At 58.7% G+C, this 115343-nt stretch carries 98 protein-coding genes (1 of these 98 running past the window's edge); 47 read left to right on the top strand and 51 right to left on the bottom strand.

Translation table 11 applies throughout. The features are described 5' to 3' along the window. The 4 genes from V6936_RS14460 to V6936_RS14475 form a co-directional block, all read left to right on the top strand. Positions 1 to 2580, top strand: partial view of a phospholipase effector Tle1 domain-containing protein gene (locus V6936_RS14460; RefSeq protein WP_336580028.1) — the 3' portion only. 1008 nt of this gene lie to the left of the window's left edge; the window shows 2580 of its 3588 coding nt (coding positions 1009-3588); the start codon falls outside the window, past its left edge; its stop codon occupies positions 2578 to 2580. A 130-nt stretch (positions 2581 to 2710) separates the two neighbouring features. After that, positions 2711 to 4396 (top strand): arginine--tRNA ligase, encoded by a 1686-nt coding sequence (gene argS, locus V6936_RS14465; RefSeq protein WP_219235424.1) that lies wholly within the window; start codon positions 2711 to 2713, stop codon positions 4394 to 4396. A gap of 14 nt (positions 4397 to 4410) precedes the next feature. Continuing rightward, positions 4411 to 5154 (top strand): SPOR domain-containing protein, encoded by a 744-nt coding sequence (locus tag V6936_RS14470; protein WP_003800538.1) that lies wholly within the window; start codon positions 4411 to 4413, stop codon positions 5152 to 5154. Positions 5155 to 5243: 89 nt separating this feature from the next. Then, complete coding sequence (locus tag V6936_RS14475; protein WP_003800541.1) at positions 5244 to 5885, top strand: thiol:disulfide interchange protein DsbA/DsbL; 642 nt, start codon at positions 5244 to 5246, stop codon at positions 5883 to 5885. Positions 5886 to 6109: 224 nt separating this feature from the next. On the opposite strand, the gene metC is transcribed toward V6936_RS14475, so the two are convergent. Then, positions 6110 to 7306 carry a cystathionine beta-lyase gene (gene metC, locus V6936_RS14480; RefSeq protein ID WP_003800543.1) on the bottom strand — a complete coding sequence of 399 codons (1197 nt, stop codon included), beginning with the start codon at positions 7304 to 7306 and terminating at the stop codon, positions 6110 to 6112. A 114-nt stretch (positions 7307 to 7420) separates the two neighbouring features. Further along, on the bottom strand, positions 7421 to 8497 hold the full coding sequence (locus tag V6936_RS14485; RefSeq protein WP_059318446.1) for an MBL fold metallo-hydrolase: 1077 nt from the start codon (positions 8495 to 8497) through the stop codon (positions 7421 to 7423). 150 nt (positions 8498 to 8647) lie between these two features. Here V6936_RS14485 and V6936_RS14490 point away from each other — a divergent pair, with 150 nt between their 5' ends. From V6936_RS14490 to V6936_RS14525, 8 genes are all read left to right on the top strand, one after another. Then, on the top strand, positions 8648 to 9040 hold the full coding sequence (locus V6936_RS14490) for a MerR family transcriptional regulator (RefSeq protein WP_003800546.1): 393 nt from the start codon (positions 8648 to 8650) through the stop codon (positions 9038 to 9040). An 81-nt stretch (positions 9041 to 9121) separates the two neighbouring features. Beyond that, on the top strand, positions 9122 to 10300 hold the full coding sequence (locus V6936_RS14495; RefSeq protein ID WP_003800548.1) for an isovaleryl-CoA dehydrogenase: 1179 nt from the start codon (positions 9122 to 9124) through the stop codon (positions 10298 to 10300). A 69-nt stretch (positions 10301 to 10369) separates the two neighbouring features. Then, complete coding sequence (aceK, locus tag V6936_RS14500; protein WP_230406346.1) at positions 10370 to 12181, top strand: bifunctional isocitrate dehydrogenase kinase/phosphatase; 1812 nt, start codon at positions 10370 to 10372, stop codon at positions 12179 to 12181. After that, positions 12174 to 13355, top strand: coding sequence for an acetyl-CoA C-acyltransferase (locus tag V6936_RS14505; RefSeq protein WP_003800551.1), 1182 nt, complete (start codon positions 12174 to 12176; stop codon positions 13353 to 13355). The genes aceK and V6936_RS14505 overlap by 8 nt, the downstream gene beginning before the upstream one ends. A 72-nt stretch (positions 13356 to 13427) precedes the next feature. Continuing rightward, the gene (locus tag V6936_RS14510; RefSeq protein WP_003800553.1) at positions 13428 to 15035 is read left to right on the top strand and encodes a carboxyl transferase domain-containing protein; all 1608 of its coding nucleotides are present in this window, start codon (positions 13428 to 13430) and stop codon (positions 15033 to 15035) included. Positions 15036 to 15049: 14 nt separating this feature from the next. Next, the gene (locus tag V6936_RS14515; protein WP_336580029.1) at positions 15050 to 17062 is read left to right on the top strand and encodes an acetyl/propionyl/methylcrotonyl-CoA carboxylase subunit alpha; all 2013 of its coding nucleotides are present in this window, start codon (positions 15050 to 15052) and stop codon (positions 17060 to 17062) included. A gap of 111 nt (positions 17063 to 17173) precedes the next feature. Further along, positions 17174 to 18082 carry a tRNA glutamyl-Q(34) synthetase GluQRS gene (gene gluQRS, locus V6936_RS14520; protein ID WP_003800558.1) on the top strand — a complete coding sequence of 303 codons (909 nt, stop codon included), beginning with the start codon at positions 17174 to 17176 and terminating at the stop codon, positions 18080 to 18082. A gap of 233 nt (positions 18083 to 18315) precedes the next feature. Continuing rightward, positions 18316 to 18774, top strand: a complete 459-nt coding sequence (locus V6936_RS14525; RefSeq protein WP_003800559.1) for a DUF494 family protein — start codon at positions 18316 to 18318, stop codon at positions 18772 to 18774. A gap of 254 nt (positions 18775 to 19028) precedes the next feature. Here the strand turns inward: V6936_RS14525 and V6936_RS14530 are convergent, their stop codons facing one another. Next, positions 19029 to 21566 carry a GDYXXLXY domain-containing protein gene (locus V6936_RS14530; protein ID WP_059318386.1) on the bottom strand — a complete coding sequence of 846 codons (2538 nt, stop codon included), beginning with the start codon at positions 21564 to 21566 and terminating at the stop codon, positions 19029 to 19031. 113 nt (positions 21567 to 21679) lie between these two features. Between V6936_RS14530 and V6936_RS14535 the strand changes: the two genes are divergently transcribed. From V6936_RS14535 to V6936_RS14555, 5 genes are all read left to right on the top strand, one after another. Next, a complete protein-coding gene (locus V6936_RS14535; protein WP_003800563.1) occupies positions 21680 to 24274 on the top strand; it encodes a DNA topoisomerase III in 2595 nt (864 codons plus the stop codon). 192 nt (positions 24275 to 24466) lie between these two features. Next, entirely contained in the window at positions 24467 to 24997 is a 531-nt protein-coding gene (locus V6936_RS14540; RefSeq protein ID WP_131071143.1) for an RNA polymerase sigma factor, read from the top strand. After that, the gene (locus V6936_RS14545; protein ID WP_059318388.1) at positions 24998 to 25885 is read left to right on the top strand and encodes a FecR family protein; all 888 of its coding nucleotides are present in this window, start codon (positions 24998 to 25000) and stop codon (positions 25883 to 25885) included. A gap of 80 nt (positions 25886 to 25965) precedes the next feature. Continuing rightward, complete coding sequence (locus V6936_RS14550) at positions 25966 to 28482, top strand: TonB-dependent siderophore receptor (RefSeq protein ID WP_301606339.1); 2517 nt, start codon at positions 25966 to 25968, stop codon at positions 28480 to 28482. 11 nt (positions 28483 to 28493) lie between these two features. Further along, positions 28494 to 29621, top strand: a complete 1128-nt coding sequence (locus V6936_RS14555; RefSeq protein ID WP_301606337.1) for a YncE family protein — start codon at positions 28494 to 28496, stop codon at positions 29619 to 29621. Here the strand turns inward: V6936_RS14555 and V6936_RS14560 are convergent. From V6936_RS14560 to ilvB, 5 genes are all read right to left on the bottom strand, one after another. Continuing rightward, positions 29606 to 30040, bottom strand: coding sequence for a CopD family copper resistance protein (locus V6936_RS14560; protein WP_003800572.1), 435 nt, complete (start codon positions 30038 to 30040; stop codon positions 29606 to 29608). The genes V6936_RS14555 and V6936_RS14560 overlap by 16 nt on opposite strands. 29 nt (positions 30041 to 30069) lie before the next feature. Beyond that, positions 30070 to 31347 carry a TRAP transporter large permease gene (locus V6936_RS14565; RefSeq protein WP_003800573.1) on the bottom strand — a complete coding sequence of 426 codons (1278 nt, stop codon included), beginning with the start codon at positions 31345 to 31347 and terminating at the stop codon, positions 30070 to 30072. A gap of 82 nt (positions 31348 to 31429) precedes the next feature. After that, a complete protein-coding gene (locus tag V6936_RS14570; protein WP_003800574.1) occupies positions 31430 to 31927 on the bottom strand; it encodes a TRAP transporter small permease in 498 nt (165 codons plus the stop codon). A 12-nt stretch (positions 31928 to 31939) separates the two neighbouring features. Next, a complete protein-coding gene (locus tag V6936_RS14575; RefSeq protein WP_039943153.1) occupies positions 31940 to 32905 on the bottom strand; it encodes a TRAP transporter substrate-binding protein in 966 nt (321 codons plus the stop codon). Positions 32906 to 33015: 110 nt separating this feature from the next. Then, the gene (gene ilvB, locus V6936_RS14580) at positions 33016 to 34785 is read right to left on the bottom strand and encodes a biosynthetic-type acetolactate synthase large subunit (RefSeq protein WP_003800576.1); all 1770 of its coding nucleotides are present in this window, start codon (positions 34783 to 34785) and stop codon (positions 33016 to 33018) included. A 56-nt stretch (positions 34786 to 34841) separates the two neighbouring features. Between ilvB and V6936_RS14585 the strand changes: the two genes are divergently transcribed. The 4 genes from V6936_RS14585 to V6936_RS14600 all read left to right on the top strand — a co-directional run bounded on the left by V6936_RS14585 (position 34842) and on the right by V6936_RS14600 (position 38860). After that, positions 34842 to 35642, top strand: a complete 801-nt coding sequence (locus V6936_RS14585; RefSeq protein ID WP_003800577.1) for an SET domain-containing protein — start codon at positions 34842 to 34844, stop codon at positions 35640 to 35642. Positions 35643 to 35969: 327 nt separating this feature from the next. Next, entirely contained in the window at positions 35970 to 36491 is a 522-nt protein-coding gene (locus V6936_RS14590) for a TRAP transporter small permease (protein WP_131071141.1), read from the top strand. Next, entirely contained in the window at positions 36488 to 37789 is a 1302-nt protein-coding gene (locus tag V6936_RS14595; protein WP_336580030.1) for a TRAP transporter large permease, read from the top strand. Before V6936_RS14590 ends, V6936_RS14595 begins: the two co-directional genes overlap by 4 nt. 45 nt (positions 37790 to 37834) lie before the next feature. Next, on the top strand, positions 37835 to 38860 hold the full coding sequence (locus tag V6936_RS14600; RefSeq protein WP_003800580.1) for a DctP family TRAP transporter solute-binding subunit: 1026 nt from the start codon (positions 37835 to 37837) through the stop codon (positions 38858 to 38860). 222 nt (positions 38861 to 39082) lie between these two features. Here V6936_RS14600 and V6936_RS14605 read toward each other — a convergent pair whose 3' ends face one another. After that, positions 39083 to 40585 (bottom strand): AMP nucleosidase, encoded by a 1503-nt coding sequence (locus V6936_RS14605; protein WP_336580031.1) that lies wholly within the window; start codon positions 40583 to 40585, stop codon positions 39083 to 39085. 1014 nt (positions 40586 to 41599) lie between these two features. Between V6936_RS14605 and V6936_RS14610 the strand changes: the two genes are divergently transcribed. From V6936_RS14610 to V6936_RS14630, 5 genes are all read left to right on the top strand, one after another. Beyond that, positions 41600 to 43765 carry a malate synthase G gene (locus V6936_RS14610; RefSeq protein ID WP_336580032.1) on the top strand — a complete coding sequence of 722 codons (2166 nt, stop codon included), beginning with the start codon at positions 41600 to 41602 and terminating at the stop codon, positions 43763 to 43765. A 271-nt stretch (positions 43766 to 44036) separates the two neighbouring features. Then, positions 44037 to 44747 (top strand): molybdate ABC transporter substrate-binding protein, encoded by a 711-nt coding sequence (gene modA, locus V6936_RS14615; RefSeq protein ID WP_219235420.1) that lies wholly within the window; start codon positions 44037 to 44039, stop codon positions 44745 to 44747. Further along, a complete protein-coding gene (gene modB / locus V6936_RS14620) occupies positions 44747 to 45412 on the top strand; it encodes a molybdate ABC transporter permease subunit (RefSeq protein ID WP_003800586.1) in 666 nt (221 codons plus the stop codon). Before modA ends, modB begins: the two co-directional genes overlap by 1 nt. Continuing rightward, positions 45409 to 46311, top strand: a complete 903-nt coding sequence (gene modD / locus V6936_RS14625) for a ModD protein (protein ID WP_219235418.1) — start codon at positions 45409 to 45411, stop codon at positions 46309 to 46311. The genes modB and modD overlap by 4 nt, the downstream gene beginning before the upstream one ends. A 344-nt stretch (positions 46312 to 46655) precedes the next feature. Then, a complete protein-coding gene (locus V6936_RS14630) occupies positions 46656 to 47663 on the top strand; it encodes an AraC family transcriptional regulator (RefSeq protein WP_301606322.1) in 1008 nt (335 codons plus the stop codon). Here the strand turns inward: V6936_RS14630 and V6936_RS14635 are convergent. Then, positions 47660 to 48172: a 2,4'-dihydroxyacetophenone dioxygenase family protein gene (locus tag V6936_RS14635; RefSeq protein ID WP_003800590.1), complete on the bottom strand. Its 513-nt coding sequence runs from the start codon at positions 48170 to 48172 to the stop codon at positions 47660 to 47662. The two genes, V6936_RS14630 and V6936_RS14635, sit on opposite strands and share 4 nt — an antisense overlap. 469 nt (positions 48173 to 48641) lie before the next feature. Between V6936_RS14635 and msuE the strand changes: the two genes are divergently transcribed. The 6 genes from msuE to V6936_RS14665 all read left to right on the top strand — a co-directional run bounded on the left by msuE (position 48642) and on the right by V6936_RS14665 (position 52546). After that, complete coding sequence (gene msuE, locus V6936_RS14640) at positions 48642 to 49229, top strand: FMN reductase (RefSeq protein WP_003800591.1); 588 nt, start codon at positions 48642 to 48644, stop codon at positions 49227 to 49229. Next, on the top strand, positions 49226 to 50386 hold the full coding sequence (gene ssuD / locus V6936_RS14645) for an FMNH2-dependent alkanesulfonate monooxygenase (RefSeq protein WP_301606320.1): 1161 nt from the start codon (positions 49226 to 49228) through the stop codon (positions 50384 to 50386). The genes msuE and ssuD overlap by 4 nt, the downstream gene beginning before the upstream one ends. Further along, on the top strand, positions 50383 to 51237 hold the full coding sequence (locus V6936_RS14650; protein WP_336580033.1) for an amidohydrolase family protein: 855 nt from the start codon (positions 50383 to 50385) through the stop codon (positions 51235 to 51237). Before ssuD ends, V6936_RS14650 begins: the two co-directional genes overlap by 4 nt. An 84-nt stretch (positions 51238 to 51321) precedes the next feature. Further along, positions 51322 to 51612: a nucleotidyltransferase family protein gene (locus tag V6936_RS14655; RefSeq protein ID WP_336580034.1), complete on the top strand. Its 291-nt coding sequence runs from the start codon at positions 51322 to 51324 to the stop codon at positions 51610 to 51612. Beyond that, positions 51609 to 51995, top strand: coding sequence for a HepT-like ribonuclease domain-containing protein (locus V6936_RS14660; protein WP_336580035.1), 387 nt, complete (start codon positions 51609 to 51611; stop codon positions 51993 to 51995). The genes V6936_RS14655 and V6936_RS14660 overlap by 4 nt, the downstream gene beginning before the upstream one ends. Next, complete coding sequence (locus tag V6936_RS14665; RefSeq protein WP_336580036.1) at positions 51989 to 52546, top strand: recombinase family protein; 558 nt, start codon at positions 51989 to 51991, stop codon at positions 52544 to 52546. The genes V6936_RS14660 and V6936_RS14665 overlap by 7 nt, the downstream gene beginning before the upstream one ends. 123 nt (positions 52547 to 52669) lie before the next feature. On the opposite strand, the gene V6936_RS14670 is transcribed toward V6936_RS14665, so the two are convergent. The 10 genes from V6936_RS14670 to V6936_RS14715 all read right to left on the bottom strand — a co-directional run bounded on the left by V6936_RS14670 (position 52670) and on the right by V6936_RS14715 (position 63373). Then, the gene (locus tag V6936_RS14670; RefSeq protein WP_336580037.1) at positions 52670 to 53968 is read right to left on the bottom strand and encodes an acyl-CoA dehydrogenase family protein; all 1299 of its coding nucleotides are present in this window, start codon (positions 53966 to 53968) and stop codon (positions 52670 to 52672) included. A gap of 12 nt (positions 53969 to 53980) precedes the next feature. Continuing rightward, positions 53981 to 54826: a MetQ/NlpA family ABC transporter substrate-binding protein gene (locus V6936_RS14675; protein WP_336580038.1), complete on the bottom strand. Its 846-nt coding sequence runs from the start codon at positions 54824 to 54826 to the stop codon at positions 53981 to 53983. Between the two features lie 71 nt (positions 54827 to 54897). Next, positions 54898 to 56325, bottom strand: a complete 1428-nt coding sequence (locus V6936_RS14680) for an LLM class flavin-dependent oxidoreductase (protein ID WP_219235410.1) — start codon at positions 56323 to 56325, stop codon at positions 54898 to 54900. Between the two features lie 16 nt (positions 56326 to 56341). Further along, positions 56342 to 57166 carry a MetQ/NlpA family ABC transporter substrate-binding protein gene (locus V6936_RS14685; RefSeq protein WP_131071131.1) on the bottom strand — a complete coding sequence of 275 codons (825 nt, stop codon included), beginning with the start codon at positions 57164 to 57166 and terminating at the stop codon, positions 56342 to 56344. 71 nt (positions 57167 to 57237) lie between these two features. Continuing rightward, positions 57238 to 58437 (bottom strand): SfnB family sulfur acquisition oxidoreductase, encoded by a 1200-nt coding sequence (locus tag V6936_RS14690; RefSeq protein WP_336580039.1) that lies wholly within the window; start codon positions 58435 to 58437, stop codon positions 57238 to 57240. Between the two features lie 4 nt (positions 58438 to 58441). Next, a complete protein-coding gene (locus tag V6936_RS14695) occupies positions 58442 to 59707 on the bottom strand; it encodes an SfnB family sulfur acquisition oxidoreductase (protein WP_336580040.1) in 1266 nt (421 codons plus the stop codon). Between the two features lie 155 nt (positions 59708 to 59862). Further along, positions 59863 to 60525: a methionine ABC transporter permease gene (locus tag V6936_RS14700; protein WP_026483900.1), complete on the bottom strand. Its 663-nt coding sequence runs from the start codon at positions 60523 to 60525 to the stop codon at positions 59863 to 59865. Continuing rightward, complete coding sequence (locus tag V6936_RS14705; protein ID WP_336580041.1) at positions 60497 to 61702, bottom strand: methionine ABC transporter ATP-binding protein; 1206 nt, start codon at positions 61700 to 61702, stop codon at positions 60497 to 60499. Before V6936_RS14705 ends, V6936_RS14700 begins: the two co-directional genes overlap by 29 nt. 1 nt (position 61703) lies before the next feature. Further along, the gene (locus V6936_RS14710; RefSeq protein ID WP_301606304.1) at positions 61704 to 62546 is read right to left on the bottom strand and encodes a MetQ/NlpA family ABC transporter substrate-binding protein; all 843 of its coding nucleotides are present in this window, start codon (positions 62544 to 62546) and stop codon (positions 61704 to 61706) included. Continuing rightward, positions 62546 to 63373: a MetQ/NlpA family ABC transporter substrate-binding protein gene (locus V6936_RS14715; RefSeq protein ID WP_301606302.1), complete on the bottom strand. Its 828-nt coding sequence runs from the start codon at positions 63371 to 63373 to the stop codon at positions 62546 to 62548. The genes V6936_RS14710 and V6936_RS14715 overlap by 1 nt, the downstream gene beginning before the upstream one ends. 335 nt (positions 63374 to 63708) lie before the next feature. Between V6936_RS14715 and V6936_RS14720 the strand changes: the two genes are divergently transcribed. Both V6936_RS14720 and V6936_RS14725 read left to right on the top strand, forming a co-directional pair. Continuing rightward, a complete protein-coding gene (locus V6936_RS14720; RefSeq protein ID WP_003800623.1) occupies positions 63709 to 63972 on the top strand; it encodes a type II toxin-antitoxin system RelE family toxin in 264 nt (87 codons plus the stop codon). After that, positions 63956 to 64282 (top strand): helix-turn-helix domain-containing protein, encoded by a 327-nt coding sequence (locus tag V6936_RS14725; RefSeq protein ID WP_131071127.1) that lies wholly within the window; start codon positions 63956 to 63958, stop codon positions 64280 to 64282. The genes V6936_RS14720 and V6936_RS14725 overlap by 17 nt, the downstream gene beginning before the upstream one ends. 106 nt (positions 64283 to 64388) lie before the next feature. On the opposite strand, the gene V6936_RS14730 is transcribed toward V6936_RS14725, so the two are convergent. Together V6936_RS14730 and dinB are read right to left on the bottom strand one after the other, a co-directional pair. Then, a complete protein-coding gene (locus V6936_RS14730) occupies positions 64389 to 65579 on the bottom strand; it encodes an acetylornithine transaminase (protein WP_240209160.1) in 1191 nt (396 codons plus the stop codon). Between the two features lie 272 nt (positions 65580 to 65851). Next, positions 65852 to 67021 carry a DNA polymerase IV gene (gene dinB, locus V6936_RS14735; protein ID WP_268885614.1) on the bottom strand — a complete coding sequence of 390 codons (1170 nt, stop codon included), beginning with the start codon at positions 67019 to 67021 and terminating at the stop codon, positions 65852 to 65854. Between the two features lie 213 nt (positions 67022 to 67234). On the opposite strand from dinB, the gene V6936_RS14740 reads away from it, so the two are divergent. From V6936_RS14740 to V6936_RS14760, 5 genes are all read left to right on the top strand, one after another. Further along, complete coding sequence (locus V6936_RS14740; protein WP_003800630.1) at positions 67235 to 68806, top strand: ABC transporter substrate-binding protein; 1572 nt, start codon at positions 67235 to 67237, stop codon at positions 68804 to 68806. A 154-nt stretch (positions 68807 to 68960) separates the two neighbouring features. Next, positions 68961 to 69947: an ABC transporter permease gene (locus V6936_RS14745; RefSeq protein ID WP_131071126.1), complete on the top strand. Its 987-nt coding sequence runs from the start codon at positions 68961 to 68963 to the stop codon at positions 69945 to 69947. 1 nt (position 69948) lies between these two features. Further along, positions 69949 to 70863 carry an ABC transporter permease gene (locus V6936_RS14750; RefSeq protein ID WP_003800632.1) on the top strand — a complete coding sequence of 305 codons (915 nt, stop codon included), beginning with the start codon at positions 69949 to 69951 and terminating at the stop codon, positions 70861 to 70863. Positions 70864 to 70866: 3 nt separating this feature from the next. Then, entirely contained in the window at positions 70867 to 71841 is a 975-nt protein-coding gene (locus V6936_RS14755; protein WP_003800633.1) for an ABC transporter ATP-binding protein, read from the top strand. After that, positions 71838 to 72842, top strand: a complete 1005-nt coding sequence (locus V6936_RS14760; RefSeq protein ID WP_059318404.1) for an ABC transporter ATP-binding protein — start codon at positions 71838 to 71840, stop codon at positions 72840 to 72842. The genes V6936_RS14755 and V6936_RS14760 overlap by 4 nt, the downstream gene beginning before the upstream one ends. A gap of 135 nt (positions 72843 to 72977) precedes the next feature. Here the strand turns inward: V6936_RS14760 and panD are convergent, their stop codons facing one another. Beyond that, complete coding sequence (gene panD / locus V6936_RS14765; RefSeq protein ID WP_003800635.1) at positions 72978 to 73541, bottom strand: aspartate 1-decarboxylase; 564 nt, start codon at positions 73539 to 73541, stop codon at positions 72978 to 72980. A gap of 261 nt (positions 73542 to 73802) precedes the next feature. On the opposite strand from panD, the gene V6936_RS14770 reads away from it, so the two are divergent. Continuing rightward, complete coding sequence (locus V6936_RS14770; protein WP_003800636.1) at positions 73803 to 74582, top strand: ABC transporter ATP-binding protein; 780 nt, start codon at positions 73803 to 73805, stop codon at positions 74580 to 74582. A 332-nt stretch (positions 74583 to 74914) separates the two neighbouring features. On the opposite strand, the gene V6936_RS14775 is transcribed toward V6936_RS14770, so the two are convergent. Then, positions 74915 to 75532, bottom strand: a complete 618-nt coding sequence (locus V6936_RS14775; RefSeq protein WP_003800637.1) for a flavin reductase family protein — start codon at positions 75530 to 75532, stop codon at positions 74915 to 74917. A 161-nt stretch (positions 75533 to 75693) separates the two neighbouring features. On the opposite strand from V6936_RS14775, the gene V6936_RS14780 reads away from it, so the two are divergent. Further along, the gene (locus V6936_RS14780; protein WP_336580043.1) at positions 75694 to 76671 is read left to right on the top strand and encodes an AraC family transcriptional regulator; all 978 of its coding nucleotides are present in this window, start codon (positions 75694 to 75696) and stop codon (positions 76669 to 76671) included. A 9-nt stretch (positions 76672 to 76680) separates the two neighbouring features. On the opposite strand, the gene V6936_RS14785 is transcribed toward V6936_RS14780, so the two are convergent. From V6936_RS14785 to V6936_RS14805, 5 genes are read right to left on the bottom strand one after another with little or no spacing between them, the layout of a single operon-like run. Beyond that, on the bottom strand, positions 76681 to 78273 hold the full coding sequence (locus V6936_RS14785; RefSeq protein ID WP_336580044.1) for a phytoene desaturase family protein: 1593 nt from the start codon (positions 78271 to 78273) through the stop codon (positions 76681 to 76683). 1 nt (position 78274) lies between these two features. Further along, positions 78275 to 78886 (bottom strand): flavin reductase family protein, encoded by a 612-nt coding sequence (locus tag V6936_RS14790; protein ID WP_003800641.1) that lies wholly within the window; start codon positions 78884 to 78886, stop codon positions 78275 to 78277. A 25-nt stretch (positions 78887 to 78911) separates the two neighbouring features. After that, positions 78912 to 80156, bottom strand: a complete 1245-nt coding sequence (locus V6936_RS14795) for a styrene monooxygenase/indole monooxygenase family protein (protein WP_003800644.1) — start codon at positions 80154 to 80156, stop codon at positions 78912 to 78914. 56 nt (positions 80157 to 80212) lie between these two features. Then, positions 80213 to 80995 carry an SDR family oxidoreductase gene (locus V6936_RS14800; RefSeq protein ID WP_003800645.1) on the bottom strand — a complete coding sequence of 261 codons (783 nt, stop codon included), beginning with the start codon at positions 80993 to 80995 and terminating at the stop codon, positions 80213 to 80215. A 22-nt stretch (positions 80996 to 81017) separates the two neighbouring features. Further along, the gene (locus V6936_RS14805) at positions 81018 to 81905 is read right to left on the bottom strand and encodes a SphA family protein (RefSeq protein WP_003800647.1); all 888 of its coding nucleotides are present in this window, start codon (positions 81903 to 81905) and stop codon (positions 81018 to 81020) included. A gap of 329 nt (positions 81906 to 82234) precedes the next feature. On the opposite strand from V6936_RS14805, the gene V6936_RS14810 reads away from it, so the two are divergent. Beyond that, on the top strand, positions 82235 to 83620 hold the full coding sequence (locus V6936_RS14810) for a DUF6056 family protein (RefSeq protein ID WP_003800650.1): 1386 nt from the start codon (positions 82235 to 82237) through the stop codon (positions 83618 to 83620). 137 nt (positions 83621 to 83757) lie between these two features. Here the strand turns inward: V6936_RS14810 and V6936_RS14815 are convergent, their stop codons facing one another. The 19 genes from V6936_RS14815 to V6936_RS14905 all read right to left on the bottom strand — a co-directional run bounded on the left by V6936_RS14815 (position 83758) and on the right by V6936_RS14905 (position 106097). Then, positions 83758 to 84795, bottom strand: coding sequence for a TRAP transporter substrate-binding protein (locus V6936_RS14815; protein ID WP_003800651.1), 1038 nt, complete (start codon positions 84793 to 84795; stop codon positions 83758 to 83760). Positions 84796 to 84884: 89 nt separating this feature from the next. Further along, on the bottom strand, positions 84885 to 86174 hold the full coding sequence (locus tag V6936_RS14820; protein ID WP_336580045.1) for a TRAP transporter large permease: 1290 nt from the start codon (positions 86172 to 86174) through the stop codon (positions 84885 to 84887). A 15-nt stretch (positions 86175 to 86189) separates the two neighbouring features. Next, positions 86190 to 86693: a TRAP transporter small permease gene (locus V6936_RS14825; protein ID WP_003800657.1), complete on the bottom strand. Its 504-nt coding sequence runs from the start codon at positions 86691 to 86693 to the stop codon at positions 86190 to 86192. A gap of 536 nt (positions 86694 to 87229) precedes the next feature. Next, the gene (locus tag V6936_RS14830; protein ID WP_003800659.1) at positions 87230 to 87961 is read right to left on the bottom strand and encodes an SDR family NAD(P)-dependent oxidoreductase; all 732 of its coding nucleotides are present in this window, start codon (positions 87959 to 87961) and stop codon (positions 87230 to 87232) included. A 20-nt stretch (positions 87962 to 87981) separates the two neighbouring features. Beyond that, entirely contained in the window at positions 87982 to 88383 is a 402-nt protein-coding gene (locus tag V6936_RS14835; RefSeq protein ID WP_003800661.1) for a Zn-ribbon domain-containing OB-fold protein, read from the bottom strand. Continuing rightward, complete coding sequence (locus V6936_RS14840; RefSeq protein WP_240209157.1) at positions 88383 to 89564, bottom strand: thiolase family protein; 1182 nt, start codon at positions 89562 to 89564, stop codon at positions 88383 to 88385. Before V6936_RS14840 ends, V6936_RS14835 begins: the two co-directional genes overlap by 1 nt. Before the next feature lie 4 nt (positions 89565 to 89568). Next, a complete protein-coding gene (locus V6936_RS14845; protein ID WP_059318409.1) occupies positions 89569 to 91200 on the bottom strand; it encodes an AMP-binding protein in 1632 nt (543 codons plus the stop codon). 19 nt (positions 91201 to 91219) lie between these two features. Further along, positions 91220 to 91702 carry an aromatic-ring-hydroxylating dioxygenase subunit beta gene (locus V6936_RS14850; protein WP_003800667.1) on the bottom strand — a complete coding sequence of 161 codons (483 nt, stop codon included), beginning with the start codon at positions 91700 to 91702 and terminating at the stop codon, positions 91220 to 91222. A gap of 2 nt (positions 91703 to 91704) precedes the next feature. Then, the gene (locus V6936_RS14855; RefSeq protein WP_240209156.1) at positions 91705 to 93039 is read right to left on the bottom strand and encodes an aromatic ring-hydroxylating dioxygenase subunit alpha; all 1335 of its coding nucleotides are present in this window, start codon (positions 93037 to 93039) and stop codon (positions 91705 to 91707) included. Positions 93040 to 93063: 24 nt separating this feature from the next. Then, positions 93064 to 94032, bottom strand: a complete 969-nt coding sequence (locus tag V6936_RS14860) for a PDR/VanB family oxidoreductase (RefSeq protein WP_059318411.1) — start codon at positions 94030 to 94032, stop codon at positions 93064 to 93066. 319 nt (positions 94033 to 94351) lie between these two features. After that, a complete protein-coding gene (locus V6936_RS14865; protein WP_003800674.1) occupies positions 94352 to 95140 on the bottom strand; it encodes a cyclase family protein in 789 nt (262 codons plus the stop codon). Between the two features lie 243 nt (positions 95141 to 95383). Then, the gene (locus V6936_RS14870; protein WP_003800676.1) at positions 95384 to 96412 is read right to left on the bottom strand and encodes a carbon-nitrogen hydrolase family protein; all 1029 of its coding nucleotides are present in this window, start codon (positions 96410 to 96412) and stop codon (positions 95384 to 95386) included. Positions 96413 to 96427: 15 nt separating this feature from the next. Next, positions 96428 to 97351 (bottom strand): fumarylacetoacetate hydrolase family protein, encoded by a 924-nt coding sequence (locus V6936_RS14875; RefSeq protein ID WP_003800679.1) that lies wholly within the window; start codon positions 97349 to 97351, stop codon positions 96428 to 96430. A gap of 95 nt (positions 97352 to 97446) precedes the next feature. Then, on the bottom strand, positions 97447 to 98571 hold the full coding sequence (locus tag V6936_RS14880) for a cupin domain-containing protein (RefSeq protein WP_003800681.1): 1125 nt from the start codon (positions 98569 to 98571) through the stop codon (positions 97447 to 97449). Between the two features lie 21 nt (positions 98572 to 98592). After that, complete coding sequence (locus tag V6936_RS14885) at positions 98593 to 100929, bottom strand: bifunctional salicylyl-CoA 5-hydroxylase/oxidoreductase (RefSeq protein ID WP_003800683.1); 2337 nt, start codon at positions 100927 to 100929, stop codon at positions 98593 to 98595. Between the two features lie 130 nt (positions 100930 to 101059). Continuing rightward, positions 101060 to 101503 (bottom strand): acyl-CoA thioesterase, encoded by a 444-nt coding sequence (locus V6936_RS14890; protein WP_003800684.1) that lies wholly within the window; start codon positions 101501 to 101503, stop codon positions 101060 to 101062. Between the two features lie 96 nt (positions 101504 to 101599). After that, positions 101600 to 102115 carry a MarR family winged helix-turn-helix transcriptional regulator gene (locus tag V6936_RS14895; RefSeq protein ID WP_003800688.1) on the bottom strand — a complete coding sequence of 172 codons (516 nt, stop codon included), beginning with the start codon at positions 102113 to 102115 and terminating at the stop codon, positions 101600 to 101602. 242 nt (positions 102116 to 102357) lie between these two features. Next, the gene (locus V6936_RS14900; RefSeq protein ID WP_003800690.1) at positions 102358 to 103863 is read right to left on the bottom strand and encodes an indolepyruvate oxidoreductase subunit beta family protein; all 1506 of its coding nucleotides are present in this window, start codon (positions 103861 to 103863) and stop codon (positions 102358 to 102360) included. Between the two features lie 23 nt (positions 103864 to 103886). Continuing rightward, positions 103887 to 106097 (bottom strand): thiamine pyrophosphate-dependent enzyme, encoded by a 2211-nt coding sequence (locus V6936_RS14905; RefSeq protein ID WP_003800693.1) that lies wholly within the window; start codon positions 106095 to 106097, stop codon positions 103887 to 103889. A gap of 250 nt (positions 106098 to 106347) precedes the next feature. On the opposite strand from V6936_RS14905, the gene V6936_RS14910 reads away from it, so the two are divergent. Then, positions 106348 to 106806, top strand: coding sequence for a MarR family winged helix-turn-helix transcriptional regulator (locus V6936_RS14910; RefSeq protein ID WP_003800695.1), 459 nt, complete (start codon positions 106348 to 106350; stop codon positions 106804 to 106806). A gap of 220 nt (positions 106807 to 107026) precedes the next feature. Here the strand turns inward: V6936_RS14910 and V6936_RS14915 are convergent, their stop codons facing one another. Together V6936_RS14915 and V6936_RS14920 are read right to left on the bottom strand one after the other, a co-directional pair. Then, entirely contained in the window at positions 107027 to 108010 is a 984-nt protein-coding gene (locus V6936_RS14915; RefSeq protein WP_003800697.1) for a Bug family tripartite tricarboxylate transporter substrate binding protein, read from the bottom strand. Positions 108011 to 108074: 64 nt separating this feature from the next. After that, positions 108075 to 109670: a sulfatase-like hydrolase/transferase gene (locus V6936_RS14920; RefSeq protein WP_003800699.1), complete on the bottom strand. Its 1596-nt coding sequence runs from the start codon at positions 109668 to 109670 to the stop codon at positions 108075 to 108077. 252 nt (positions 109671 to 109922) lie between these two features. Here V6936_RS14920 and V6936_RS14925 point away from each other — a divergent pair, with 252 nt between their 5' ends. After that, positions 109923 to 110663, top strand: a complete 741-nt coding sequence (locus V6936_RS14925) for an IclR family transcriptional regulator (RefSeq protein WP_336580046.1) — start codon at positions 109923 to 109925, stop codon at positions 110661 to 110663. A gap of 32 nt (positions 110664 to 110695) precedes the next feature. Here the strand turns inward: V6936_RS14925 and V6936_RS14930 are convergent, their stop codons facing one another. Further along, positions 110696 to 111655 (bottom strand): 5'-nucleotidase, encoded by a 960-nt coding sequence (locus V6936_RS14930; protein ID WP_003800704.1) that lies wholly within the window; start codon positions 111653 to 111655, stop codon positions 110696 to 110698. Positions 111656 to 111779: 124 nt separating this feature from the next. On the opposite strand from V6936_RS14930, the gene V6936_RS14935 reads away from it, so the two are divergent. From V6936_RS14935 to V6936_RS14950, 3 genes are all read left to right on the top strand, one after another. Further along, positions 111780 to 112481 carry a glutathione S-transferase gene (locus V6936_RS14935; RefSeq protein WP_059318414.1) on the top strand — a complete coding sequence of 234 codons (702 nt, stop codon included), beginning with the start codon at positions 111780 to 111782 and terminating at the stop codon, positions 112479 to 112481. 84 nt (positions 112482 to 112565) lie between these two features. Then, on the top strand, positions 112566 to 114080 hold the full coding sequence (locus V6936_RS14945; protein WP_003800708.1) for an MFS transporter: 1515 nt from the start codon (positions 112566 to 112568) through the stop codon (positions 114078 to 114080). A gap of 220 nt (positions 114081 to 114300) precedes the next feature. Further along, on the top strand, positions 114301 to 115278 hold the full coding sequence (locus tag V6936_RS14950; protein ID WP_003800710.1) for a tripartite tricarboxylate transporter substrate binding protein BugD: 978 nt from the start codon (positions 114301 to 114303) through the stop codon (positions 115276 to 115278). Positions 115279 to 115343 lie beyond the last annotated feature (65 nt).

The following is a 115343-nucleotide window of genomic DNA, read 5'->3' on the forward strand; positions in this document are numbered from 1 at the left end:
TATCAAGGCCAACGGCGACTGCAAACCCTGGAAAGCCGCTTGTGCGAATCCTGCCCGACCCATCGCACGCACTGGCAGTACGACCCGCAGGGGCGCTGGCTGCAGGCCGGCCCGTGGTCGGCACGGCGTCGTGCAAATGGAACGCTGTCACAGTTAGAGCAGGATCAGGGCGGATGGGGGATGCTGCGCCTGGGGCTGGATGAGAAAGGACGTTTAACACAGTGGGCGAGCAGCCTGCACGGCAGTCAAATGCGCTACTGGAACGCGAGTGGCAAGCTCACGCGTATTGACTACGCCCAAGAGGGTTCGCTGGATATTCAATACGATCAACAGGGGCGATTAAGCCGTCTTGAGCACCGGCAAGGCCAGGACACGGAGCGCAGCGAACTGGACTGGCTGGGCCCGGGGGCGCTGCGCATTCGTCACCCCACTGAAACGCAATGGCTCACTTTGCGCGCCGGTCTGCTGAGGGAGCGTCGTCTGGAACGGGCACATAGCCCCGGCCAGATCTGGATCGAACGCTTTGAGTACGACAAGCAAGGCCGGCTCACACACCACACCTTGCCCGAAGGAGGGCAACTTCGCTACCGCTGGGATGCGCAGGGACGTTTGCAATCGCTGCAATGGATCGGGCAATCCGGGCAGGCACAAACTGTGATTCGCACCCAGGAGACCGGCTACGCCTGGGGCAACGGCCTGCACTTGATCAGCCATGCGAACAGCACCGGGCAGACGGTGGATGCCATGCTTTTGCAGGCCGATGGCCAAGCGGTCTGGACCCAGGCCCGCCGTCTGGATGAGCAAGGCAATGTGCTGGAAGAGCGTCATGAGTACCCGCTGCTGCAACACACGCGTCACTGGAATCTGCACTATGACGCTCAACGCCGTTTGATCGCGTTGCGGCAGGGCACGACAGAACCGGCGCAATGGCTGGCCTGGAACCCGGACGGCTCACTTGCGGCGCGCACACCGCAAGCCGTTACGCCGATTGGACGCATGCCCAGCGGAACCCCAACCACAGTCGGCACCATGCGCCTGGACTACGGCCCCAACCGCCGCTTGCGGCGTGTACATACCGCCGAGGCCACGCTGGTTCAGTACCGGCATGACGCCTTTGGTCAACGTATCTGGCGCAAACAAGGTCATCAGGAACGCGCCTTTTTCTTTCATGGCCAGCAGTTGATGGCCGAGCTGGATTTGCCCGCCGCGCCTGGCCTGCGCCTATCCCGACGCTACCTGTACGCGGGCCTCACACCGGTAGGCATGATTGTTTACCAGCCCGACGGGCAAGGGCGCTTGTACTACCTGCATGGCGATCTGATGGGAGCGGTGCGGCTGATTAGCGATCAGCATGCCAAACTGGTCTGGGGCGCAGACCTGAACCCCTTGGGGCAAGCCGAGATTTTGCGGGAGGACCTGGAATTCAATCTGCGCCTGCCAGGGCACTATGCCGAGTCCGCAACAGGCTGGCATGACAACCTGTTGCGGACCTATTTGCCCGATCATGGCCACTATCTGGAAGCGGACCCGCTGGGGCCTTGGCCCCAGAGCCAGGCCGTGGGCTACGCCCACCAGCAGCCCTTGCGTCATATCGATCCCACCGGCCTGCTGCTGTTCGCGTTTGATGGCACCAGGCAGGCGCCCATCACCACTAGCAATGTGTGGAAACTGTCGCAGTTGTATCAGGATGGAGCCGTGCACTACAGCGACGGCCCCGGCAATCCTTTGACTGTCGATCTGGATGCGCTGACTGCCTGGCGGGCGGGTCGCATTCTGGAATCACAATGGAAGCACTTTCTGAACCGCATGCAGGAGCGGGGGCCTGCGGCTGTTGCTGAGCCGGTAGACCTGCTGGGTTTTTCACGCGGGGCTGCACTGGCACGCGACTTTTCCAATCGCATTATGGATCACCTCCATCAAGGCTGGTTTGTCTTGAATGACCCGCAGCGCGGTGCCATCCGGGCCTGTATCACCCCCCGATTTTTGGGCCTTTTTGATACCGTGGCGCAGTTTGGGCTGGGGGGCTGGAGCAACACACACTATCGACTGGGTGTGTCGGACGCCTGGAACTGGGTCGCCCATGCCGTGGCCATGCACGAGCACCGACTGCTCTTTCCCTTAAGCGGCCTGGCCCAGGCCATGAACACCGTGGAGATGCCCTTTATCGGTGCTCATAGCCAAATTGGCGGCGGTGTGCTGCCCGATGACAGGACCGCCGTCAGCGACCTGGACAAAGTGGCTCTGGCCTGGATGCATTGGCAAGCCACGGCAGCCGGTTTGACGCTGGCCGAATTGCCTCAAACGGATCTACAGGTCAGGCACCCTATCGTGCAAGACATGCGGCCACCCGGCCTGCGCCTGACCACGCATGGTGTCCGGCGCATTGACTACCATGGCCATGGTCAGGACCTGCTGTATCAGGACTCCCATCCTGCCCTGGGCCGGGACGTGCGCAAAAGCATGGAGCGTCTGCTCACGCGCTTTGATGACTGGCGCGTGCGCGGCGGCAATCAGGTGGCCTGGGTAGACATGGACGCTTACGATACGTGGTTACAGAACCACCTGGGATGGGAGCGCTAGGCTTCTTGAAAAGAATTTGGTGTCAAATCACGCTATCATGTGGGGCTATCCGGCGGGCCGATGCCGCGCCTTCCATCCGGGGCCTGACCAACTCGTCCCGGTTGTCTTTCTACCAATCCAGACCTTTCCTATGCTTGCTGAGCAACAATCTCAATTAATCGCCTGCCTTCAGGCTGCCGTCCGTGCCATCTTGCCCCAGGCTGAGCCGACCATTACGCTAGAGCGCCCCAAAGTGGCCGCGCACGGTGATGCCGCCTGCAATATTGCCATGCAACTGGCCAAACCGGCCGGGCGCAACCCGCGCGAGCTGGCTCAGCAAATCGTCGATACCCTGATGGCCGATCCGAACGCCGCCGCCTTGCTGGCTGGCGCGGAAATTGCTGGCCCAGGCTTTATCAACTTCCGTCTGTCCACCGCCACCCATCAGGCCGTCCTGCACGCCATCGCCGAGCAGGGTGAGCATTTCGGTCACGCCGCGCCCACCCATGAAAAACTGATGGTGGAGTTCGTGTCGGCCAATCCTACCGGCCCCTTGCACGTCGGTCATGCCCGTCAAGCCGCCCTGGGCGACTCACTGTGTCGCGTGTTCAGCTCGCAAGGCTATGACGTGACACGGGAGTTCTACTACAACGACGCTGGTAACCAGATCGACAATCTGACCACCAGCGTACAGGCCCGTGCGCGGGGCATTGAACCCGACAGCGAGCAGTTTCCCGCTGATGGCTACAAGGGTGACTACATTCTGGATATCGCCCGCGATTACCAGGCTGGTGCAACGGTTCAGGCCGCTGATGGCGAGTCTGTCACGGCCAGCGGTGATTTGGACAATCTGGAAGACATCCGTCGCTTTGCTGTGGCCTATTTGCGCCGTGAGCAAGACTTGGACCTGCAAGCCTTTGGTCTGAAGTTTGACAATTTCTACCTGGAAAGCTCGCTGTACACCTCCGGCAAGGTTGAAAAAACCGTGCAGGCCCTGATCGACGCCGGTCACACCTACGAGCTGGACGGCGCGCTATGGCTGCGCACCACCGAACTGGGGACAGGGGACGATAAAGACCGCGTAATGCGCAAGTCCGAAGGCGGCTATACCTACTTCGTCCCCGATGTGGCCTACCACGTGACCAAATGGGAGCGCGGCTTTCACCACGTAATCAATATCCAGGGCACCGACCATCATGGCACCATCGCCCGGGTGCGCGCCGGCCTGCAAGGGCTGGGACTGGGTATCCCCAAGGAATTTCCAGCCTATATTCTGCACAAGATGGTGAAAGTCGTGCGCAATGGCCAGGAAGTGAAAATCTCCAAACGTGCCGGCAGTTACGTCACCTTGCGTGATCTGATCGAATGGGTGGGCCAGGATGCCGTGCGTTTCTTCCTGATCCAGCGTCGTGCCGACTCCGAATTCGTATTCGATATCGATCTGGCCTTGTCCAAGAGCGAAGAAAACCCGGTCTATTACATCCAGTACGCTCATGCCCGCATCAACTCCGTGTTGAACCAGTCGGCAGAGCTGCTCGATCAGGTACCGGGGGCCGACATCACGCCCCTGACCGCCCCCACCGAGATTGCCTTGCTGCAACGCCTGTCCGAATACCCCGCCGTGCTGGCCCAGTCCGCCCGCGAACTGGCACCTCATCACATTGCGTTCTGGCTGCGCGACTGCGCCGCGGACTTCCACTCCTGGTACAACGCCGAGCGCGTGTCGGTAGACGACACTGCCTTGCGTCTGGCTCGCCTTCGTCTGGCCCAGGCCTGCGCCCAAGTCATCCGCAATGGTCTGAACCTGCTGGGTGTATCGGCACCTGAACGTATGTAAACCCATAGGCAGATATGGCAAGAGCACGAAAAAAATCCGGCAGTTCCGGCGGTACGTATACCGGCATTCTGATTGGCCTGATTCTGGGCCTGGGCGCCGCAGTGGCGGTGGCCCTGTTTGTCACCAAAGTGCCCATGCCCTTTGTCGACAAGGCCAGTCGGGACAAACCTACCGTTGCCTTGCCTGAAGGGCGGGATTTACTGGACCCGAACCGGGATCTGTATGGCAGCTCCAGCGGGCAGACGCCGCCACCGGGCGGCACGATTCCCGGCTTGACCCTGCCTCCCGTCAATTTGCCCAATGTGCCCAAACCCGCTGCGCCCGATGCCTTGGGCGACCTGATTGCGACCTTGCCTTCCATAGGGTCCGAGTCTGCCGGCCAGCCTGAGGCACGCCGGACACCGGCGCCAACGGTGGCCGCTCCGGCAGTCACACCGTCCGCGCCAAGCGCCCCGGCACCGGCTGCCAGCAAACCGGCCGCACCAGCACCGGCCGCCCCCCCTGCGGCCGCCAAGCCCGCCACGACCTCGACCCCTTATTACCTGCAGGCGGGCGCATTTCGCAACACAGCCGATGCAGAAGCCATGAAGGCCCGCCTGCTGATGCTGGGCTTTAATGCGTCCGTGCAAAGTGCTCAGGTCAATGGCGGGACGGTAAACCGGGTACGCCTGGGGCCCTTCAAGGGCATAGACGAAATGAACCGGGCACGCAGCCGGCTGGCCGAGGAAAAAATTGACACCTCCGTCGTACGGCCCTGAGCCCTTAACGATGAAAACGGGCCCGAGGTGAACTTTTCCTCCCTTGCACAGGTCATAGACCTCATCTTCCCCCTTAAGGAAATTGATTCATGAAGCTGAACGCATTGTTTGTACGATCCCTGGTCGGTGCCAGTCTGTTGGCCGGGGCAAGCTTGCTGCCCACCACCAGCGCGCTGGCTCAACAAGCCAACCAAGGCTACGTTACCCTGCCTGCGGCTCAGCCCTCGGACAGCGTCGGCAAAACCGAAGTGCTGGAGTTTTTCTCCTACAGCTGCCCACATTGCGCCATCCTCGAACCCAAGGTTGAAGCCTGGGCCAAGACCCTGCCTGACAATGTCGTGCTGCGCCGTGTGCCGGTTGCCTTCAATGCCGGCATGACCGACCTGCAAAAGCTCTACTACACCCTGGAGGCCATGGACCGCCTGGACCTGCACCCCAAGGTGTTTGATGCGATTCACCAAAAACGTGAACGCATCTTCGATGCCAAAACCATCTCGGCCTGGGTGGCCAAGCAAGGTGTGGACAAGGATCGCTTCGAGCAGACCTTCAACTCCTTTGGCGTCCAGACCAAGGCCAACAAAGCCAATGAACTGTCCAATACCTACCAGATTCAGGGCACACCTAGCCTGGCTGTGGGGGGCAAATTCGTGACGTCGCCTTCCTTGGCCAATGGCTACGACGAAAGCATCACCAAGGCCCAGGAGCTGGTGAAAATGGTCACCAGCCGCTAATCAGCACGCTGGGCACGCCATAGCAGCAACGGCCCTCAAGACGGAATACATTCCGATCTTGAGGGCCGTTGCCGTTTTTATCGCTGTGACCGCGGGTCTGGCCATACCGCGTCCATAAGCCGCCACGGCGCTGACCGCCATTTGTCCGACAAGTCGGCCGCCCCATGCACGCAACGTCCCACCCAGCGGGCGCGCCTGTCTGCTTTATCCCGTGTCAGCTAGCCTCAACCCTGCGCGGCCTGCTCAAAAGCCTGCGTCAGATCCGCGCACAAATCCTTGGGCGACTCCAGCCCAATATGCAAACGCACCAAACTGTCCTGACTGTGTTCCCAATACGTGTGGCCGCTCAGGAATGCCGTATCCACCAGTTGCACCAGACTTTCAAAGCCGCCCCAGGAAAAGCCGATACCGAACAATGTCAGGGCATCCACAAACACACGCGCCTGCACAGGGTTCAGTGCCAGTTGGACCGACAACATCCCGTTGGAGCCCGTACAGTCTCGCTGCCACAAAGCATGGCCGGGGTCGTGAGGCCAGGCAGGGTGATAGATCCGAGTGACTTCAGGACGACTGTCAAGAAACTGGCACACGGCCAGCGCATTGGCAGCACTTTCACGCATGCGGATGGGCAGGGTGCGCGCGCCCCGCAAGGCCAGCCAGGCATCGTCCGCACTGATGGAAAACCCCAGAGCATAATGGTTGTCGTGCAAGCGCTTGTTCAGTTGCGGATCGGCCGACATGACCGCGCCCAGCATCAGGTCGGAGTGACCTGCCACATACTTGGTTCCCGCCACGATGGAGACATCAAAGCCCAACGCCAGCGGACGGTAGATATAACCCGAGCCCCACGTATTGTCCGTGACCAGCAACAAATTGTGCTGGCGTCCAAACGCGGCCAAGGCGGGCATATCCAGCATCTGCATGAGCAGGGAACCAGGCGATTCCACGTACACCATGCGGGTGTTGGCTTGCAGATGGCGTTCCATTTCCTCAGGGGTCGGCGCGCAGAACGTGGCCTGTATGCCCATGCGACGCAGCACCGTCTTTTCCAGATAGCGGACCGGACCATAGGCGCTGTCCGCAATCAGCACATGATCGCCCGAATCCAGCAAGGCCAGCAAAGCCAGGGTAATGGCCGCCATGCCCGAGGGCGCCAGCAAGGCCTGGGTGGCAGACTCAAGCTGACAGAACACCTGCTCCAGGGCGGCGTGGGTATCCATGCCCGAGCGCCCATAGGTGACCGAGCGTTTTTCTGGATCTGCCTTGTCAGCCTGAGCGCGGTCCAAAGCATCCAGATTGCGAAAGCGCACCGTACTGGTGCGCATGATCGGTACGGCTACCGGCGCCGCATCCGTGTGCGGATCGAACGGTGCCAGACCAGTATGTTGCAGGGCGGTGTCCAGGGCGAGATCAGAACTCATAGTGTCGGCAAGCGGTAGCAAGAAAAACTCTACGCTACCACAGGCCGACAGAGCGGGTCGCCCCTGCTTTCAATCACTATATTGCCGGTCCTTATTAAGGAGCGGACTCGTTCTTCATGTGCGCTGGAAGCGGTACACCCCGTCCTCGCCCATCTGGCGACACAAACGGCCGTCAAAGTACAAGGCGTGCAAGTGAGCAATGGCCTCGCCCATGGCAAAAGTCATCTGATGCGAATCGAGCTTGCGATGAAACAGCACCGGCAAGATGTCGGCTGCCGTACAGGGCTGGTCACACGCTTGCAGGACCTCTTCCAGTCGCTCGGCATGATGTTCCTGCTGCTGACGAATGCGCTCATGCATGCCACGGAAAGGTTTGCCATGTGAGGGCAGCACCAGGGTATCCGCGGCCAGATCCTGATAAGACAGCAAGGAATTCAGGTACAAGGGCAAAGGATTGGCAAATGGCTCGGTATCGAACACGCTGATATTGGTGGAGATACGCGGCAAGAGCATGTCACCGGAGATCAGCACCTTCAGCGCTTCGCAGTACAAGGACATATGCTCGGGCGCATGGCCGTAACCCACGATCAAACGCCAGGGGCGACCGGCGATCACCACACGCTGACCATCCATCAAGCGCACAAAACGCTCGGGCACTGAAGGCACCATCGAAGGGTAGTAATCGCCCCGGCTGCGAATCTGCTCACGGGCTTTCTCATCTTGCAGACCGTGACGGACAAAATGCGCCTCTGCCGCCACACCATTCGGGCCGCCCGCTTCCGCACCCGTCTGTCGTCCACCCGCACCCGACCACAAGCGAGCCGTGGCGTAATCGGTCATGCTGATCCACAAAGGAGCATTCCAACGCTGGCATAACCAGTCGGCCAAGCCAATGTGGTCAGGGTGCATATGAGTCACGATCACGCGCAGGACAGGCAAACCGTCCAGTTCATGCTGAAAAACCTGTTCCCACAGCGCGCGCACTTCAGGGCGGGCGACACCACAGTCCACAATAGTCCAACCGTCGCGACCCTCGATCTGGTCGCGCAACAGCCACAGATTGATGTGATCCAGCGCAAAGGGCAAAGGCATGCGCAACCAGCGCACCCCCGGTGCGACCTCCAGGCTGCCACCCGGTGGGGGCAGGGTATCTGCCCAGGGATAATTCAATTTTTGTTCGTTAGGATTCATGCTCACTCCAATGAATAGCTCTTGCAAGACGTAAGGGCTGTCCATACTAAAAGGCTAGGGCCTGTTAAGCGTAAAAGAAGCCTCACAGACCCTGGTTCGCACCCTGGCTCTATGGCATGATAGTTTACGTTTACGTAAATCACACTAAAAATGACAACGACAACCTGGACAATATCGGATCTGGCGCATGAGTTCGGCATTACGCCCCGAACCCTGCGTTTCTATGAAGACCAAGGAATCTTGAGCCCGCTGCGCCAAGGTACCCAGCGCATTTATCAGCCCCGCGATCGTGCCCGCCTGAAGCTGGCCCTGCGCGGCAAACGGCTGGGACTGCAGTTATCGGAGATCCTGCGGCTGATCAATATGTATGAATCCCCGATGGACACCGCTTCGCAGCTTAAGCATTATCAGGAAGTGCTAAACGAGCATCGCCTGCGCCTGGAGCGGCAGCGGCAGGACCTGGATCAGACCTTGCAGGAAATTCAGGATCAGCTCGACATCTGTCACACCATGAGTGAACAGTTAAAGCAGGAATCCCGATAAGGGAAAACCCATATATATGACGTTTACGTAAACGTAATATAAATAGGATTCTACAACCCATTTATTTCCACGGAGTGTCTCATGAGCCTGCCCGGCCTGAATTTCGATCTTGGCTCCGACCTGGACATGCTGCGCGACGCTGTCGCCGACTTCTCCCAGGCCGAAATTGCCCCCTTAGCGGCTCAACTGGATCACGATGACCAGTTCCCCATGCACTTGTGGAAGAAGTTCGGTGAGATGGGTTTGCTGGGCATGACCGTCAGCGAAGAATACGGTGGTGCGAACCTGGGTTATCTGGCCCACATGATCGCGATGGAGGAAATCTCCCGTGCCAGCGCCTCGGTAGCCCTGTCCTACGGCGCGCACTCCAACCTCTGTGTGAACCAGATCAACCGCAACGGGACAGAAGCCCAGAAGCAGAAATACCTGCCCAAACTGATCAGCGGCGAGCATATCGGTGCCCTGGCCATGAGTGAGCCCGGTGCTGGTTCGGACGTGGTCAGCATGAAGCTGCGCGCCGAAAAGAAAGGCGATCGCTACGTGCTCAATGGCTCCAAAATGTGGATTACCAACGGTCCGGACGCTGACACCCTGGTGGTGTACGCCAAAACGGACCCGCAAGCCGGCGCACGCGGCATTACCGCCTTTCTGATCGAAAAGGATTTTGCCGGTTTTTCCGTCGCCCAGAAGCTGGACAAACTAGGCATGCGCGGCAGCCACACGGGCGAACTGGTGTTCCAGGACTGTGAAGTGCCTGAAGAAAACGTGTTGGGCCAGCTCAATGGCGGCGTCAAAGTGCTGATGTCCGGCCTGGACTACGAACGCGCCGTACTGGCCGGTGGCCCGCTGGGCATCATGCAAGCCGTCATGGACGTCGTCATTCCCTACATCCACGACCGCAAGCAATTCGGCCAGGCCATTGGCGAATTTCAACTGATTCAAGGCAAGGTGGCCGATATGTACACCACCCTTCAAGCCAGCCGCGCCCTGTGCTATGCCGTGGGCAAGAACCTGGATCGTCTGGGCGCCGCTCACGTGCGCTCCGTGCGTAAAGACTGCGCGGCCGCCATCCTGTACAGCGCTGAAAAAGCCACCTGGATGGCCGGCGAAGGCATCCAGATTCTGGGCGGCAACGGCTACATCAACGAATTCCCCACAGGCCGCCTGTGGCGCGATGCCAAGCTGTACGAGATCGGCGCGGGCACCAGTGAAATCCGCCGCATGCTGATCGGCCGCGAACTGTTCGCTGAAACCGCCTAAAAAGGCAGAGGCATGTCCAACCCTGATTTTGGCGAAACCACGGTCATCACTCCGGTTCAAAAACCGGCGATGACCGCGACCCAGGTCGCTCAGGCCATGCTGGATGGTTTCAATCGCCACTATGCGCTGTTTCGCTATAGCGCCCAGCGCGCCAAGTCCTTGTACGAATCGGGGGACTGGCATGGCATCCAGCAACTGTCCCGTGAGCGTATCGAGTATTACGCCACGCGAGTGCGCGAGTGCGCGGCCATGCTCAGCCAGAATCTGCGTCTGCATCAACCGACACCGTCGGCACCGGCCCACCTGGACGAGGCCCAGCAGCAATTGTGGCTACAGGCCAAGGCAGAGTTTGTACGCCTGCTCTCGGGTCACCGACAGCCGGAATGCGCCGAGACGTTCTTTAACTCCGTCTCCTGCCGCGTCTTGCATCGGCACTACTTTCGCAACGAATTCATTTTCGTGCGCCCAGCCGTTGCCACGGATTATCTGGACGGCGCGCTGCCTTCGTATCGGGTCTATTACCCCACCGAAGAAGGTCTGGAAGCCAGTCTAACCAGTATGCTGGCCGACTTCGGTCTGGCCGCCCCCTTTGCCGACCTGCCACGCGATGTGCGCACGCTGGCTCGCATGGCGGTGCGTCAGCTGTGTCGCCGTCTGCCACGGGGCTATGGTTCGCGCATTGGCTCAGACTGCCAGATTCAGGTGCTGAACTCCCTGTTCTTTCGCAACAAGGGGGCCTATGTGGTGGGCCGCCTGATCAATCAAGGCGAAGTGCTGCCTTTTTCGCTGGCCATTTTGCATCGCCCCTCCGGACATTTGTACATCGACGCCTTGCTGCACACCACTGACGACCTGTCCACGCTGTTCAGCTTTACGCGCGCCTACTTCCTGGTCGATATGGAAGCCCCGTCGGCCTATGTGGACTTCCTGTCCAGCCTGCTGCCACGCAAGCCCAAGGCCGAGCTTTATACCGCCATCGGTCTGCAAAAGCAGGGCAAGACGCTGTTCTACCGCGACTTTCTGCACCACCTGTCGCACTCGCACGATCACTTTGATCTGGCTCCCGGTATTGCCGGTATGGTGATGACCGTCTTTACGCTGCCGTCTTACCCTTATGTCTTCAAGCTGATTCGCGACCGCATTCAAAAGCAGGGCATGGATCATGCCACGGTGCGCAGCAAATACCAGCTGGTCAAAAAGCATGATCGTGTCGGGCGCATGGCTGACACCTGGGATTACGCGCAGGTTGCCTTGCCCAAGGCCCGCTTTTCACAAGCCTTGCTGGAAGAGTTGCGGCGCGAAGTGCCCAGCCTGCTGGAAGAGTCCGAAGACACCATCTTGCTGCGCCACGTCTATATCGAACGGCGCATGACTCCCCTGAACCTGTACCTGAACAAGGCCAGCGATCCTGCCCTGAACGCCGCTGTCGACCAGTACGGCAAGGCAATCCGCGAGCTGGCGGCCGCCGACATTTTCCCCGGCGACATGTTGTTCAAGAACTTTGGGGTGACCCGTCTGGGCCGCGTCGTCTTTTATGACTACGACGAAATCCAGCATATGCGCGAGATGAATTTCCGCGCCATTCCGCCCGCACCGAACGAAGAAGCCGAAATGGCGAGCGAACCTTGGTATCCGATTGGCCCAAACGATGTATTTCCCGAAGAATTCGGCTACTTTCTATTGACCGACCCACGCATTCGCAAAGCCTTCATGGCCCACCATGCAGAATTGCTGGAGCCTGAATGGTGGTCTCAATGTCGCTTGCGGGTAACGCAAGGTCGGATCGAAAATATTTTTCCGTATAACAAAGATCGGCAGCTGCACGAGTTTGCCAAGCGCGCACCGGTCTCCTCTTTGCAACCAGGAGTCTTTCATGACTAATTCCGTTGTCATCGTCTCGATCGCCCGCACCCCGATGGGCGGCATGATGGGTAGTCTGTCCGATCTGGCCGCTCACGAACTGGGCGCGGTCGCCATCAAGGCGGCCGTGGAGCGCTCGGGCATCCAGGCCGACCAGATCGACGAAGTGATCATGGGTAACGTGCTGCAAGCTGGTCAGGGCCAGGCCCCTGCGCGCCAGGCGGCCCTGGGGGCCGGTCTGCCCCAGGGCGTGGCTTGCACCACCATCCACAAGGTTTGCGGTTCCGGCCTGAAAGCGGCCATGTTTGCCCACGACCTGCTCAAGGCTGGCAGCGTGGACGTCGTCGTGGCTGGGGGCCAGGAAAGCATGAGCAATGCCCCTTATCTGCTGCTCAAGGGCCGCCAGGGCTACCGCTACGGCCATTCCACCGTGTATGACCATATGGCCATGGATGGACTGGAAGACGCGTACAGCCGTGGTACCGCCATGGGTGTGTTTGCGGAAGACTGCGCCAGCAAGTACGAGTTCAGCCGCGAAGAGCAGGATGCCTATGCACTGGAATCGCTGCGCCGCGCTCGTCAGGCCAGCGAAGACGGCAGTTTTGACTGGGAAATCGCTCCGGTAACGATTGCGGGCCGCAAAGGCGATGTAGTCATTGCCAAGGACGAGGCCCCCACCAAAGCCATGCCCGAAAAGATCCCCACGCTGCGTCCCGCCTTCAAAAAAGATGGCACGATTACCGCGGCCAACGCCTCGTCCATTTCGGACGGTGCCGCCGCCATGGTGATCACCACCGAAGAGAAAGCCAAGGAACTGGGCGCCACGCCACTGGCGCGTATTGTGGCTCACACCCAGCACGCTCAGGAGCCCGCCTGGTTCACGACTGCACCCGTAGCCGCCATCCAGAAGCTGCTGGATAAAACCGGCTGGAGCGTGGCTGATGTAGATCTGTTCGAGATCAACGAAGCCTTTGCCGTGGTCACCATGGCCGCCATGAAAGAGCTGAACATCCCGCACGACAAGGTCAATATCCACGGTGGCGCCACGGCCCTGGGTCACCCCATCGGGGCATCGGGTGCGCGCCTGCTGGCCACCCTGATTGGCGCCCTGCGTAAAACAGGCGGCAAGCGCGGCATTGCCTCGCTGTGCATTGGCGGCGGCGAAGCCGTCGCGCTGGCCGTCGAGCTGGTCTAAAGCAAGCTCATCAGCCGGGCTGCGGCCCGGCTGATTTTATGGGCTTTTCTCTGTTCTCTTTCCAGGCACGCCATGTCAGTTATTGAATCCCGCATCAATCCGCGTTCCCAAGACTTTCAGGACAACGCCTCGATCATGCAGGCCCTGATCCTTGATCTGCGCCAAAAGCTACAGAAAACCGCCTTGGGTGGGTCCGAATCCGCCCGGCAACGCCATGTGGGACGCGGCAAGCTGCTGCCGCGCGAACGCGTCGAACGTCTGCTTGATCCCGGTACGCCTTTTCTGGAGCTCTCGCCTCTGGCTGCCCAGGATGTCTATAACAACGAGTCTCCTGGCGCGGGCATCATCACGGGCATTGGCCGCATTGCCGGCATTGAATGCGTGGTGGTCTGCAACGACGCTACGGTCAAGGGCGGGACCTACTATCCGCTGACTGTGAAGAAGCATTTGCGTGCCCAGGAAATTGCCCAACAGAACAATCTGCCTTGCGTATATCTGGTGGACTCGGGCGGGGCCAACCTGCCCAATCAGGAAGACGTATTCCCGGATCGGGACCACTTTGGCCGCATCTTCTACAACCAGGCCAATATGTCGGCCCAGGGCATTGCGCAGATTGCTGTCGTGATGGGTTCATGTACCGCTGGCGGTGCCTACGTGCCGGCCATGAGCGATGAGTCCATCATCGTGCGCGACCAGGGCACCATCTTCCTGGGTGGGCCGCCACTGGTCAAAGCCGCAACCGGTGAAGAAGTCAGCGCCGAAGACCTGGGTGGTGGCGATGTGCACACCCGTCTGTCCGGCGTGGCCGACCATCTGGCCGAGAACGATCTGCATGCGCTGGAACTGGCACGCCGCTGTGTCGGCCGCCTGAACCGCGAGAAAAAACTACCCTGGCCGCTGAAAGAAGTGCGCGAACCGCGCTACGACCCGCAAGAGCTGAACGGCATCATCCCCGCCGATACCCGCAAGCCCTACGATGTGCGCGAAGTGATCGCCCGCATCGTGGATGACTCGGACTTTGATGAATTCAAAGCCCGCTTTGGCACCACGCTGGTGACCGGCTTTGCCCATATCCACGGCATGCCCGTGGGCATCATCGCCAACAACGGCATTCTGTTCTCGGAAGCGGCCCAGAAAGGCGCCCACTTCATTGAACTGTGCTGCCAGCGCAAGACACCTTTGGTGTTCCTGCAGAACATTACCGGCTTCATGGTGGGCCGCAAGTACGAAAACGAAGGGATTGCCCGCCACGGCGCCAAACTGGTCACCGCCGTATCCACGGCTGCCGTACCCAAGTTCACCGTGATTCTGGGCGGCTCTTTCGGTGCCGGTAACTACGGCATGTGTGGCCGTGCCTTCAGCCCGCGCCTGCTGTTTCTCTGGCCCAATGCCCGTATCTCTGTCATGGGTGGTGAGCAGGCTGCCAGCGTACTGGCTACCGTGCGCCGTGATGGACTGGAAGCTCGTGGCCAGACCTGGAGCGCCGAGGAAGAAGAGGCGTTCAAGGCCCCGATCCGCGCCCAGTACGAACATGAAGGCCATCCCTACTACGCCACGGCGCGTCTATGGGATGACGGCATCATCCAACCCTCGGATACCCGGCGCGTTCTGGCCCTGGGCCTGTCCGCCGCCTTGAACGCCCCTATTGAAGACACCCGCTTTGGCGTGTTCCGCATGTAAGACAAGGAGACACTGTGTTTCAGACCCTGCTGATAGCCAATCGCGGTGAAATTGCCTGCCGGGTGGCCGCCACTGCCCGCCGCCTGGGGATGCGTACCGTTGCGGTTTACTCCGACGCGGACGCCGACGCCCAGCACGTCCGTGCTTGTGATCAAGCTGTGCGCATCGGTGGCCCCGAGCCACGCGACAGTTATTTGAAGATCGACGCCATTCTGGAAGCCGCCCGCGCCACTGGCGCGAATGCCATCCACCCTGGCTATGGTTTTCTGTCCGAGAACGAGCATTTTGCTCGCGCTTGTGAACAAGCCGGCATTATTTTTGTAGGGCCGCCCGCCCAGGCGATTTCCGCCATGGGCAGCAAATCCGCCGCCAAATCCTTGATGGAAAAAGCCGGTGTGCCTTTGGTGCCCGGTTACCACGGCGACAACCAGGACCCCGACTTCCTGCACCAGCAAGCCGACAATATCGGCTACCCCGTGCTGATCAAGGCCAGTGCCGGTGGTGGCGGCAAAGGCATGCGTATTGTGGAAGAATCCGGCGCATTCCTGGAGGCCTTGCGCTCTTGCCAGCGCGAAGCCGCCAGCAGCTTTAGCGATGACCGCGTGCTGATTGAACGCTACATCACCAAGCCACGCCACATCGAAATCCAGGTCTTTGGTGACCAGCACGGCGAGTACGTGTATCTATTCGAGCGCGATTGCTCGGTGCAGCGCCGTCACCAGAAAGTGATTGAAGAAGCCCCCGCTCCCGGCATGACGCCCGAACGTCGTCAGGCCATGGGGGAGGCCGCCATTGCGGCAGCCCGCGCCGTGAACTACGTCGGTGCTGGCACCGTGGAGTTCATTGCCGAGCAGGACGGACGTTTTTACTTCATGGAAATGAACACCCGCCTGCAGGTGGAACACCCCGTCACCGAACTGATTACGGGCCACGATCTGGTGGAATGGCAATTGCGCGTGGCCGATGGCCAGCCTTTGCCGGCCAAACAAGACGCGCTGAGCATCCATGGACATGCCATCGAAGTGCGGATTTACGCCGAAAACCCCGATAAGGATTTCCTGCCTTCCATCGGTACGCTGCGCAGCCTGCGATACCCTGCCCATGCCTCCTTCACCTGCGGTGAGGTCCGTATCGACAGTGGCGTGCGTGAGGGTAGCGTCATCAGCCCGTTCTACGACCCCATGATTGCCAAGGTCATCACCCATGGTGCGGACCGCGAGCAAGCACGTCGTCGCCTGATTCGCACGCTGGCTGACACTCAGGTGGCGGGTGTACACACCAACAAGACCTTCCTGCAACGTCTGCTGGGCGATGAAGCCTTTGCCCAGGCCGATCTGGACACCGGCCTGATTCCACGCCGTCACGATGCGCTGTTCCCCCGCGATCAGGATGTGCCGGCTTCGGTGCTGGCTTTCGCCGCCTGCGCGGTGCTGACGCACCAGGGCATGGGCGCACCGTCCACCAACCCGGACCCCTGGGGCGTCCATGACGGCTGGCGCCTGAGCGGCGATTACGACCAGAAGGTCCATGTGCAACGGGGCGAGCAAGCGCATGAAATCCTGCTGCAGCGTCGTGAAAGCCAGTGGCAGATCACGCTGGGCCACGAACAGCATGCCTTGCGCTGGCAGGCTGCCCAAGCCGCCGATCTGGCTGATACCCTGACGCTGCGCTTGTGGCTGGGTCAGACCGAATATCGCGCCCAGGTGCTGCGCGATGGCGAGCATCTGCAAGTGGCCCAGGGGGGTTCGGACTGGACCTTGAGCGTGGTCGATACCCTGGCCAACGCCGGCACCAGCAGCCAGGAAGCGCACGGCGGACGCCTGACTGCCCCCATGCCGGGCAAAATCATTGCCCTGAATGTGGGCGCTGGCGACAGCGTCAAGCAAGGCGATGTGCTGCTGGTCATGGAAGCCATGAAAATGGAGCACTCCATTCAGGCACCCGCTGATGGCATCGTGGCCGAACTGTTCTTTGCCGTGGGCGATCAGGTCGCCGAAGGGGCGGAGCTGGTCACGATGGAGAACTGAAAACCATCCCCGTTAGGCCCGAGCAAGACGGATTGCCGGGCCGGAAAAATAGGCGTAAAGTCGCACTAACAAGAGCCCCCGTCCAGGGGCTCTTGCCGTTAAGAACGACTCATGACCGCCCAGCCCCTTACCCCTTACTGTGGTCGCTTTGCGCCTAGTCCCAGTGGTCCCTTGCACGAGGGTTCGCTGGTTGCCGCCATGGCCAGCTACCTGGATGCACGCGCCCAGAACGGGCGCTGGTTATTGCGCATTGAAGATATAGACACGCCACGCGTTGTGAAAGGGGCAGACCAGCTCATCATGCAGCAATTGCAAGGCCTGGGCATGCACTGGGACGGCGAGGTGGTTTGGCAAAGTCAGCGTCTGGCCCGTTATCAGGAGGTGTTCGACAGCCTGCGCGAGCAGAATCTGGTTTACGGCTGTGCCTGCACACGCCAGGAAATTCTGGCCGCTTCCCTCCCTGTCAGCCCGGAAGCCACGGACCATCCCTATGCAGGCACCTGCCGACATGGCATTGCCGCAGGCCGCAGCATCCGCGCCTGGCGGCTGCGCGTCCCCAAAGGGGTGGAGAGCTTCACCGATCGCTGGGCCGGGCCGCAGCAGCAAGATGTCGCCCAAGAAGTCGGGGACTACATTATTAAACGCGCCGACAAGCTCTGGGCCTATCAGTTTGTAGTGGTCATTGATGATGCAGACAGCCAGATCACCGATGTGGTACGAGGTGCAGATCTGTTAAGTTCCACGGCACGCCAGCGCGTTCTGCAAGGCATGCTGGGACTGCCTGTCCCGCGCACCTTGCATGTGCCGCTGGCCTGCGACAGCCAAGGCCGCAAGCTCTCCAAACAGAACCATGCCCCGGCCTTCGATCTGGAGCACCCCTTGGAGACACTGCAACGGGTTTGGGCCTTTCTGGGCTTTGCACCTGTTGCGGCTAGCACGCTGGACGCATTCTGGAGCCAGGCTACCCGTGCCTGGGCACAGCGTTTCCCGCTGCCGGACAAGCGTCAAGGTTTCAAATAAACGACAGTTTCTACCCTAACAATCGATTTATGTTTCAATCATGAAGACGCCCTGTCGCACAGGGCGTCTGCCAGAGCAAAACCCGGTAAAAAACGGCCTTGCTGCTCACGGCAGAACCCACCCAAGCCCTGAACACCCCATTTGCCCCCTACCGCAAATCAGCGTAAAGTTTGGTCACTGGTTACCGAAATCACGCAGTTTTTTTAATCACTTAGGACGGCAACCTTATATCCATGTTTGATATCCTGGTTTATCTATTCGAGACGTATTACAACCCCCAGTCCTGTCCCAAGGCGGAGGTTCTGGCCCACAAGCTGGCGGCTATTGGCTTTGAAGACGAGGACATCAACGACGCACTGGGCTGGCTACATGCACTGGGCGAGACCTCGCAACAGTGTCAGCCTACCGCTCAACTCAGCCCCAACAGTCAGCGTATTTTTTCCGAGCACGAACAACATGTGCTGGGCGCTGACGCCATGGGTTTCATCACCTTTTTGCAAAATTCCGGCGCCTTGACCGCCCACCTGCGCGAAATTCTGATTGAAAGCGCTATGGCGGTGGATGAAAGCCCGGTCTCTTTGGACAAAATAAAAATTGTCGCCCTGATGGTTTTGTGGAGCCACGAAGCCGAAATCGATCATCTGATCTTTGAAGAGCTGCTCAGCGACGACTCCACCCGTCAGTCCCATTAAGCGAATACACAGGAACTCGTTTTTATTTGTCGCAATGGCCGCTATCAAAAGAGGCCTTTCCTTCATCTCAAGAACGCAGGCCCGAATTCGATCCCAGATCGGATTCGGGCCTTTTTGATGGTTCTTGCTGTCTTCGAGGGCATCGGCTTGAGCGTCGCTATAAAAGCCCGATGCAAGGACTGATGGCACGTCGGATTGTCTTGATGAAAGGCAATCCGACTACCGCTTCATGCGTGCGACCGATAAGCCCAGACTTATTGAATAGCCTGCCTGTCCTTGTCCAGCATTGCACGCAACAGGCTCTGGCCATCTTCGACCACCGCAAATTCGCCATAGCGGGCTGCGTCAAAGCGATCTGCCGAACCTTCTGCAAAGAACCAGGCATCGGTACCCGGCGTCCAGTTATTGCGGTGACGCCGCATGCGCAAGCGCATCACCTCATCTGGCTCAGCCACCGGCCCAGCGTCATTCCACAGACGTTCCTGACCATCCAGATCCAGATACACGCCTTTGAGTTGAGCCACCTTGTGCTCATCGAGCTGTACCCCCACCAGAACCCACTGCTGGGCATCCATTTTGGCCTGTGCCGCTTTGGGCAAACTCCAGGAAAGGGCTGACAGGCTTTGTGACAGGGCGAAGTTCAGGGACATGTAATCACCCTGCATCAAGGAGCGCGGGTCCACGGGAGCCAGCTCCAGCAATACCGTCTGACCATCGCGCAAAATCCGTTCCTTTTGCACAATCGCCACGTTTGCCACGCCCAGCACCAGCACCGTCCCCAACAGCACGCTGGCCACCACGCCTTTGGGAGGAGCCTGAAGCACGGTACCCGCTCCGGCCGGCTTGCGACTTAACTGCCCCAGATAGGCAAACACCACGCAGCCCAAGCCCGTGGCCAGCAATAGCTCGGCCTTATCCAACAAGCTGATGTTCAGGATGTAATACAGGCGCCACAGACAAAACAGGCCCATCACAACGGCCACGGCCAGCAGACTCAGGTAGCGCCAGGCATACGCCACCAGAATCCAGCTCAGGGCCAGGGCAAGCGGCGGGTAGGGTGTCCAGACCGCACACAAAGCCGCCACGCCCAGCAAAGCGATGCCAAAGACCCGCGTTTGCTCACGCCAGGCGCGCCAATAGAATGCCAGGATGGCAACGGGCGCCATCGCCAGCAGGAAACCGGTCGCGGTCAGATAAGGCCGTGACTCGCCCCAAAAGGGCATGGAATAAAACAGTGCGCCGGCCGAGGCCAGATGAAGCTGGGACACCAGCAGCAAGGACCAGAACAGGGGCAGCCAGAAGTGGGGCTTGCGTTCACCACGCAACTGGAAGTGACCAAGCAACAGTGCGCCAAAGAACATCAAGGCAGCAGGCAGCTCCAATACCCAATAAGGCAGCGTCGTCCAGCGCTCAAACAGGCGCTCAACCACCAGGAACTCGATGGCCGCCAAGGCCCAGAGCACCAGCAGCATGCGCAATACAAACTGGCCCTTGGCCAACCTGTACAACACCGTGCTGATCACAAGCGCCAACAAGGCACTGATCTCGGGCGGCCAGGGATAGCGCGCCTCGACAATGGGTACGCTGAGCAAAAGCAGCGCACACGCCACCCAGCCGCCCACCAGATCCCGACTCTGTACCGTATGAGCCTTGGCAAAAAGCGCGGGCGAAGCCAGGGCCATGATGCCACCCAGAACACCCAGAGCCTCCAGACTCAGATCCAGAGAAATCGCCAGGTACAGCAGGACAAGCAGCGGCAAGAGCAAATAAAGAAACAGCTTGATCAGGCGCAGATACCAAGGGTGGTGCTCGTCCGTATCCTGAAGCGCGATGGAGTCAGCCTGAGCCGTGTCGTGAGCCGGCAAACCAGCATCTGCTTGAACGCCCAACGCTGCCTTAACCCGCGTCTCCGTCGTTCCCGCGACCGTGCTTGCAGCATGCGCAGCGTCCGCTGCCCAAACCGATCCTTGCGTGCGCCGCCAATGGATGACCTGTTGCTGCAAGAAACGCAGCAAGCCCAGACCCAGGCCCACAATCACCACCACGATCAACAAAAAGGCGTTCCCGGCATATTCGATAATCAACATGCTCAACGCACCATACGCGCCGAACGATGCCAGTGACATGATCAACAAGTCCGGGCGCCGGTAATGGTAAATAGCGTAGAGCGCCAGAAACAGGATCAGTCCCAGCAGGAAATCGCCCTCCAGAACCTGCATGCCCATGAAAAAACCCACGGCAATGCCAGCGACTCGCGGCAAGATACGCCACGGATCACGTCGGGCACGCCAGATCGTCTCGGCTGCCAGCAATAAAAGCGCGTTAACTGCCAGCGCCAGCAAGGTCTGTGTCGTGCTCCCCCGACCGAACCAGTCCAGGCGGGCGACATCAATCCATAAGTACAGGGCGGTATTGAGAAGCACCACGAACAGCACTGACAGAAAGACACTGCGCACGGCCAATACCCAAGGTATGATCAGCACAGTCCACAATGCGAAAAGCTGCCAGGGGTCTGCGCCAGTCTGATAAGTCTGGCCGATCAGCGCCAGCAAGCCGCCCGTAGCTACGGCGGCCAAGCCCGTCAGGGCAGCGGGCACGCCCAGATCATGACCCCAGCCACCGGCGCGTCGGCGAAACAGCCAGGCCAGCCCGGCAGAAACCAGCACCGCGCCTTGGGCCAAGGCAAATTTGGCACCATTTCCCCAGTCGTCCCAATGGGCCGCCACCCAGGTCACCAGTCCGCTGGCGAGCAGCAAAACAGCCAGGCCCCAGGCGAGTTTTGTGAGAAACACTCGCCAGTCCGTTGGCCATACGTTAGTCTTGTCAGGTCTCATAACTTGCATAGAGGGATAAGCACCTCGTATCATTTCGCGCATTGCAGCGCAGTTGCTGTCACTGGAATCATATGGATAAAACACTAATCATTGCCGAGAAACCTTCAGTCGCCGTAGATATCTCGCGGGCATTGGGCGGTTTCACTCGAGAAGGTGATTATTTTGAAAGCGATCGCTACGTGCTGGCCTCCAGCATTGGCCATCTGCTGAGCCTGGTGGCCCCTAATGATCCGGTCCGCGGCAAGTGGAGCTTCACGCATTTACCCGTCATCCCCCCTCAATTTGAGCTCAACCCTACCGACAAAAAATCGACTGAACGCCTGAAACTGCTGGTCAAGCTGATCAAGCGGAAAGATGTCACCGCGGTAATTAATGCCTGTGACGCGGGACGCGAGGGTGAGCTGATTTTTCGCTACATTATGCAGTACGCCGGAACGAAAAAACCGGTGCAACGGCTTTGGTTACGTTCGATGACTCAATCGGCGATCCGCGAGGCCTTTGAAAACCTGCGTGACGACGAGGACATGAAACCGCTGGAGGCGGCAGCCCGTTCGCGTGCCGAGGCCGACTGGCTGGTGGGCATCAATGGCACTCGTGCCATGACGGCCTTCAACAGCAAGGACGGCGGTTTCTTCAAAACCCCTGTGGGCCGTGTGCAAACTCCCACGCTGGCTATCGTCAACGAACGCGAGAACCGGATTCGTCAGTTCGTGTCACGCGATTACTGGGAAGTACACGCAGACTTTATCGCTGCTGCCGGTCTGTACACGGGCCGCTGGTTTGACCCCAAATTCGTCAAGGACGAGCACGACCCCGAGAAAAAAGACTCGCGTCTGTGGTCCCTGACCGCGGCTCAAACGATTGTGGCTGCCTGCCGCGAACAGCCTGGTGTGGTCACCGAGGAATCCAAGCCCAGCACGCAGATGTCGCCCGCGCTGTTTGATTTGACCTCGCTGCAACGGGAAGCCAACTCGCGCTTCGGTTTTTCTGCCAAGACCACCTTGTCCCTGGCACAGACCTTGTACGAACGCCACAAGGCACTGACGTACCCCCGTACCGATTCGCGCTATCTGCCCGAAGACTATATCAGTACGGTGCAAGAGACCATGCGTGCGCTGGCAGACAGCGGCACGCCTGCCAGCGCCTCAGTACAGCCCTTCGCCCAGGAAGTGGTCGAGCAAAAATGGGTGAAACCCAACCGTCGGATCTTTGACAACAAGAAGGTCTCGGATCACTTTGCCATCATCCCCACCTTGCAGGTGCCTCGGGAGCTGAGTGATGCCGAGCACAAGATTTATGAGCTGATCAGCCGTCGCTTCCTGGCCGTGTTCTTCCCGGCCGCGGAGTTCCGCGTCACCACGCGTATCACGCAGGTGTCCGGCCACCACTTCAAGACCGAAGGCAAAGTACTGGTCAAACCGGGCTGGCTGGCTATTTATGGTCGCGATGCCCAGGGTGAAGATGCGTCCCTGGTGCCCGTTGCCGATGGCGAGAAGGTGCGCACCGAAGACGTGAACACCAAGGCCCTGGCCACCAAGCCGCCCGCACGCTTTACGGAAGCGACCTTGTTGTCGGCCATGGAAAGCGCCGGCAAGCTGGTGGACGATGAAGCCCTGCGCGAAGCCATGTCCGAACGCGGACTGGGCACGCCTGCCACGCGTGCAGCCATTATCGAAGGTCTGCTGAACGAAGCCTATCTGCGTCGGGAAGGCCGCGAACTGGTGCCTAGCGCCAAGGCGCGCCAATTGATGACTTTGTTGTCCGGTCTGGGCGTTAGCGAACTGACTTCGCCTGAGCTGACCGGCGAGTGGGAGCACCAGCTCAAGCAGATCGAGCAGCGTCAGTTGGACCGCGATGTGTTCATGCGTGAAATCGCGCAAATGACGCAAGTGATTGTCAAACGCGCGAAAGAGTACGAACGCGACACGGTTCCTGGTGATTACGCAACCTTGCAAACGCCATGTCCGAAATGTGGCGGCGTGGTCAAAGAAAATTACCGTCGTTACGCCTGCACGGCTTGCGATTTTTCGATTGGCAAGCACCCCGGAGGCCGCACCTTTGAGCTGCCCGAAGTGGAAGAACTGCTGGCCAAGAAAGAGCTAGGGCCATTGCCCGGCTTCATCAGCAAGATGGGACGTCCCTTTGCGGCACTCTTGCGCATTACCGACGAGTACAAGCTGGAGTTCGACTTTGGCCAGAACGACGACGAAGACGACGAAACGCTGGATTTCAGCGGCCAGACCCCGGTCGGCCCTTGCCCCAAGTGCCAGTCCTCCGTCTTTGAACACGGTTTGCGCTACTTGTGCGAGAAGTCCGTTGGCCCATCCAAAAGCTGTGATTTCCGTAGTGGCAAGGTGATCTTGCAACAGGAGATCACCCGCGAACAGATGGCCAAATTGCTGGGCGAGGGTAAGACAGACCTGCTCGATGGTTTTGTGTCCTCGCGCACCAATCGCAAGTTCAAGGCCTTCCTGGTTCGTCAGGCCGACGGCAAGATCGGCTTTGAGTTCGAGCCGCGGCCCGAGAAACCGGCCCGCAAAACGGCGGCCAAGAAAACGGCGACCAAAGCAGCCGCGAAAAAGACCGCCGTCAAGAAAACAGCGGCCAAAAAGACCGCCGCTAAAAAGACAGCTGCAAAAAAGACAGCGGCCAACACGGCAGACTGATTGTTCAGCCCGCTTTATCCGCAGCAACCAGGCCTCCCACTCGGGAGGCCTTTTTCATGTCCCGTCTCATGATGCCTACCCACCGGATACACCCGTGTTTTGACGGTCAGCCGACTTATATTAAAATAAGAATCGTTTTTATTTGCTTTACTAATTCCAACTCTACTTTTGCCCCGCAGGCATCTTCCGCCCATGCCGACAAAACCCCGTGCTTCTTCCCACCATCGGCGCAATGCGTTGGTCGATGCCTTATGTGAACACTACGAGGATCTGCTGGGTCAATTACGCCGACGTTTTGGTGCTCAGCATTTTGCGCAAGATGTTCTGCACGACGCCTGCCTGCGTTTGCTAGAGCGCCCTTCGCGCCCCGAACCCCGTTCCCCTCTGGCCTTGTTGCGCCGCATCCTGCACCATCTGGCGATCGACCGCTACCGCAGCGACCAGCGTCGCTGCAGCCATCACGAGGTTCACCTGCGTCCCGAAGACCACCCATGCCCGGCAGCGACACCCGAACAGCAGGTGAGCGCCCGTCAGGCATTAAATCACCTGATGCAAGCGATTCACAGTTTGCCGCCTCGCTGCAAAGAAGTGTTCATCTTGCACAAAATTCACCATATCAGCCAAACAGAAGTCGCTCGTCTGCAGGCCATCTCAGTCAAAACCGTTGAAAAACATATACGGTTGGGCATGGAACACTGCCGTCGCCACATGGAGCGCTGCTAAATGAATTCCACCGCTGATCCGGTTCCGCCCACTCACGATCACGCCGCTGATTCCCCCTTGGACGAGCTGCTCAGCCAGCATCAGACAACGCTGCGGGAGCAGTTTCCGTTGCCCGATCTGGAGCAACTGGCCCGGCAGGCCAGCGAGCGTAAACGACAACGAGAGAAACGTCGGGCCGGCTCGGCCCTGCTGGTTCTGGCAATGATGGCAACCGGCCTATGGTACTGGAACCCGGCCTGGCGGCACGAAACGATCAGCACTACGGCCCATACTCAGCAACGCCTTACCCTGTTCGATGGTTCCGTCGCCACCCTGGACCGCAACACCCGCCTGTCTGCCACCTGGCGACTACGCAGCCGGGACATCCAGCTGGAGCAGGGGCGGGCGTATTTCGATGTCAGCCACTCAGCCTGGCGTCCTTTCCAGGTGCAGGCGGGCACCGTGCAAGTGCGCGTGCTGGGCACGCGCTTTGCAGTTGAACACGAGCCCGACGCTCTTGTCGTGACCGTAGAGCAGGGGCGGGTACAGGTGCGCGACCAGGCCCATCAGCCGACCGTCAACCATATCTTGCAGGCGGATGAACGGCTACAAGTCGATGCTGCCGGAGTAGGGCCGATTGAAACGGTGCAGGCCGACACGCTGCTGGCCTGGCAACGCGGTCAACTGCTGATCAACGATTTGCCTCTGGAACAAGCCGTCCATCAACTGCAAGCCTATCTGCCTCAAACCCTGCGGGTATCTGACCCGGCCTTGGCCCAACGCCGAGTCAGCGCCGTTTTCCAGCTTGCGGCTCTGGACCAACTGCCCACCCTGCTGCCCAAGGTCTGGTCGGTCGAGCTTCAACAACAGGCTGATGGCAGCCTGTTGCTGCTGCCCGCCAAAAAGTAATTATTTGTAAAGGAGGTAGGGGTACGGCTGTTTTAAAACGGCTTCGCTCTATCAGTCCTCCTTTTCAAGGTACTTTGTTCATGCGCCTGACGCTCTCTACCCCCTTGGCTGCCCTGACCGTGGTCAGCATCAGCACGGCTGCTCATGCCCAGACTCTGAACTTCAATCTGCCCGCCCAGCCCTTAGGCACCGCGCTAACCCAGATTGCCAGTCAGGCCGGCATACAAGTTTTTTTCACTCAAGATCTGGTCGAGCACCGCCTGGCACCTCCTTTACACGGCAGCTACACCGCTACCCAGGCTTTGCAAAGCGTCCTGAATGGCTCGGGGCTGGCACCCCGTCAAGTCGGCGCTGGCTCCTACACTTTGCAGACTGCCCCGTCACAGCCCAAGACCCAGGACGCTCCCATCCGGCAAGGGGAAACACTGGCCGCAGTGACCGTTGTCGCCTCGCGCACCCCAAAATCCATTGATGAGACAGCCAACACCGTCTGGGTCATTGACTCAGAGCAGATTGCGGAACAGACCCGAGGCGGCGTGTCCCTGAAGCAAATGCTCGGGCAACTGATCCCCGGCCTGGACCTGGGGGGACAATCCCGCACCAATGCGGGTCAGTACCTGCGGGGCCGACCCACGCAGGTCATGATCGACGGCATTTCCCTGAACGGCTCGCGTCAACTGAGCCGGCAGTTTGATTCGATTGACCCCTTCAATATCGAACGCATCGAGGTCTTGTCGGGAGCCACAGCCATTCACGGCGGCAATGCCACAGGCGGGATCATCAATATCATTACCAAACGCGCCGAACCCGGTCCGGCACGATTTGTCTCCGAGCTGGGAGTACGAAGCGGTCTGCAAGCAGGCGATGACCTGAACACCACCTTGTCGCAGTCCGTCGAAGGCGGCAACGAGACCGTTCAAGGGCGTTTGGCCTTGTCTCTGACCCGCAATGGCGGCGCCTATGACAGCCAGGGCGATCGTGTCCTGCCCGACATTACCCAGACAGACCTGCAGTGGAACCGGTCTCTGGACCTGATGGGCACCTTGAATGTGGATCTGCAAGAGGCGGGCGAACTGCGCCTGCTGGCCCAGTATTACGACTCCGGCTTCAAACCGGGCAAAGCGCTATGGCTGCGCCCGGGTCCCAACGACAATATCCTCAACCCCTCTGAACTGGATATACGCAGCGGGTTTGACTCGAACTACAAACCCCGCACCGAACGCCAGATTCTGGCGGCCGACTATTACAAAGGTGATGTGCTGGGCGGCCAGGATCTGTATCTGAAGGCCTACTATCGCAATGAGTCCATGCGTTTTTATCCCTACCCGGATTCAGACGCCAACCCGCTCGTCCCCGGCAAACGCATCTACAACTGGAGTGTGTCCACACAGGAAACCGAGACATTCGGCCTGAAAGCCATGCTCAACAAGGACTGGGATCGCTTCAGCCTGAATTATGGCGTGGATTACGATCACGAAACCTTCAAGGCCACCCAGACCATGTTCGACATCAACAAGGCGATGGATAGTGGGGGGCTGGAGTTTGACAAGGTGGCCAGCCTGCCGCGCTACCCCGGCTTTCGCAATCACATACTGGGAGCCTTTGCACAGGCTGACCTGCATCTGACTGACAAGCTGAGTCTGAGCGCCGGGCTGCGCAAGCAACACGTCCGTGTGCAGGTGGACGACTTTGTTCAGGGCATACAACAACGTCTGGTTCTGTCCGGCTACGGACAGTCGGCCGATGCCATTCCAGGCGGGCGCAACAGCTACGGCACGACCTTGTTCAATGCCGGTCTGATCTACAAGCTCAGCCCGGCCCAGCAGGTGTGGGCCAATTATTCCGAAGGGTTCGAGCTGGCAGACCCCGCCAAGTACTACGGAACGGGCGCCAGCTATTCACTGATCGACAATCACTGGGCGCTGGGTCGCCACATCAACGTGGCGGACTCCAGCATGGCGGCCATCAAAACCCGCTCCACCGAAGTGGGCTGGCGATACAACGATGGCCCGCTCTCTACCCAGGTCGCTCTGTTTCATTCGCAATCTGACAAGTCGATCGCCCTGGACCGCAACACGCTGAATATCTCGCTGGTGGACTCCAAAGTGCGTAACTACGGTCTGGAAGGGCAACTGGATCTGCGCCTGAACCACGGCTGGAGCACCGGGGCCAGCCTGCTGCTGATTCGCAATGAAGAGCTGAAAGACGGCCGCTGGCAGCGGCGCGGCATTTACTACTCCAGCCCCTCCAAGGCTACCGCCTATATCGGCAAGCAGGGCAGTAACTGGGCAGTCCGCGCGCAGGTAGCCCACTCGATGAAACTGCGCAGCGACATCCCCAGTGTCGGGGGCGGCCAGCAACAAGAATCCCTGCCCAGTCTGACCCTGGTGGACCTGCTGGGACGCTACCAGTTCGATCACAGCGCACAGGTCAAGGGCACGCTGTCGCTGGGGATTCAAAACCTGTTCAACAAATCCTATGAAACACGGTGGGGCCAGCAGGCCAAGCTGATCTACAGCGGCATCATTGCCCCCAGCGTGCTGGATTTCCGCGGCCAAGGGCGTACTTACGCGCTGACCTACACGCTGCAATACTAAGGATTGTTTCTATGAAAACCCATTGGATCTTCGCGCTGCTGGCCACCAGCAGCGCCCTGGCCTTGCCAGTACAGGCCCAGCGCCTGTGCAGCCCCACCACGAGCCACGTACAAACAGTCGTTGGGCCGGGCGTTTACGAGCTGGCCTACAGCCCCCGCCAAGACGCCGTCTATGCGGCCGTGGCCGGTGGTTTCAACGACGACGCGCCACCGAGCAGCCTGGTACAGCTGGACGCCGCCACCTTGCAGGAACAAAGCCGCCTGCTCTTGCCTTATCGCGCCTTCGGACTGGCTCTGGACGATCAGGCTAATCGTCTGTACGTGGGGCACTCCCTGCAAGGACGCATCAGCGTAATCGATACACAGCGCAATCGCAGGCTGCACACAGTACAGCTAAGCCAGCTCCGACCGGATGGCAAGCGCTATGAACATGACCTGCGCGGCCTTATTCTGGACAAGTCCCAGGGCCTGCTGTTTGTCCCCGGCCTGTCTGCCGGCCAGAGCGTGCTTTTCGTGCTGGATAGTCGGAACCTCGCGCTAAAGACCCGTATTCCCGACCTGGGCTTTTATCCCACCGGGCTGGCGCTGGATGAGCAAGGCGGGCGACTCTATGTGTCCACCATGGCAGGGGAAATCGTGGTGATCGACACCCGGGCCCTGCGTATCCAAGAACGCTGGACCCTGTCCGGCGTGCATCAACCCATCAATCTGGCCTACTATCAGGGCCGCCTGTACGTAACTGACCAAGGGCTGGATTCCATTACCCCCTGGCAACAACGGCTTTTACCCAAGCGCGACTGGAGCGGCTCACGCCAGCAAGTGTTGATGCTCGATGCCACGGACGGGCAGATTCTCGCGGCTCAGCCCGTTCAGGGCAATCCGCTGGCAATCCGTCTTGATACGGCGGCGGGCCTGGCCTACGTGTCCGAGCGCAGCGAGCGACGGGTGGCCGTCTACTCCTTGGATACCTTGCGCCCGGTGGCCGCTGCCACCACCGACAAACTCACCAACAGTCTGGCGCTGGATACACGCACTGGACGCGTCTACGTGTCCTTGAAGAACCCTGCTAAAGGACAAGAGCTGCAGGAAGAATCCGTGGGGCTGCTGTGTTTTGACCCCACGCCTCAAAGCGGCCAGTAAAACAGCGCCTTGGCCAACACCACGATCAATAAAACGTGGACAAAAACACTCAGGTGAATAATGCGGGACCGGCGCGCCGTCATGGTTTTGCGCCGGCTCATCACCATGACCGTCAGAAAGTGCCCAAATACGCTGAGCGCCAGGGTGATTTTCAAGCCCAGAATCCAGGCACGGGCGCCACCCACCTCAAACAGGGCCCGATGCTGCCAGGCCAGACTCAAACCTGCTCCATAAAGCAGTAACAGAACCCAGGGCATGATGCGGCGGGCCCGCCGCCCCAAGGCATACTCAAATTCCCGCATGGCCGGGCGGGACACCTGACGCGCCAGGGGAGTCAGCATCAGCACCTCGAAAAAGACCGTGCCAATAAAAAAAATCGCAGCCAGAAGGTGCACCAGCAAGAGGGCAAAATACGTCATGGACAATGCTCAACAAGGCAGACAATTTATCAACGGTACACCAGGTCCCGAGCCCACAAACTGACTTCTGGCACATAGCTGATCAGCATCAAGCACGCCACCACCACCAGCACAAACGGGATCAGGGGCCGCACCAGCTTTTCCAGGGAAATACCCGCCACCGAGCAGGCCGCAAACAGATTCACGCCAAAGGGCGGGGTCACCATACCCAACGCCAGGTTGACCACCATGAGCACGCCAAAGTGCGCAGGATCAATACCAAACTGTATGGCCACCGGCAGCAGCAACGGGGCCAGCACCACGATGGAGGCTGAGGTTTCAATAAACATGCCCACGACAAACAAAGCGGCATTGACCCCCAGCAGAAACAGGACGGGGCTGCTGAATACGTCCCCCAGCCACGCCCCGAAAGCGGCCGGGATGCCGGTGCGGTTCAGCAAAAAGCCAAACACACCCGCATTGGCGATGATAAACATGATGACTGCTGTCGATACCACCGAACGGTGCAGCACCTTGGACAGGTCCCGCCAGCTCACGCTGCGGTAGACAAACAGCCCCACGACCAGGGCATAGACGACCGCGACCGCCGAGGCCTCGGTGGGCGTGAAGACACCGCCGTAAATGCCGCCAAGAATGATGACCGGCATCAACAAGGCCAGCCAGGACTGGCGAAATGCGGTCCAGACTCCCAGCCGGCCGTGCCCATCCTGCAAACCCAGGCCGTGGCGGCGGGCATACAACCAGACATAGAGCATCAGGGCGCAACCAATCAGCAAGCCGGGACCAAGGCCGGCCACAAACAGCTCGCCTACCGAGGTATCGGTGGACACCGCAAACAAAATCATGGGGATGGAGGGCGGCACGATCACCCCCAGCTCCGCCGCCGAGGCCTGCAAAGATGCTGCAAACGGTGCCGGGTAACCATGACGCACCATCGCCGGAATCAAAATCGCCCCCACCGCAAATGTGGTCGCCACACTGGAACCGGCCACGGCTGCAAAGATCATGCAGGTCAGCACACAGCTGCACGCCAAACCGCCTTGCACGCCGCCCACCAGACTTTTGGCGAACTCCACCATGCGGTTGGACATGCCACCGGCCTCCATCAGGTTGCCCGCCAAAATGAAGAAGGGCACCGCTACCAGAGGGTATTTATCCAAGGCCGCATACAACTGCTGGGCGATAACCAGAAAAGTCATACGCCCGTCCCACGCCACCCCCACCATATTGGCCAGCCCCACAGCAATGGCCACGGGCACCGTCAATACAAAAAACAGCAGCATCGATACCAGCATGATCTGGGACACGATAGGGTCTCCGGTCTAAGCAGCGTCCCGTCTGGCTTGCCCCGTTCGGGGATGCCTTACAAGCCTGCCATCAAGTCTTGAATCAGAGTTGCGTGGCGTCCACCACGGCCGCCGGCGGCTTTTCCATCCATCGGGCCAGCAGCCCCAGCATGGCCAGTACCGCCCCGATCGGAATGGCAATATATACCCAGGAAATGGACCACTCCAGACTGGGCATGGTTTGAAAGCGAACCCGCCATGCCATCTGTCCCCCCAACCAGGCCAGCAGGCCAAAAAAGCCCAGGCAAGACAGCAGCACGGCCACATCCAGCCAATGCTGCGTTCGCGTGCCCACCCATAATCGCACCACATCGACACTGAGCATGGCCCCCTGGCGCAAGGCCAGACACAATCCCAGCATGACGGTCCAGATCAGGGCGGCGCGCGACCAGGCTTCGCTCCAGTCGGCAGGCGACTGGAGAACAAAGCGGGCCACGACCTGATAAAACGCTGCCGCCACCGCCGAGAGCAGCAATAACTGCGTCACCCAGGACACCAGCCGGAACACGCCCTTATCCAGCATGAACAGCAGTGCTTTCATGATGCGGATCGCTTAGGGAGTCTGACGAATGGCCTCGACCAGTTCCTGGCCGAACTGTTTGTAATACTGGGGGTAAACCGGCTCCACCGCTTTGGCAAACGCCGCGTGATCGACCGTATTGACCTGCATGCCCTCGGCCTTGACCGCATCCACGCCGGTTTTTTCAATATCGTCCACATAATCGCGCATGGCCTGGGCCGCGGAAATGCCGGCATCGCGCATCAACTGCTTGTCCTGATCGGACAGGCCGTCATACACCGCGGGCGACATCAGCACCAGGGCAGGGCCATACACATGCGCCGTCAGCGACAGGTACTTCTGCAATTGCGGCAGCTTGGCCGACACAATGACTGACAAGGGATTTTCCTGCCCATCAATCGTGCCTTGTTGCAAGGCGGTTGCCACTTCGGGCCAGGCCATCGGGGTCGCCAAAATACCGATTTCCCGGAAAGCTGCGATATGAATGGGGTTTTCTGTGGTGCGGATCTTCAAACCCTTGGCATCGGCCGGGGTAGTGACAGGACGCACATTATTGGTCAGGTGACGGAAGCCTTGCTCTCCCCAGGCCAGTGCCACAATTCCGCGCTTGGGAAACTCCGCCAGCATGTCCTGTCCAATCTTGCCATCGAGCACATGACGGGCATGCTGGAGATCGCGAAACAGAAAAGGAATATCGAACACGCCGGTCTTGGGCACAAAGTTCAGGGTTGCGCCGGTAGAGACAATGGCCAGATCAATCGTGCCCAGCTGCAAGCCTTCAATAACTTCGCGCTCGCCGCCCAAGGCACTGTTCGGAAAGGCCTCGATGGTGTAATTGCCATCCTTTTCCAGTGCGCTGGCAAAGGCCTTGGCACCGGCCCCATAGTGGGAGCTGGTGGACAAGGCGTAAGCCAGTTTCAGTGGGGTCTGGGCCGACGCCACCCCCATCGCCAGGCCCAAGCCCAGCATCAATCCCGCGGCCAAAAGACGGTTCTTCATGTGACGGTACATCATGCATGCCCCTCCTGTCTGAATGGATCAGTGTATTTAATGCGCAGTACCCGGGCGGGGACATAGGGGTTTTTACGCCCGTGTCCCCACCAGGCACTTTATTCTTCTACATACCAGTTATCTTCGGACAACATCACCTGTTGATGCCCATAGCCGGCAGGCATCATGGGGAAGCAGTTCTCCAGCGCCAGCACCTCCACGTTCAGAAAGAACGGGCCGTCGTGGGCCAGGCAACGCTCCAGCGCCGCATCCAGCTGATCGGGATGCTCCACGCGCTCGGCTTCCCAACCAAAGGCGCGCGACAAGGCCACAAAATCCGGCATGGCTTCGTTATAGCTATGGCTATAACGACCATCATGAATCAGCTCTTGCCACTGACGCACCATACCCATGTGGCGGTTATTGCACAGAATCACCTTGATCGGCGTGCGATGCTGCACCGCACTGGCCAGTTCCTGAATATTCATCAGTACCGACGCGTCCCCACTGACACACACCACCAGCTTGTCCGGATGTGCAATCTGCGCCCCAAAAGCAGCGGGTATGCCATAACCCATGGTGCCCGCCCCCCCTGAGGTCAACCAACGGCGGGGACGATCAAACTTGATGTACTGCGCTGCCCACATCTGGTGCTGACCGACGTCCGTGGACACGATGGCGTCGCGACCTTCCAGGTGCGCATCCAGGCGCTGCAGCAAATCTTGCGGCAAAATGGCATCGCTGCGCGGGGTAACTTTCAGGCATTCCTGCGCACGCCACACGCCGATGCGTTGCCACCAGTCATTCAGACGGCCTTCGGGCAAGTCGTGGTGGGACAGTTCCTTGCGCAAGGCGCGCAACAAGGGGTAGCAATCACCCACCAAAGCCACATCAGCACGCACCACCTTGTCGATGGAACCGGGGTCGATATCAATATGAATCTTGCTGGCGTGCGGGCAGAAATCGGACAGGCGGCCGGTAATGCGGTCGTCGAAACGCGCGCCCACGCAGATAATCAAATCGGCATGGTGCATGGCCAGATTGGCCTCCAGCGTCCCGTGCATGCCCAGCATGCCCACGAACTGCTCATCACGCGCAGGATAAGCACCCAGGCCCATCAAGGTCAGCGTGCAGGGGGCGCCGGTTTCCTGCACCAGGCTGGTGAAGGCATGGCTGGCATCCGCACCGGAATTGATCAGCCCGCCACCACCATAAAACACGGGGCGTCGCGCATGCGCAATCATGGCAGCGGCACGTTTGATGGCCGCTTCCTGAGCAGGCGCCGGCGCTGCCGGGGCCAGCAGACTGTCGGCCTCGTCCTGGGCAGGTGCCTCGCTGCTGGCAGCAGGCAAGGTAGCAATCTGAATGTCTTTAGGAAAATCCAGCAGTACCGGGCCAGGACGACCCTGGGTACACAGGCGCAAGGCCTTGGCGGTCAGCGAAGCCACATCCTCAATGCGCCGTACCTGCGCATTCCACTTGGTCACAGGACGTGAAATGCCGATGGCATCACACTCCTGAAACGCGGCGGTACCAATTGCCGTCGTCGCCACTTGTCCACTAATGCACAGGACAGGAATAGAATCACACAAGGCATCGAGCAAACCGGAGGTGGTATTGGCCATACCCGGGCCCGATGTCACCAGCACCACGCCAGGCTTACCGGTACTGCGGGCATACCCTTCCGCTGCATGCACCGCAGCTTGCTCGTGACGGACCAGAATATGACGAATTCGCGGTTGGGCATGCAGAGCATCATAGAGCGGTAACACCGCTCCGCCAGGATAACCAAAAATGGTATCTACACCCTGAGCGATCAAGGTTTCGAGCAAGATTTGCGCGCCGTTGTGGGCGGTCGTTTCAAGTGACATGGTTGCGTAGCCCTGCATGTTTTGTAAGATAGAGATCGCCGTCCAGTTTATCCCCTTTTACAGGCTGATTCCCCATGGTCACTCAACGCCAACCCTGGCACGTCGTCAAACCATCCAAACTGCATGGCAATGGCGTGTTTGCGCTACGCGATATCCCTGCCGGGACACGCATCCTGCAATACGCCGGCAAGCGACTGACGCCCGAACAGGCCGATGCCTTGTTTCCAGTCAATCCCGACGAGCCTTTTCACACCTTTTTCTTTGCCCTGAGCAACGGCAAGATCGTGGACGGTGGCCAGGGGGGCAACGATTCACGCTGGATCAATCACTCCTGCGCCCCCAACTGTGAAGGGCACGAGAATGCTGACGGCTCGCGTGTCTTCATTGTGGCCATGCGCGATATCCCGGCCGGGGAAGAGCTTTTGTACGACTACTCGCTGGTCATCGACGATGACATTACCGAGGAGCTCAAGCAGAACTATCGCTGTCTGTGTGGTGCCCCCCAATGTCGGGGCACCATGATCGCGCTGCCCGAGGACCGTGCCCAAGCAGTTGCAGAAGAGCTGCGCGAGGTCGCCGCCGAGCTGGATGCGGAAATGGAGCAGGCACGCAGGGCACCGGTCTCGTCCAGGCAACGCGCAGCGGACCCGCAGACTGATGAGCACCCGGCGCTGCAAGAAGACACAAGGGATCAAGAGGCACCTGACGCTGCGCTGCAGGACACGTCAAACTCAAGCGACAAGGACAAAAAGAGCAAAAAAGACAAAAAGAAGAAGAAAGAAAAGGCCAAAAATAAGGATAAAAACAAGGACAAAAAGTCCTCCAAAAAGGACAAAGAAGGCAAAAAAGGGAAAAAAGATCGCAAAAAAGAGTAAGCTGTCCCCCAGCTTGCATTAGCCCAGGCAGCCTTACCGGCCGCCTGCACCCTTGCTGAACACCCGCACAGCAGGCCCGGCAACACCCCTGCCGGGCTCTTCCAGAGCGCCACACACAGGCCTATCTGTCGTGCCGGGCCAGGTTTTACACCTCATCAGCCAGGCGACACACCACCCCCTATCGCGTGTGTATTCGCCCCTATCCCTATCGTTTCGTCCCCGGCCAATCCTGGCCCGCGGCTGCGTTTGCACCGGGGGAAATTACTCACTGCCAGCCCCGTCCCTGACCGCTAGCATGTAGCTTTATTGCCCGATCTGACAGACCTCATGGATTCAAGTTCTACAGATATATCTACCCATCCCGCCAGCGCGCCGACCGAACCAGGTCCACGCGTTCCCTTGCAACTGGAAGACTGGGCTTCGGTCCTGATCATGGCGACCTTGGCGCTGATTACCTTTGCCAACGTGTTTGTGCGCTATCTGACCGATAGCTCTTTTGCCTGGACCGAGGAAATCTCCATCTTCTTGCTGGTGGTCCTGACCATGAATGCCGGGGCCAGCGCCTGTGTACGACACCTCCATATCCGTATCGAAGTCTTTGCTGATGCGGGGACTCAGCGCCGTCAACGCCGGCTGGCCTTGTTCGGCATTGGCATGAGCCTGCTGTTCTTCATTGGCCTGGCCGTGCTGTCCGGGCGTATGGCACTGGATGAATTCGAATGGGGCGATACCTCTCCTTCGATTGGCGTGCCGACCTGGTGGTACAGCATGTGGCTGCCCATTTTGTCCACCACCCTGAGCCTGCGCTTGCTGGGCATGTGGATGCGTCGCTGGCGGGCCAAGTCATGATTGCTACCTTGCTGTTTGTCATCTTCATCGGCCTGATGCTGGCAGGCGTGCCCGTGGGCGTGTCCCTGGGCATAGGCGGGGCTTTTGCCATCCTGATGTCCAATCTGGATACGCACTGGTTTGGCCTGATGGCCGTACCACAAAGCTTTTATGCCGGCCTGGCCAAGTACCCCCTGCTGGCCATCCCCATGTTCGTTCTGGTGGGCTCTATTTTTGACCGCTCCGGGGTGGCCAGTCGCCTGGTGAACTTTGCGGTTGCCCTGGTCGGCCGTGGCCCAGGCATGTTACCCGTCGTGGCCATTGGAGTGGCCATGTTCCTGGGGGGGATTTCCGGCTCCGGGCCGGCCTGTGCCGCCGCGGTGGGTGCGGTCATGATCGGCGCCATGAAGCGCGCCGGCTACCCTGGCCCCTTTGCCGCCAGTATTGTGGGCGCCGGTGCCGCCACCGACATCCTGATCCCGCCTTCCATCGCTTTTATCATTTACTCGGTGCTGGTGCCTGAAGCCTCGGTTCCCGCCCTGTTTGCCGCAGGCATGTTCCCGGGCATTCTGGCCGGTATCGGCCTGATCATCCCGGCGATCTGGCTCTCGCGCCGCCACAAACTGGGCCTGGCCGAGGCCGAACTGCCCCGGCCGCCCTTCTGGCGCAGCTTGCGCGAAGCCGCCTGGGGACTGATCGCACCGGTCATCATTCTGGGTGGTATGCGCCTGGGTCTGTTCACCCCCACCGAAGCCGCTGTGGTGGCCGTGTTCTACGGCCTGTTCGTAGGCATGGTTATCCATCGCACCATCCAATTTCGCGACCTGTTCTTGATCTTGCGCGAAGCGGCCGAATTATCGGCTGTCATCATGATGGTGGTCGCACTGGCCGGCATCTTTGCCTGGGCGCTGTCCACCCTGAGCATTATTGACCCGGTCACAGATGCAATCATCCACTCCGGTCTGGGTGAGTACGGCATTCTGGCCCTGATGATCGTCATGCTGATTGTGCTGGGCATGTTCCTGGACGGCATTTCAATCTTCCTGATTTTTGTTCCGCTGTTCATGCCGATCGCCTACAACTTTGGCTGGCACCCCGTCTGGTTTGGCGTGCTGCTGACCCTGAACGTAGCCCTGGGCCAGTTCACGCCACCGGTCGTCGTGAACCTGATGGTGGCCTGCCGGATTGCCGGTGTACCAATGGAAAGCACCTTGCGCTGGGTCGGCTGGCTGCTGCTGGGTATGGGTACCACCATGCTGCTAGTCATCATCGAGCCCGACATCGCCTTGTGGCTACCCCGCTACCTAGGCTTTAACTAAAACCGCATTACTGCACATCCACTCATCGAAAGGGAGACCTGATCCATGAAAATACGTCATATTCTGGCTGCTCTGGCCTGTACGGCTGCCACTGTGGCCGTGGTTCCAGCGGCCCAGGCCGCTTACAAATCCGAGTACAAACTATCCATTGTGGTGGGCACTTCCTTCCCGTGGGGCCAGGGGGCGGTGATCTGGTCCGACCTGGTGCGCGAGCGCACCGACGGGCGCATCAACATCAAGATCTACCCCGGCACCTCGCTGGTACAAGGCGACCAGACGCGCGAGTTCACTGCCATTCGGCAGGGCATGATTGATATGGCGGTGGGCTCCACGATCAACTGGTCCCCCCAGATCAAGCAACTGAACCTGTTTTCCTTGCCCTTCCTGCAGCCCGATTCCAAGGCCACCGACGCCTTGATCCACGGCGAAGTGGGCAAGGACCTGTTCGGCTACATTGAGAAAGCGGGCGTCGTGCCGCTGGCCTGGGGGGAAAACGGCTTTCGCCAGCTCAGCAACTCCAAGCACGAAGTCAGCAAACCCGAAGACATGAAGGGCCTGAAACTGCGTGTGGTGGGCTCGCCCCTGTACATGGACACGTTCAGCGCACTGGGTGCCAATCCCACGCAAATGAGCTGGGCCGATGCGCAGCCCGCCCTGGCCAATAAGGCCGTGGACGGCCAGGAAAACCCCTTGTCCATTTACGCCGGCGCCAAACTGTACGACGTGCAGCAGCAATACCTGACCTTGTGGAACTACGTGTCTGACCCACTGGTGTTTGTGGTCAACCGCGAGGTGTGGAAATCCTGGAGCGAAGAAGACCAGAAGATCGTACGCGAAGCCGCGATCGAGGCTGGCAAGCGCGAAATCGAAATCGCCCGTAAAGGCATCACGCCCCAGGACCCTTCCTTGCTCAAAGAAATCGAGAGCCACGGCGTGAAGATCACCACCCTGACGCCAGATCAACACGCAGCCTTTGCCAAAGCCACAGAAGGCGTCGTTGAGAAATGGACCAAGACCATTGGTGAGGATCTGGTGCAGAAGGCACGCGACGCGATTGCCGCCAGCCGCTAAGCAGCTGGTCTGGGCCGATTGAAAAAGGGGCAGCGACAGGTCAGAAGGGATGCGATCCTGACCGACCTCCTGCCCGTCGCTGCCGGATGCCTTGAGCAGAGCCGAAAAGACCTGATCCTTGGGGACAGTACGGCCTGATACCGGGCCGCCAAACTGGGCATGACGACAAAACCGGGGTTCTACCCGCTCTGACTGGCCGCCAGAGGCGGCCCCGGCAAACTATTATTGAAATGCCGTTTCCAGAAAGCTGCGCAGCTTGCGCGAATGCAGTCTTTCTTTAGGCATGTCACGCAGCAGCTCCAGTGCCCGGATACCGATATGCAAATGTTGGCCAACCTGGCGCGCGTAAAACTCGCTGGCCATGCCCGGCAGTTTCAACTCGCCATGCAAAGGCTTGTCCGACACACACAGCAAGGTGCCATACGGCACACGGAAGCGGAAACCGTTGGCGGCAATCGTGGCCGACTCCATATCCAGCGCAATCGCCCGCGACTGCGACAGGCGTCGTACCGGCTCGTGGTGATCCCGCAGCTCCCAGTTGCGGTTATCAATGGACGCCACCGTTCCCGTGCGCATGATGCGTTTGAGCTCCCAGCCTGACAAGCCGGCGACCTCAGCCACTGCCTGCTCCAGCGCGACCTGGATTTCGGCCAGGGGAGGAATGGGTACCCAGGTGGGCAAATCCTCGTCCAGCACGTGATCCTGACGTACATAGCCATGGGCCAGCACGTAATCGCCCAAACGCTGGGTGGTGCGCAAACCGGCGCAGTGGCCCAGCATCAGCCAGGCAGCAGGTCGCAAGACGGCCACGTGATCGGTAATGGTCTTGGCATTGGATGGTCCCACACCGATATTGATCAGCGTGATGCCAGAATGATCGGCACGGCGCAAATGGTAAGAGGGCATCTGCGGCGCCCGAGCCAGGGGCGAGCCTGTTGTTGAAGCATTCGCACCTGCGGGGGTGATGATATTGCCCGGCTCCACCAGATCGATATAGCCTTGCCCATCAGCCTGCAGCACTTCACGCGCCCACTGGCAAAATTCGTCCACATAGAACTGGTAATTGGTGAACAAGACAAAGTTCTGGAAATACTCGGGCCGGGTGGCACTGTAATGCTGCAGACGGTGCAAAGAGTAGTCAATGCGTGGCGCGGTAAAGGGAGCCAGCGGCAAGGGCTCGTTGTGGACACGCTCCCAGGTGCCGTTAACAATGGCATCGTCCATATAGGCCAGATCGGGCACATCGAAGTGATCGCGCAAGGTATCCCCTGGCGATTCGGGCACACTCGTCACGGTAGACTGCACGCCATTGTTCAGCGCGAAATGCAGCGGGATGGGCACGGAGGACTCGCCCACTTCCACCTGCACGCCGTGATTGCGTAGCAGCAGCTCCAGCTGCTCCAGCAAGTAATCGTGATACAGGCCGGGAGCGGTAATGGTGGTCATGTACACACCAGGCTCGACCACATGCCCATACGACAGACGGCTGTCCACTTCCTGATAGGTCTCGACTCGCAAACGTACAGCAGGGTAGCAGGCCCTAAAACGCTGCCCGCGTGGAAAACCGGTCTCCAGGCACTGGGCAAAAGAATCACGCAAGAAAGCGGTGTTGCGATCGTAAATATGACGCAACTGTTCCAAAGCCTGGCCGGCGTCCAGATAACCCGTGAATGGAATCAGTTCAGGCGTGGACGTAATACGGGAAAAACCGCTGGGATCAGACATAACAAGTATTCCAAGGGAAAACACAGACAAGCAGATCTGCAAGCATCATAAGCTGTTTATCGTGTCGCCTCCTACACGGCTCCATGACAAATTCAGCCATCTCCGGCCGGCCTTCTTCTTGCTTGCCCGATCGCCTCTCTCCCTTCGGGGGCGCCGTGCTGTCGCGCTTATTCAACCCGATTCCCGCCCGCCACCGTCTGAGCCTGACCGTGGGGCTGCTGATAAGCCGAAGTCACCGCTCCTGCCATAGCGACAGTCCAGGACTGGTTTCAGACCAGAGCACAAGGGATGGAGCAAGGAAGAGGGGCCTGGCGGCTACCCCAAATGTACTGACTGGTTTTTGCCTGAACCACAAGCCCCACTGTCCGCCTGATGGACACAGCTATTTGTGATTTTGACGCGAAATTGACTCATCAATCTGCTTGAAATCTGGCCCTTTATCCCGCTTTCGGGCGGATTTCAGGTTTTACCCAAGGCAGTGACAAATCCCACCAAGATCGCTGCCCCTCACGCCCGCATTGGGTGCGAATGGCGCTAAATCAGCGGCTTGGCGAACTGAGCGTGGCTTACATGCCTTGTCGGATATGGCCGCTAATCACCCGGTGCAAGGGCAGGCACTGTCTTCTACCTCATATATAAGACTTGCCCAAAACCAGTAAATACATTAAGTATGTAGTCTTAATACTTTGAGTATTAAATCCAGCTTGCATCAGTCCTTCATAATTTACGTTATTCAACCTGGCAGTGTGTTTGGCATGCGTGTGAGACATAGTTCGACATCGCGCAAATTGGCTTGCATTTAGGCTGATTTACTATGGGTTAGCGTTTTTTAGTGGTTTTTGCCTTGTGCAATGTGCTCGCCCTCTGATGTCCTTTGTCTCCCGGTGCTGCGCGGGTCAATCTACCCGCGATGTCAGCCTGTTCTGAAGCGCGCTTGACCAGGTAATCGCAGCGAACGAGCCCTTGTGGCCTGCCGCTGTACCGAATCACTTTTAACTATCAGCAAGGGTACACATGACCACTCGAATCTCCTGCCAGCGATTGCAAGTCGCCGAGGTGCTTCATCAGTTCATCGAACAAGAAGCCCTGCCCGGCACAGGTATCTCCTCCGAAGCCTTCTGGGCTGGTTTCGACAAGCTGGTCCATGATCTGGCACCTAAAAACCGCGCCTTGCTGGCCGAACGCGACCGCTTGCAAGTCGAACTGGACAAGTGGCACACGGCCAACCCGGGCCCCATCACCGACATGCCGGCCTACAAGCGCTTTCTGAGCTCCATCGGCTATCTGAAAGACGCGCCTGCCAACGTCAAGGTCAACACCGCCAACGTCGACACCGAAATCACCGAGCAGGGCGGCCCCCAGCTGGTCGTACCTATCATGAACGCCCGTTACGCGCTGAACGCTGTGAACGCACGTTGGGGCAGCCTGTACGACGCGCTGTATGGCACCAACGCCATTCCCGACACCGACGGTGCCCAGCGCGGCGGTGGCTACAATGCGGTGCGTGGCGCCAAGGTCATCGCCTTTGGCCGCCAGTTCCTGAACGACACCATTCCTCTGGCCCAGGGCAGCCATGACCAGGCGACCTCCTACACCATCGCTGATGGCGCCCTGCGCGTCACCCTGGAAAATGGCGGCACCACCGGCCTGAAAGACACCTCGACCCTGCTGGGTTACCGTGGTCAGCCTGATGCGCCTGAAGCCATCGTATTCCTGCACAACGGCCTGCACTTTGAATTGCAGATCGACCCCAACAGCCCGATTGGCAAGACCGATCCGGCTGGTGTGAAAGACATTGTTCTGGAAGCCGCGCTGACCACCATCATGGACTGCGAAGATTCCGTGGCTGCCGTGGACGCTGACGACAAGGTCCTGGCCTACCGCAACTGGCTGGGTCTGGTTACCGGTTCGCTGACTGAAGAAATCAAGAAAGACGGCAAGGTCTTTACCCGTCGTCTGGCCGACGATCGCCAGTACACCGATCTGACGGGCACCACCCAAACGCTGGCTGGCCGCTCGCTGATGTTCGTGCGTAACGTCGGTCACCTGATGAGCAACCCTGCCATTCTGGATGGCGAAGGCCGTGAAATCCCAGAAGGCATTCTGGATGCCGTGGTCACCACCCTGATCGGCATGCGTGATCTGCAGCTGAAGAAGAACTCGCGCAGCGGCTCGCTGTACATCGTCAAGCCCAAAATGCACGGTCCTGACGAAGTGGCGTTTGCCAGCGAAATTTTTGATCGTGTGGAAAGCCTGCTGAGCCTGGCTCCCAACACCGTCAAGCTGGGCATCATGGACGAAGAGCGCCGCACCAGCGTGAACTTGAAGGCAGCGATTGCTCAGGCCACCGAACGTGTTGTGTTCATCAACACCGGCTTCCTGGACCGCACCGGCGATGAAATCCACACCTGCATGCGAGCGGGTGCCGTCGTGCGCAAGGCCGACATGAAACAGGCCGAGTGGCAGCCTGCCTACGAGCGCAATAACGTTCAGATCGGTCTGCAATGCGGTCTGCGTGGCCGTGCCCAGATCGGTAAAGGCATGTGGGCCATGCCCGACCTGATGGCTGAAATGCTGGAGCAAAAGATTGGTCACGTGAAGGCCGGTGGCAACACCGCCTGGGTGCCATCGCCTACCGCCGCCACGCTGCACGCCTTGCACTACCACCAAGTCAACGTGGTCGACGTCCAGAAGGGTCTGGAAGGCGACACCAACGACTACCTGGACAGCATCCTGACCATTCCCGTGGCGACGGACACCAACTGGTCCGCCAAGGAAATCCAGGAAGAGCTGGACAACAACGCCCAGGGCATCCTGGGTTACGTGGTGCGCTGGATTGACCAGGGCGTGGGCTGCTCCAAAGTACCGGACATCCACGACGTCGGTCTGATGGAAGACCGCGCGACCCTGCGTATCTCCAGCCAGCACATTGCCAACTGGCTGCTGCACGGCATCGTTACCCACGAACAAGTGGTTGAAACCCTGCAGCGCATGGCCGCAGTGGTGGACCAGCAAAACGCGGGCGACCCTGCCTACCAGAAGATGGCCGGCAACTTTGAAGGCTCCTTTGCCTTCCGCGCCGCTCAGGATCTGGTTCTGAAAGGTCTGGAACAGCCTAACGGCTACACCGAGCCTTTGCTGCACCAATGGCGTCTGGCATTCAAGGCCGCTCAAGCCTAACGCACACCATGTCACCCGGAGTGTCACTCCGGGTGGGGGTGCCCCCCAAAATCCCCATCTTACTGGTTCAGGATGGGGATTTTTTTCGCCTTCTGTTTCCAGCTTTGCGGCAACGAGAAACGTGCATCGTCGCTGGGCACAAGCCGCTTTTCCCAGTTTTCAAGCAGGTTTGAGTCTGGTGGCTCCGGCCCCGGCGCGTGGCGAACATCCCTGTCAGCCCTCTCTCGTTATAAACTAAAGCTCATAACGAAATTTAGCGACAGGATATTCGATGAAATCTTTGCTGTTTTCCGCCGCTTGTCTGCTGGCGATCACCACCACGGCCCACGCTTCCGACCTGCTGATTGCCACCGGCGCAGGCTATCGCAAACCCGTCACCGAACTGATTCAAGCCTTCCATAAAGAAACCGGCCTGACGGTAGAGAGCAGCTTTGGCAATATGCAACAGGTTCGCGCCCAGAGCGAGCAAAATCCAGACATTGCCGCCATCATTGGCGACCGCTTTTTTCTGGAACCCATGGGCATTGCCCAGCAGTTCGTGAACATCAGCCAGGGCGCCCTGATGCTGGCCGTGCCCAAGGGCAAGACCATTGATTCCATCCAGGATTTACAGCAGCCCAGCTACGCACGCATCGCGATTGGCGATGCCAAGAAAACGGTTTATGGCCGCGCCGCCACCACCTGCATGGAACGTGAAAAAGTCCACGCCGATGGACGCACCCTTGAAGTCGCCATGCTGCCGCAAGTGTCGGCTTATTTGCTGAACGGCGAAGTGGATGCCGGTTTCATCAACCGCAGCGAGGCGCTGGCCCACAAGGACAAGCTGGGCACCATCCTGCCCCTGCCAGCCTCCTGCCACGACCCGATCGATCTGAGCCTGGCCATACTCAAGAACCGTCCTGCAAACCCCGCGCTGCAATCCTGGACCCAGTTCCTGGGCTCGGGCACGGCCAAATCCATTCTTGAGCGTCACGGTCTGTAATGTCTGCCTGGATGAGCTGCTCCAGCAGCTCACTGGGCCTGAGTGTGTCTGTGCTGGCCGCCACCCTGGCGGCACAGCTGGTGCTAGGGCTGGCACTGGCCTGGGTTCTGGCCAGAAAACGCTTCCCGGGCCACGGATTACTGGATTCGCTGGTGAGTCTGCCGCTGGTTTTTCCGCCGATTGTCATCGGCTATTTGCTGCTGCTTGCCTTGGGCAGGCAAGGCTGGCTGGCCAGTGCCACCGGCTGGTCGCCCAATATTGTTTTTCAGCCGGCGGCCTTGTTGATTGCCGCATTTATCGCCGGGCTGCCTTTAATGGTCAAACCTGTGCAAAACAGCATGAACAGCCTGTCGCCACGGCTACGCGAAGCCGCGGCCACACTGGGCCACGGCACTTGGTCCTACTTCTTCCGGGTGGAGCTGCCCTTGCTGCGACCCGCCCTGGCCACGGGCCTGATCCTGTCCGGTGGCAGGGCGCTAGGCGAAGTCGGGATATCGCTGATGGTGGGGGGCAATATCGCAGGCCGGACCGAAACCCTGACTTTATCCATTTATAACGCCGTCCTGGATGGCAACACAGATTGTGCCAATGCGCTGTCCTGCTTACTGGGTCTGACGGCATTGGCCTGCTTTTGGGCGCTGCGGCGCTACGGGAATCAACAATGACGGTTTTTTTTGAACAAAGCCAAATCGACCAATGGATTGGCGAGGATGCGTCCTACCTGGATCTGACCAGCCATATGCTGGGCCTGCACAAGCAGAACACCACACTGCGTTACGTGGTCCGTGAGCACATTCGCGTGGCGGGCACAGAGGAGGTAGCCGAGATTGTGCGCTCTTGCGGCGGGCAGACCCAGCACTACACCCCCAGCGGCGTGGCAGCCTTGCCCGGTCAGACGGTCCTGCTGGCCCAAGGCTCGGCTCAGTCCCTGCTGCGTGCCTGGAAAGTCGGCCAGAACCTGCTGGAGTTTGCCTGTGGCATCGCTACCCTGACCCAGCAAGTCGTGCAGGCCGTGCAAACAGTCAATGCCTCGGTAGCCGTGCTGACCACCCGCAAACATGCCCCCGGCGTACGCAAGCTGGCCTTGAAAGCCACCCTGTCGGGCGGGGCCATGCCGCATCGTCTGGGCCTGGGGGAAACTATTTTGATCTTCCCGCAGCATCGAGCACTGATGGGCGGCTGGGAAGAAGTCGGCCGTGCGATTGCCCACCACAAATATGCCTTGTGCGAGAAGAAAATCGTGATCGAAGCGGCGGATCTGCGCGAAGCCTATAGCGCCGCCCAGGCGGGCGCGGACGTGGTGCAGTTCGACAAGATACCGCCCGAAACCCTGATGCAAATCGTACCTGCATTGCGCAAGGCCCATCCTACGCTCACCATTCTGGCTGCGGGCGGGATTCATGCCGGTAATGCCGCCGCCTATGCCGCAACGGGCGTGAACGCTCTGGTAACCAGCAGTCTGCACTACGCCAAACCAGCAGACATTGGTGTGCAAGTCAGCCTGACAGAGCCAGCACAATCGCAAGAGCCGCTTGTCATGAGCAAAATGGAAGGGATGGCATGAAACAACACCCCAGATCACGCTGTGTCAGCCAGGGTCGCAAAAAAAGGCCGGCACGAGAATGCCCACACCATGACAATGCTAAAAGCACCTTCATGAGCCAGAAAGAGCAGTGGTCAAAGCGCAGCCTCCTCTGACTCCTACAAGCCTGGATAACTTCATGGAGAAACCAGTAGTTTTATTTAAACTTAAACCAAATAACCACAAAGGTTAGTCTTTTGTAAATAAAGGATATTTCCAAACCCATCTGCCCTGATAAGGGATAGCCCCCATGCCCGCCAAATCGGGCAACTTCTACACTAGGCACTGTTCACGCGCCTTCTTACGTTCTGGAACAGGGGTTCCCCATGCCGGCAGAAAATGGCCTGGATCTGTCGGTGTTGTACCGTCATCCAGTCTTTCATTCACACAGCGCCGAGCTGTCCCATCAACCGTTGAGTCGAGCCATTTCCAGGCATGCCCTGAACTGGGGCCGAGGGCGCATCAACACCCGTCTGTATCGGCGTGATATTGATCAGATCAGCGTAATGAAACTGGGCTATGGCGCCGAAGTGGAAATCCAGGCCGACGCCTTTGGAGATTTCTGCCTGGTGCAGATGGCATTGCAGGGCACGGCCGAATTTATCAGCGACGGGCATCACAAGCTGACTGCCTATCCGGGTGATATTGCGGTGGTTTCCCCCCGCCATCATGTGCGCACCTTGTGGCAAGCCGGTTGCGAACAGTTGATCGTGAAAATCCCCTACAGCCTGTTTGATGGTGTGGGGCATCAGACTCTGGCACAAGAGGGCATGACCCGAGGCTGTGTCTACAAGCTGGACCCCTGTAGGGGCCCGCAATGGGCCAACCTCATCCAGCACCTGCTTCTGCTCCCGGCGCAGAACGGCGACCGCTCAGCCAGCTGGACGCAGCATATTGAAAGCAGCCTGGCCTTATTCCTGCTGTGTCATCCCGCCGATGAACAGGCTGCCCAGGCTCTGGTGGATGAGTCCATGGGAGCCGCAGCCCGGGCAGGGAAAATGCGTCTACTCCAGGCCAGGAACTATGTGCTGGCGCATTTGCACAGCAACATCTCGCTGGATGATCTGGCTCAGGCAGCAGGTGTGAGTCCCCGCTTCCTGCATCTGCTGTGCCGTCGCCACTATCAGCTATCTCCCATGAACTGGGTGCGTAATGTGCGACTGGATGCCGCTCATCAGGTTCTGAAAACCCGTCCCCGCCCCAACGTCACCGATGTCGCACTGGCGCATGGTTTTGGGCATCTGGGCCGCTTTTCTGCCTACTATCAACAGCGCTTCAAGGAACTGCCCCATCAAACGGGGCAGACCCGGCACACAAGCCTCAAACCGTCTTAGATAAACATGGACTGGTTGATGGGCAGATTGTGCTTCTTACAGTAGCTGGTGTAGTGGTCGATCATCCAGAACACGTCAATAATTTCCAGAATGTTGTCGTTCTCGTCCAGGAACTCAATGGGCGTGCCCAGGTGAAATAGGGTTTCCATGCCTTCGTCCGACACCAGGGTGTGAGTGCGACCGGGGCTTTCGTGGATGTAATGACCGGCACGGGCCACCCAATCGTATTCCTCGTAACGCAGGCTGCCGGACAGGATGTAGCCGGTCACCACGGCGCGGTGACGGTGACGACCCAGGGAGCCACCCTTGTCGGCACGCATAATGTGCACCGAGGTGTTGTTGCGAATATCAAAGCTCAGATGACGCAACCAGATATTGGGGCCGAAAGGAATCCAGGGGGAGGTTTCTTCAGACGTATCGAAGTGGCCTTCAACCAGAGCGTATTCGTCGCGTACCTTGTCGATACGCTTTTCGATTTCGATATAGGGCGGGGGGCTGTGTTGAGTCATGGTTTGTCTCTCTCTTGGAAATAAAAACCGCTGTGTTTGCCACACAGTCGGGGGCCAATCCCTCCTGATTGGCCTGTTTTTATTCTAAAAATTCATTTGCCGCCAAACTATCCAACTCTGGCACAAGCAGATGGCCCACTATCCAATTCTGGCACTCCTGCATCAGACCTGTCTGTCCGCACCCCCAAACGCACCGCTCAAAATCTGTGCTCCCGTCTTTTGCCTGATACCTCATAAGGTTTGCATCGCGGTTCAAGGGTATGCCACTTGGCAGCACATTTTTTCACATTCAAGCCTACTGATTTTCATAAGCAAATCAAAAGACTAAGGGCGCAGGTCAGCCATAAACACATGAGCGAATTGTCTTTCGTGGCAGCAACGATCAGGCATGTAATACCAGACATTGACTCGCACAGGTGCCCCCGCTTTCTGGCGGCACCTTGTCCTGATTTCACTGCAAGGAATTGCCATGAGCCGCCCTCTGAAAACCGTTATTGTGAATGGAAGCCTGCATCGTCCCTCCCGCACCCAAGTGCTGCTGGATGCGCTGCGTGACACACTGAACGATCAACTGGCACTGGACGTGCAACACATCGAGCTGCTCAGTCTGCTGCCCGAACTGGGCGCAGCCCTGTCCACCGACGCCTTGCCCACCCATGCGCATCAGGCCATCCAGGCCATTGAACAGGCCGACTTTCTGATCGTGGGTTCGCCCATCTTTCGCGCAGGCATTCCGGGCCTGCTCAAGCACCTGTTCGATCTGGTCGACATGAATGCCCTGAACGGCACCCCCGTGCTGCTGGCCGCCACGGGGGGCAGCCAACGCCATGCCCTGGTCATCGAACATCAGCTACGGCCCCTGTTCAGCTTCTTCCAGTCCCTGACCTTACCCATCGGGGTCTATGCCACGCCCGAGGAGATTCAGGATGGCGAAGTCAGCAGCACCACCCTGCAACAGCACATTCAACGCACTGTTGATCTGGCCGTGCCGGTACTGCGCAGCATTCAGGCGCGTTTGCCGCTGAAAAATATCGTTCTGGAGGCTCAGGCAGCATGAGCCAAATTACCTCCACCACGCCCGATATTTTCTGGTTCCTGCCCACTTCGGGCGACACCCGTTACCTGGGCAAATCCGACTTTGGCCGGGCACCCACTAACGAGTATCTGCGCAGCATTGCCGTTACCAGCGAGAACCTGGGCTACGACGGCTTGCTGATTCCTACCGGCGCCTCTTGCCTGGACCCATGGGTGGTGGCGGCCAGCCTGGTTCCTGTTACCCAGCGCATCAAGCTGCTGGTGGCCCTGCGCACCTCTTTGGGCGCGCCAGTCGCCAGCGCACGTCAGGCAGCGTCCTTGGACCAGGCCCTGCATGGCCGTTTGCTGCTGAATGTGGTGCCCGGCGGCGATGCCACCGAACTGGCAGCCGAAGGCGTATTTCTGGACCATGATTCCCGCTACGAATACGCCAATGAATATCTGACGATCTGGCGTCAATTGCTCTCTGGCGACACCGTGAATGTTCAGGGAAAGCACTTCAAGGTGGAGAATGGCCGCAACTTCTTCCCGCCCGTGCAAAAACCCTATCCGCCCTTGTACTTTGGTGGCTCCTCGGACGCCGCACACGAGCTGGCTGCCGAGCACGTCGATGCTTACCTGACCTGGGGCGAGCCCCCGGCTGCGGTGGGCAAGAAATTTGAGGACATCCGCCGTCGTGCCGCCGCCCGTGGCCGCACAGTAAGGCTGGGTGTACGCCTGCACGTAATCGTGCGCGAAACCAATGAGGAAGCCTGGGCCGAGGCGGATCGCCTGATCAGCAAATTGACGGACGAGGACATTGCCAAGGCGCAGGCCAATTACGCCAGCATGGACTCGGTAGGCCAGAAACGCATGGCCGCCTTGCATGGTGGCCGACGCGATCAACTGGAAGTCTCGCCCAATCTGTGGGCAGGCGTAGGGCTGGTACGCGGCGGAGCAGGCACCGCCCTGGTAGGCGATGCCCAGACCGTGGCCCAGCGCTTGCAGGAATACATGGACCTGGGCGCGGACTCCTTTGTGCTCTCGGGCTATCCGCATCTGGAAGAGTCCATCCGCTTTGCCGAGCTGGTGTTTCCCCTTCTAGGCAAGCGTGCCGTCACCGTCCGTGATCGTGCCCAGACCGGTGGCGCCTTTGACGCGCGCGGCGTTCAAAACCAGCAACTTTCTTCTGCATCATGAGCCAAAAAATAATCGATCTACGCTGCCGACCTGCCTTTCTGCACAAGTTCTTCGGAGCCGAACCCGGCTCACCGGAACATGCCACTGCGCGTTGGCTGAATCGCCGTGTCGGCACTCGTGGCAGCGATACCCACTTTGAAAGATCGCTGAGTCAGGAAGGATTTCTGGAAGAAGTACGCCAGGCCGGGCTGAGCAAAGCGGTCGTCGTCGGCCGCCACACGCCATCACAACATTTGCCCAACGACACCATTCACCAGATCGTGCATGGGCACGAAGCATTGCTGGGCATTGCCGGTATAGACCCGGCTCTGCAAGGCGAGCAGGAGGCCCTGGCCGAGGCGGAACGCGCCATCAAGGAGCTGGGCTTGTCCGGCATTGATATCGAGCCGGGTTTTGGTGTGCCGGCACGTCATCCTGATGATCCCATTTACTGGCCGGTATACGAACTGGCGCGGCACCTGAACGTACCCGTCTTTTTGATGAGTGGCCCTACCACGCCAGACCCACGCTATAACGACCCGGCTGGTCTGGCCAAAGTGGCCAAAGCCTTCCCGGACCTGCCTTTGGTGATCTATCACGGCTATTGGCCCAATGTGCAACAGGCCATAGGCCTGGCCTTTCTGCACGAGAACGTGCATCTGGTGCCGGATATGTACATTTTCCAGCCAGGCAATGAGGGCTATGTGCAGGCAGCCAATAGCTTCTTGTCCGAGCAATTGCTGTTTGGTTCGTCCTATACCTTCCGCCCGATTCGCCAGAGTATTGAAGACTTCCAGCAGCTGGGTTTCAAGGATGCGATTCTGGACAAGCTGTTTTATGGCAATGCGGCCAGGTTGTTTCAACTCTCGTAATAATTTCGATCTGAGAAACCAGGTCTTGAAATCCCATTCTCAATAACTTACCATTTTGATGAGTTTTGATAACAAGGGATGACCATGCGACCATCTGTTGTGCTCGACATGAACCGAGATGCAGTGCGTGAAGCCGTAAGCCGCTTTCGCACGGCGAATCCACGCGTCTTCGGCTCAATCCTACATGGCACCGACCAGGATGGCAGCGACATTGATTTGCTGGTTGACGCACTGCCTGGTGCGACGCTGTTCGACCTGGGAGGCCTGCAAGACGAGCTAGAATCGCTGCTTGGTATTCACGTCGATTTGGTGACGCCCGGCGACCTGCCGCCTAAATTCCGGGCCAAAGTGCTTGCAGAGGCGCAACCGGTATGAGCAAGTACCGTCTTCCGGATTACCTTGACCACATACAGCAAGCTGCAACCGATGCATGCGGTTTCATAGAGGGCCTGACCAGAGAAGATTTTCTTGGGGACAAACGAACCCAGCAAGCCGTCATCATGAGCCTTATCATTATTGGCGAGGCTGCCACGAAGGTCATGGATGGCTATATCGAGTTCGCTCAGACACACGAACAAGTGCCGTGGCGTAATATGCGCGGTATGCGCGGTATGCGCGGTATGCGCAACCGCATCGCCCACGGCTACTTCGACGTCAACCTCGATGTCGTGTGGGACACCGTGCAGACAGCACTACCGGAATTGCTTCAACAGTTACTTGCCGTTCGTCAGGATGCAGACGGCGACACGCCATGCTGATCGGCTATGCGCGCGTCTCGACGCAAGATCAGAACCTTGAATTGCAATGCAAAGCTTTGATTCAGGCCGGGTGCCAGAGGGTCTTTGAAGACAAGGTAAGTGGCACGCGAGCAAATAGTCCAGACTTGGTCAAAGCGCTCGAAATGCTGCGCGAGGGCGACACATTGGTGGTCTGGAAGCTGGACCGCTTGGGCCACTCAGTCAAGCAACTGGTCGATCTGGTCAACAAACTGCGCACACAAGGTATCCAGTTCAGAAGCCTCACCGACTCCATCGACACCAGCACGCCGTCTGGTCGGTCCTTCTTCCACGTCATGGCCAGCCTGGCCGAGATGGAGCGCGAACTGACAATCGAACGTACCCGTACCGGGCTGGAAGTCGCCAAGCAGCTTGGCCGCAAGGGTGGTCGCAAACCCAAGATGAACGACAACAAAATCAAGTCAGCCAAGAAGCTGCTGGCCAGCGGTGTACCACTCAAGGACGTGGCCAAGAACCTGGACGTATCCGTTCCTACGCTTTATCGCTGGGTGCCAGCCTCATCACGCGCTTAGCGTACTATTTTGTCGTTGATTTACCCTGAGAGGCTGCGCGCTCACAGCTGACAACATAAAGGGCACGATTAATTCGTGCCCTTTATGTTTCCAAGAGGCAGCCCCGCCTCTGGCCGCATCGGCTCAACTCTCCTTCGTCCCCACATGCCAGTAATACACTGGCTCGGCCTCGTTCAACAAAATATCCCCCACCGAACGGGCCTTGTAGATCACCGGATTGTGCGAGGCCAGAGCCCGCGCATTACGCCAGTGTCTATCCAGACGACGGGATTCCTCCAGGGCCGTGGAACCACCCACGTCGAATAGACGCGTGGCCGCCCGCAAAACCGGCTCCACCACCGCCACTTGCGCCTGTGCCGTTCGCAGTTCCAGGGCATCCAAAGTCTCGCGGGGAACCGCCACATCCGCCCGCCGCTGATCCGCAATATTCTGCAAATGAGCCGCCACATCACGCACCGCCAGCTGGGCAATATAAGCCGTGCTGGCCAGCTCGCCCACGATATGCTGCACCAAAGGATCATCCTTGGGCAACGCCGCACTGCCGTGGCTAAAGACACGTTTGCGCGCCTGTACATAAGCCACCGCATCCCGCTGCAAGGCTTGGGCAATACCCGCCAAGGTCGCCAAATGCACCAGCTGAAAATAGGCCACCAAGGGGGTAGGTTCCTGACGCGGGAAACGGATGATGGCGCTCTCGGGCACGAGCACATCGGTCAGTACCGTTGTACCGGACCCCGTCAGCCTTTGCCCAAAACCATGCCAGTCATCCAGACGCTCCACCCCTTCCTGATTGGTGGCCACCACGGCATGTACCGTTTCATCTTCCTGCTCCGTCCCGGTACTGCGGGCCACCACCGTGACCCAATCTGCGTACAAGGTGCCTGTGCTATAGAACTTGCGGCCATTCAAACGCCACTGTCCGGCCTGCTCAGGATCAGGTTCCAGCGTGGTTTGCAGTTGCCAGACAGCACCCAGGCCAGTCTCGGTGGTGGCATTGCCAAAAATCGCTCCTTGGCCTGCCAGCGGCAGCCATTGCGCTTGCGTAGTCTCATCCCGATCAATCAACAGTCGATCGATGAAGCCAAAATGAGGCCGCAGAATTTGAGCGACGTTTGAATCCGCCGCGGCCAGTTCCTGAAACAGCTCAAAGAACACCGGGATGGAAACCCCACTGCCACCCCATTGGGGCGGTACACGCAGAGCCGTGAAACCGCTGTCTTTCAGCCAAAGAATGGGGGCGTAGGCCAGGGTACGGGTGTGCTCGCGCTCCGCAGCGGTATCGGCAATGCGCTGAAAGAGGGCGCTGAAACGGGCACGCAAGGTGCTCAGATCGGAAGCTCGTGCACTTGCTGGCGCTGCCCTTTCTGGCACAGTCCGGCGTGGCGCAACATCAGAGGTAAAAACGGCAGTGTCAGTCATCATGATGTGCAGCCCTCAAGGAACCTGCGTAATGGAGGCATGACCGGTCGTCTTCCACGGCAAGGCATACAGCTTTTTGTCCCCCGCAAAAGACGTGTCGATCTGCGCGGCCACGGCAGGGGAGTTTTGATAAAGATCCACAAACTGGCGTATGCGCGGATCATCTCTATGGCCGCTCCGCGCGACAAAGCGGATGGCGTAGTACAGGTCATCTACCGTGGAATACTGCAAGGCCTTGCTGGCCAGCTCGGCCTGCCCGGCGTTCACAAAATGGGCTGGATAGCCTTGGACCAAGGGCAGGTCATCGGCTGCGCGCACCAATTGCGGCCCTTCGACTTCCACAATGCGCAGCTTTCTGGGGTTGGCCGTCACATCATGAATCGAGGCACGCGCAGCTGCCCCCTCTTTCAGCTGAATCAGGCCAGCCGTCTGCAAAAGCAGCAGGCCGCGCGCCTGATTCACCGGATCACTCGCCACCCCAACAGAAGCGCCTTCGGGCAGCGCATCCAAGGACGAATACTGCTTGGAATACAAGCCAATATTGGGCAATAAACCATAAGCCACACTTTCAATGGCATAGCCGCCTTCCTTGACGGCATTGTCCAGGAAAGCCTGATGCTGGAAGTAATTCAAATCCAGATCCCCGGAGGCCAAGGCCGTATTGGGCGTGGTCCAGTCGGTGAACTCAATCACCTCGACCTCCAGGCCCTGTTTCTTGGCCTCCTTGGCTGCCACGGCAACAGAATCGGCCAAAGAGCCGGGCGTGACGCCGATTTTCAATGCAGCAGCAGACACATGGCCCGCTAGGCTCAAAGCTGCCAAGGCAAACACGGCACGAATAGAAAAACGGGCAAACAACATGGTCCTGACCTTATAAAAGGGGTCGTAAAAAATGATTCAACGCAGCAGATACTGGCTCTTTCTCGCCCTAATCAGCTTGCCTGCAAGGCAGAGGTAGCCGCCTCATCCGATCCCGCCTCCGGGGTCGAACCGGGCACCAAATGCCGCCACTGCGCGGCAGGGTGCGTGGCAGATACCCGATCTCCTTGTCCAAACAATTGCTGGCGCAGGGTTCCACCTTCATACGCCGTGCGATAGCGGCCCCGGTTTTGCAGCTCGGGCACGATGTAGCTGGCAAAGTCTTCCCAGGTTTCAGGCACAACGATGCGGGTCAGATTGAAGCCGTCGATCTCGCCTTCATCAACCCAGGTGCTTAGCGCATCCGCCACTTGCTGCGGGTCGCCCACAATGGTTTTGTAGCGGCTACCCAGCGTGAATTGCTCCAGCAGCTTGCGGCGCGTCGTCCAGCCTTGTTTCTGGGCTGCGGCCGCTGCGGATTGAATCGCGTTGCTGGGGCCAAAGCTGATGGGTTCATCCAGGTCATACTGGGCAAAGTCCACGCCGGTACTGGCCGCAAAATGCGCCAGGCCGCCCTCGGAACTGGCATGGGCCAGATAGTCGGCATACTTCTCTTTAGCCTCGGCTTCCGTAGCACCCGTAACGACCGCTACACCCGCATAAATCTTCAGGTCCTGCGCTTGCCGTCCCGCATTGACCGCTGCCTGACGCAGCTTGCGGGACGAGTCCCTGGCCGCTTCCGGGTCCCGCGCACCGATGAAAACCCCTTCAGCATGTTGCCCGGCAAACTGCAGCCCCCGCGCCGAAGTGCCTGCCTGGAACAGCAGAGGCGTGCGCTGAGGAGAGGGCGCGCTCATATGAATTGCATTGCTGCGATAAAACGGCCCTTCGTGATGCACGGTATGCACTTTCTCGGGTAGGGCATGGATACGACGCTGCTTGTCGGCAATCAGCGCGCCATCTTCCCAGCTGCCTTCCCACAGCTTGTAAGCCAATTGCAGAAAGTCCTCGGCCCGGTCGTAACGGCTGTCGTGTGCATCCAGACCATCCTGCCCCAAACCCCGCGCCCCGCTATCCACATAACCCGTCACGATGTTCCAGCCTATGCGGCCATTGCTTAGCTGATCCAGCGTGCTGACATCGCGTGCGAAGGTGTAGGGGTGATGAGCCGCCACTGACGCTGTCAGACCAAAGCCAATATGTTGCGTGACGGCTGCCATAGCCGAGACCAGCAGCCAGGGGTTGTTCACCGGTAGTTGAATACCCTCGCGCAGCGTCAAGTCCACACCTTGCTGGTAAACGTCGTAATAGCCGACCACATCCGCCAGAAAGATGCCGTCGAACAAGCCTTTTTCCAGCGTTTTGGCCAGATCAGTCCAGTACTTCAGAGTGTGATACTGCGTGGATTGATCACGCGGATGCGTCCACAAACCATGGTGGATGTGGCCGACGCAATTCATGTTGAAAGCGTTGATATGGATGTGTTTCTTGGGCTGCGTCATGGGGCATTCTCCTTGCTTAATGCGGCAACCAGGTCAGGCGATACAGCTTTTTCTCGCCCTGGTAGAACTGATCGATTGCCTCGCGCACCGCAGGCGATGTTTTGTAGACCTCCAGGAACTGGGCAATGCGCGGGTCTTTCGTCTTGTCGCTACGGGCCACAAACTGAATCGCCCAGGAGTCGTCCTCGTAACTGGTCAAGGACAAGGCTTTCGTAGCATCAAAGGCTTTGGAGGCCAGGATGAAATACGGAAAGCCTTGAGCCAGATCCACGTCCTGCGTGGCACGTGCCAATTGCGGGCCTTCCACTTCCACAAACTTCAGGTTCTTGGGGTTGGAAACAATGTCATCGGGCGTGCCCAGCAAGCCGGTCTCGGGGCGCAGCGTGATCAAACCTGCATGCTGTAACAGACGCAACCCACGGCCTACGTTGACGGCGTCACTGGCAATCGCCACTTTTGCGCCATCGGGCAAATCGGCCAGCGTGGCGTGCTTGAGAGAATACAGGCCCAGGTAAGACAAAATGCCCGGCTGCACGCTGACCAGCTTGAAGCCCTTGTCGCGCACCGCATTGGCCAGGTAATTACTGTTCTGGTAGTAGTTCAGATCAATATCGCCCGCGTCCAGCGCCACATTCGGCGTAGCCCAATCGGTAAATTCGATCACCTGCACATCCACACCCTGCTGCTTGGCCTCCTGAGCGGCAACGACCACCGAGTCCGCAAAAATGCCAGGCACAACACCGATTTTCAAAGGAGCTGCGGTCGCTGTGCTACTCAACAAGACGGCGGTCGAGACAAGGCTGAATGCCGTCAGTTTTTTCAAAATTTTCGAGATAGTCATCAATCAAAATCCAGATAAAAGAGAAAGGCTCGTGGCCTAAAAAAAACAGGCCATATCGAAGCAAAATGGCATCACAAGGCCCCATGACGCGGCGGACGCACGCCATTCAGGGCATAGTTGCCAATGGCGTGGTACTTCCAGCGCACCGGGTCATGCAGGGTATGGACGCGTGCATTGCGCCAGTAGCGATCGAGGCCATGCTGGGCTTGCGTAGCGCTGGTGCCCCCCAGTTCAAACAGCTTGCTGCCTGCCAGCAGGCTGGCGCTGATGGACAAGGCTTTGGCCTGCGCCACGGCAATGGAAGCCTGGGCCACGCTGTCCTCATCCGGGGCGTGCTGGGCGGCATCCACATAGCGGGCGGCGCGGGCCAGCAGCGCTTGCGCGGCCCGCAAACGCACATGCACATTGCCCACTTCCTGCAATAACAACGGGTCCTGGGCGGCGCTGCCCACGCCAGCGGCAATCCAGGGGCGACTGTGCGCACGGATGAAGGGCAGGGTGGCCTCGAACGCCCCTTGGCCGATACCCAAATCCAGTGCTGCATGGATAATCTGGGCGTAAGGACCAATGGGGGTGGGACGCTCGAAGGAATCGGTGAACGGTACAACCCATTGCGGCTGCACGGGAACACGCGTGAACTCCACCGAGCCACTGCCCGTGACACGTTGACCAAAGCCGTCCCAGTCGTCTGTCAGCGTGACGCCTTTAGCCTCACGCGGCACAAAAACCAAATACAGGCGGCCATCATCAGGCGAGCTCGTCAGCGTGGGAATCCAGTGTGCAAACAGCGAGCCCGTGCAATAGAACTTGCGGCCATCCACAAACCAGCCATCCGGCGCTTTGAGCAACTGCGTGCGACGTACAAAATCCTTCTTGCCGATCTCCGCCAGTGCATTGCCAAAGCGTTTGCCTTGCAGCACCTGATCGTAGAAAAAGGCTTTTTGCTCATGCGTCGCCCCCACGCGCAACACTTCCAGCGCGTAATAGTGGTTTTGCGGGATATGGCCAAAGTTGCCATCGGCCTGGGCAATGCGCTGCACAACCCGGGTGAGCACATCGGTGGAAACACCCGCGCCCCCATATTCTTTGGGGACCGTGATGCCCCACAAACCACCTTGACTGAATTGCTCCACCTCTTGATGCGGCAAAATGCGGTCGCGGTCGCGCTCCAGCGCCTGTTGGGCAATGAACTGTGCAAACTGCTCAGCTGCCTGCAGCGCTTCGGCCTCGGACTGGATGAGGTGTGCGGACGTAGAAAACGGGATCGTCATAGCCTCAATTCCATTGGTGATAAGAGGGAGCAATACCATTGAGCAAGTAATTGCCCAACAGGTGGTATTTCCAGCGCACCGGATCATGCAAGGTGTGTACGCGGGCGTTGCGCCAGTGGCGATCCAGGTTATGAGCAGCACGGGTGGACGATGAGCCCGCCAAGGCAAAGAGCTGTTCGCTGGCGTTCAGGGCGGCTTCCGTCGTCAGGATTTTTGCCTCGGCAACAGCCACCGACGCACGGGCGCTGCTATCCGCATCGACGGGTTTGGCAGCCAATTCATCCAGCAAACGCGCTGCCTCCAGTAAAACTTCCTGAGCGGCATCCACCTCAATCTGCAAGGCACCCACTTCCTGAATGATGTGAGGGTCCTGCGTGGCGCTGGTCACACCCGAGTCGGTCCAGGGGCGCGCGCGATTGCGCACAAATTCCAGCGCATCCTGCAGGGCAGCCTGGGCGATACCGGCGTCAATGCTGGCTTGAATCAATTGAGAAATCGGGCCCGACAAGGACGGTTTGTCTACGAAACGCCAGCTTTCCAGCACATGGTCTTCCTCGACCAGAACCCGGTCGAACACCACACTGCCACTGGCGGTGGTGCGTTGCCCAAAGGCATTCCAATCATCAATCACCTGCACACCGGGCGCATCGCGGCGTACCCAGACCTGCACACCCCGGCCTTGCTCATCCGCGGCTCGGAACGGAATCCAATGCGCGAACAAAGCGCCAGTGGAGTAAAAACGTGTGCCGCTAACGCGCAAGCTGCCATCTGCTGCCCGAGCAAGATGGGCAGTGACGTCCGTCATCACCGCTGCCTTACCCTTTTTCTCCGGTCCGCCGTTGCCTAAACGTGCGCCGTGCAGCACCGCCTGGAACCAGCGCTGCTTTTGAGATTCGGTGCCGGTGTCTTTCAGGTTCTGGATCAGCGCGAAATGGTTTTGCGGGATCTGACCCAGGGAAGGATCAGCCGCGCTGATGATGGCAAACACCTGCACCAGCGTTTCGTTGGAAGCTTCCAGACCGCCATAGGCTTTGGGGATAGTGATGGCACCCAGGCCACGGGCGGTATAGCGCTCTATCTCGTCCCAGGGAAGCTGGCGCAGGCGGTCGCGCTCGGCAGCAGTTTGCGCAAATTCAGTGGCCAATTGCCGAGCAATGGCGAGGGCTTCGGCTTCACTGCCAATCACATGAGGCTGTTGGGGGGGCAAGGGCAGACGCGGCTTTGCAGATGCTTCGGGCAAAGCTCCGCCCTGAGTAATCCGATCATTCATACGGCACTCTTTTCAATGACTAAAAACGGTAGGGATAGACGCAGCTGCCAGCACCTGCGTCCCAGCTCAAGACAGAGCGTCCGAGCAAACAAAGAACATCACATTCATTACCAAGGCGACGCCACTACGTGCGCCAGCCCTTGGCTGAACTCGGATCAACGTGCGCGCAGCCACTGCACGTAGCGGTCGCCGGCAAACTGCACCACAGTCACTAAAGCAATCAACACGGCAATCACGATCAACATCACCTGCGTGTCAAAACGCTGATAGCCATAGCGGATTGCCAAGTCACCCAGGCCACCGGCACCGACCGCACCGGCCATGGCCGAGGAGCTGATCAAGGCCACGATGGTGATGGTGAAGCCACCCACAATGCCGGGCAGTGCCTCGGGCAAGTAGACGTGGCGCACGATGTCCCACTTCTTGCAGCCCATGGCTTGAGCCGCTTCAATCAGGCCCGAATCCACCTCGCGCAGGCTGACCTCGGCAATCCGTGCGAAGAACGGCGTGGCGCTGATTGCCAGGGGCACAATAGCCGCCCACACTCCAATCGTGGTGCCTGCCAGCAAACGCGTGAAGGGGATCAAGGCGACCAGCAAAACAATGAAGGGCGTGGCCCGAAAACCATTCACCACGCTACCCACCGCCCGGTTGATCCTGGGCGACTCCCAAAAGCCATGAGGGGCCGTCACAATCAAGAGCACCGCCAGCGGAATACCAGCCAGAAAGGCGATGCCCCCCGACACGCCCACCATCATCAACGTGTCCAGAAAAGCCTGCCAATAACGCTCAGCGGGGATACTCAGATTCCACAACATATCCAATGTCCTCAATGTGATGCGCGATGGCCGCCGGGCCTTGCATCAAAGATGTCAAATCGGGCAGGCTCACATGCCCCTCAATGGCGACCAGCAAACGTCCATGTGCATGGCCCTGAATGCGGTCCACGCCACCATGAACCAGCTGCGGCTGGCCGGGCAGGCTGCGGGCAATGCGCAGCAAATCCGGCTCCCAGCCACCTTCGCCGCTATAGCTCAATTGCAGGATGCGGCTGTACGTGCCAGTTTCAGGAGGCTGCTGTACCAGACGTGCCTGCAAGTCCTCCGGCAGTGTGTGCTGCAAAGGTGCCAGCAGTGCCTTGGTGGCGTCATGCTGCGGTTTGCCAAACACACGCCAGACCTCGCCCAGCTCGGCAATGCGGCCTTTTTCCAGCACCAGCACGCGGTCGGCAATTTCACGGATCACGCTCATCTCGTGCGTAATCAGCACGACGGTAATGCCCAGGCGGCGGTTAATGTCCTTGAGCAAACTCAGAATGGATTGCGTAGTCTCCGGGTCCAGCGCCGAAGTGGCTTCGTCACACAGCAAAATCTCCGGGCCGGTTGCCAAGGCGCGAGCAATGCCCACGCGCTGCTTTTGCCCACCCGACAAACGACTGGGATAGGTATCGGCCTTATCTTGCAAGCCGACCAGTTGCAGCAGTTCCTGAACACGCTGAGCAATGTCTTGTGCCGACACCCCGGCCACCTTCAAGGGCAAAGCCACGTTCTCGTACACCGTTTTGGCAGACAACAAATTGAAGTGCTGAAAAATCATGCCAATGCGGCGACGCAGCTGCACCAGTTCCGATTCATTCAAGCGGGCAATATCCACGCCATCCACCAGTACCTGGCCGCTGCTCGGGCGCTCCAGCCGGTTGATGGTGCGCAGCAAGCTGGATTTACCCGCGCCGCTGCGGCCAATAATGCCGAAAATGCTGCCTGGCGCGATGTCCAGATCAATGTCCTGCAAGGCAGGCACGGCGCCTGCCGAGGACTGATAGATTTTGGACAGATTGCGAAAAGCCACGCTGCCTGCCTTGACGACGCTGGGTTGCTGTTCCAGTTCCGCTTTGACAGACGCACTGGCCTTATGAACCTCGCGCTGTCCTGCGGCCTGTTCGGCGGTGTCCCGCAGCTCGTCCAAATTACGCCGTAGTGCTGATGTGTATGCCATATCACTTGCTCGCTGTGCTGCTGCCTTGCCAGGGCAAGGTGTACAGATGGGGGTTGTGATCAAAGCGGTCTGCAATCGTGTCGCGTACCGCTTGCGACTGCTGGAACAGCTCCACGAACTGTTTCAGGGCAGGGTCGTTGACGCGGTCTTTACGCGTGACAAAACCCATTGCATAAAAGGTGTCGGCAATGCCGGAATAGACCAGGGCTTTGCCCGCATCCGCCTTGCGGCCAGCGCTGACGAAATAGCTGGGCCAGACGACGGCCAGATCCACATCCGGCAGGGAATGAATCAGTTGCGGGCCTTCAATTTCCACCAGCTTGAGCTGCTTGGGGTTGTCCACCACATCATTGACCGTAGCCCCGGTATCCAGACCATGACGCAAGGTAATCAGGCCCGCTTTTTGCAGCAGCAACAGGCCACGGCCCTGATTGACCGGATCATTCGGCAAGGACACGGTTGCGCCCTTGGGAACCTGGTCCAGAGACTGATACTTGTTCGAGTACAGGCCAATGTTTTGCAGCAAGCCCAGACCAATCAATTCCAGGTCGTAGCCACGCTCTTTGATGGCATTGTTCAAAAAGGCTTCGTGCTGGAAGAAATTCACATCAATATCGCGGTTGTTGACAGCCTCGTTGGGCAGCGTCCAATCCGTAAATTCCACCAACTGAATATCCAGACCCTGCTTCTTGCCTTCCGGGATCAGCGCTTGCACCGCATCCGAGGTTGCACCGGGAATGGAGCCCACTTTGATCACGGCGGCAGAGCTGCTGAACGGCAGGGCAGCGGCAAACAGAATGCCCAGCGTCCAACGCTGCACGCGAGAGGAGAAAATCGCCGTCATTATTTCGCCCCTCCTTGTGCATTCAGCCAGGCCAGGGTGTAGAGGCGCTCGTCGTTATTGAATGCCGCACGCGACACGTCACGCACAGACTGCGAGTTTTGATAGATGGAAATGAACTTTTGAATGACAGGATCGTTGGTACGGTCCGCTTTCACCACGAACTGAATGGCAAACTGCGCATCTTCAATACCCGAGTAGGCCAGACCACTGGAAGGATCAAAGGCCTTGGCCGCCACGATGAAATGCGGATAGCCCTGGGCAATATCCACATCCCCCGTAATACGCACCAGTTGCGGGCCTTCCACTTCCACAAAGCTGAGCTTTTTGGGGTTCTCGACAATGTCATTCAGACTGCCCAGGTAACCGACCTCCGGCTTGAGCGTGATCAGCCCGACCTTCTGCAGCAATAACAGGCCACGGCCCTGGTTCACGGGATCGTTGGCGATGCCTACCTTGCCGCCTTGGGGAACCTGTTCTACCACCTGATGCTTGAGCGAATACAGCCCCACATTGGCCAGAATGCCCGTGCCCGCGCTGGCCAGCTTGTAGCCGTTTTTCTCAATGGCGTTTTTCAGAAAAGGCTGGTGCTGGAAATAGTTGATATCAATATCGCCGTTATCCACTGCCACATTGGGCGTGGTCCAGTCGGTGAACTCAATCACCTCGACATTGATGCCTTGGGCCTTGGCATCCTGAGCCGCCGCATTGATGGAATCGGCATAGGCACCGGGTACCACGCCAATGCGTAAGGAGTCGGCGGCGATGGCCGGAGAAACAGCCAGCACAAGGGCACTAGCTACGATAAGTTTGGACAGATGCTGGAGCATGGTAAACAGTGCCTCAAAGGGTGGGCCTGCGCTTGCAGGCAAATCTTGGAAGCTTCTATTACATCGACTCCCTTCCCCTGGCACCACAACAGAACAATCATTTACTTATGCTGGCTAATGGCTGGATAAAATTACTTCAAGTTATTGATATTTATATTATTTTTTTAAATAAACTAAACACTGGCAACGATGAGGTCTGTGCTATTTCATGCGCGTTTCAAGTTAGTCGTGGGAGAGCAAGGACAAAGGTCACAAATGGTTTTTTGTCGGCCTCCGCGCAATTTTTCCAAACTTATATCAAGAAACTTAACTTATAATTAACTTATATTCTGTCCATGAACTCGATATTCTGGACACCCAAAGCCGCCAAACAACTGCGCAAGATCGACAGGCAACACCAAGGCGCTATCCGCGACGGTGTCGGCAACTTGGCTGATATGCCCAATTGCTCCGGATCGCAAAACATCAAAGCGCTGACGAATCACCCGTATGGCTATCGCCTGCGCATCGGAAACTATCGCGTCCTGTTTGATTGGGACGCAGAAATAAGAATTATCGACATCCAGGAAGTGAGAAAGCGCGATGAACGTACGTACTAACATTCAGATCATCAATGGCCCGGACGGCAATCCCGCTTTTGTCGTGATTCCCTACCAGGACTACATCGCCAGCCAGGCCCAGGACGGCGGGCTAATCCCCCACGCCGTCGTCAGCAGCACGATCGACGGTGCAACGCCGGTTCGGGCATGGCGTGAACACCTTGGGCTGACACAGGCAGAGCTGGCCGCTCGCCTGGGTATCAGCCAATCTGCCTATGCTCAGCAAGAGAGCAGCGAGCGGCTACGCAAAAGCAGCCTGGAGCGCATTGCCGCCGCGCTTGGGATTACAACTGAGCAACTCGACTTCTAAGCCAGGAACGGCGGTTTGCAAGCCTACCAGACCCGCAGGGCTACAAAAATCCAAAGACCAAAAAAAATCCGCCCGAAGGCGGATTTCTTTATGGCAGCAACACAGCTTAGCCGCGAACCTTGACCAGGATTTCGTCCAGCCAGGCCAGCATCAGGTCGATTTCGTCAGCTGTGATGTTCAGCGCTGGCATGAAACGCAGCAGGTTCGGACGTGGCGAATTCAGCAGCATGCCTTCTGGAGCGCGGTCGCGGGCAGCAGCCACGATTTCCGGGCCGTCGTCCTGATCCAGGATCAGGGCACGCAGCAAGCCTTCGCCACGCTCGCCGTTCATGCCCCACTTGGCGCTGATGGCCAGCAAGCCTTCGGACAACTGCTTGGCGCGGGCATTGACCGACTCCAGAAAGCCGGGAGCCGTCAATTCATCGAACACAGCCACGCCAGCCGCGGTCATCAAGGGGTTGCCATTGTAGGTGCCGCCCTGGTCACCAGGCTGGAAACAGGACACTTCTTCGCGGGCGCACAGTGCCGACAGCGGCACGCCACCACCAATGCCTTTACCCAGCGTCATGATGTCCGGACGGACGCCCGAGTGCTCGTAGGCAAACAGGGTACCGGTGCGGCCCATGCCGGTTTGCACTTCGTCCACGATCAGCAGCAGCTTGTGCTCGTCGGCCAAGGCGCGCAGACCCTTCATGAATTCCACGGTAGCGGGAATGACACCGGCCTCGCCCTGCACGGGTTCGAGCATGATGCCCACGGTTTGATCGTCGATCAGCGCGCGCACGGATTCCAGATCGTTCAGCTTGGCTTTCGGAAAGCCTTCAACCTGAGGAGCAAACATGCGATCCCAACCGGGTTTGCCGGACAGGGACATGGTAGCCAGGGTACGGCCATGGAAGGAGTGCTCAAAAGAAATGATCTTGTAAGCGTTGTTCTTGTTGATCTGACCCCATTTGCGCGCCAGCTTGATGGCACCCTCGTTGGCTTCACCACCGCTGTTGGCAAAGAACACGCGGTCAAAGCAGGAGTGCTCCACGATGCGTTTGGCCAGCTCAATAGAGGGCTCGTTGTAGAACGCAGGCGAAGGATTGATCAATTTGGACGCTTGTTCGGTGATCGCCTTGATCACGTTGGCAGGGCTGTGGCCCAGCGCGTTCACGGCCCAGCCCTGGACCGTATCCAGGTATCGCTTGCCGTTGTGATCTTGCAGCCAGGAACCTTCTCCTCGCACAAAGACCAACTCCGGACGCTGGGTAATTTCCATTAATGCACGTACACCGGCCCGATCGAATTCCATAACGGCAAACCTTGATGAAAATGAAAAAAAAATAAACCAGCCCGGCGGCTGGACAATTTATTCTAACGCAGCCCACCCCCGGCAGGACGCTTATGCCTGGGACAATGGTCATCTGGCCGCGGATTGTCCCTTTTCTGGTACACATCCGCGCCCTGGCAGGCGCCAAAGCGTTTTAAGCCTGAAGTCTTTACGCAGTAACGGGGTGGAGGTGGCTAAGGCACGTCTGTCTAAAACCTGTCATCCAGGCAGCAGCCTGGCAAAGCGCTGCCTGCCTAAAACAAACCGTCCAGATCCAGTTGCCGAGGCTGCTCCTGCGGCATTTCACTGATAGGCAGCAAAGCGCTGGCTTTCACACCCAGCAAGCGCAAACGTCTGTCCAGCACGGCGCGTTTCAAATTCTGGCGGGCGGCGGCCAGAATGGCATCGGCCGCCAGCACCGGAGTGGGCAGGGACAGGTCGCGCGTCACGATTTTGAAGTCCTCGAACTTCAGCTTGATGCCTATGGTTTGGGCGCACATGGCAGATTTGCGCAGATCCTGCTCCAGCTTTTCACACAAGGACTCCAGCACCGAGGACAGGCGGGAGCGATCCATGCGCACGTGCAGATCACGCTCAAACGTGGTTTCACGGCTGATGGACTTGGGGGTGCGATCCGTCGTCAGGGGACGGTCGTCCTGGCCGTGGGCCACGGCCATCAGCCACTGTGCATACCGCAGGCCAAAATGCTCCTGCAGCTTCTCCGCCGGGGTGGCCGCCAGCTCTCCAATCTGCCCAATGCCCAGCTCTGTCAGCTTGAGTACCGACTTGGGGCCAATCCCATTGATCTTGCCCACCGCCAGCGGCCAGATGCGGGTAGGCACATCGTCCATGGTCAGCACGCAGGCCCCATTGGGCTTGTTCAGCTCCGAGGCAATCTTGGAGAGCAGCTTGTTGGGAGTAATGCCCACGGAGCAGGTCAGGCCCGTGGCCTGGTTCACCGCTTGGCGGATCTGCTCGGCCAGTGCGTGGCTGTCTTCGGTCTTATGACTGAGGTCTACATAGATCTCGTCGATGCCCCGGTCCTCGATATGGTCCGAGACCGTGGCCACGGCCTGTTTAAACAGACGCGAATAATGGCGATAGGCTTGAAAATCTGCAGGCAGCAAGATGGCGTCGGGAGCCAGTTGAGCCGCCTTCATTAAACCCATGGCCGAGAACACGCCCAACTGGCGTGCTTCATAGGTAGAAGTCGTGGCCACCCCGCGCCCCACGTAATCGGCCAGACGGGCATGTTGCCAGCTGCCGTCAGGCAACTGACGCGGCGCATCAGCACTGCGCCCGCCGATCACCACGGGGCGGCCACGCAAATGCGGGTAGCGCAGCAGCTCTACCGAGGCATAAAACGCATCCATATCCACATGAGCGATGCGTCGCTCCAGAGGGGTTTCTTCTTGTCCCGTCACCACGGTCAGCCTGTTAACTGTATATACGTACACCATTATAGCGACAAGCGGGCTGGACGCTGGGGGCTACTGAATAAGCGGCAAGATGATATAAATCACTAATTATCGTTACGCTGACGGCGAGCTGAAACTACGTATTGAACCTGTGCCAAGCGCCCGGTTACTATGCAGCCTCTCTATCAGCGACACCAAGCACCCCAACAGGAGGTTTTCATGAAAAAAACAGTATTGGCTGCTGCGCTGGCAGCTCTGGTCTCCCTGCCCCTGGTAGGCCACAGCAAGACGCTTACCTGGTCCAGCCAGGGTGACTTCATGACCCTGGACCCCCATGCTCAGAACGAAAACCTCACCATCACGGGCAGCATGTATGTCTATGAGCCCCTGGTGGACTACGACAAAGACTTCCAGATCGTGCCCAGCCTGGCTACCGCCTGGGAGCAGCGTGAACCCACCGTCTGGCGCTTTACCTTGCGCGAGGGTGTGAAGTTCCACAATGGCGAACCTTTTACGGCTGACGACGTGGTGTTTTCCATCCAGCGCGCCATGGCGCCAACGTCCAACTTCAAGGCCTACGTCAACGGTATCGTCAAAGCAGAAAAGGTGGACGACAAGACGGTGGATATCATCACCGCCGCCCCCAACCCCGTACTGCTGCGCCAGTTGACCAGCGTGTTCATGATGAACAAGGACTGGGCTGAAAAGAACAAGGTCACCCAGCCCCAGGACTTCAACAAGAACGAAGAAACCTTTTCGGCTCGCAACACCAACGGTACTGGTCCTTACAAGCTGAAGTCGCGTGAAGTGGACGTGCGCACCGTCTTTGTCGAAAACGAAGAATGGTGGAACAAGGGCAACAAGGTAGGCAACATCACCGAAGTGGTCTATGTGCCGATCAAGCAGAACGCCACCCGCACCGCCGCCTTGCTGTCCGGCGAAGTGGACCTGGTTCTGGACCCACCGGCACAGGATTTGCAACGCCTGCGCCAACAGTCCAAGATTGTGGAAGGCAACGAATACCGCACCATCTACCTGGGTCTGGATCAAAAGAGCCCCGAGCTGAAATACAGCAGCATCAAGGGCAAGAACCCGTTTGCCGACCAGCGTGTCCGTGAAGCCCTGTATGTGGCCATCGACATTGAAGCCATCAAGAAAGCCGTGATGCGCGGTTCCTCCGCCCCCACCGGCACCATGGTGGCCCCTCAGGTTCACGGCTACACCAAAGAGCTGGCCCAGCGCCTGCCTTACAGCCAGGATCGCGCCAAGGAGCTGCTGAAAGAAGCCGGTTACGACAATTCCCTGACCTTTACCCTGGATTGCCCGAACGATCGCTACATCAACGATGAAGCCATCTGCCAGGCCATCGTGGGCATGTGGGCCAAGGTCGGCGTGAAAGCCAACCTGAACGCCATGCCACGCGCCACCTACTTCCCCAAAGTTCAGAGCTACGACAGCAGCGCCTACATGTTTGGCTGGGGCGTGCCGACCTTTGATGCGCTCTACACCCTGCAAAGCCTGATGCACAGCAAGGGCGAGGGCGCTGACGGCTCCTTTAACTTCGGTAACTACGAAAACGCCGAAGTGGACGCCTTGATTGATCAGATCAAGACCGAAACCGACGTGGCCAAACGCGATGCTGCCATCCACAAGGTTCTGGAAATCCATGCCAAGGAAGTGGGCCACATCCCCTTGCATGACCAGATCATTCCCTGGGCCATGGCCAAGAAGGTCAACGTGATCCACCGTGCGGACAACCGCCTGCTGGCTCAATGGACCACTATCGACTAAGTTTTTCCCCACCCCAGCCCCGCCTTCGTGCGGGGCTGGTTCCCATTACCTTGTAGTCATCCGTTTCTACACCAGCCCCCTTGCCGGGCCCTTTCTACACATTAAGGACGACACTGGTCGCGAGTGATCCTCGCGCTCTACCAGGAGACCGCCTATGCTGGTATTTATTATTCGCCGTCTCATCCAGGCTGTTCTGGTGATGCTGACGGTCAGCCTTCTGGCTTTTGTGCTGTTCCGCTACATTGGTGACCCGGTCACCATCATGCTCGGACAGGACGCCACCGAACAAGATCGCGTGGAACTGCGTGCCAGCCTGGGGCTGGACCAACCCGCCCCCGTGCAATTCGCCCGCTTTGTCTCCCAGGCCGTACAAGGCGAATTTGGTCTGTCCCTGCGGCAAGCCCAACCTGTTTCCACGCTACTGAAAGACCGCCTGCCTGCCACGGTAGAGCTGTCCGTGGTGGCCGCCATACTGGCCCTGCTCATTGGCCTGCCACTGGGCGTCTACACCGCCTTGAAGCGCAATGGGTTCATGGCACAGAGCATTCTGGCCTTTTCCCTGCTGGGGATCTCTCTGCCCACCTTCCTGATCGGTATCTTGCTGATCCTGATCTTCTCGGTACAGCTGGGCTGGCTGCCCAGCTATGGCCGCGGGGAAGTTCTGAAGTTTGGCTGGTGGAGTACCGGCCTGCTTAGCTGGGACGGGATCAAGCATTTAATCCTGCCCGCCATCACGCTCTGTTTGTTCCAGCTCACCTTGATCCTGCGTCTGGTTCGCTCGGAGATGCTGGAAGTGCTGCGCGCCGACTACATTAAATTTGCTCGTGCCCGTGGCTTGTCACAACGCGCCATCCACTTTGGTCACGCCCTGAAAAACACCATGGTGCCGGTCATCACCATTACGGGTCTGCAACTGGGCGGCATTATCGCTTTTGCCATCGTGACAGAAACCGTTTTCCAATGGCCAGGCATGGGTCTGCTGTTTATCCAGGCCGTGCAGTTTGCCGACATCCCCGTGATGGCCGCCTACCTCTGTCTGATTGCCCTGGTCTTTGTGGTGATCAACCTGCTGGTGGACTTGCTGTATTTCCTGGTCGATCCACGTCTGCGCACCCAATTGTCGGGCGCCAAGGGGCATTAATATGTTCGCTAAATTGAAAAATGCCTGGGATAGCGATCTGGTCTGGTCCTGGCGTCACTCCCCCGTGGCCATTGCGGCCACCATCATGGCCCTGCTGCTGTTTATCGGCGCACTGGGTGCCCGCTGGGTGGCTCCTTACGACCCATTCGATCTGACCTCCATCGACCTCATGGATGCCTTGCTGGCCCCGGCCTGGTCGGAAAACGGTTCCCCCCAATACTGGTTGGGGACTGACAGCCAGGGCCGCGATCTGTTTTCGGCGCTGCTGTACGGGACGCGTACCTCCTTGCTGATCGGACTGGCCTCGGTGGCCCTGTCCATGATCGTGGGCATCGTGCTGGGGCTTCTGGCCGGTTACTCCGGTGGCCGTGTCGATGCCTTCATCATGCGGGTGGCCGATGTACAGCTGTCTTTCCCGGCCATCCTGATTGCCTTGCTGATCGACGGCGTGGCCCGTGCCGTCTTCCCCTTGAGCATGCACGATGTTGTGGCCTTTCCTGTGCTGATCGGGGCCATCGCGCTGGCCGGCTGGCCACAATATGCCCGTACCGTGCGCGGTTCCACGCTGGTGGAAAAGAACCGTGAATACGTGCAGGCTGCTCGTGTCATTGGCGTGTCCTCGCCACGCATCATGTTCAGCCATGTACTGCCCAACGTCATGGGTCCGGTTCTGGTCCTGGCTACCGTGCATCTGGCCACCGCCATCATTACCGAGGCCACCCTGTCCTTTCTGGGCGTGGGCGTTCCAGCCACCTCGCCGTCGCTGGGCACCCTGATCCGCATCGGTAACGACTTCCTGTTCTCGGGCGAATGGTGGATCACGATCTTCCCCGGCCTGATGCTGGTACTGCTGGTGCTGTCGGTCAACCTCCTGGGCGACTGGTTGCGTGACGCCCTGAACCCCAAATTGAGCTGAGCCATGACTGCACTCTTAACTGTCCAAGACCTGTGTGTCGAATTTCCGACCCGGCGCGGCGTGCTCCAAGCCCTGGATCATGTGTCCTTTTCCATCGCTCCCGGCGAGGTGCTGGGCGTGGTGGGCGAGTCCGGCGCCGGCAAATCCCTGACGGGTTCCTCCATTATTGGTTTGCTCGATGCCCCCGGTCGCATCAGCGGTGGCCAGATCCTGCTGGAAGGCGAGCGCATCGACAATCTGAATCAGGACCAGATGCGCAAGATTCGTGGCCGCAAGATTGGCGCGATTTTCCAGGACCCGCTCACGTCGCTGAACCCGCTCTATACCGTAGGCCATCAGTTAGCCGAGACCATCGTCACGCACCTGCCCCTGTCCTGGAAACAGGCACGGGAGCGCGCCATCGAATTGCTGGAAGCCACCGGCATCCCGGCCGCGCGTGAGCGTATCGACCACTATCCGCACCAGTTCTCCGGCGGCATGCGCCAACGGGTGGTGATTGCGCTGGCCCTGGCGGCCGAGCCCAAGCTGATCGTGGCCGACGAACCTACCACCGCCCTGGACGTGTCCATTCAGGCGCAGATTATCGACCTGCTCAAAACACTCTGTCGCTCGCAAGGCACCTCGGTCATGCTGATTACCCACGATATGGGGGTGATTGCCGAAACTGCCGACCGCGTGGCGGTGATGTACGCCGGTCGCATCATCGAAGTGGGCCCGGTGCAAGATGTCATTCAACAGCCCAGCCACCCCTATACCCGTGGTCTGATGCGTTCCATCCCCAATCTGCACGGTGGGCTGGAACGTCTGGAACAAATCCCCGGCAGCATGCCGCGGCTAAATGCCATTCCGCCCGGCTGTGCGTTCAATCCACGCTGCGACCGACGTTTTGATCGCTGCCTGGTCGAACGCCCCGAGCTGATGCCCGTTCCCCCTCAGACACAGGCAGCCTGCTGGCTGCATGCACAGGAGTCCGCATGAGCGCCCCAAAACAAGCCCTGGTCCAGGTCAAGGACGCCGCCTGCTGGTTTGATGTGTCCCCGCCCTTGCTGGAACGTCTGGTCTACCGCAAACCCAAAGTCAATCTGCGCGCGGTCGATGGTGTCAGCTTCACCTTGAACAAGGGTGAAACCCTGGCGCTGGTGGGCGAATCGGGCTGCGGCAAATCCACGGTGGCCCGTTTGCTGACGGGCCTGTATTCGCTGACACGCGGCGACATTCTGTTTGATGGTCAGTCCCTGCAATCCATGGACAAGGCCAGCCAGAAAGCCATGCGCAAGCGCCGTCAAATGATTTTTCAGGACCCCTATGCCAGTCTGAATCCACGCTGGCGCGTGGGCCGCATTATTGCCGAGCCGCTGGTTACCCACACGGACATGAGCCCTGCCCAGCAGCAGGCCAAAGTGGCCGAGCTGCTCACCCAGGTAGGCCTGAACGCCAGTGATGCCCAGCGCTATCCGCACCAGTTCTCCGGCGGTCAGCGTCAGCGCATCTCGATTGCCCGTGCTCTGGCCTTGCAGCCCGAGTTCATCGTCTGCGACGAACCGACCTCGGCGCTGGACGTGTCGGTGCAGGCACAGGTCCTGAACCTGATGAAGGATTTGCAGCGCGAGCTGGGGCTGACCTATCTGTTCATCTCGCACAACCTGGCCGTGGTGCACCACGTAGCCGACCGGGTGGGTGTCATGTATTTGGGCCGAATTGTGGAAATTGCGCCACGCGACGACTTGTTCGCACAGCCCCGTCACCCCTACACGCGCATGTTGCTGGGAGCCATTCCCGACATGAGCGGGGCGGGTAAAAGCCGCATTCCGGTAGCGGGCGAAGTCCCCAACCCGCTAAACCCACCTTCGGGCTGTACATTTCACCCGCGCTGCCCGCTGGCCAATGATCGCTGTCGCCGCGAAGCCCCGGCCTTGCTGAAAGCCGGGCCGCAGGAAGTGGCTTGTCATGCCGTAGAAGAAGGGCGCGATCAGGCTTGATGTAAAAACGCTGCGGTCACTGTCAAAGGCAGTGGGTGCAGCGTTTCTTTTATTCTTGTCGACAACCACGCCTGAATGCGCAGGGTGAGGATGTCCTGATGAACAGCCGGGCCATGACGGCCCGGCACTGCCAGATCAGTTTTGTGCAGCGGCAGGCGCGAAATCAGCCAGATGGCAGGACAGGATATCGGCAATGGCACGATCATCCAGGCCACGCGAACGCAGATCCGCGGACAGGGCATCCACGTCGACCCGGGCCAGTGGGCGCTCGGCACCGCGAGGACGCTCGTCGCGTACCACACGGAAGTCGTAATCACGCTGGGCCGTTTTGGCCACTTCATAATGCATGACTTCGTCCACTTCATTTTCAGGCGTAAACGTCAGCACGGTAGGGCGCAGGGAATACAGATCTTCGGAGTTCATCACGTATTCAGTGGCGCAAATGATGACGGTGTCGCCTTTTTGACAGGTGCGGGCTGCCGCGCCGTTCAACACCACGCAGCGCGAGCCGGGTTCACCGAAAATCACATATGTAGAAATACGGGCTCCGCTGTCCTTATTCCAGATTTCCACAAACTCCATGGGTAAAATGCCCGCTTGTTCGCAGATTTCCGGATCCAGGGTGATCGAGCCGTGATAGTTCAAGTCGGCACCGGTCACCTTGATACCATGCAGCTTGGCACGGACCACTTTTTTCATGACAACACTCTCTAGAAACAGGTCCCCGAATACGGACACCTAAGCTTGGCTAACACGCGGTTTGCGCCGCGCCCTTAGCCCGATCAGGGCTGGGGGAAAGACTGCATCATAAACCCAGAAATGCGCGCAAATCCGTTTAGACCCACAGATTTGTACGGGAAAACCACAGGTCCAATGATTTTCCTGGCGGCCAGTCTGTGCTGTAATCCCCTCTGCCGCCTCGCACCGGTCTTTTTTATTTTCAATACGATACCGCTTTCCATGCCCAACCTGCTCATCGAGAATATTCACAAACGCTACGGCTCCCTGGAGGTCCTCAAGGGAGTCTCTCTCAGCGCGGAACCCGGTGACGTCATCAGCCTGATCGGTTCCAGCGGTTCGGGCAAAAGTACTTTCCTGCGTTGCATCAATTTCCTGGAAACACCCAACTCCGGCCGTATCGTCATCAAGGGCGAGGAGCTGAAAACCCGTCTGGACCCCAAAACGGACGAGCTGGTTGCGGTCGACAAGCAACAACTCAAACGCTTGCGTACCAGTCTGGCCATGGTTTTTCAGCACTTCAACCTGTGGTCTCACATGACCGTGCTGGAGAACATTACGGCCACGCCCATTCATGTACAGGGCATGGACAAGGCCCAGGCCATTGCCAAAGCCGAACAGTATCTGGACAAAGTGGGGCTGTCGCGCGATCTGGCCAAGCAGTACCCGGCCTTTTTGTCCGGCGGCCAGCAACAACGTGTGGCCATTGCCCGAGCCCTGGCCCTGGAGCCCGAAGTCATGCTGTTTGACGAGCCTACCTCGGCACTGGACCCGGAGCGGGTCGGTGAGGTATTGCGCGTTATGCAGAATCTGGCCGAAGAAGGGCGCACGATGGTGGTGGTCACTCACGAAATGAGCTTTGCCCGCAATGTGTCCAGCAAAGTGGTGTACCTGCACGAGGGCCTGATCGAAGAAGAAGGCCCACCGGAAGAAGTGCTGGTGTCGCCACGCAGCCCTCGATTGGCACAGTTCCTGGCGGCGGGTGGTTCGTCCAAGGGCTAAGATCTGCGCCTACGGTGCGCAGTGCGACTTGACGGGTCTTTGACGGCCTCTTTCAGGTCGCTCAGATCGACAGGTCATCGGGCTAGTGAGAAGCAGCAAGTTCGCTGAGCCTGCCCGACTGCGACATTACCGAAACACCTGATAGCCGGAGCGCCGGGCCGCCGGATGTGCCTCGACAGGCCAAACCGCCTAAACACTCCGGCTCCCCCTGAGCCCACATAAAACCAACGGCGCCTTGCGGCGCCGTTGGTTTGTCATCCTGGGCATCCTTGCCTGCAAGCCTGCTCAATAGCGGCCCAGCAGCGCTTCTGACGCCTGTTGCTTCATGCCGCTCAGGACTTGGGGCGTGGCATATCAAACAAGGTCAGATCTGTAATCTCAAAATAATCGCCGGGGCCGCCGCCACGCAGAATCGGGCGGGGGATGGCGGTGCGGTAAATGCCGTCCACAATGCTGTTGGGCGACACATGCACACCCACCACTTCACCCAGAACCATCCAGGTATTCAGGTCCTTGCCTTCCGAGTCTTTCAACTGAAAATGGGTCGTCACCTTGCACTCCAGCGAGGCAGGGCTCTCGCCCACACGGGGGGCATCGATCAGGCGGGAGTCCGCAGGTGTCAGGCCAGCAACTTCAAATTCGCGCACGTCCTGTTCCAGGCTGGTCATGTTCATGGGCTCGGCCAGATCACGCGTGGCCAGGTTCCAGGTAAAAACGCCGGTTTCAATGGCGTTGCGCACGCTATCCTTGTAGCCCACGCTGGAAAAAGCGATGACGGGAGGGCGGTAGTTAAACACATTGCAGAAACTGTATGGGGCCAGATTCAGCACGCCATCCTTGCTTTTAGTGCCGATCCAACCAATGACACGAGGACCCACAATCGAGCTGATGGGGTCGTGGCGCAGTCCATGGCCTTGGGTGGGTTCATAAAAGTGAAAGTCTTTCTGCACGGTTCTCTCGATTAATAAACACAAGAAACTAAACGGGACTGCGGGAAATCCCGATGGCCCACTGATATACTTTACAACTAAAATAAAGCCGCTGCAAACCGTTGAAACTCAAGGTTTTACGTCTCCTTCCTGTCTTTCAGAACCATCTAGGCGCATGAAACATGGAAAATAAGCCCGATCACTGGGCACGTGTAGCTTCTGCTGACCTGGAACAGGTGCGCAAATCTGTCAGCGACATGATCAAGTCGCACCAGCTCAAGCAGTTACGTGCCGACCAGACCCTGCAAACCCGGCTGCGCCACGCCCAGTTTGGTCAGGTCGCCTTGAGCCGCCTGGGCTATGGCGCCGACGTCCACATTCAACCCGATCATCTGGCCGGTTTTTACCTGATCCAGATGCCTCAGTACGGCACCGCCAAGGTGCGCTGCGGCAATCAGACCGTGGACTCCAGCCCCTATGCGGCCACCATCCTCAACCCCAACGAGGATGTGGATATGATCTGGCACGCCAATAATGAGCAATTAATGCTCAAGATCGATCGCAATCTGGTCGAGCAGGCCGCACGCGGCATGGGCCTGGATGTGGGCCCGCAAGGTTTGCTGTTTCCGGTGCGCCTTCAGGCGCATACCCAGCCTTCCTGGCAAATAATGCTGCGTTATGTGCTGGACTGCGCGCGCAACTACGAGGACATCCGACGCTCTCCGCTGATTATCAACCAGCTGGAGCAATTGGCCGTGACGACCCTGCTGGACCTGCACCCGCCTGCCCAGATTCAGCCGGTCAACCCGACCCGCATCCTGCCGCGCCATCTGAAAAAAGTCGTCAGCCATTTGCATGAACAGGCTCACCTGCCTGTCACGGTGGACGAGCTCAGCGCCATTGCGGGCGTCAGTTCGCGCACGTTGCAACAGGCTTTCCGGGATCACTACGGGGTCAGCCCCATGCAGTATCTGCGCCAGGTTCGGCTGGATCGTCTGCGCCACGAACTGATTCACTCCAACGAACCGCATCTGACACTGGCCGATCTGGCCATGCGCTGGGGCTTTGCCCACCAGGGCCGTTTCAGTGCCGAATACCGCAACCGCTTTGGCGAAACGCCCAGCGAAACTTTGCAGCGGGTGCGCGGCGGTCAGCACTGAAGCAGCGCCTCACCCTTTCAGGATGCGCTGGGCCGCCAGATAGCCGGACTGCCCGCCCAGGCCTGGACCCGGATGCACCGACGCACCAATATGGTGCAGATTGCGCCAGGGGGTGGCGCCACTGCGCGCGTTCTTGTGTCCCGCAAAAGGACGCATGAAAAAGAACTGATCGGGCGAGCACACACCGCTGTAGGGGTCGCCCCCGACCAGATTCATGTTCAAGGCTTCCAGGTCCGCCGGGCTGACGCTGCGACGCCCGATAATCTTGGCGGCCAAGCCGGGCATGACCGTTTCCAGTCGGGCCAGCACACGGTCGGCCATGGCCTCGCGCACTGCCTCGTTCCAGCGCCCATCAGCGGGCACGGCAATTTCGCCTGCCTCGTCACCTTTGATATGACGGGGCAACTCCTGCATTTGAACCCACAAAATCCAGTGTCCTTCCGGCGCGCGGCTCACATCCACGGCCACCGGCTGACCGACGGCCAGCGTCGGTTTGGCGGGCAGATAGCCATTACTGGCCGTCACCACCGAGGAGCAAACCTGCTCCATGCTTTCGGTGACATGCACCATGGGAACATGGCGCAATTCCGGGTCCACCCAGTCGGGCGGCGCATTCAAGGCAAAATGAATCTGCATGCCGCCCCGGCCATAGTGATAATCCTGCGCAGACTTCACCAGAGCGGGTGGTGCATCCGGCACCAGATCACCATACAGCTGGCCGGGCGTGACATTGCATACCACGGCACGACGCGCCAGATAGCGCTGGGCGCCGACACACACGCCGCTCGCCTTGTTCCCCTCGACCAGCACCCGATCCACATGCGAGTTGGTCAGAACCGCCCCCCCTGCTTGTTCAATAATGCGGGTAAACGCTTTCACAATCTGGTCACTGCCACCTTTGACCACGGGCATGCCGCCGCTGACCACGGCACTGAAGGTCAGCTTGCCGATCAGGGCCGAGCTGGCCTCGTCCGGGCCCAGGCCACTGTGCAGCACCCAGGGCGCAATCATGGCGCGGGCCAGATCGCTGCGCAGATCGCGCATGGCCCAGCGTCGGAAACTTTCCAGGGCCTGCGAACCGAAGGACATCAAGCCATCCAGCCCGCGTTCACGCCAGGCCCCAAAAGCCAGCTTGGCCATCGGCCAGCGGTAAGGCTCACCCCCGAGCAGGCCAAACACCAGGCCGGCATCCGGGCCAAACATGCGGGCCGCCATGGCTCCCAATGCATCGCCTTCACCCGGCATCACGGCATTGAAACGGCGTACCGTATCGTCCATATCCTGACGCAAGGCCAGCGCCGGTCCCCCCGGAATGGCCAGTCCCGTGCTGTATTCACCCTTGACGAACTCCAGTCCCGCCTTGGCCAGGGGTTCGGCCAGCGCGGCATAAGACGCTCCCCCCATAAAGAGGGGATACCAGCTCGACAGAACATCGTGGGTAAAGCCGGGAAACAGCTCCTCGGTACGGATACAGCCTCCCGCCACCGCATTGCGCTCCAGGACGGTCACCGACAGGCCGCGCTGGGCCAATAGGGCGGCGCAGGTCAGGGAGTTCATCCCGCTGCCGACAATAACGACATCAGCGCTATGCGCGTCACTCATTTCAACGCTCTCCGTCCGGCGTGGTCAGGCTGGCGAAACGACCCCGGTGAAATACCGCGGGCTCGTGCTCGGTCAAGGTGGTGTGACGCACCACACGGCCAATGAACAAGGTATGGTCACCCCCTTCGTGCTGACGGTAGTTCTCGCATACAAAGGTCGCGACACAATCGTCCAGCAAGGGCACGCCTTCCTCGCCATCCACATGCGAGACCAGCGCAAACTTGTCCTTGACCTGGGAATTGGCAAAGCCCAGGGCCACAGGCACCTGCTCCTGGCTGATCACGTTGATGGCAAAGTGGCTGCAGTTCTCAAACACCGCCAGATTGGGAGAATGATTCACCAGACTCCACATCACCAATGGCGGCTCCAGCGACAAGGATGTAAAGGAGTTGATCGTCAGCCCCACCGCCCGGCCATCAGGACAACGTGTGGTGACAATGGCCACCCCCGTTGGAAAATGGCCCAGTGCCTGGCGAAACGCACGGCTATCGACCACATTCAGATTGGACGGTGTGGGTTTGGCGTCAGCGGCTGCCAACGCTTGGGCAGACACAGCCTGCCGCTGGGCAGCGGTGGGGGACGAGGAGTCTTGCAGCGTTGCGGTGGGGGTCATGGTACGTCTCCTTGAATACGGTCTATCAGGCAGCCACAGACTGACTGCGCGTTTTCTCAATCAAATCCTGAGCGGCGGTCAAATCTTCCCAGGCCGGGAACAGCACCGGCGGGTGGTTAAAACTGTTGGCCAGGAAGTGGGCCAGAGCAGGCGATTGCTGGGCCGAAGTCAGCAAGGCGAACGAAGAATCGGTTGGCGGCTTCAACATGGAGTTGGTCCAGCGCACCACCAGATTGGCGTAATCCCAGTAACGCTCAAACGTGGCCTGCATCCAGTCACGGTCAAACGCGCCTTCACCGCGTTGCAGGATGCTGTCCAGATATACCTGGGCGGCTTTGGCAGCATTATTGGAGCCTTGGCCAGTAATGGGATCGTTCACGACGACGGCATCACCCAAGCCCAGCACCATGCGGCCCGACGGCAAGGTCAGCACAGGTTTGCGTACGGTGGGAGGGAACGCGCCAGACAGGTAACCCTGGGCATCGGTCAGTTCAACATTACGGGCACGATCTGCTTCCCAAGGCAGAAATTCACGCAAGAATGACAGGCTTTGTTCCAGATGCGCCTCTGGCGTCTTGGCCTCGCGGAACCGATCCAGCGGACCACCGGGCACCCCTTCAAACACCATGATGTCGCACGGACCCGACAGCGTCAGCGAAGGAAACACAAAGTATTCGCCCACACCCGGAATGAAGTTAAACGACACACGCGAGTACTCAGGCGTAGGCTCCAGACCGTGTACGTAGGTCAGGGCCAGAGCGCGCTGGGGTTTGTCGTACATGGAGCGCTCATCGTCACGCTCGAACAGTTTGACCACTTCGCCCTTGCCGGCAGCCAACATGGTCAGATCGTATTCCTGGGTGATGCGCTCCAGTTCAGCCACGCCCACATCTTCCATGATCAGCTTGCCGCCGCGCTGCTCGAACACTTCCAGCCAGTAAGGCATCTTTACGCGCTGGTCAGTTGCCTGGGCTTCACGATCCAGACGGCCACTCCAATCGACGGCCTTGGTGTCAGGCTGTTCAGGGTTGGGCAGGGCAAAACCGATGCCCTGCACGGGTGGACATTCGTCGTCCCAGAAGTTCAGGCCCAGACGGCGCTCTACATCCAGCGCCTCGGCAAACATGCACTGGCTGGACATCACGCGGCCACCACGAATATCGTCGGGACTGCGGTTGGTGAAAACGGCTACGTCGTAGCCCTTGGCCAAAAGACCGAATGCAACGGGCATGCCAGCCTGGCCAGCGCCCACAATAGCAACTTTACGCATGATTTTTTCCTTCTGAGGGAGCGAGGGATGCCATCGACGCGGCATCCCGGTTTTTCTTATTCAGCCAGCTTGGGGATGGCCGGTACCCCTTGCTCAGGGCCCATGGCCGAGTAACCGCCATCCACGGCGTAATCCGCCCCGGTGACGAAACTGGCCGAATCCGAGAGCAGGAAGGCCACGACTTCACCCACTTCCTGGGGGTCACCCACGCGGCCCAGCATGTGAAAAGCTGAAGCCACACGATCAGTTTTGGCGCGGTCACCGCCGGTCAGCTCATCCATCACGCGCGACCAGATCCAGCCGGGCGAGACCGAGTTGACGCGAATACCGTCAGGGGCAAAGTCCAGGGCCATGCTGCGTGTCAGTTGGAGCAGGGCGGCCTTGGAGACCGGATAGAGCCAGCGTCCGGTTTGCGCAATTGACGAGGAGATGGAGGTGAAGTTGACGATGGAGCCCCCTCGCGGCAACAAGGGGCGCACCGCCTTGGCCGCCTGCACCGCGCTGACCAGATTAATGTCCAGCGCCTTGAGCCAGTCCGCACGGCTGGACGCCATGCCTTCATCCAGATAGGAGCAGGCCAGATTGACCAGACCATCCACACGACCAAAGTGCGCTTTCACCTGCTCAATGGCGGCATTCAGGCTGTCATCGCTGGTAATGTCCACTTCCCAGAATCTGGCCTTGGCAACGTCGTTGCCAACGGCGATCTGCCCGCCTGCGGCATCAATGTCAAACACAGCCACTCGGGCGCCGTAGCCCATCAGCACCTCGACCACGCCGGCGCCCACTCGCGTGGCGCCGCCGGTCACGATGACTACCTTATCCTTCAGTCCTTTCATGTCGCTCTCCTGCCGCGGGCCCTTAGAACGGAACCGCTACTTTTACAAAAAACTGTTTACCTTCAGGACGACCCCGCACACCCAGGTCCTGCTGATACTTGGCCGTAATCAGCAGCCCTTTATCGTTGGCGTAACGCAGACTCGGGCCAATGGCAAAGGAACGGGCCTTGCCATCACCGGCCATGGGGCCATGGTCGCGTTCAATCTGTTGATAGGCGTAACCACCCACACCCAGCACCAGACCGTTCCCGAAGCCCCAGCCCAAGGCGTAGTCCGCATGAATGGCTTTACCCGTACGGGTCTCGGTATCGCTGTTGCGCATGTTGAAGTCCACCATCAACTTCACATCCCAGTTGATGCCACTGGGCTGCATGTAGCTAAAGGCGGCGGCCGGCTGGATGGCCCAGTAGTTACGACCCAGATTGGCGCTATCGCCCACCTTGTAACGTCCGGTAGGCGCGACAAAGTCCACGCCCAGGATGTAGTGCATCTTCTCGCTGGGATGAAAGCCCAGCGCAGGACCGAACACCACATCGCCCAGACCGCTGCGGCGCTGGGACTGACCAGCCGCTTGCGCCTTGACGGTCAGCAGGGGAGCCAGAGCGTGGAACGCCAGTTGCCCACCCAAGACTTGCTGATCGGTCACCCACACCAGGCGAGGGGCCACCATGGCCACATCCACCTTGAAATCGGGAATAGGCAGCTTGTCGCCGTTTTTGTCGCGCACCGAGTCATAGCGCATGGCACCGCCATACATCAGCATATGCACGCCGGGCGGAGGCAAGGCCCCGCTCATGAAGTTTTCCAGACCGTCCGGGTAAATCGGCAAACCGTTTCCCTCAATGGCATAGGCCGGGCCTGCAGCCACAACACCCACTCCCAATGCCACGGCGGCTATTTTCTTTGTCATGTCCCCCACGTCCGTTCTCCTTTTGTTTTTAGATATGACGATGGAGCCAATGGTAGAAGTGCCGTTTGCGCCGGTATATCCACTTTGCGCAGCGCCTGGCCAATAAGCGCAAGAAGCCGCAAAAGCAGGGAAAACCCCGATTTGGTTTAGATTTAAAGAATGACATTCGGTAAAGCTGTTAAACGCTACGTTTCAACGAATGTCTGCGATAATTTCCTGTCTTTCCGCCTGGTCGATATTCCTGTTTACCAAGGCTTCAACACGCAGGGCCGCGGATACGGTGTCATGCCAAGGCCGAGGTCTGCTCACACGTACCGCTGTTCCTTTCAATGAGCTCCAGCCTCCCTTACGCTGAGTCGCGACTCAGCCTGCCTTTGCTCGGCCCCCGTTTTGCTATCTGGACCTTCATTTTCTTTGTGATGCTGGCGCTGACGGCGACCTGGTCCATCTACCGACTCACGCCGATGATTTCGGACGACTTCAGCTATGCCAACAAAGGCATTGCCTGGGACGCAATCGCGCGCCACTACCTGAACTGGAGCGGCCGGCTGGTCTCGGATACCCTTTCCAGCGCTCTGCTCAGTCTGGCGCCACCCTGGTTAAAGGCCAGCCTGGGTACCGCCGCCCTCGCAGGCGTGATCCTGATCCTGTCAGCCCTGGGGGCCAGGCTGGCCGGACAGACACTGCGTCCTTCCATCGTGCTGCTGGTTTTCATGCTGTATTGGCTCATGAACCCGGATCTGGGGCAGACCACCTTTTGGCTGGTGGGGTCAGCCAATTACTTATGGCCCAATCTGTTCAATTTTGGTTTTGCTCTGGCCTATGTCTGGCGTCTGCAAAAAGGGACGACATCGCCGGCAATCGGTCTGGGCCTGTGTGCGCTTGCCGTATTGGCAGGCTGCTCCAACGAGAACACCGGTATCATCAGCTGGTGCCTGCTGGCCGGCCTGAGTATTCAACATTACCGGCGCACGCGATCCCTCGGAACCTGGCCTCTGATCTGGCTGGTATGCATGGGGATCGGAGTCAGCCTGCTGGTATTGGCGCCCGGCAATCAGGTGCGCGCCGAATTCTTTACCGCCTGGTACGACCAGCCTCTGACCTGGCGCCTCTGGGAGCACTTCAGCCGCCGCTTTCCTGATGCCATGTTGCGCTACTGGGGAGTGATCCTGGTCATGCTGGTCTGGCGTGTCTGGAGCGGACCCACCACCAGCGCGCCGGCAAGACGCATGATCTGGCTGCTGGTCGCCGCCTCGCTGCTGGCCAACGCCATCTTGATGCTGGCCCCCAATATCCCCAAACGGGCCTTGAATGGTTCTTTCATGTATCTGCTGGTGGCCCTGTCGATCTACGGACATGATCTGCTGGCTCGATCCGCCCATCGCGCAAACATCCAGCGCGCGCTGACCTTGACGCTGGGCGTGTGCGCCGTACTCTGGCTGGTGTCCACTGCTCTGATACTGCGCAGTTATTACGGCACCTGGCAACAAAATCATGTACGGCAAGCCCTTATTGCCCGGGCTATCGAACAGGGTCACACCCATATCGACCTGCCTGGATATCACTTCAGAACCACGCTGCGCTCAAGGGATCGATTCGATACCTACTTCAATGGCGAGGCCATGGCCAGGTACTACGGTATCGAGGCCAGTATCGCTGAATACGCAGTCAGACAGCATTACGACCTGGGTTCAGGAGCACCACCCAAGCCCTGATGCCCAGCTCCAGGGCGACATGACCGTACCGATGCCAGCACGCCACACAAGCAAGGACCTGTCAGCACGCGAAAAAAACCCCGCCGTCCTCTTGGACAGCGGGGTCAGGTCCCTGGCAGGGCGCTGTGCGGGCTGCTTTACTTGGCCGCGCTCAGCTCTTTGATCTGCTCACGGAAATAAGCCAGCGCTGCTTTGCCATCCACGCCTTTCTTTTCAGCCGCCTTGATCCAGTCCTCTTCAACAAAGGCCAGACGCTCTTTCAATTGATCGGCCGCCTCACCTTCCAGACGCAGCGTTTTCAAGCCGGCAGCCGTGTGCTTTTCAATCGCCTTTTGCTCGGCGGCTTGCCATTTGGAACCGAAATCATTGGCAATCCACTCGCCACTGATCTTCTCAATAGCCGCGCGGTCGGCCTCGGACAAGCTCTTCCACTTGCGCTCGTTCATGAACAGGTACTGGCTGGATTTACCGAAACCACCTGGGACCGACACAGCGGTCTTGACCAATTTGTCCAGTTTCCAGTTATCCAGCTGGTCGTACTGGAAGTACATGCCGTCGATCACGCCACGCGACAGCATTTCGTAGCTGTCAGAAGCCGGTGCGTTCACGGTCACGATGCCCAGTGCTTTGCCGATGGCATCAAACAGAGGGCTGGGCGAGCGCAGCTTCTTGCCTTTCAGATCGTCAATGCTTTGCACATTGTCCTGGCTGGTGAAGATCACCGTGGCCGGACTGGTCCACATGCCCAGCAATTTCACGCCTTTGTGCTCATTCGCATCCATCATGAATTTTTCATAGGTGCGCCAGTAGGCGACCGAGTTCACACCGCCGTCATCAGTGGTGAACGGCAGCTCAGCAAACTCGATCAAGGGAAAGCGGTTAGCGGTGTAGCTATGAACCGACATGCCCAGATCGGCAATGCCATTGCGCACCAGATCCATGTGCGCCTGCGGCTTGCCCAGCGCATTGATGAACTCGACCTTCACACGGCCTTCGGTGGCTTTTTCCACTTCCTGGGCCCAGGGCTCGAACATATTGGTCACAATGAAGTGGCCAGGTGGCATCCACTGGGAAAAACGCAAAGTGGTCACTTCAGCAGCCACCGACGGCATCGTCGGTGCCAGCGCTGCCGCCGCCAGGCCCAGGCTCAAGGCCAATTTCTTGAAAACACGCATCTCGACTCCTCGTAAATTGTTTTGCTGCCGGGTCGTTACGGCCCGGCGGTGTACTGCTGCCCGGATCACCACTGCATCCGGGCCGGGTTTTACATACTGTTTGGAATGACCAGAACAATCCAGGGAACAAACACCAGCAAGAGCAAACGCAGAATGTCCATCATGACAAAGGGTGTAACCCCGCGGATGATGGTGCCCAGGGGAACATCGGGCATCACGTTCTTGATCATGAAAATGTTCAGACCCAAGGGTGGGGTTATCAGGCTGATTTCAGCCGCGACCACCACGATCACGCCAAACCACACCAGATCAAAGCCCAGAGAGGCGACGATCGGGTAAAAAATAGGCACCGTCAGCATGACCATGGACATGGTTTCCAGGAAACAACCCAGAACCAGGTAGATGGCACAAATGATCAGGATCACCATGATGGGCGAGACATCAATGCCTTCGATGAAGCTGAGCAACTGATTGGGCAAGCCCGCAACGGACAGGAAGTTGGTAAAGACCAGCGCACCAATGACCAGCGCAAACATGATGGCGGTGGTCTGCGCCGCTTCGATCAGCACCGTCAGGTACATGCGGGGCTGCCAGCCACGACGCTTGAGGGTCAGCAAGAAGGTGGCCGCAGCACCAATGCCAGCGGCCTCGGTCGGTGTGAACACACCGCCGTAAATCCCCCCCATGATGACAATGAACAGCACGGTAATGGCCATCACGCCTTTGGTTGCCTCAAAGCGTTCGCGCCAGCTGGCTTTCTCACCGGGACGGCCCAGACTGGGGTTGATCGCGGTAATAATCATGACCGTGATCAGGTACATCAGCATGGCCACCATGCCGGGCAGGAAACCCGCCGCGAACAGCTTGCCGATATCGGTTTCGGTCAAGATCCCGTACACCACCATCATCACGCTGGGCGGAATCAGAATGCCCAGCGTGCCGCCCGCAGCGATACTGCCGGTAGCCAGACGATCGTCATAGTTGTACTTGCGCATATTGGGCATGGCCACCCGGCCCATGGCCGCTGTAGTGGCCATACTGGAACCACAGAGCGCACTAAAGGCACCACAGGCAACAATAGTTGCCATGGCAAGACCACCGCGCAGGTGACCGATAAAGGCGTGAGCGGCCTTGTACAGGTCTTTGGACAGACCCGAGGCGTTGACCAGGTTGCCCATCAAGATAAACAGCGGCAACACTGTAAAGCTATAGCTAATGGCCGTGTCATAGCTGGTTTGCGCCGCCATGATCAGGGCCGCTTCCATGCCTGTAAAAAAGGCAAAACCCAATGTGCCAACCAGCAACATGCCCCAGGCAATGGGCAGACCCAGAAACAGGCTACCGAGCAGAACAAGCAGTCCGATAATAGAAATCAACATGAAAAAACTCCGTCTTTATCGGCGTGGAGAGCTAAAAATCTTGAGCAAGGCAGCCAAGGTGGCAATGCCGGTCATGATGGCGATGATGTAGGCAAAGGGGGCAATAGGCACTTGCAAGGCGTTGCTCATATCCCCGTACTCGTTCAATTCGGTGGCGTGCTTCCACAAATAGAAAGTGAGCACTGCCAGCATGAAGGTAGAGATCAGATTGATCACAAACTGCTGGACACGACGAGCCGCCGGACCCAACCACGCATCAATCAAACTGACGGTCAGGTGTTGCTGGTGCCAGGTGACACGCGGCAACGCCGAAAAAATCAGCACCCCCAGCAACAGTTCGCTGGCCTCATACGCACCCAGTAAAGGGGCGTGAAACACGTAGCGGCCTATCACGTCCACGGTAGTGATCCCTGTCATCAGGATCAAGATGACCACACAGGCAGTATCCAGAATTGTCTCAACAACCCGTACTACTCCACGTGAACGCACCAGCTCCATTCCTGGCAGATCGTCGTTCATTACAGCTCCACTTATTTTGGCCCGACAAGGCCTGTTTTTTGGGTCATCATGCGCCCCGTAAAACAGGGTCACATTGTTATATTTCTGTTCTAAATAGTTTATAGATGAACAAATCCAGGTAAATAGAAAGAAACCCTTAATTCCATCCAAAATCATGAATTCGTGGTTTCTATCTCACATGGCAAGAATTGGTGTCACAAGACGTCCGGCTGAGCCGATACATGGACAAAAGCCAGCCCTTCACACGGCCTTCAAACCTCGCCGGGCGAGCGCACGGACCCGACAACATTGGCTTGAGACGGGCCGAAAACAAAGCAGACCCGCGCGCTGACGTCCCACATTTGCCATCAGCTGAACGCCACTGCAGAGCCAGGCACCAAAAACAGGCAAGCGGCCCTAGGTCTGCACCCCAATCCAATCCACCCAAATAAAAACCCCCTTGAGCCGGCAAGGGGGTTTTCAGAGGCAAGCCGGCAAATGGGCTGCGCTTCACGCGCACGTAGGGCGCGATCATCGTCAACCCAGCCGCAAACAGGTCAGATGATCAACGTGCCCACACTGGCACCACCGCAGACATACAGAGTCTGACCGGTGATGAAGCTGTTTTCAGGGTCTGAAAAGAACATCGTGGCGCGGCTGATATCGTCCGCGCGGCCCAGGCGTTTGACCGGAATGGAGGCGGCCAGCTTGGCTTCGCGCTCGCTTCCGGCTTCCACCACGTCGTAAAACATATTGGTGGTGATCGGGCCGGGGGCAATCACGTTGACCGTAATGCCCTGGTCAGCCAGTTCCAGCGCCCAGGTGCGAGCCATGCCCAACATGCCGGCCTTGGTCGCTGCATAGGCAGTCCGGGTTTGCAGACCCAGCGCGCCGCGCGAGGACATCAGCACGATCCGGCCAAAGTGGCGCTCGCGCATACCGGGCACCACCGCCTGGGTAATCTGCAAAGCAGCACCCAGGTGGATCTGGGTCAGACCCTGCAAATCTTCCAGTTTGACCTCATCGAGCAAGGCCGGCCAGATCACGCCGGCGTTATGAATGAAGTGGGTCACATCAAAGCGCTCGGCAATGTCTTTTGCCGCCTTCTCGGTTGCTGCTGCATCCAGCAGATCCACCTGCACGCAGTGCAGACGTTCGTGCGTCCAGGGCAACACATTGCGCGCCATGCTGATCACGGTGTAACCCTGATCGAGCATCTTGCGACAAATGTCTTCACCAATACCGGTGCTGCCGCCCGTCACAATGGCGGTGTATTGAGCTTGTGTCATCTTGTTGTCTCCAGGCAAATTCAGGGTGCAGGGCGCGCTACCAGCACGGCTACGCCACCCGCATCCAGTTCCAGACTCAGGCGCACTTTCTCGTCCGCCTGCCCACCTTCAGGCAAGTGGGCGATGGCGAACGGGCCGCAATCCAGCGCAACGGTACCGATACGCCAGGGCAGTCGTGCCTGAAAGTAGGGCTCGTTGCTGTGATGCAAGGTGGTGGTGGCCTGCAGCACGCCCGTATCGGGCACGGCCTGCCAGTTCAGCGTGGTGTGCAAACAATGGCCGCACACATCGCGGGCGGGATACTGCACCGTGCCGCAGGACGGGCACACTTGCAGGGCAAACTCACCACGCCGTGCGGCGTCGGTAAGGCCAACTGCCGTGGCGCTGCGTGCGCCCGGTGGCAAGATTTGGGTATCGCTCATCACTGCCCCCGTTCCAGCAAGGCCGCGGCAGTACAGATGCCACGGTCATAATTGATCATGCCAAAGCCGGACACCAGACCGATGCGGGCATTGGCCACTTGCATATCACCCGCGGTACCCGTCAATTGGCGCAAGGCCTGAACCAGCCCCAGATAACCACCGGCTGCGCCTGCCTGGCCTACCGACAACTGGCCGCCGCTGGTGTTAAAGGGGAAGCTGCCATCCACGGTAAAGGTGTTCTTGCGGATGAATGCCGGACCTTCGCCCTTGGCGCAAAAACCCAGGTCCTCAAACTGCAGGACGTTGATGACGGGGTAGTCATCGTAGGTTTCCATAAAGTCCACGTCCGCCGGGCTAAGGCCCGCGTGTTCGTAGAAGGCATCCTTGTCCATGGCCCAGCCACCGCGGTACTGAACAGGGTCTTGAGGAAAGGCGTTGTGACGTTCGATGGTGGAGCGGATACGAACGTAAGACAGACCCAGTGCTTCAGCCTGTTCCCGACGCATCACCAGATAGCCTTCGGCACCCGCGCAAGGCATCACGCAATCGAACAGATGAATGGGGTCGGCAATGACGCGCGCCTCCATGTACTGCTCCAGCGTCAACGGCTTTTTCATCAGGGCGTGCGGGTTGCGCAGCGCATTGTCACGCTGGGCCACACACAGCTTGCCGAAATCTTCACGCGTGGCACCGTAGTGACGCATGTAGTAGTCCGTCAGCAGCGCAAAGCTGGCATTGGGGCCACCGGCACCGTAAGGATAGACGGCATCCTGCGAGAAACGTGAGAAGCCTGCCACCGTGTTCTTAAACGATTCCCGGTGATTGGTATCGCCCGCAATGCACGCCACGATCGACGCATCGCCACATTGCACGGCACGCGCCGCACGACGCATGGCAACCACGCCGCTGGCACCGCCCATCGGAATATGGTCCAGCCACCGTGGGCTCATTTGAAAATGCTGCATCACGCCCACGGCGGTGTCGCTGCCCAGCGTGAAGCTGGACACGCACACGCCGTCCACATCGGCTTTCTGCAGGCCGGATTGGGCCAGCAACTGGCCCAATGCCGCACCCAGCCACCAATGGGCGGTTTGCTCGGAATGGCGCTCGTAGGGGATGGTCACCGGAACGACCAGCACTACATCGTCATAGCCCTGGCGGGCTGCTTGCGGCAAGGCCATGGGCTCAGGCCTCCTGACGTTTTTTCAGGTGATTCGTGTTCACGCAGGCCGGGTTGTCCAAAGCTGCCAGCGCCACGGTTTTCAATTCACCGCGCTGGATCTTGTTGGTCGAGGTCAGCGGCAGGGCATCCACAAACAGGACGTAACCGGGCACCTTGAAGTAGGCCAGTTGGGTCAGACCCCAGCGCACCATTTCCTGGGCGGCCTGTTCACGCTGCTCCTGGGTTTCAATCGGTTGGTGGGGCACCACCAGCGCCATCACTTCGTCGCCACGAATGGCATCAGGCACGGCAGCCACCGCAATGGAGCGCACCAGCGGATGCTGTTGCATGATGTTTTCCACTTCCACGGCAGCGATGTTCTCGCCACTTCGGCGGATCACGTTCTTTTTGCGGTCCACAAAATGCAGGTAGCCTTGCTCGTCACGGCACACAATATCGCCGGTGTGAAACCAGCCGCCTTCCCAGGCCTCGTCGGTGGCTGCCGGGTCTTTCCAGTAGCCGGAGAAAAATCCGTAACGTGGGTTGTCCCCAGCCGAGCGCACCAGCAGCTCGCCGTTTTCACCGGCTTGGGCCGGTTCGCCATCGTCCTTGCGCAACAGCACTTCCACCACCGGCATTTCCTTGCCAAAGCAGGAGGTGCCGATAAAGCGTGGCTCGTGATTGGCGATGATGCTGGCACCGGCGCCGGTTTCCGTCATGGCCCAGGCTTCCAGCAAGGGGAAACCGAAGCGTTCTTCAAAAATAGGATGCAGACCACGGTCCACACCGGCGCCAAAACCAAAGCGCACGTGGTGTTGACGGTCTTTTTCGCTGGGTTCGGCCTTCATCAGAATGGCGGGCATTACCCCCAGGTAATGCACTACGGTAGCACCCGACTCGCGCACCGAATCCCACCAGCTGCGTGGATGGAAACGATCCAGGGAGATCAGGCAGCCGCCGGTCTTGACCATGGCCATGGTCGAGCAGGCCATGGCGTTCATGTGAAACAGGGGCAACGGGGTCAGCATGCGCTCCTTGCCATGCTCCAGCGAGGCCAGACCACCAATATCGCGGTACCACTCACCGGCATAATGAAAGTACTGGTTCGACAGCATGCAGCCCTTGGGGCGACCTGTCGTACCAGAGGTGTACAACAGGGCACATTCGCTGTGCTCATCGGGAATGTCACAGGAGCGGGCGGCGGCACGCTCCACCATGGGCGGCACATCGCCGTCGGCCATGATGGCAAAGGGCTGGCCTGCACGCTGGGCCGCTTCCACAAGATCCTGGTGACGGCTGGGCAGTGCAATGGCCATGATCATTTCGGAATGGCCAATCAGGTACTCCAGCTCGGCAGCGCGCAGGTCCGGATTGATCGGCACAATCGACACGCCCAGGCTGTTCAAGGCAAACCAGTGCAGGAAAAATACGGGGCGATTCTCCAGCAAAATGCCGACGCGATGGCCGTGGCCATAGCCCGCGGCGGCGTAAGCCCCGCGCAGGGCGTCAATGCGTTCCAGCGCCTGACCGTAGGTCAGCTCACCCGCTTCAATACCGTAGATCTGGGCGGTCTCAGGCAGGGTACATACAAAGGGCTTGTCGCCCCATTTCTGGGCGGTGTCTCGAAAAGCCTGGTAGACCGTGGTGTTGGCCATCAAAAATTCTCCTGTCCTGTCACATAAACAACTGGATATTGCCAAAGGGCGCGTCGCAATTGAGCAGATCCACCCGTTTGAGCCGGATTTTCAACGCGTCGTCCTGGCGCACCAGGGTGTAGGTACTCCAACCTACATAGATATCCTGCTTGTCGCCGCGCGTTTCCGTGTAATGGAAGGCGCAACGTACCGTGTATTCGCCTTTTTCCTCGTCCATGCTTTCCACCGTGGGTAGCTGGAGCAGGTGATGACTGCGGCTTTTGGGCTGCTGGGAAAAAGTGCGACGGCCAGCCAGACGCTCAACACGAATACGCAGCAAAAGCTTGTCCTCGTGCATCAGGGAGGCATGCAATCGGGCGTCTTGCTGATCGTGTGCCAACGGCATCCAGTAGTAACCATCTTCGGTAAACAGATCGAGCCATTGCTCATAATGCTGTTCATCGAGCAGGCGGGCTTCCGCATACACAAAATCGATAAGGGCCTGACGGCTGATTTCGCTCATGGTTATTCCTCTTCTTGTTTAGCCTGCTGCTCGGGCAGCATGAACTTGAGCCAGGCACGGAACTGGGCGCGCATCTGCATTTCGCTGGTGCCGTTGATCACCACGTTCTTTTTCTGGTCTTCGTCGTTTTCCACCAGACGCGCCAGGTTCATCCAGTCGCGTCCCCGCGACTGCAAGCCCTGCTGCGCGCGTTCATACATTTCCAGATCGTCGTGGCCGACCATCGAAGTAGGCGCGTTGATCAGGCGGTTGTACATCAAGGTCCGTTCCAGGAGTGTGTCCGGCGCGCCCACCAGGCGGAAAGTCCAGGACTCCACCAGGGTTTTATCCGCGGCAATGGGCTTGAACAAACGCAGGGTCTGGATCGGGCCCTTGACCATGATGTTGGGGAAGTAACAGGTGTTGTGACGCGTGTCACCCAAAATGGCTTTGGCACGCTCTTCACCGTAGGCTTCGACCATCTGGTCCCAGTAACCGGGGATTTCGGAGTAATCCGCGTGGATGGAGTTGCTCACGCCGGTATGGCCGTGACCGTTTTCCCACACGCGAATACCCATGCCTTCATAGAACTCGTACGGCGACATGAACGGGGCAAACAGCTCAACCGCCATGGGCTTGGGCGTACCTGGAGGGGCCGCTTCCCAGGCTTTTACGGCGGTGCCCGCCGAGGACTCGTGCGCCACCATGGGGTGACAGGTATCGGTCTGGTTATCGACCAGCATTTTCCAGTTGCACTGGTGCATGTAGCGCATCACGCCACCGGCCACTTCCAGGCGGCCTTCGGGGGAGCGATCGACCATATTGTCGATGGTGCTCAGGGACTGGCCAAAGAACTCTTCAAAGCCAATGCCTTCATCGGCCAGACGGCAGAACACAAAATCGCGGTACACCCGCACATTCTTGACCGCCGCCATGCCCTGGCTGGCTTCGGTGCATTCAAAGCCGGTATTTTCGTAACCTTTCTTCAAAGGGATGGACAGCAGGGAGCCATCGGTCTTGAAGGTCCAGGCATGGTAAGGGCAACGGAAGAATTTGCCCGTGTTGCCACAGGTTTCACCGGCCACTTGCACGCCTTTATGCGGGCAGCGGTTGTACAGCACACGGATGCTGTCGTCTGTATGGCGCACCATAATGACGGACTCGGTACCGACCGTCGTGGTGTAGAAGTCGCCTTTATTGGGCACCTGGCTGGCATGGCCAACGTAGACCCAGGTATTGGCGAACAACTGTTCCATCTCCAGCTCAAACAGCTCCTGGCTGATGTACAAATCCTTGTGGACCTCGGCCTCGCGTACCAATTCGCGGATGGCCTGGGGATTATCACGATACTTTTCCATCATGTTCTCCGTCGCCGTTGGGCTTTATAGATCCAGCACCAGACGCGGGGTCTTGGCACGAGAAATACAGATCTGGATAACCTTGTTGCTGGCTTTTTCCGAATCGCTCAGGAAATAGTCGCGGTGGTCAACCTCGCCTTCGATCACATCACAGGTACAGACGCCGCATTCGCCGCGCTTGCAATCGATCATGGGGTCCAGGCCCTGCTCTTCCATGACATCAACAATGGTCTTGTCGGCGGGGATCTGCAACGTGACGCCGGTCTGGCGCAGTTCCACCTCGAAAGGCTGGTCCCCTTCCTGCGCAGCCGCGGTCGCGAACAGCTCAAAATGCACATGCTCACTGGGCCAGCCACGCTGCTTGCAGGCTTCGATCACGGCATCAATCATGCCTTTGGGACCGCAAACGTAGATATGCTGATCTTTGGACAAACCATCGAGCAGGGTATTGAGGCAGAACCGGCCTTCGCTGTCGTCCGCGTAATGACGCAGAGCCGGGCCGGACAAGGCGCTCAGCTCATCCAGGAAAGCCAACTGTTCCACGCTGCGCCCTGCATAGTGCAACTGATAGGGGCGACCCTGGTGATGCAGGGCCGCGGCCATGCTGGCAATCGGGGTGATGCCGATGCCACCGGCAATCAACACGGTCTCGGTTTCACCCTCGACGCCCTCATGCAAAGGGAAATCATTCTTGGGGCCAGCCACACGCAAGGTATCGCCCACTTTCAGGCTGTGCATGTACCGTGAACCACCCGAGCTGTTGTCCTCCAGACGTACGCCCAGACGGTAGCAGCGGGGTCCCTGCGCCATGTCAGCGTCCAGGGAAATCAGGGAATAGCAGCGGTGATCGTTCAGATCAGGAATCTGTACCTGCAGGTGCGAACCCGGCGCAAATGCGGGCAGGGAACCGGCCTGGGCAGGCTCTAGCGTAAAACTGCGAATCAGCGGGGATGCGTTCTGGATATCCCGGATGACGAGTTCAAAAGTATCCATCGTGTGCCTACCATTGAGCATGACTACATCAATTACCCAGCCAACACAGCCAAGCCATGGCATCATGTAGCGCCGCAGGGGGCAAGGGGACGGCCCAAAAAGGCTGCGTAAGGCTCGTCTACTGTCTCCGCTAAAACCGGCTGCCTGACACCGACACTGGCTGTACGGCTGGATCTCTATTCATTCTTTCGTGAATTTGTTTTATTGATGAATAGTTTACGGATAAATATATACTTCCGAATATAATGGAAAACCACTAGGTGAGAAAACAGCAGAACCGTGTCGTACACAATTCTGCCATTTTCTCCCCGTTTTGCGTTTACTGAGCTACCAGTGCGACCACGCGCAGCGGGCTGCCGGAGCCGCCTTCAATCTTCAGAGGGGCCGACATGATCAGTGCGCCCTGAGGGGGCAACTGATCCAGGTTGCACAGGCACTGCAAACCGTAACGGTTGGCGCCGTGCATCAGGGTGTGGCAAGGGTAAGCCACTGGCCAGGCGTAGGATTGGCCCGCATCGGTATTGATGGTTTCAACGCCAAAGCCGTGCACCTTGCGCTCGTGAATCATCCACTCCACCGCTTCCTGAGCTGGGCCAGGCGTATGAGCGCCGTCTTCACGCATGTTCAGAAACGCGGCGGCATCGTTGACACGCTTGGACCAATCGGTGCGAAACAGCACCCAGGCACCTTCAGGGATGCGGCCATGCTGGGCTTCCCAGTTCTGCAAGAACTCGGAGGTCAGGATGAAGTCTTCGTTCTGGGCCACTTCGGCCGAGGCGTCCACCACAACGGCGGGACGCAGAAAGTTGTCGACAGGAATGGTGTCGACGGTGTTGTCCGGATGATCCTTGCCGGAGATCCAGTGAGCGGGCGCGTCAAAGTGGGTACCGGTGTGTTCGCCACAGGTGAAGTTGTTCCAGTACCAGCCTGGGCCATTCTCGTCGTATTGGCTAATGCGCTCAATCGAGAAACCAGCAGTCTGGCCAAACTGGGGGGGCAGCTGCAAGGCGGGGAAGCTGGGAGACAGGGTCTGGGTCAGATCCACGAAACGGACCTGTTTGCTGTCGATTGCCTGGATAAAGGCTGCCAATGGGTTCTTGTCGCTCATTTCATCTCCTACGGGGATCTTATGTCATCGTTATAAGTGCCTGTCCTGCCCATGCAGGAAGGGAAGCAGCCGTTAAAACAGCCCACTCCTCCAGGCTGGCGCTGCCCCTTTTTCAAAAACGGGCAGTGTGCATCTTTGACCACTGCGGCCAGGCCACAGCGGTTTTTGACCGGGTGCTTGAGCAAAGCGCCCCGTCAAAAACGGTCCCGATCCAACACAGGAAGGGGACCGTCTTGAACCTGCTTACGCTTCCTTGTCGTCCAGAACGGAGAACTCGGCAGGGTTCAGGTCGGGCTGGGACGCGGCATCGCCTTCGTAAAAGCGGGCAGGCGTCAAAGCCTTGCGGTTCACACGCAGGTCAAACACGTCAAAACGGTTGTAATGACCCGTAATGTCGTGCATTTGACGCGGCTGGATGCAGCGCGACAGATCGATGTCGGCGTAGGCAATGCCTTCCTTGTCGATCAGGGCTTCGCCCTGCACGCGGCCATCGGGGCCAATAATGCCCGAGAACGCACTGTTGGGACGAGCCAGCAGATCACGCGCTTCGGGATGAGTGGCGGACATGGCCTCGACAATTTCCTCGGAAACCGTCGAGCAGGCCACCACCGTAAACACCTTGCCTTCAAAGCAGTGTGCAGCAGCACGCAGGCGAATGGCTTCAGCCATGTCGTAGTCCTTCGGTGCCACGGGCAAGGCGATGTAGCTGGCAACGTGGACCAGCTCGCCTTGCGACAACAGGCTGAAACGAGCCAGCGTGTTGGTGTTTTCGCCGCACGCCAAGGCGCCCAGAGGGCCGATGGTGGTGTCATGCACACGCATCGAGGAGGCGTCGCCGTTAGCCCAGGTCAGTTTTTCTGCCCAGGTGGGCACCAGTTTGCGGTGACGGCCCAAAATGCGACCGTCAGCGCCGATGGTGACCAGCGTGTTGTAGAGAGTGCCGATGCCAACGGGACTGCGCTCGTTCACACCCAACACCACATTGACCTTGCGCTGACGACAAACCTGCGCAACCTTCTGGATCTCGGGACCTGGGACTTCGATGGCCGATTTGCACAGGCGCTCGAACCATGGGCTGCCCTCGATCGGGTTCATCACCCAGCTCCAGTAGGGGTAACCGGAGACGAACACCTCGGGGAAGGCGATCAGCTCGGCACCGTTGTCGGCTGCTTCATTGATCAGACGACATACTTTTTCGATGGTCGCATTCGTGTCCAGGAACACAGGCGCTGCCTGAACGGCGGCGGCCTTGAACTGACGCAATTCCAGCATCATGCTCTCCTTTACTTAGTTTTGGGGGGTCACGTCCACGATGGGGTGACGCAATTCGCCGATGCCTTCCACCACAGCATGCACCACGTCGCCAGGCCACATCCACTCTTGAGGATCACGGCCAGCGCCCACGCCTTCTGGTGTACCGGTGGCGATGATGTCACCGGGTTCCAGCGTGATGCCGGCGCTGATGTCAGCGATCAGGTCATTCACGTTGAACAGCATGTGCTTGGTGTTGGAGCTTTGCTTGGTCACACCGTTCAGAGTCAGGCTCAGGTTCAGGTTGTGAGGATCGGTCAGCTCATCGGCCGTCACGATCACAGGACCGAATGGCGCGTAGGTGTCCTGGCCTTTGGAGTAGATCCACTGACCGGCACGACGGCAGTCGCGAGCGCTCACGTCGATCATGACGGAGTAGCCGAACACGTACTTCAGGGCGTCTTCCTTGGCCACGCGCTGGGCACGGGTGCCCATGATCACGGCCAGTTCCACTTCCCAGTCCATTTGCTGCGTGATGTTCTTGTTGTGCTCGATGGCATCGCCGGGGCCAATCACGGTGGTGGGCGGCTTGGAGAAAATCACGGGCTGCTTAGGCAGCTCTTTGGAGGTGTCCAGGGTACGGCTGGATTCGGCTACGTGTTCCACGTAGTTCAGGCCGATACCAAAGATGTTCTTGCGTGGACGGGGGATAGGAGCCAACAGTTTGACGTTGGCCAAGGGCAGTGCCACGCCAAAAGGCATATCGTCGGCGTAGGTTTCCAGCAAGCGAGCCGTGGAAGTCACAGCGGCTGGGCCCAGGTCGATGAAATCGAGCATATTGTCAGGCAGCATGTGGCCTGTGGCGTCGCCCAGGTAACCCAGGTCAACCACCAGATCGCCCACAATGGCGCCCAAGCGGCCAGCGGCAGCAACTTCACTACGGTACGTTACAAGACGCATTTCTATCTCCAGATTGGGCCATCTTGCGCAGATGGCTTGAATAAATCGGGTCGGCCCGCCTTGGCAGGCCGTCCAAATAAGTTAAACAAGTAGTCTTACAGCAGCACCTGGTGGCCGCCGTTCTCTGCCAACGCTTCTTCGCGGTACAGATTCAGGGCACGCATCACAGGCAGGTCGTGGAACGAGAACAGGCAGGCGTCTTGCGACGAGGAACCATTCACGTGCTCATGGAACATCCAGGAAGGGACGCAGAAAATGTCGCGTTCGCGCCAGTCAAAGCGTTTGCCATTGATGATGGAATACCCTTCACCCTTGGCACACTGATAAATGATGCTGCCCGTGTGACGGTGGGCCTTGGTGTGCTCACCGGGGCGCAGCATCTGCATGCTGGCGCCGATGGTGGACATGACAGGGCCGCCGGTCAGCGGGTTGATGTAGTCCATGATGACGCCATCAAAGGGGCTGCCGTCCGTTACCTTGGCGTAGGCTGACAAGGCTTCGTACGTCGGCTCCCACTCGTACTTGAGCAGCGGCGAGTAGGGTTTTTGCCAGTCGTGCAAAGTGGGCTTCAAACCACGGCCACCCCAGATTCCCACCGCGTCGTTGACGGGATGCGTAATGGCCTGGGCCAGATCCGGGTGAACGGCGTAAAAACCGGCTTCCAACGCATTGACCAGGGGAATGTCCAGACCGTCCTGCCAGATGCAAGGCAGGCCGTCGGCTTCCACGCCGTGCTCGTGCCAGCAGCCGTTGGGGGTCAACACAAAGTCGTTGGCACCCAGCGTCATCTTGTGCCCGTCCACGATGGTGTAGGCGCCACGGCCTTCCATAATAAAACGCAGGGCCGAGGAGGAGTGAGCATGTGCGGAAGCCGCTTCACCCGGTTTCATGACCTGCAAACCGGAGTACAGCCAACCCACCGCCGCCGACACTTCCTGGCGACCGGGGTTGTTCAGGTAAATCACGCGACGACCGGCTTTTTCAGGGCTGACCAGATCCACCGAGCGCAACACATAGTCGCGCAGGTCGCGGTAGCGCCACACCACCGGCACGGATTCGGACTTGGGCTCCCAGGGCTCAATCTTGTTGGCCACGGTCCACAAGGCACCGGCCTCAAATTGAGTCAAATCCTGGTAGTACTTCACCAGTTCGGGCGTGTCCTCAACATCAGCACGACCGATCACGCTTTCGCGATGGGTGTCAAAACGTTCTTCCGACATGATGCTGTCTCCTTTTGTGTTTTATGACTTGGCTGGGCCATCCTGGGCGACTGGCGCACGCTTGATCTGACGCTGCAACCAGTCTTTGCCCCACTCATACTGAACCGGCCAGGCCAGGTCGGTGTAGCCCAACTCCGCAGCCTGACGTTGCGGCCAGTTCGCATCGGCCAGGAAGCCGCGCGACAAGGCGCACAGGTCAGCACGGCCTGCGGCAATAATGCTGTTGGCATGATCCGCTTCCATGATCGAGCCCACCGCCATGGTGGCGATACCGGCTTCGTTACGGATACGGTCGGAGAATGGAGTCTGGTACATGCGGCCGTAAATTGGCTGCTGCTCCAGCACCACTTCACCCGAGGACACGTCGATCAGATCGGCACCGGCTTGCTTGAACAAGCGGGCAATTTCCACACCGTCGTCCGCCGTGTTGCCGCCTTCGGCCCAGTCTGTTGCCGAGATACGCACCATGATGGGCTTGTTCTCTGGCCAGACGGCGCGGATGGCTGCAAACACTTCCAGCGGGTAAGCCATGCGATTTTCCAGACTACCACCAAACTCATCACTACGCTGATTGGTCAGCGGCGAGATAAAGCTGGACAGCAGGTAACCATGAGCGGCTTGCAGCTCAATGCAATCAAAACCGGCCTGGTCAGCGCGCTTGGCAGCGGCCACAAAGGCGTCACGAATCTCGTCCATCTGGGCACGGGTGATCTCGGTAGGGACAGCCGTCACACCAGCCTGATAAGGCAGGGCGGAGGCCGACACCAAAGGCCAGTTGCCTTCAGCCAGCGGCTGATTGGCTTTTTCCCAGCCCAGCTGCGTCGAACCACGACGACCCGCATGACCCAGTTGCACACCGATCTTGGCGCCTTGTTCGTGGGCAAATGCCACGACAGGCTTCCAGGCCTCGGCCTGCTCGTCGTTCCACAGACCGGTACAACCGGGGGTGACACGAGCTTCCGGCGTCACGGCGGTCATTTCAGCCAGGATCAGGCCAGCGCCACCCATGGCACGGCTGCCATAGTGAACGTGATGCGTGGCATTGGGCATGCCGTCCTTGGCGCTGTACATCAGGGTGGGCGAGAACACGATACGGTTCTTCAACTGCATGTCGCGCAGCTTGAAAGGGGTGAACATGGGCGAGGGGGCCTTTTCACCCTCAGCCAGCTCCATGCCCGCTTCCGTCGCCATCCAACGCTCGTATTTTTCCAGCCAGGCGGCATCACGCACCCGCATGTTCTCGTGCGAGATACGCTGCGAACGGGTCAGCATGGAGTAGGTGAACTGCTCGGGCTTCATATTGGCGTAACGGGCCACGTTTTCGAACCATTCGGTCGAGTTGCGGGCAGCGTTCTGAATGCGCAATACGTCCACGCTACGAGCGGCTTCGTAATCTTTCAGCGCCTCTTCCATCGACTCGTGGTCCATATGCTGGGCCAGCGTGATGGCATCTTCCAGGGCCAGCTTGGTGCCCGAACCGATCGAGAAGTGAGCGGTGTGAGCGGCATCGCCCATCAATACCACAGGTACTTTCTTGCCGGTGCCGTAATCTTTCCAGTGCACCCACTTGTTGCAGATCACGCGGGGGAAACGAATCCAGATGGCCGAACCGCGCAGGTGCGTGGCATTGCTGATGAGCTTGTTGCCATCGAGGTGATCGGCAAACAGCTTCTCGCAGTAGGCAATGGCCTCTTCCTGCGACATTTCACCAATACCGGCTTTTTGCCAGGTTTCCTCGGGCGTTTCCACGATGAACGTGGACAGGCCTTCCTGGAAACGGTAGGCGTGAGCCTGGAACCAGCCGTGCTCGGTTTCCACAAAAATGAAATTAAAGGCGTCAAACACCTTTTCCGTACCCAGCCAGACAAAACGGCAGTTGCGGGTGTCGATATCGGGCTGGTACACGTCTTGGTAACGAGTACGAATGGCGCTGTTGATACCGTCAGAGGCAATCAGGATATCGGCGTTGTACTTGCGGGCCAGCTCAGCGTCGTCCGACACCACGGTCTCAAACACCAGGTTAACGCCCACTTCCTCGCAGCGAGCCTGCAGGATGTTCAGCAGCTTTTTGCGACCAATCCCGATGAAACCATGACCGCTGGAGCGCACGGCGCTACCTTTGAAATGGCACTCGATGTCGTCCCAGTGGTTGAAGGCGTCACCGATGGTCTGCGCGGACACAGGGTCAGCTTCACGCAGGTTTTCCATGGTGGCATCCGAGAACACCACGCCCCAGCCAAAGGTGTCGTACGGTCGGTTACGCTCGATCACAAAAACCTCGTTCTGAGGGTTTTGCAACTTCATCAGCAAACCGAAATACAAGCCGGCTGGGCCTCCGCCAATACATACGATATTCATGATATGTCCGTATGGTCTGAATACATGCTTTCGAGCATAGTATATTTATTAATAAATATTATACAAGTCAACTATTTAAATCAAAAAAAATACCTGACCTGCACACTGCCTGCTACTACTTCAAACTAGATCAAGCCTGGCTGCTTTCTGGCTGGGCAATCACATACGCTTGCATGGGGTTGCGCAGGAAATCAGGGATAGGAATACCCAGGTGGGTCTCCAGCGAGGTGGTCACCACAGTCTGGCGCACTTGCATACGCAGCACGCCGTCCTTGCCGACGCAACGCAACAGCAACGTCAAGGAGCTGTTGCCAATGCGTTCCACTCCCAGGCTCATCACCACATCATCACCCATACGGCTGATGGACTTGAACTCGGCTTCAATATGTACCGAGGGCATGCCTACCCGTTTGCTGGCGATCATGTTGTGAAAACCCTCGGGTACCATGGAATCGATCCATGCTTCCATCAGGTCGTTAAACATCACAAAGTACTGCGGATAAAAAACGATACCCGCTGGATCGCATTCCGAAAAACGGATGCGATGTTCTTGTTCGTACAGCTTGGAAACCATGTTGTAGACACCTTTTTAGCAAGTGTTTTGTGCGCCTGTCTGTGACGCTATCCGCATTCTGTCTGGCCTCACAGACCGGGCAGAATGCACCTTATGCTAGCTGGCCGTGCTTTGCAGATGCACCCGCAGCAAGCCCAGATGCTGATGGATATGCACAACTTCGTCTGTCGCCAGTCCTTCAAACATTTCTGCAATCCAGTCACTGTGGGCCTGGGCCATCGCCTCGAAACTGCTTTTGCCCTTGGGGGTGAGACGCAACACCCAAGCACGTCGGTCTGTTGGACTGCTCTGGCGAGACACCATGCCTTCTCGGGCCAGCTCGTCAGTCAGTCCGGTAATATTGCCGCCGGTCACCATCAGATAGCGTGACAACTCGCCCATCTTCAGGCCCTGCGGGTAGCGGTACAACTGGGCCATGTAATCAAAACGGGCCAGCGAAATACCATGATTCTGGCGCAGGCGACGACGGATCTCGTCCTCGATCTGCTTGGTGCAGGTCAGCATGCGCAACCACAATTTCAGGCTGGCAGGGTCCTTGGGACCGACGCGGCCTTCAAATCCAGCATCGGCTGGCTCTACCAGTAAATCCTGTGCTGCTTCGCTTTGATTCATATTCTTGCCCCCCAAACTTTGGCTAATTTCAGTTTGACCAACAGGCGGGATACTCGTGCTTGAACAAGTGTGAACAAGTGGCCAAATAGACACGGAACGTCTGGCTCTCCATGCCGCGGTCACCGTGCCAATCCGAATTTATATTCTACTATGAATATTTTAGAAATAAAGTATTTAGGGGGTTAAATCCGTGCCTTCAAGGGTTTTCACCAAGGCCGCTGTCCAGCGGCCTGGTGAACCCTTTACACCAGGGCGTACTGGCGCAATGTGGCCTCTAGCTTGGAGCCATGCTCGTCGGCCAAGGCCGCATCGCGCAAGGCGCCCAGCATGGCTGGCGACAAGGTGCTGGGGTTGCGCTCCAGTGCCGACATCACGGTCTGGTAGTTGCGCAGCCCGCGAGCATGCGTATCGCCGTAGCCCTTGACCAGACGCTGACATTGGGCAATTTCCAAAGCCAGGGCCGGGTGAGCATCGGCCGCCTGCTCAATCTGCTTTAACCAGCTTTCAATGCGCTGTTGCTCGGCCTGGTAACGCAGCGTGCGACGACGCCAGCGTTTAAAGCCCGACAACAGATACAAAGGAATAAAGCCGCGCACCGAGCTGGTTTGAATAACACGTCCGGACTTGGTCAGCGATTTCACCAGTTTGTTGCCCCAAGTAGGACGCATCAGCCAGCGGCCAACACTGGCAAACGGCAGGATTTCGCTGATCTCTTCCACACGCGGATGCATGTATTCATTGATCGCCACGATCTGGCCATCGGCAGCACGCACTTCCTTGTGGACGCGGTCAAAACGACTGGCACGGGTTTTCAGCTCGGCCACGCGAATGGCATCTTCGTAAGACATCCACAAGGCCAGATACCGACCCGTTTCACGCACCAGGGCCACGTCATCCGGACGTGCGAAGCGGCTGATCTTTTTCAGGCGGTCCAGGTACAAATTGGCGTAATCCACATCCTGGAAATCCAGAACACGGCGCACCCCTTCCACCACGATGGGCTGGGCCTGCTCAGGCACTTCGGCACGAACACGGTCAATCAGCTTGGCAACAGCTGGGTCACGCGGAGCCAGCGTTGCCATATCAACCGGTTTGTTATCCGACTCGGCCTTGCCGGCATCACCTTCGGCCACACGAGCGTAAGCAGCGCCAAAAGCCTTCAGGCTGGGCTTGACGCCCACGCCACCGCGCTCAATTGTCTGCTCGAACTGGGTGCGGCTAAAGGGCAGCACACCCGTACTGGCCAAGGCACCAAACAGCACGGCGGAAATCACGCTGCCCGAGTCCTCGGCCGCTTTTTCCATATTGAAATACACAAAACGCTTGGCAGCCTGCGTGGCGTGCGCAATCAGCGCATTGTCATCCACCCGGCCATCGCCCATGGCCGATTTTTCGGCAATGGAGTAGACACGGTGCGTAGAGGCAATCAATGTGGTGCGGTCTTCGGTGACCAGGCCGCGCTGCACGGCGCGACCCGCTTCCATCAGCTCGGATGCCAGGACCACGTCCACATCGCCGGGCATGGGCATCAAGGCCAGCACCGGCCTCTTGCCATCAGGTGCGGCCGAGTGCGGAAACAGCTCCACATAATAAATCGTGGCACCGGTACGCTGGGCCACGCCCGGCACCGAGGTGGTTTGTGCAAAGTAGCCGTTTTGTTCGCCCAGGTTGACGATCCAGTCGGCCAGCACGCCGCCGCCTTCGCCACCCATGGCCAAAATAGCAATCTTGATTGGTTTGATCTGCATGATAAGAATCTCTACGGGTGTGCTTAGAAGGCCAGACGATCACGACGGGCAGCGTCACGACGCTGCAACCAGCCAATAAAGCCACGGCGGGTTTTTTCGCGGAACTTGTCCCAGCCAGTCGGGTTGCTGACGACTTGAGCCCGGTAGAACGAGGGGCACAGAATCGCCGCGTGGGAAACCTCACCACACAGACCGCAACCCACACAGCTGTTCATCACATTGGCCACCGGGTCCTGACGCAGAGCGTCCGGGTTGGGGCGAATCGACAGCGACGGACAACCGGACAGACGGATGCAGGAGTGATCGCCGGTACAGGTGTCCGGGTCCACGCCAAAGCGCTCGCGCACCACGCGCTCACCTGCCGCCACTGCCTTGCGGACCTGGCCTTTTTCGCGACGCTGACGGTTCAACATACATTCGCTTTGCGCCACCAGCACCTTGGGACCTTTTTCCTTGGTCGTCAGGGCCTCACGCAAAGTAGCCGTCATGGTCTTCAGATCGTAGGTGCGACGGATCATGCGCAGCCATTCCACACCCACGCCACGCGCGGCTTTCTCGATCAGGTGACCGGTACTGCGCGTTTCGTTCTTGGCCTTGGAGGACAGGATGTCCTGACCGCCCGTGGCGGCGGTGTAGCTGTTGTCGATCACAATGGTCAGGTTGTCACTGCGGTTAAATACCGCATTGGCAATACCACTGGTCAGACCGTTGTGCCAGAAACCGCCGTCACCCATGACCGAGATGGCGCGCTTGTCGGACTCCACGTTCAAGGCTGCCGAACCGGCGCCGCCCAGACCGTAGCCCATGGTGGTGTTACCCAGATTGAAGGGCGGCAAAATGGAGAACAGGTGACAGCCAATGTCGGCAGAGACGTGGTGTTCGCCCAGTTCGCGCTCCACCAGTTTCAACGCGGTAAAGATAGGACGCTCGGGACAGCCAGTACAAAACCCGGGAGGACGGGCATGAACGTTTTCGTCCAGGCTGCCCAACGGTTTGACTTCGGCGGCTTCCACGTCCACCAGGCTGGCTTGTTCCGCTTTTGGACGCTCCACCGTCTCGACTTTCATCGGGATCACACGTGGTTTGCGAGGAGCCAGAGGCTCGACGCGGCCATATTTTTCCATGAAAGCGCGCAGGCCTTTGAGCATGGTGGCGGTGTTGTATTCACCGGCCAGTGGCAGCAGGTCCTTGCCGTGCAGGGTGACGTCCACATTGTGGCGACGCACGATGTCGGAAATGTTCTGTTCCACAAAGTTGGGCTGACCCTCTTCCAGCACCAGCACCGCACGTTTGCCTTCGCAGAAACGGACGATTTCGGACTCGATCAGCGGGTAGGCCACGTTCATCACGTACATGGGCACTTTGGATTCGCCAAACACATCGGCCAGATCCAGGTGTTCCAAAGCGCGGATCACGGTGTTGTAGCCACCGCCCTGAACGATCAGACCCACATCGTCGGTGCCATCAGCAAAGAATTCATTGAGCTGACGCTCTTCGATGAACTTGACGGCGTTCGGCCAGCGCTGTTCGATCTTTTCTTTTTCATGCAGGAAGCTGGCAGGCGGCAACACAATGCGATTGATGTCGCGTGTGGGCTGCTCCATGGCTTCTTTAATGGTGAATTTGGCGCGGCGGTTGTCCGAGGCCACAAACTGACCATGCACGTGGCAGGCGCGAATGCGCAGCTGCAACATGACAGGGGTGTTGGACGCTTCGGACAAATCAAAACCGTCTTTGACCGCTTGCACAATACAGGGCAGGTTAGGACGCGGGTCTAGCATCCACATTTGCGACTTCATGGCAAAAGCGTGACTGCGCTCTTGCATGATGGACGAGCCTTCGCCGTAGTCTTCGCCCACGATGATCAGCGCACCGCCCTTGACCCCACCCGAGGCCAGGTTGGCCAGCGCGTCAGAGGCCACGTTGGTGCCTACCGTCGCTTTGAAGGTGATGGCGCCACGCAGCGGGTAGTTGACCGACGCAGCCAGTGTGGCCGCCGCGGTCGCCTCGCTGGCGCTGTTTTCAAAACGGATTCCGTTCTCTTGCAAGATGTCCTGGGCATCGGCCAGCACGTCCATCAAGTGCGAGATAGGCGCACCCTGGTAACCGGCCACATAGGACACGCCCGATTCCAGCAGGGCCTTGGTCACCGCCAAGATGCCTTCGCCACTGAATACGTCTCCATCCCCCAGGCGCAGCTTTTTGACTTCTTCGACAAATGATCGCTCAGCCATTTTCTTTCCTTACTTACCGCGTATTGTGAACATGGTATTTATTTTCATCGGAATATGTTTATATCTCAACATATCCATTCTCATGGTTTTCCCTAGTAAAGACGCCAAATTATTTGCGACACGCGAACGGACAGCTTGGTTATAGTGAGCCCTGTTGCCGCCGCGCGGGGTCTTCAGGCCTGACCATCTGCTCGGGCCCACGCCCCTGCAGATTCGCGGCACCCACTAGCCTGTAATGACAATAAGCACCATGAGCCCCACCGAACACGACACCGTCTTTGTCGAAAATTACCTGCCCGCCCTGTTGGCCCAGGCCAGCCAGCTGATCTCTGCCGAATTCCACGAAGTGGTGCTGAGCAACGGTTTGTCCATTTCCGAATGGCGTGTCCTGTCCACCCTGTCCGGCGCGGGCGAGGTCAGTATTGGGCACCTGGCGCGCATTGCGACCACCAAGCAACCAACTGTCACCCGTTTGCTGGATCGACTGGAAAAACAAGGTTTATTGCGCCGCGTAGCCCACGATGTGGATCGTCGCATCACGCTGGTGCGCATTACCGAAGAAGGGCAGACCCTGATCTCCGGCCTGATTGCCAAGGCCCGCCTGCACGAGCAGGAGGTCGTCCAGCGCCTGCAACCCCTGGACGTCAATGCCCTCAAGGCCACCTTGCGACGCCTGATTTCCGAGCAGCACGACTATAACGAGCAGTAAAACGCAGCACGACCGCGCACACTATCGGTTCTAACCCTGCTGCCTGGGGATCTGGATGGTCCAGCCAGGAGTGGGAGAAGAGAGACGGCCAGCATTCAGAAACACCACCCACACACCGCTCAGGCGATGTGTGGGTGGTGTTTTTTGTTGACGCAGTCCTGCCGGTTCCAACGCCCCCGGCCGACCGCTTGCCGGCACAGGGCGCTACCCGACCCGCCGTTTATTCAGGCTGAATGCCCAGGGTAGGGATCAGCTCGGAATAAACTTTGGAGTCGTTCTGCACACGCTCCAGCGTCTGGGCTGGGGTGGTGTAGAACTGGGCCAGACCACGGTTCTTGAAAGCCGCCTGCATCTCGGGAGTTTTCAGTGCCGCATCCACTTTTTCCTGAATTTCCTTTACCGTCTCATCGGGCGTGGTGCCGGGAGCAAACAGTGCAAACGTAGTGGTAGGGATGCTGTTGGCGTGGCCGCCTGCTTCCTCGACAGTCGGCACGTTTGGCAGCAGCTCGGTCCGTTTGTCTGCACCGACGGCCAGGATCCGGACTTTACCGCCATTCACATGCTGGGATGCCAGAATGCCACCGACCAGCATGGCATCCGTCTCGCCACCCAGAATTGCATTGGTCGCCGGGGCCATGCCTTTGTAGGGAATGTAAGTGAAGTTCACGCCTTCCTCACGGCCCAGCAGGCCCATGCCCAGGTGCGTGACATGCCCACGTCCGCCTGTGCCCACATTGGTATCTCCGTTGGCCTTCTTGGCCTGGGCAATGAATTCCTTGTAATCCTTGGCCGGAAAGTCATTGCGCACCAGCAGATACAGGTTCACACCTGCTACCGTGGTGACCGGCTTCAAGTCTTTTTCCCATTTGTAGGGCAGGTTGCTGTAGAGCAGAGGGTTGGTCGATACCGCCAGACTGTCCACCATCAGCAAGGCCGAACCATCGCCTTTGGCCTTGACCACATTATCGGTGCCAATAATGGCATTGGCGCCCGGGCGGTTTTCAATCACAAAGACTTTGCCCGTGGCCTTGTTCAAATGCACACCCAGATCGCGGGCCAGAATGTCAGGCTCGGTGCCGGGCGGGTAGGGGACCACAATACGTACCTGCTCCGTGCTCGGCCAGGCCGCCTGAGCCATCATCGGCGCCAGAGCGCCTACTCCGGCCAGCAACAGGGCCAGCGTCGTATTTTTAAGCTGTTTCATTGTCCACTCCTTATCGTTATTAATTGCGGCCCGCCACCCACACTGGCAGCCCCCCGCAGCGTATTTACCATCGTCCAATCAAGATGTTCATCATGCGCTCATGCGCATTGGTACGATCTTCTACTGCAGCCCAGCTTTCGCTGGCACGCCCTTTCAGGGTGTCATGCCAGTCCAGCAGGCCTTCTTTCATACGCCGACAAACCGCCGCGTACGCCGGGTCCGCGCCCAGGTCGTGCAGCTCGTCAGGGTCTTGTTTCAAATCGAACAGCTGGGGCCGATAGCCCTGCCAATGTATGTATTTATAGTCACCATCGCGCAGCATCAGCCCCCGGCACTCCTCCACCCCGCGGCCCAGGATCTGACGGGCTTCCCGATACGCGTAGTCCAGACTGGCGACGGTATACTCACGAGCCCAAGCGGATTGACCGTGTAATAGGGGAATCAGGGAGCGGCCTTCCACGCGATGCTCCTGGGCGGGCAGTTGCAAGGCATCCAGAATCGTGGGCGTCACGTCCACACACTCCACAAAGGCATCACTGCCTTGTCCGCGTGTGGCGTTCGCCGACGCCCGGGGATCAACCACGATCAGCGGCACGCGAATAGCGTTTTCAAAAAAATATTCTTTCTCGCCCAGCCAGTGATCGCCCAGCAAATCACCATGATCCGAGCTGAAAATAATCAGCGTGTCTTTCAGGCGATCCTGCTGTTCGAGCTGGTCCAGCAAACGGCCGACCTCATCGTCGATCTGCTGGACCAGGCCCATATACACGGGCTTGATCGTGCGCCAGACCTCGTCCTGAGCGAAAGACCGGGACTCTTCATGCTGCTGATAGGCGGCATGGACCGGATGGGCCTGGTGGCGCTCGTGCTCGGCCCGCACTGGCGCACAGGCATCGTGCGCGCCAAAGCGGTCGTGGTAGGGCGCTGGCGCCTTGTACGGCCAATGCGGTTTGATGAAAGACAGGTGCAAGGCCCAGGGCTCTTCACCTTTGGCGGTGATGAAATCCATGGCGCGCTGGGTAAAGTAGGCGGTTTCAGAGTCCTGGGCCTTGACCCGTGCCGGCAGGCTGGCATTGCGCATGTACCAGCCAGAGGCAAACTGCCCCTGGGCGTCCTGGCTGCCGATCACATAATCTTCCCAGGGCCGCTCGCTGTCATAGCCCTTGCTGTGCAAATACTGGCGGTACTCACTATCGGGGCCCATCTCGAAGTGACCGTCATAGCGCTCGATGGCCGTAAACCCCCCTTGCCAGAAGCGCTCGGCTCCCTCGGGCTGGACCTGAAAGCGGCCGGCACGGGCGCCAGCCGGGTCCGGCACATGATGGGTCTTGCCCAGCAGATGGCAATCCCGTCCGGACTGGGCCAGATAATCGCCCAGATACAGCTCATCGATAGGGTGAGGAACGCGATTCCAGGTAACCCGGTGCGACAAGGGGTAGCGGCCGGTGTAATACGAAGCCCGTGCGGGGCCACAGACGGCCGAGTTCACATAGGCGCGATCAAAGCGCATCCCCATCGCCGCCAAACGATCCAGATTGGGCGTCTTTAATGCACCGCCGGGGGCATAACAGGACAGGTGATCCGCGCGTAACTGGTCACACATGATGAACAGTACATTCTTGATTTCCAACGACACCTGACTGGGCTGAGCCTGATCCATGTCCGCCTCTAAAAACCGATGCCGGGCCCGTGTCGTGCCCAGCGTCACAAAAAGGGTAGGCCATGTGTAAGCAAATGCATAACAGACCCGCTTGTTCTCCAGATTATTACCGCAGTCTGAGAAAAATTTCCGAATAATGTGATGGTTTAGGTATAAACCAGTAGAAGGGGGACTTGCCCGATGTTGCGCCCCACTGACAGGCCGCCGCGTGGTTAGAATAGAGAACCAACAACTCCATTTTGACGAGGGCACATGAATAGTCTAAGACGCATGTTGCAAATTCTGGACTTGTACGGTGCACACACGCCGGTGCTGGATGTGGAGACCATCTGCACCCGCCTGAGCTATCCTCCCGCCACCACCTATCGCTATCTGAAAGAGCTATGCAATAGCGGCCTGTTGATTCGCAGCCCAGAAGGCTACGTACCTGGGCCACGGTTTATTGAAATGGATTTGCTGATCCGCGAATTTGATCCGCTGGTCAGCCGCTGTCGCCCTCTGTTGCGATCTCTGGTTGAGCAAACCGGGCTGGATGTCCTGATTGGCCAGCAATATGGCGAACGCATTCTGACCACCCACCAGGAAACAGGGCCCGAGCGCTTCGAGCTGCTGTTTGGGCGAGGCCGCACGATGGACATGTTCCGCAGCTCCACGGCGCGCATCATCACCGCGTACCTGCCTACCCGTCATCTTCGCCGTTTGTACGAGAAAAACCAGCACCTGGATTATGTACAACGCCTGGGCAAGGACTGGCCGGCTTTTTCCGCGCATATGCAGGAGCTGCGTCGCGCCGGCTACTGCATCACCAAAGAACAGATCAATCCGGGCATAGGCGGGATTTCTGCACCCATTTTCGATGATGCCAAGCGTATCTTTGGCAGCCTAACCTTGCTGGGAAGCCTGGAACGCTTTGATGCAATCAGCCCCGAGGCACTGGCCACCCTGATCCAGCCTGCTGCACGCGCCGTCAGCCGGTCTCTGGCACAGGCCTAAGGCCTCCCTGTCCACCGTGGTTTAAGCTGTTTTCACTCTTTTTCCTGCTCCACCCCGCTGGCCGCTGGGTGATTAACAAACCCGAACGGGATGTGCACGGAGGGAAGAGTCTGCGCAGTAGGAATCAGGTGGGTAGTCTGGTCATCAAAGAAAATATGAGGCTGCAAGACCTCCAGCACCCGCCGCTTTTCAATGCCGCCCAGAAAGAAAGCCTCATTCACCTCGATGCCCCAGCTGCGTATGGTGTTGATCACACGCTCGTGAGCGGGTGCGTTGCGTGCCGTCACAATGGCAATACGCAGACGCGGCACATAGTCGGCATGGTGTTGCTGATGCTGCTGCTCCACTTCCTGAATATGCGCCAGTTTCAGCAAAAAAGCCTGCAAAAGGCCGGGATTATGCGGTTGTTGCACCAAACGCATTTCATGCTCGAAAAAAGCAGGCAAGCCCCCCTGCTGTTGGTAGACGCGCTCGGACTCGTCATCGGCAATCACGCCATCAAAATCAAAGGCCACACGAATCGGCTGATCGTCATAGGCATCCTCGTAAGAGGAGTTCAGGACCTGTCCAGCCGGATACCCTTGCTGCACCGCGCGATGCACGTCCTGCTGATTGGCGGACAGAAACAGGCTGATCGACAAGGGTTGGATATACGGGCTGGGATCGCCTCCTTGCAAAAAAACGGCTCGCGTAATGTCCAGACCATGGTGTCGAATCGAATTCATCACCCGCAGGCCGGTATTGGGATCGTTGCGAGACAGCAGCACCACCTCGACCAAGGGATCGTCGGGGGACAGGTCATTCAAGGCCAGCAAACGCCGGATAAAGGAGAAGGCCACGCCCGGTTTCAGGGGTTCGTGCTCGCGTGCCAGCTGATAGTCGCGATAGGCCGCCTCGCCCTGTTCCTGAAAGACCTGATGGGACTGGCTCAGATCAAACAAGGCGCTGGAGGCCAGCCCGATCACCAGCCGTTTTTCCAGGTCATAAGCCATGGTTTGCTCCGCAAGTGCGCAAAAAAACCAGCATACCAAAACACGAGGCAGGATCTGGCACTACCCAAGCAGAACAAAGCCTACTAAAGTGCAAGCACTATCCGCTTTGCGACACTGTGCCACCATGCCAACCACCAAACACTACACCCTTGTCCTGGGCAATCCCCACTACTCATCCTGGTCCCTGCGTCCCTGGCTGCTGATGAGCTACCTGGGCATGGACTTTGATGTGCGCTGGTTCAATTTCGGGCCCGCCTTCAGTACCCTGGCCTTTCACGAAATGGCCCCTGCCGGACACGTACCCGTGCTGCACACGCGCGGGCAAATCATTTGGGACAGCCTGGCTATTGTCGAGTATCTGGCCGAACAGCATCCCGGCGTCTGGCCCATTGACCCGATTGCCCGGGCCTGGGCACGCAGTGCCAGTGCGGAAATGCATGCCAACTTTTCTTCCCTGCGCACCCTATGCCCCTTTGCCGTGGCACTGCGCGCCCAGCATCACCGACAGGACATGCGTCTGCACGGCGAGCTTGAACGCCTGCAAACCCTCTGGCAAGAAGGTCTGAACCGCTTTGGGGGGCCTTTCCTGGCCGGCGAACGATTCAGCGCCGTCGATGCCTTTTATGCCCCTGTGGTGTTCCGTCTGCAAACCTATGGTCTGAAACTGGACCCCGCCTGCCAACGCTATGCGGACAGCCTGCTCGCCCTGCCAGCCATGCAGCACTGGCACCAGATGGCCTGTGAGGACAGCTGGCGCGACCCGGATCATGAGGCCGAAGTGTTGCATGTGGCCGATATACATCTGGATTTACGCCAGCCAGCCTAGTGTCAGCGAATAGCCATGTCAGCGCAGGCCTGAAAGAGTATCCTTGATGGTCCCGAATGATTTCGCTGGCAAGGATTACGCTGCATGGGCGACACGTACTTTCGCACGACACACTACCATTTCACCGAGCTGGACCCTCAGGCGCAGGACGCCTATACGGACTCGCTGTCTCAACAGGCACGGGCCAAGGCGGCCTGCCTGCGCTTTGATGTCGTACGCAAGGACCAGCCGCCGGGACAATGGGTGTTGTATGAAAGCTGGCAAGACAGCCAAAGCTGCCGGGACTTTCACGCCAGTGCTGCGGCCCAGACTCTGCAGAAAGCCCGGATCGAGCCGATGCTGAACCCCGCCGCGGCACCGGCTGACCCTTCCCTGGCAGCGCGCCCCGCCCGCAAGAAACGCCAATGGGACCCCTATGTGTGGATCAGTATCGCCATGTGTATCGGCGTGATGGGCACCGCTCTGGCCAGTCCGCTTTACCCGCTGTATCAGGACCGGTGGGACCTGAATGCCAGCCACATCACCCAGTTGTATGTGGCTTATATGGCCGCCGGTCTGACAGGCCTGCTGTTTCTGGGCCGTCTGAGCGACCTGAAAGGCTTTATGCCGGTGCTGCGCACCGGGCTGATTCTGGTCACCAGCGGTGTGACCTTGTCTGCCTTTGCCTGGGACGTGGGCAGTTTCCTGTTCAGCCGCATCATGATCGGGATGGCATCGAGCATGATTGTGACCTCGGCCTCCATCGGCCTGGGGCAATTTAACCGGGGTGGGGATGTACAACGCGCCGCCGCCACCACCTCGCTGATGCTGGCTTTTGGTTTTGGTCTGGGCCCGGTTGTGGGCGGCCTGATTGCACAATGGATACCCAATCCGCTGTTCTCAAGCTATCTTCCCTCCATGGTGCTGGGCATCCTGGCCATCTATGCGCTGTTCCAGATCAAACCCCTTGCCAGCAAGCAGCCCGTTGTGCAGGAAAAAAGCAGCTGGCGCACCTGGATGCCGCGCCTGACACTGCCCGCCACTCATTTGCGTCGTCCCTATCTGATTGGCTGTTTGTCGGCCTGCTGCGCCTTTGCCATGTTCAGCCTGTTTGCTTCCCTGGCACCCAGCTTCATGGAACAAATGGTGCCTTGGCATGGCCCGGCCACCAGCGGTCTGTCTATCGGGATCATCCTGTTTCTGTCCTCAGGCTTTCAGTTGCTGATCCGCCGCTGGCCCGCCAAACGCAGCGTCATTGTGGGCCTGCTGTCCTTCACCCTGGCATGTATCGCCCTGCTGATTAACCTGTGGGCCAGCTCCTCGCTGCTGTTCATTTTGTGCGTGCTGCTGACCGCCTTTGGTCACGGCCTGTGCATGTACGGAGGCATGTCCATCGTGCAGCGCGTCTCGCCCCCTCACCAGCGTGCCGGTCTGACCTCCACTTACCTGATTACCGGCTATCTGGGCGCCATCCTGCCCATTCTGGGACTGGGCTGGCTGGCCGATCACCTGGGCCTGGACCAGGGTTTGATGATCTTTTGCAGCCTGATCGCCCTTGCCGCAACGGCGGTCTCCATCATTGCCTACCTGACGCCTGTTCTGCACAAACCGGCCTCCTGACAGGCCCCCCCGCAAGCCGTTCCCCTTAAGAACGGCTTGCCGCGTCTGCTGCCCCCGTATATTCCCCTAGTCCATTTCAGCGCTTTCCTAGGGTTAGACCTTAAAAAGAAACGCGGCGACCCTCAGTAGAATAAAACCCGCTCCTTAACGTTTGGCAGCAACTCGCGAACGTATCCAAGTATCGCCCACAAGAATAAGCAATCCTTATCCAGGAGGCATTATGGCTGTTGCATTAAACAAGCTGTTGGTCAGTCTAGGCGCGGCGTTGGCCTGCTCGGCCGTCGCACAGGCGGCGGACTATCCGGACCACCCCATCAATATGGTGGTGCCGTTTGCCGCAGGCGGCCCGACCGACAACGTGGCCCGCGCCTTGGCCGAGTCCATGCGACCCGTACTGGGCCAGACCATTGTGGTCGAGAACAAGGGCGGGGCGGGCGGCTCCATCGGTACGGCTCAGGTTGCCCGTGCCAAGCCAGATGGCTACAACATCCTGTTGATGCACATCGGCTTTTCCACCGCACCGTCGCTTTACAAAAAGCCCGGCTATGACGCCATCAACGGCATGTCTCCCATTGGTCTTGTGGTGGACGTACCCATGACCATCATTGCCCGTGAGGACTTCCCCCCCAATAACATCCAGGAACTGGTGCAGTACCTGAAGGACAACCAGGACAAGGTCTCCCTGGCCAATGCCGGAATTGGCGCAGCCAGCCACCTGTGCGGCACCATGTTCACCGAAGCACTGGGTATCGATCTGCTGACCGTGCCCTACAAAGGCACAGCCCCCGCCATTGCGGACCTGATGGGCAAGCAGGTGGACATCATGTGTGACCAGACCACCAACACCACTCAGCAAATCAAGTCAGGCAAGGTCAAGGTATATGCCGTCACCAGCCGTGAGCGGGTCCCCACATTCCCCGATGTCCCCACCATGCAGGAGTCAGGCTTCAAAGACTTTGAAGTCGGCATCTGGCACGGTATGTGGGCTCCCAAAGACACGCCCCAGCCTGTAGTCGACACCTTGGTAAAGGCCCTGCAGGCAGGTCTGGCCGACGAGGATTTCAAAAAGCGCATGGCCACCCTGGGTGCCACCGTCATGCAAAACGAGGCCAACCCGGCAGCCCTGCAAGCCAAGGTAGAGCAACAAGTGCCCCAATGGGCTGAGTTGTTCAAGAAAGTGGGCGTGGAGCCCCAATAAAATCGCTTAGCCCAAAGGCTTTTGAAAAGGACGCTTAGGCGTCCTTTTTTTCGGCTTGAGGAACG

Origin of the sequence: Alcaligenes sp. CHO6 (assembly GCF_037120595.1) — a bacterium.
GTDB classification, from domain to species: domain Bacteria; phylum Pseudomonadota; class Gammaproteobacteria; order Burkholderiales; family Burkholderiaceae_B; genus Alcaligenes; species Alcaligenes ammonioxydans.

Coding starts and splice junctions, on each gene's coding strand:
- argS (WP_219235424.1), top strand. CDS start 2,711: ATGCTTGCTGAGCAACAATCTCAATTAATCGCCTGCCTTCAGGCTGCC.
- V6936_RS14470 (WP_003800538.1), top strand. CDS start 4,411: ATGGCAAGAGCACGAAAAAAATCCGGCAGTTCCGGCGGTACGTATACC.
- V6936_RS14475 (WP_003800541.1), top strand. CDS start 5,244: ATGAAGCTGAACGCATTGTTTGTACGATCCCTGGTCGGTGCCAGTCTG.
- metC (WP_003800543.1), bottom strand. CDS start 7,306: ATGAGTTCTGATCTCGCCCTGGACACCGCCCTGCAACATACTGGTCTG.
- V6936_RS14485 (WP_059318446.1), bottom strand. CDS start 8,497: ATGAATCCTAACGAACAAAAATTGAATTATCCCTGGGCAGATACCCTG.
- V6936_RS14490 (WP_003800546.1), top strand. CDS start 8,648: ATGACAACGACAACCTGGACAATATCGGATCTGGCGCATGAGTTCGGC.
- V6936_RS14495 (WP_003800548.1), top strand. CDS start 9,122: ATGAGCCTGCCCGGCCTGAATTTCGATCTTGGCTCCGACCTGGACATG.
- aceK (WP_230406346.1), top strand. CDS start 10,370: ATGACCGCGACCCAGGTCGCTCAGGCCATGCTGGATGGTTTCAATCGC.
- V6936_RS14505 (WP_003800551.1), top strand. CDS start 12,174: ATGACTAATTCCGTTGTCATCGTCTCGATCGCCCGCACCCCGATGGGC.
- V6936_RS14510 (WP_003800553.1), top strand. CDS start 13,428: ATGTCAGTTATTGAATCCCGCATCAATCCGCGTTCCCAAGACTTTCAG.
- gluQRS (WP_003800558.1), top strand. CDS start 17,174: ATGACCGCCCAGCCCCTTACCCCTTACTGTGGTCGCTTTGCGCCTAGT.
- V6936_RS14525 (WP_003800559.1), top strand. CDS start 18,316: ATGTTTGATATCCTGGTTTATCTATTCGAGACGTATTACAACCCCCAG.
- V6936_RS14535 (WP_003800563.1), top strand. CDS start 21,680: ATGGATAAAACACTAATCATTGCCGAGAAACCTTCAGTCGCCGTAGAT.
- V6936_RS14540 (WP_131071143.1), top strand. CDS start 24,467: ATGCCGACAAAACCCCGTGCTTCTTCCCACCATCGGCGCAATGCGTTG.
- V6936_RS14545 (WP_059318388.1), top strand. CDS start 24,998: ATGAATTCCACCGCTGATCCGGTTCCGCCCACTCACGATCACGCCGCT.
- V6936_RS14550 (WP_301606339.1), top strand. CDS start 25,966: ATGCGCCTGACGCTCTCTACCCCCTTGGCTGCCCTGACCGTGGTCAGC.
- V6936_RS14555 (WP_301606337.1), top strand. CDS start 28,494: ATGAAAACCCATTGGATCTTCGCGCTGCTGGCCACCAGCAGCGCCCTG.
- V6936_RS14560 (WP_003800572.1), bottom strand. CDS start 30,040: ATGACGTATTTTGCCCTCTTGCTGGTGCACCTTCTGGCTGCGATTTTT.
- V6936_RS14570 (WP_003800574.1), bottom strand. CDS start 31,927: ATGAAAGCACTGCTGTTCATGCTGGATAAGGGCGTGTTCCGGCTGGTG.
- V6936_RS14575 (WP_039943153.1), bottom strand. CDS start 32,905: ATGAAGAACCGTCTTTTGGCCGCGGGATTGATGCTGGGCTTGGGCCTG.
- ilvB (WP_003800576.1), bottom strand. CDS start 34,785: ATGCAGGGCTACGCAACCATGTCACTTGAAACGACCGCCCACAACGGC.
- V6936_RS14585 (WP_003800577.1), top strand. CDS start 34,842: ATGGTCACTCAACGCCAACCCTGGCACGTCGTCAAACCATCCAAACTG.
- V6936_RS14590 (WP_131071141.1), top strand. CDS start 35,970: ATGGATTCAAGTTCTACAGATATATCTACCCATCCCGCCAGCGCGCCG.
- V6936_RS14595 (WP_336580030.1), top strand. CDS start 36,488: ATGATTGCTACCTTGCTGTTTGTCATCTTCATCGGCCTGATGCTGGCA.
- V6936_RS14600 (WP_003800580.1), top strand. CDS start 37,835: ATGAAAATACGTCATATTCTGGCTGCTCTGGCCTGTACGGCTGCCACT.
- V6936_RS14605 (WP_336580031.1), bottom strand. CDS start 40,585: ATGTCTGATCCCAGCGGTTTTTCCCGTATTACGTCCACGCCTGAACTG.
- V6936_RS14610 (WP_336580032.1), top strand. CDS start 41,600: ATGACCACTCGAATCTCCTGCCAGCGATTGCAAGTCGCCGAGGTGCTT.
- modA (WP_219235420.1), top strand. CDS start 44,037: ATGAAATCTTTGCTGTTTTCCGCCGCTTGTCTGCTGGCGATCACCACC.
- modB (WP_003800586.1), top strand. CDS start 44,747: ATGTCTGCCTGGATGAGCTGCTCCAGCAGCTCACTGGGCCTGAGTGTG.
- modD (WP_219235418.1), top strand. CDS start 45,409: ATGACGGTTTTTTTTGAACAAAGCCAAATCGACCAATGGATTGGCGAG.
- V6936_RS14630 (WP_301606322.1), top strand. CDS start 46,656: ATGCCGGCAGAAAATGGCCTGGATCTGTCGGTGTTGTACCGTCATCCA.
- V6936_RS14635 (WP_003800590.1), bottom strand. CDS start 48,172: ATGACTCAACACAGCCCCCCGCCCTATATCGAAATCGAAAAGCGTATC.
- msuE (WP_003800591.1), top strand. CDS start 48,642: ATGAGCCGCCCTCTGAAAACCGTTATTGTGAATGGAAGCCTGCATCGT.
- ssuD (WP_301606320.1), top strand. CDS start 49,226: ATGAGCCAAATTACCTCCACCACGCCCGATATTTTCTGGTTCCTGCCC.
- V6936_RS14650 (WP_336580033.1), top strand. CDS start 50,383: ATGAGCCAAAAAATAATCGATCTACGCTGCCGACCTGCCTTTCTGCAC.
- V6936_RS14655 (WP_336580034.1), top strand. CDS start 51,322: ATGCGACCATCTGTTGTGCTCGACATGAACCGAGATGCAGTGCGTGAA.
- V6936_RS14660 (WP_336580035.1), top strand. CDS start 51,609: ATGAGCAAGTACCGTCTTCCGGATTACCTTGACCACATACAGCAAGCT.
- V6936_RS14665 (WP_336580036.1), top strand. CDS start 51,989: ATGCTGATCGGCTATGCGCGCGTCTCGACGCAAGATCAGAACCTTGAA.
- V6936_RS14670 (WP_336580037.1), bottom strand. CDS start 53,968: ATGATGACTGACACTGCCGTTTTTACCTCTGATGTTGCGCCACGCCGG.
- V6936_RS14675 (WP_336580038.1), bottom strand. CDS start 54,826: ATGTTGTTTGCCCGTTTTTCTATTCGTGCCGTGTTTGCCTTGGCAGCT.
- V6936_RS14680 (WP_219235410.1), bottom strand. CDS start 56,325: ATGACGCAGCCCAAGAAACACATCCATATCAACGCTTTCAACATGAAT.
- V6936_RS14685 (WP_131071131.1), bottom strand. CDS start 57,166: ATGACTATCTCGAAAATTTTGAAAAAACTGACGGCATTCAGCCTTGTC.
- V6936_RS14690 (WP_336580039.1), bottom strand. CDS start 58,437: ATGACGATCCCGTTTTCTACGTCCGCACACCTCATCCAGTCCGAGGCC.
- V6936_RS14695 (WP_336580040.1), bottom strand. CDS start 59,707: ATGAATGATCGGATTACTCAGGGCGGAGCTTTGCCCGAAGCATCTGCA.
- V6936_RS14700 (WP_026483900.1), bottom strand. CDS start 60,525: ATGTTGTGGAATCTGAGTATCCCCGCTGAGCGTTATTGGCAGGCTTTT.
- V6936_RS14705 (WP_336580041.1), bottom strand. CDS start 61,702: ATGGCATACACATCAGCACTACGGCGTAATTTGGACGAGCTGCGGGAC.
- V6936_RS14710 (WP_301606304.1), bottom strand. CDS start 62,546: ATGACGGCGATTTTCTCCTCTCGCGTGCAGCGTTGGACGCTGGGCATT.
- V6936_RS14715 (WP_301606302.1), bottom strand. CDS start 63,373: ATGCTCCAGCATCTGTCCAAACTTATCGTAGCTAGTGCCCTTGTGCTG.
- V6936_RS14720 (WP_003800623.1), top strand. CDS start 63,709: ATGAACTCGATATTCTGGACACCCAAAGCCGCCAAACAACTGCGCAAG.
- V6936_RS14725 (WP_131071127.1), top strand. CDS start 63,956: ATGAACGTACGTACTAACATTCAGATCATCAATGGCCCGGACGGCAAT.
- V6936_RS14730 (WP_240209160.1), bottom strand. CDS start 65,579: ATGGAATTCGATCGGGCCGGTGTACGTGCATTAATGGAAATTACCCAG.
- V6936_RS14740 (WP_003800630.1), top strand. CDS start 67,235: ATGAAAAAAACAGTATTGGCTGCTGCGCTGGCAGCTCTGGTCTCCCTG.
- V6936_RS14745 (WP_131071126.1), top strand. CDS start 68,961: ATGCTGGTATTTATTATTCGCCGTCTCATCCAGGCTGTTCTGGTGATG.
- V6936_RS14750 (WP_003800632.1), top strand. CDS start 69,949: ATGTTCGCTAAATTGAAAAATGCCTGGGATAGCGATCTGGTCTGGTCC.
- V6936_RS14755 (WP_003800633.1), top strand. CDS start 70,867: ATGACTGCACTCTTAACTGTCCAAGACCTGTGTGTCGAATTTCCGACC.
- V6936_RS14760 (WP_059318404.1), top strand. CDS start 71,838: ATGAGCGCCCCAAAACAAGCCCTGGTCCAGGTCAAGGACGCCGCCTGC.
- panD (WP_003800635.1), bottom strand. CDS start 73,541: ATGAAAAAAGTGGTCCGTGCCAAGCTGCATGGTATCAAGGTGACCGGT.
- V6936_RS14770 (WP_003800636.1), top strand. CDS start 73,803: ATGCCCAACCTGCTCATCGAGAATATTCACAAACGCTACGGCTCCCTG.
- V6936_RS14780 (WP_336580043.1), top strand. CDS start 75,694: ATGGAAAATAAGCCCGATCACTGGGCACGTGTAGCTTCTGCTGACCTG.
- V6936_RS14785 (WP_336580044.1), bottom strand. CDS start 78,273: ATGAGTGACGCGCATAGCGCTGATGTCGTTATTGTCGGCAGCGGGATG.
- V6936_RS14790 (WP_003800641.1), bottom strand. CDS start 78,886: ATGACCCCCACCGCAACGCTGCAAGACTCCTCGTCCCCCACCGCTGCC.
- V6936_RS14795 (WP_003800644.1), bottom strand. CDS start 80,156: ATGCGTAAAGTTGCTATTGTGGGCGCTGGCCAGGCTGGCATGCCCGTT.
- V6936_RS14800 (WP_003800645.1), bottom strand. CDS start 80,995: ATGAAAGGACTGAAGGATAAGGTAGTCATCGTGACCGGCGGCGCCACG.
- V6936_RS14805 (WP_003800647.1), bottom strand. CDS start 81,905: ATGACAAAGAAAATAGCCGCCGTGGCATTGGGAGTGGGTGTTGTGGCT.
- V6936_RS14810 (WP_003800650.1), top strand. CDS start 82,235: ATGAGCTCCAGCCTCCCTTACGCTGAGTCGCGACTCAGCCTGCCTTTG.
- V6936_RS14815 (WP_003800651.1), bottom strand. CDS start 84,795: ATGCGTGTTTTCAAGAAATTGGCCTTGAGCCTGGGCCTGGCGGCGGCA.
- V6936_RS14820 (WP_336580045.1), bottom strand. CDS start 86,174: ATGTTGATTTCTATTATCGGACTGCTTGTTCTGCTCGGTAGCCTGTTT.
- V6936_RS14825 (WP_003800657.1), bottom strand. CDS start 86,693: ATGAACGACGATCTGCCAGGAATGGAGCTGGTGCGTTCACGTGGAGTA.
- V6936_RS14830 (WP_003800659.1), bottom strand. CDS start 87,961: ATGACACAAGCTCAATACACCGCCATTGTGACGGGCGGCAGCACCGGT.
- V6936_RS14835 (WP_003800661.1), bottom strand. CDS start 88,383: ATGAGCGATACCCAAATCTTGCCACCGGGCGCACGCAGCGCCACGGCA.
- V6936_RS14840 (WP_240209157.1), bottom strand. CDS start 89,564: ATGGCCTTGCCGCAAGCAGCCCGCCAGGGCTATGACGATGTAGTGCTG.
- V6936_RS14845 (WP_059318409.1), bottom strand. CDS start 91,200: ATGGCCAACACCACGGTCTACCAGGCTTTTCGAGACACCGCCCAGAAA.
- V6936_RS14850 (WP_003800667.1), bottom strand. CDS start 91,702: ATGAGCGAAATCAGCCGTCAGGCCCTTATCGATTTTGTGTATGCGGAA.
- V6936_RS14855 (WP_240209156.1), bottom strand. CDS start 93,039: ATGGAAAAGTATCGTGATAATCCCCAGGCCATCCGCGAATTGGTACGC.
- V6936_RS14860 (WP_059318411.1), bottom strand. CDS start 94,032: ATGGATACTTTTGAACTCGTCATCCGGGATATCCAGAACGCATCCCCG.
- V6936_RS14865 (WP_003800674.1), bottom strand. CDS start 95,140: ATGAGCGACAAGAACCCATTGGCAGCCTTTATCCAGGCAATCGACAGC.
- V6936_RS14870 (WP_003800676.1), bottom strand. CDS start 96,412: ATGCTGGAATTGCGTCAGTTCAAGGCCGCCGCCGTTCAGGCAGCGCCT.
- V6936_RS14875 (WP_003800679.1), bottom strand. CDS start 97,351: ATGCGTCTTGTAACGTACCGTAGTGAAGTTGCTGCCGCTGGCCGCTTG.
- V6936_RS14880 (WP_003800681.1), bottom strand. CDS start 98,571: ATGTCGGAAGAACGTTTTGACACCCATCGCGAAAGCGTGATCGGTCGT.
- V6936_RS14885 (WP_003800683.1), bottom strand. CDS start 100,929: ATGAATATCGTATGTATTGGCGGAGGCCCAGCCGGCTTGTATTTCGGT.
- V6936_RS14890 (WP_003800684.1), bottom strand. CDS start 101,503: ATGGTTTCCAAGCTGTACGAACAAGAACATCGCATCCGTTTTTCGGAA.
- V6936_RS14895 (WP_003800688.1), bottom strand. CDS start 102,115: ATGAATCAAAGCGAAGCAGCACAGGATTTACTGGTAGAGCCAGCCGAT.
- V6936_RS14900 (WP_003800690.1), bottom strand. CDS start 103,863: ATGCAGATCAAACCAATCAAGATTGCTATTTTGGCCATGGGTGGCGAA.
- V6936_RS14905 (WP_003800693.1), bottom strand. CDS start 106,097: ATGGCTGAGCGATCATTTGTCGAAGAAGTCAAAAAGCTGCGCCTGGGG.
- V6936_RS14910 (WP_003800695.1), top strand. CDS start 106,348: ATGAGCCCCACCGAACACGACACCGTCTTTGTCGAAAATTACCTGCCC.
- V6936_RS14915 (WP_003800697.1), bottom strand. CDS start 108,010: ATGAAACAGCTTAAAAATACGACGCTGGCCCTGTTGCTGGCCGGAGTA.
- V6936_RS14920 (WP_003800699.1), bottom strand. CDS start 109,670: ATGGATCAGGCTCAGCCCAGTCAGGTGTCGTTGGAAATCAAGAATGTA.
- V6936_RS14925 (WP_336580046.1), top strand. CDS start 109,923: ATGAATAGTCTAAGACGCATGTTGCAAATTCTGGACTTGTACGGTGCA.
- V6936_RS14930 (WP_003800704.1), bottom strand. CDS start 111,655: ATGGCTTATGACCTGGAAAAACGGCTGGTGATCGGGCTGGCCTCCAGC.
- V6936_RS14935 (WP_059318414.1), top strand. CDS start 111,780: ATGCCAACCACCAAACACTACACCCTTGTCCTGGGCAATCCCCACTAC.
- V6936_RS14945 (WP_003800708.1), top strand. CDS start 112,566: ATGGGCGACACGTACTTTCGCACGACACACTACCATTTCACCGAGCTG.
- V6936_RS14950 (WP_003800710.1), top strand. CDS start 114,301: ATGGCTGTTGCATTAAACAAGCTGTTGGTCAGTCTAGGCGCGGCGTTG.